The sequence below is a fragment of the uncultured Aquimarina sp. genome, assembly GCF_947492115.1.
Taxonomy (GTDB): Bacteria; Bacteroidota; Bacteroidia; order Flavobacteriales; family Flavobacteriaceae; genus Aquimarina.
This window is the reverse complement of sequence record NZ_CANLMM010000001.1, coordinates 692058-807400: the sequence shown is the minus strand read 5'-3', so window position 1 is coordinate 807400 and position 115343 is coordinate 692058. Positions and strand designations below refer to the sequence as shown.

At 31.6% G+C, this 115343-nt stretch carries 104 protein-coding genes (2 of these 104 cut by a window edge); 57 read left to right on the top strand and 47 right to left on the bottom strand.

The genetic code is table 11. The annotated features are described in order from the left end of the window. Both Q1A73_RS03670 and Q1A73_RS03665 read left to right on the top strand, forming a co-directional pair. Positions 1-187 carry the final stretch of a GNAT family N-acetyltransferase gene (locus Q1A73_RS03670; protein WP_299601715.1) on the top strand. Its footprint begins 902 nt before the window's first position, so 187 of the gene's 1089 nt are visible here — the last part of the coding sequence; the start codon falls outside the window, past its left edge; its stop codon occupies positions 185-187. A gap of 26 nt (positions 188-213) precedes the next feature. After that, positions 214-1371: a GNAT family N-acetyltransferase gene (locus Q1A73_RS03665; protein WP_299601712.1), complete on the top strand. Its 1158-nt coding sequence runs from the start codon at positions 214-216 to the stop codon at positions 1369-1371. Between the two features lies 1 nt (position 1372). Here Q1A73_RS03665 and Q1A73_RS03660 read toward each other — a convergent pair whose 3' ends face one another. Next, complete coding sequence (locus tag Q1A73_RS03660) at positions 1373-2341, bottom strand: hypothetical protein (RefSeq protein WP_299601710.1); 969 nt, start codon at positions 2339-2341, stop codon at positions 1373-1375. 26 nt (positions 2342-2367) lie between these two features. Next, the gene (locus tag Q1A73_RS03655; protein WP_299601708.1) at positions 2368-3819 is read right to left on the bottom strand and encodes an MBOAT family O-acyltransferase; all 1452 of its coding nucleotides are present in this window, start codon (positions 3817-3819) and stop codon (positions 2368-2370) included. A 689-nt stretch (positions 3820-4508) separates the two neighbouring features. On the opposite strand from Q1A73_RS03655, the gene Q1A73_RS03650 reads away from it, so the two are divergent. From Q1A73_RS03650 to Q1A73_RS03635, 4 genes are all read left to right on the top strand, one after another. After that, complete coding sequence (locus Q1A73_RS03650; RefSeq protein WP_299601706.1) at positions 4509-5642, top strand: aminotransferase class I/II-fold pyridoxal phosphate-dependent enzyme; 1134 nt, start codon at positions 4509-4511, stop codon at positions 5640-5642. After that, the gene (locus tag Q1A73_RS03645) at positions 5639-7567 is read left to right on the top strand and encodes a nucleoside-diphosphate sugar epimerase/dehydratase (protein ID WP_299601703.1); all 1929 of its coding nucleotides are present in this window, start codon (positions 5639-5641) and stop codon (positions 7565-7567) included. The genes Q1A73_RS03650 and Q1A73_RS03645 overlap by 4 nt, the downstream gene beginning before the upstream one ends. Before the next feature lie 87 nt (positions 7568-7654). Next, complete coding sequence (locus tag Q1A73_RS03640) at positions 7655-8443, top strand: polysaccharide biosynthesis/export family protein (RefSeq protein ID WP_299601700.1); 789 nt, start codon at positions 7655-7657, stop codon at positions 8441-8443. A 5-nt stretch (positions 8444-8448) separates the two neighbouring features. After that, positions 8449-10809, top strand: coding sequence for a tyrosine-protein kinase (locus Q1A73_RS03635; RefSeq protein ID WP_299601697.1), 2361 nt, complete (start codon positions 8449-8451; stop codon positions 10807-10809). Here the strand turns inward: Q1A73_RS03635 and Q1A73_RS03630 are convergent. From Q1A73_RS03630 to Q1A73_RS03610, 5 genes are all read right to left on the bottom strand, one after another. Beyond that, positions 10806-11543: a CpsB/CapC family capsule biosynthesis tyrosine phosphatase gene (locus Q1A73_RS03630; protein WP_299601694.1), complete on the bottom strand. Its 738-nt coding sequence runs from the start codon at positions 11541-11543 to the stop codon at positions 10806-10808. The genes Q1A73_RS03635 and Q1A73_RS03630 overlap by 4 nt on opposite strands. A 173-nt stretch (positions 11544-11716) precedes the next feature. Beyond that, positions 11717-12451 (bottom strand): head GIN domain-containing protein, encoded by a 735-nt coding sequence (locus tag Q1A73_RS03625; protein WP_299601691.1) that lies wholly within the window; start codon positions 12449-12451, stop codon positions 11717-11719. A gap of 22 nt (positions 12452-12473) precedes the next feature. Further along, on the bottom strand, positions 12474-13568 hold the full coding sequence (locus Q1A73_RS03620) for a DUF4097 family beta strand repeat-containing protein (RefSeq protein ID WP_299601688.1): 1095 nt from the start codon (positions 13566-13568) through the stop codon (positions 12474-12476). Next, positions 13549-14112, bottom strand: coding sequence for a hypothetical protein (locus Q1A73_RS03615; protein ID WP_299601686.1), 564 nt, complete (start codon positions 14110-14112; stop codon positions 13549-13551). The genes Q1A73_RS03620 and Q1A73_RS03615 overlap by 20 nt, the downstream gene beginning before the upstream one ends. Next, positions 14109-14660, bottom strand: coding sequence for an RNA polymerase sigma factor (locus Q1A73_RS03610; protein WP_299601684.1), 552 nt, complete (start codon positions 14658-14660; stop codon positions 14109-14111). Before Q1A73_RS03610 ends, Q1A73_RS03615 begins: the two co-directional genes overlap by 4 nt. Before the next feature lie 220 nt (positions 14661-14880). Here Q1A73_RS03610 and lon point away from each other — a divergent pair, with 220 nt between their 5' ends. Further along, on the top strand, positions 14881-17331 hold the full coding sequence (gene lon, locus Q1A73_RS03605) for an endopeptidase La (RefSeq protein WP_299601681.1): 2451 nt from the start codon (positions 14881-14883) through the stop codon (positions 17329-17331). 728 nt (positions 17332-18059) lie between these two features. Further along, positions 18060-19274, top strand: coding sequence for a class I SAM-dependent rRNA methyltransferase (locus Q1A73_RS03600; protein WP_299601678.1), 1215 nt, complete (start codon positions 18060-18062; stop codon positions 19272-19274). 58 nt (positions 19275-19332) lie between these two features. Here Q1A73_RS03600 and Q1A73_RS03595 read toward each other — a convergent pair whose 3' ends face one another. From Q1A73_RS03595 to Q1A73_RS03585, 3 genes are all read right to left on the bottom strand, one after another. Then, positions 19333-19740 (bottom strand): DUF2541 family protein, encoded by a 408-nt coding sequence (locus tag Q1A73_RS03595; RefSeq protein WP_299601675.1) that lies wholly within the window; start codon positions 19738-19740, stop codon positions 19333-19335. A gap of 115 nt (positions 19741-19855) precedes the next feature. Then, positions 19856-20692 (bottom strand): M57 family metalloprotease, encoded by an 837-nt coding sequence (locus Q1A73_RS03590; protein ID WP_299601673.1) that lies wholly within the window; start codon positions 20690-20692, stop codon positions 19856-19858. A 242-nt stretch (positions 20693-20934) separates the two neighbouring features. Next, positions 20935-21381, bottom strand: coding sequence for a hypothetical protein (locus Q1A73_RS03585; protein ID WP_299601670.1), 447 nt, complete (start codon positions 21379-21381; stop codon positions 20935-20937). Positions 21382-21613: 232 nt separating this feature from the next. On the opposite strand from Q1A73_RS03585, the gene Q1A73_RS03580 reads away from it, so the two are divergent. Together Q1A73_RS03580 and Q1A73_RS03575 are read left to right on the top strand one after the other, a co-directional pair. Continuing rightward, positions 21614-21802, top strand: a complete 189-nt coding sequence (locus tag Q1A73_RS03580; RefSeq protein WP_299601668.1) for a hypothetical protein — start codon at positions 21614-21616, stop codon at positions 21800-21802. Between the two features lie 625 nt (positions 21803-22427). Further along, positions 22428-23288 (top strand): M57 family metalloprotease, encoded by an 861-nt coding sequence (locus Q1A73_RS03575; protein ID WP_299601666.1) that lies wholly within the window; start codon positions 22428-22430, stop codon positions 23286-23288. A 366-nt stretch (positions 23289-23654) separates the two neighbouring features. Here the strand turns inward: Q1A73_RS03575 and Q1A73_RS03570 are convergent, their stop codons facing one another. After that, positions 23655-24488 carry an OmpA family protein gene (locus Q1A73_RS03570; protein WP_299601663.1) on the bottom strand — a complete coding sequence of 278 codons (834 nt, stop codon included), beginning with the start codon at positions 24486-24488 and terminating at the stop codon, positions 23655-23657. Between the two features lie 337 nt (positions 24489-24825). On the opposite strand from Q1A73_RS03570, the gene Q1A73_RS03565 reads away from it, so the two are divergent. Next, positions 24826-25803 (top strand): M23 family metallopeptidase, encoded by a 978-nt coding sequence (locus Q1A73_RS03565; protein WP_299601660.1) that lies wholly within the window; start codon positions 24826-24828, stop codon positions 25801-25803. Here the strand turns inward: Q1A73_RS03565 and Q1A73_RS03560 are convergent. After that, complete coding sequence (locus Q1A73_RS03560) at positions 25800-27035, bottom strand: response regulator (RefSeq protein ID WP_299601658.1); 1236 nt, start codon at positions 27033-27035, stop codon at positions 25800-25802. The two genes, Q1A73_RS03565 and Q1A73_RS03560, sit on opposite strands and share 4 nt — an antisense overlap. A gap of 191 nt (positions 27036-27226) precedes the next feature. Between Q1A73_RS03560 and Q1A73_RS03555 the strand changes: the two genes are divergently transcribed. The 3 genes from Q1A73_RS03555 to Q1A73_RS03545 all read left to right on the top strand — a co-directional run bounded on the left by Q1A73_RS03555 (position 27227) and on the right by Q1A73_RS03545 (position 29131). Further along, positions 27227-27877 carry a hypothetical protein gene (locus tag Q1A73_RS03555; RefSeq protein ID WP_299601655.1) on the top strand — a complete coding sequence of 217 codons (651 nt, stop codon included), beginning with the start codon at positions 27227-27229 and terminating at the stop codon, positions 27875-27877. Between the two features lie 153 nt (positions 27878-28030). Further along, positions 28031-28519, top strand: a complete 489-nt coding sequence (locus Q1A73_RS03550) for a sigma-70 family RNA polymerase sigma factor (RefSeq protein WP_299601652.1) — start codon at positions 28031-28033, stop codon at positions 28517-28519. 6 nt (positions 28520-28525) lie between these two features. Beyond that, positions 28526-29131: a hypothetical protein gene (locus Q1A73_RS03545; protein ID WP_299601650.1), complete on the top strand. Its 606-nt coding sequence runs from the start codon at positions 28526-28528 to the stop codon at positions 29129-29131. A 75-nt stretch (positions 29132-29206) separates the two neighbouring features. Here Q1A73_RS03545 and Q1A73_RS03540 read toward each other — a convergent pair whose 3' ends face one another. Further along, positions 29207-29635: a hypothetical protein gene (locus Q1A73_RS03540; RefSeq protein ID WP_299601647.1), complete on the bottom strand. Its 429-nt coding sequence runs from the start codon at positions 29633-29635 to the stop codon at positions 29207-29209. Positions 29636-29798: 163 nt separating this feature from the next. On the opposite strand from Q1A73_RS03540, the gene Q1A73_RS03535 reads away from it, so the two are divergent. Then, a complete protein-coding gene (locus Q1A73_RS03535; RefSeq protein WP_299601644.1) occupies positions 29799-30221 on the top strand; it encodes a Dabb family protein in 423 nt (140 codons plus the stop codon). 11 nt (positions 30222-30232) lie between these two features. Here the strand turns inward: Q1A73_RS03535 and Q1A73_RS03530 are convergent, their stop codons facing one another. From Q1A73_RS03530 to Q1A73_RS03520, 3 genes are all read right to left on the bottom strand, one after another. Further along, the gene (locus Q1A73_RS03530) at positions 30233-30556 is read right to left on the bottom strand and encodes a metalloregulator ArsR/SmtB family transcription factor (protein WP_299601640.1); all 324 of its coding nucleotides are present in this window, start codon (positions 30554-30556) and stop codon (positions 30233-30235) included. After that, positions 30546-30974: an SRPBCC domain-containing protein gene (locus Q1A73_RS03525; RefSeq protein WP_299601636.1), complete on the bottom strand. Its 429-nt coding sequence runs from the start codon at positions 30972-30974 to the stop codon at positions 30546-30548. Before Q1A73_RS03525 ends, Q1A73_RS03530 begins: the two co-directional genes overlap by 11 nt. A 154-nt stretch (positions 30975-31128) precedes the next feature. After that, positions 31129-32511, bottom strand: a complete 1383-nt coding sequence (locus Q1A73_RS03520; RefSeq protein WP_299601631.1) for a hypothetical protein — start codon at positions 32509-32511, stop codon at positions 31129-31131. A 189-nt stretch (positions 32512-32700) separates the two neighbouring features. Between Q1A73_RS03520 and Q1A73_RS03515 the strand changes: the two genes are divergently transcribed. Both Q1A73_RS03515 and Q1A73_RS03510 read left to right on the top strand, forming a co-directional pair. Beyond that, positions 32701-33018, top strand: a complete 318-nt coding sequence (locus Q1A73_RS03515) for a DUF6660 family protein (protein ID WP_299601626.1) — start codon at positions 32701-32703, stop codon at positions 33016-33018. Positions 33019-33084: 66 nt separating this feature from the next. Next, complete coding sequence (locus Q1A73_RS03510; RefSeq protein WP_299601623.1) at positions 33085-35262, top strand: TonB-dependent receptor; 2178 nt, start codon at positions 33085-33087, stop codon at positions 35260-35262. Between the two features lie 98 nt (positions 35263-35360). Here Q1A73_RS03510 and Q1A73_RS03505 read toward each other — a convergent pair whose 3' ends face one another. Beyond that, entirely contained in the window at positions 35361-36245 is an 885-nt protein-coding gene (locus Q1A73_RS03505) for a winged helix-turn-helix domain-containing protein (RefSeq protein ID WP_299601618.1), read from the bottom strand. A 127-nt stretch (positions 36246-36372) separates the two neighbouring features. Here Q1A73_RS03505 and Q1A73_RS03500 point away from each other — a divergent pair, with 127 nt between their 5' ends. Both Q1A73_RS03500 and Q1A73_RS03495 read left to right on the top strand, forming a co-directional pair. Then, positions 36373-37365: a YceI family protein gene (locus tag Q1A73_RS03500; RefSeq protein ID WP_299601613.1), complete on the top strand. Its 993-nt coding sequence runs from the start codon at positions 36373-36375 to the stop codon at positions 37363-37365. A 128-nt stretch (positions 37366-37493) separates the two neighbouring features. Continuing rightward, the gene (locus tag Q1A73_RS03495; protein ID WP_299601608.1) at positions 37494-39044 is read left to right on the top strand and encodes a DEAD/DEAH box helicase; all 1551 of its coding nucleotides are present in this window, start codon (positions 37494-37496) and stop codon (positions 39042-39044) included. 7 nt (positions 39045-39051) lie between these two features. On the opposite strand, the gene rlmF is transcribed toward Q1A73_RS03495, so the two are convergent. Continuing rightward, complete coding sequence (rlmF, locus tag Q1A73_RS03490) at positions 39052-39912, bottom strand: 23S rRNA (adenine(1618)-N(6))-methyltransferase RlmF (RefSeq protein ID WP_299601605.1); 861 nt, start codon at positions 39910-39912, stop codon at positions 39052-39054. 745 nt (positions 39913-40657) lie between these two features. Between rlmF and Q1A73_RS03485 the strand changes: the two genes are divergently transcribed. Then, entirely contained in the window at positions 40658-41266 is a 609-nt protein-coding gene (locus Q1A73_RS03485; protein WP_299601602.1) for a matrixin family metalloprotease, read from the top strand. 297 nt (positions 41267-41563) lie between these two features. Here Q1A73_RS03485 and Q1A73_RS03480 read toward each other — a convergent pair whose 3' ends face one another. Further along, a complete protein-coding gene (locus tag Q1A73_RS03480; RefSeq protein WP_299601600.1) occupies positions 41564-41986 on the bottom strand; it encodes a DUF2147 domain-containing protein in 423 nt (140 codons plus the stop codon). Positions 41987-42150: 164 nt separating this feature from the next. Continuing rightward, on the bottom strand, positions 42151-42345 hold the full coding sequence (locus tag Q1A73_RS03475; protein WP_299601598.1) for a hypothetical protein: 195 nt from the start codon (positions 42343-42345) through the stop codon (positions 42151-42153). Positions 42346-42475: 130 nt separating this feature from the next. On the opposite strand from Q1A73_RS03475, the gene Q1A73_RS03470 reads away from it, so the two are divergent. Continuing rightward, positions 42476-42826, top strand: a complete 351-nt coding sequence (locus tag Q1A73_RS03470; protein WP_299601596.1) for a hypothetical protein — start codon at positions 42476-42478, stop codon at positions 42824-42826. An 84-nt stretch (positions 42827-42910) separates the two neighbouring features. Here the strand turns inward: Q1A73_RS03470 and Q1A73_RS03465 are convergent, their stop codons facing one another. The 4 genes from Q1A73_RS03465 to Q1A73_RS03450 form a co-directional block, all read right to left on the bottom strand. Then, positions 42911-43963, bottom strand: a complete 1053-nt coding sequence (locus tag Q1A73_RS03465) for an Ig-like domain-containing protein (protein WP_299601594.1) — start codon at positions 43961-43963, stop codon at positions 42911-42913. A 42-nt stretch (positions 43964-44005) separates the two neighbouring features. Next, positions 44006-45115 carry a hypothetical protein gene (locus tag Q1A73_RS03460; RefSeq protein WP_299601592.1) on the bottom strand — a complete coding sequence of 370 codons (1110 nt, stop codon included), beginning with the start codon at positions 45113-45115 and terminating at the stop codon, positions 44006-44008. A 151-nt stretch (positions 45116-45266) separates the two neighbouring features. Further along, positions 45267-45938, bottom strand: a complete 672-nt coding sequence (locus Q1A73_RS03455; protein WP_299601590.1) for a LytTR family DNA-binding domain-containing protein — start codon at positions 45936-45938, stop codon at positions 45267-45269. Beyond that, on the bottom strand, positions 45931-47007 hold the full coding sequence (locus tag Q1A73_RS03450; RefSeq protein ID WP_299601588.1) for a histidine kinase: 1077 nt from the start codon (positions 47005-47007) through the stop codon (positions 45931-45933). The genes Q1A73_RS03455 and Q1A73_RS03450 overlap by 8 nt, the downstream gene beginning before the upstream one ends. Before the next feature lie 190 nt (positions 47008-47197). On the opposite strand from Q1A73_RS03450, the gene Q1A73_RS03445 reads away from it, so the two are divergent. Genes Q1A73_RS03445 through Q1A73_RS03430 form a run of 4 tightly spaced genes read left to right on the top strand, consistent with a single transcriptional unit; the run spans position 47198 to position 49622 of the window. Next, a complete protein-coding gene (locus Q1A73_RS03445) occupies positions 47198-47497 on the top strand; it encodes an EF-hand domain-containing protein (protein ID WP_299601586.1) in 300 nt (99 codons plus the stop codon). A gap of 34 nt (positions 47498-47531) precedes the next feature. Next, positions 47532-48377, top strand: a complete 846-nt coding sequence (locus Q1A73_RS03440) for a YHYH protein (RefSeq protein ID WP_299601584.1) — start codon at positions 47532-47534, stop codon at positions 48375-48377. Then, a complete protein-coding gene (locus Q1A73_RS03435) occupies positions 48377-48973 on the top strand; it encodes a toxin-antitoxin system YwqK family antitoxin (protein WP_299601582.1) in 597 nt (198 codons plus the stop codon). Before Q1A73_RS03440 ends, Q1A73_RS03435 begins: the two co-directional genes overlap by 1 nt. Continuing rightward, the gene (locus Q1A73_RS03430; protein WP_299601579.1) at positions 48948-49622 is read left to right on the top strand and encodes an SCO family protein; all 675 of its coding nucleotides are present in this window, start codon (positions 48948-48950) and stop codon (positions 49620-49622) included. Before Q1A73_RS03435 ends, Q1A73_RS03430 begins: the two co-directional genes overlap by 26 nt. 245 nt (positions 49623-49867) lie before the next feature. Here Q1A73_RS03430 and Q1A73_RS03425 read toward each other — a convergent pair whose 3' ends face one another. From Q1A73_RS03425 to Q1A73_RS03395, 7 genes are all read right to left on the bottom strand, one after another. Further along, entirely contained in the window at positions 49868-50269 is a 402-nt protein-coding gene (locus Q1A73_RS03425) for a hypothetical protein (protein ID WP_299601576.1), read from the bottom strand. 26 nt (positions 50270-50295) lie between these two features. Next, positions 50296-51210, bottom strand: a complete 915-nt coding sequence (locus tag Q1A73_RS03420; RefSeq protein WP_299601574.1) for a DUF5777 family beta-barrel protein — start codon at positions 51208-51210, stop codon at positions 50296-50298. A 1-nt stretch (position 51211) separates the two neighbouring features. Continuing rightward, positions 51212-51757, bottom strand: coding sequence for a YceI family protein (locus Q1A73_RS03415; RefSeq protein ID WP_299601572.1), 546 nt, complete (start codon positions 51755-51757; stop codon positions 51212-51214). Positions 51758-51771: 14 nt separating this feature from the next. Then, the gene (locus tag Q1A73_RS03410; RefSeq protein WP_299601569.1) at positions 51772-52188 is read right to left on the bottom strand and encodes a hypothetical protein; all 417 of its coding nucleotides are present in this window, start codon (positions 52186-52188) and stop codon (positions 51772-51774) included. Positions 52189-52198: 10 nt separating this feature from the next. After that, on the bottom strand, positions 52199-52543 hold the full coding sequence (locus Q1A73_RS03405; protein ID WP_299601566.1) for a cytochrome c: 345 nt from the start codon (positions 52541-52543) through the stop codon (positions 52199-52201). Positions 52544-52656: 113 nt separating this feature from the next. After that, the gene (locus Q1A73_RS03400; protein ID WP_299601564.1) at positions 52657-53505 is read right to left on the bottom strand and encodes a hypothetical protein; all 849 of its coding nucleotides are present in this window, start codon (positions 53503-53505) and stop codon (positions 52657-52659) included. A 245-nt stretch (positions 53506-53750) separates the two neighbouring features. Then, positions 53751-54878, bottom strand: a complete 1128-nt coding sequence (locus Q1A73_RS03395) for a LytTR family DNA-binding domain-containing protein (RefSeq protein WP_299601561.1) — start codon at positions 54876-54878, stop codon at positions 53751-53753. A gap of 260 nt (positions 54879-55138) precedes the next feature. Here Q1A73_RS03395 and Q1A73_RS03390 point away from each other — a divergent pair, with 260 nt between their 5' ends. The 3 genes from Q1A73_RS03390 to Q1A73_RS03380 are packed head-to-tail and all read left to right on the top strand — an operon-like array spanning position 55139 to position 56994. Further along, positions 55139-55552, top strand: a complete 414-nt coding sequence (locus Q1A73_RS03390; RefSeq protein WP_299601558.1) for a hypothetical protein — start codon at positions 55139-55141, stop codon at positions 55550-55552. Further along, on the top strand, positions 55545-56093 hold the full coding sequence (locus Q1A73_RS03385; protein WP_299601555.1) for a YceI family protein: 549 nt from the start codon (positions 55545-55547) through the stop codon (positions 56091-56093). Before Q1A73_RS03390 ends, Q1A73_RS03385 begins: the two co-directional genes overlap by 8 nt. Next, positions 56083-56994, top strand: coding sequence for a DUF5777 family beta-barrel protein (locus tag Q1A73_RS03380; RefSeq protein ID WP_299601552.1), 912 nt, complete (start codon positions 56083-56085; stop codon positions 56992-56994). Before Q1A73_RS03385 ends, Q1A73_RS03380 begins: the two co-directional genes overlap by 11 nt. A 57-nt stretch (positions 56995-57051) precedes the next feature. Here Q1A73_RS03380 and Q1A73_RS03375 read toward each other — a convergent pair whose 3' ends face one another. Continuing rightward, positions 57052-58617: a M28 family peptidase gene (locus Q1A73_RS03375; RefSeq protein ID WP_299601549.1), complete on the bottom strand. Its 1566-nt coding sequence runs from the start codon at positions 58615-58617 to the stop codon at positions 57052-57054. Positions 58618-58908: 291 nt separating this feature from the next. Between Q1A73_RS03375 and Q1A73_RS03370 the strand changes: the two genes are divergently transcribed. Genes Q1A73_RS03370 through Q1A73_RS03360 form a run of 3 tightly spaced genes read left to right on the top strand, consistent with a single transcriptional unit; the run spans position 58909 to position 61789 of the window. Then, a complete protein-coding gene (locus tag Q1A73_RS03370; protein ID WP_299601546.1) occupies positions 58909-59958 on the top strand; it encodes a DUF3667 domain-containing protein in 1050 nt (349 codons plus the stop codon). Between the two features lie 12 nt (positions 59959-59970). Then, on the top strand, positions 59971-61533 hold the full coding sequence (locus Q1A73_RS03365; RefSeq protein ID WP_299601543.1) for a protein adenylyltransferase SelO: 1563 nt from the start codon (positions 59971-59973) through the stop codon (positions 61531-61533). A 7-nt stretch (positions 61534-61540) separates the two neighbouring features. After that, positions 61541-61789: a peptide methionine sulfoxide reductase gene (locus Q1A73_RS03360; RefSeq protein WP_299601540.1), complete on the top strand. Its 249-nt coding sequence runs from the start codon at positions 61541-61543 to the stop codon at positions 61787-61789. 50 nt (positions 61790-61839) lie between these two features. Here Q1A73_RS03360 and Q1A73_RS03355 read toward each other — a convergent pair whose 3' ends face one another. From Q1A73_RS03355 to Q1A73_RS03335, 5 genes are all read right to left on the bottom strand, one after another. Further along, entirely contained in the window at positions 61840-64038 is a 2199-nt protein-coding gene (locus tag Q1A73_RS03355; protein WP_299601537.1) for an acylase, read from the bottom strand. Between the two features lie 36 nt (positions 64039-64074). Then, positions 64075-65001: a LamG-like jellyroll fold domain-containing protein gene (locus Q1A73_RS03350; protein WP_299601534.1), complete on the bottom strand. Its 927-nt coding sequence runs from the start codon at positions 64999-65001 to the stop codon at positions 64075-64077. A 187-nt stretch (positions 65002-65188) separates the two neighbouring features. Further along, positions 65189-66742 carry a hypothetical protein gene (locus Q1A73_RS03345; protein WP_299601531.1) on the bottom strand — a complete coding sequence of 518 codons (1554 nt, stop codon included), beginning with the start codon at positions 66740-66742 and terminating at the stop codon, positions 65189-65191. Positions 66743-67076: 334 nt separating this feature from the next. Beyond that, complete coding sequence (locus tag Q1A73_RS03340) at positions 67077-67940, bottom strand: ABC transporter ATP-binding protein (protein ID WP_299601529.1); 864 nt, start codon at positions 67938-67940, stop codon at positions 67077-67079. 11 nt (positions 67941-67951) lie between these two features. Next, positions 67952-69277 carry a serine hydrolase domain-containing protein gene (locus tag Q1A73_RS03335; RefSeq protein ID WP_299601526.1) on the bottom strand — a complete coding sequence of 442 codons (1326 nt, stop codon included), beginning with the start codon at positions 69275-69277 and terminating at the stop codon, positions 67952-67954. 216 nt (positions 69278-69493) lie between these two features. Here Q1A73_RS03335 and Q1A73_RS03330 point away from each other — a divergent pair, with 216 nt between their 5' ends. The 4 genes from Q1A73_RS03330 to Q1A73_RS03315 all read left to right on the top strand — a co-directional run bounded on the left by Q1A73_RS03330 (position 69494) and on the right by Q1A73_RS03315 (position 74601). Next, positions 69494-70477, top strand: coding sequence for a histidine kinase (locus tag Q1A73_RS03330; RefSeq protein ID WP_299601523.1), 984 nt, complete (start codon positions 69494-69496; stop codon positions 70475-70477). A 92-nt stretch (positions 70478-70569) separates the two neighbouring features. Then, positions 70570-71277, top strand: a complete 708-nt coding sequence (locus Q1A73_RS03325; RefSeq protein ID WP_299601520.1) for a LytTR family DNA-binding domain-containing protein — start codon at positions 70570-70572, stop codon at positions 71275-71277. A gap of 110 nt (positions 71278-71387) precedes the next feature. Then, positions 71388-73568 (top strand): S9 family peptidase, encoded by a 2181-nt coding sequence (locus Q1A73_RS03320; RefSeq protein ID WP_299601517.1) that lies wholly within the window; start codon positions 71388-71390, stop codon positions 73566-73568. A gap of 169 nt (positions 73569-73737) precedes the next feature. Continuing rightward, positions 73738-74601, top strand: a complete 864-nt coding sequence (locus Q1A73_RS03315; protein WP_299601514.1) for a phospholipase A — start codon at positions 73738-73740, stop codon at positions 74599-74601. A 99-nt stretch (positions 74602-74700) separates the two neighbouring features. On the opposite strand, the gene Q1A73_RS03310 is transcribed toward Q1A73_RS03315, so the two are convergent. Then, positions 74701-77703, bottom strand: coding sequence for a GEVED domain-containing protein (locus Q1A73_RS03310; RefSeq protein ID WP_299601512.1), 3003 nt, complete (start codon positions 77701-77703; stop codon positions 74701-74703). A 226-nt stretch (positions 77704-77929) separates the two neighbouring features. Here Q1A73_RS03310 and Q1A73_RS03305 point away from each other — a divergent pair, with 226 nt between their 5' ends. From Q1A73_RS03305 to Q1A73_RS03290, 4 genes are read left to right on the top strand one after another with little or no spacing between them, the layout of a single operon-like run. Next, positions 77930-79042: a serine hydrolase domain-containing protein gene (locus Q1A73_RS03305; RefSeq protein ID WP_299601510.1), complete on the top strand. Its 1113-nt coding sequence runs from the start codon at positions 77930-77932 to the stop codon at positions 79040-79042. An 11-nt stretch (positions 79043-79053) separates the two neighbouring features. After that, entirely contained in the window at positions 79054-79383 is a 330-nt protein-coding gene (locus Q1A73_RS03300) for a DUF6249 domain-containing protein (RefSeq protein WP_299601508.1), read from the top strand. Then, positions 79373-79945, top strand: a complete 573-nt coding sequence (locus tag Q1A73_RS03295) for a sigma-70 family RNA polymerase sigma factor (RefSeq protein WP_299601506.1) — start codon at positions 79373-79375, stop codon at positions 79943-79945. Before Q1A73_RS03300 ends, Q1A73_RS03295 begins: the two co-directional genes overlap by 11 nt. After that, positions 79942-80253, top strand: a complete 312-nt coding sequence (locus Q1A73_RS03290; protein ID WP_299601504.1) for a hypothetical protein — start codon at positions 79942-79944, stop codon at positions 80251-80253. Before Q1A73_RS03295 ends, Q1A73_RS03290 begins: the two co-directional genes overlap by 4 nt. 71 nt (positions 80254-80324) lie before the next feature. Here the strand turns inward: Q1A73_RS03290 and Q1A73_RS03285 are convergent, their stop codons facing one another. Next, on the bottom strand, positions 80325-81485 hold the full coding sequence (locus Q1A73_RS03285) for an iron-containing alcohol dehydrogenase (RefSeq protein WP_299601502.1): 1161 nt from the start codon (positions 81483-81485) through the stop codon (positions 80325-80327). Positions 81486-81672: 187 nt separating this feature from the next. Here Q1A73_RS03285 and Q1A73_RS03280 point away from each other — a divergent pair, with 187 nt between their 5' ends. The 5 genes from Q1A73_RS03280 to Q1A73_RS03260 all read left to right on the top strand — a co-directional run bounded on the left by Q1A73_RS03280 (position 81673) and on the right by Q1A73_RS03260 (position 86653). Next, positions 81673-82875, top strand: coding sequence for an ATP-binding protein (locus Q1A73_RS03280; protein ID WP_299601500.1), 1203 nt, complete (start codon positions 81673-81675; stop codon positions 82873-82875). Positions 82876-83070: 195 nt separating this feature from the next. Beyond that, entirely contained in the window at positions 83071-83391 is a 321-nt protein-coding gene (locus Q1A73_RS03275) for a hypothetical protein (RefSeq protein WP_299601498.1), read from the top strand. Positions 83392-83411: 20 nt separating this feature from the next. Continuing rightward, on the top strand, positions 83412-84200 hold the full coding sequence (locus tag Q1A73_RS03270) for a hypothetical protein (RefSeq protein ID WP_299601496.1): 789 nt from the start codon (positions 83412-83414) through the stop codon (positions 84198-84200). 215 nt (positions 84201-84415) lie between these two features. Continuing rightward, on the top strand, positions 84416-85513 hold the full coding sequence (locus Q1A73_RS03265) for a type 1 glutamine amidotransferase domain-containing protein (RefSeq protein WP_299601493.1): 1098 nt from the start codon (positions 84416-84418) through the stop codon (positions 85511-85513). Between the two features lie 222 nt (positions 85514-85735). Then, positions 85736-86653 (top strand): helix-turn-helix domain-containing protein, encoded by a 918-nt coding sequence (locus Q1A73_RS03260; protein ID WP_299601490.1) that lies wholly within the window; start codon positions 85736-85738, stop codon positions 86651-86653. A 6-nt stretch (positions 86654-86659) separates the two neighbouring features. On the opposite strand, the gene Q1A73_RS03255 is transcribed toward Q1A73_RS03260, so the two are convergent. The 3 genes from Q1A73_RS03255 to Q1A73_RS03245 all read right to left on the bottom strand — a co-directional run bounded on the left by Q1A73_RS03255 (position 86660) and on the right by Q1A73_RS03245 (position 90349). Next, positions 86660-87163 carry a hypothetical protein gene (locus tag Q1A73_RS03255; RefSeq protein WP_299601487.1) on the bottom strand — a complete coding sequence of 168 codons (504 nt, stop codon included), beginning with the start codon at positions 87161-87163 and terminating at the stop codon, positions 86660-86662. Between the two features lie 74 nt (positions 87164-87237). Further along, entirely contained in the window at positions 87238-89475 is a 2238-nt protein-coding gene (locus Q1A73_RS03250) for an NAD(P)-binding protein (protein WP_299601484.1), read from the bottom strand. A gap of 7 nt (positions 89476-89482) precedes the next feature. Further along, complete coding sequence (locus tag Q1A73_RS03245; RefSeq protein WP_299601482.1) at positions 89483-90349, bottom strand: hypothetical protein; 867 nt, start codon at positions 90347-90349, stop codon at positions 89483-89485. A 179-nt stretch (positions 90350-90528) separates the two neighbouring features. Between Q1A73_RS03245 and Q1A73_RS03240 the strand changes: the two genes are divergently transcribed. The 5 genes from Q1A73_RS03240 (at position 90529) to Q1A73_RS03220 (ending at position 97473) form a co-directional block, all read left to right on the top strand. Beyond that, a complete protein-coding gene (locus Q1A73_RS03240) occupies positions 90529-92496 on the top strand; it encodes a sensor histidine kinase (RefSeq protein ID WP_299601480.1) in 1968 nt (655 codons plus the stop codon). Between the two features lie 210 nt (positions 92497-92706). Beyond that, on the top strand, positions 92707-94629 hold the full coding sequence (locus Q1A73_RS03235) for a hypothetical protein (RefSeq protein ID WP_299601478.1): 1923 nt from the start codon (positions 92707-92709) through the stop codon (positions 94627-94629). Further along, the gene (locus Q1A73_RS03230; protein ID WP_299601476.1) at positions 94630-95445 is read left to right on the top strand and encodes a DUF2490 domain-containing protein; all 816 of its coding nucleotides are present in this window, start codon (positions 94630-94632) and stop codon (positions 95443-95445) included. Between the two features lie 31 nt (positions 95446-95476). Then, on the top strand, positions 95477-96331 hold the full coding sequence (locus Q1A73_RS03225) for a hypothetical protein (RefSeq protein ID WP_299601473.1): 855 nt from the start codon (positions 95477-95479) through the stop codon (positions 96329-96331). A 47-nt stretch (positions 96332-96378) separates the two neighbouring features. Further along, entirely contained in the window at positions 96379-97473 is a 1095-nt protein-coding gene (locus Q1A73_RS03220; protein ID WP_299601470.1) for a serine hydrolase domain-containing protein, read from the top strand. Between the two features lie 20 nt (positions 97474-97493). Here the strand turns inward: Q1A73_RS03220 and Q1A73_RS03215 are convergent, their stop codons facing one another. Then, positions 97494-98393, bottom strand: coding sequence for an alpha/beta hydrolase (locus Q1A73_RS03215; RefSeq protein WP_299601468.1), 900 nt, complete (start codon positions 98391-98393; stop codon positions 97494-97496). A gap of 100 nt (positions 98394-98493) precedes the next feature. Then, positions 98494-100869, bottom strand: a complete 2376-nt coding sequence (locus Q1A73_RS03210) for a TonB-dependent receptor (RefSeq protein ID WP_299601466.1) — start codon at positions 100867-100869, stop codon at positions 98494-98496. A gap of 202 nt (positions 100870-101071) precedes the next feature. Here Q1A73_RS03210 and Q1A73_RS03205 point away from each other — a divergent pair, with 202 nt between their 5' ends. Both Q1A73_RS03205 and Q1A73_RS03200 read left to right on the top strand, forming a co-directional pair. Beyond that, the gene (locus tag Q1A73_RS03205; RefSeq protein WP_299601464.1) at positions 101072-102082 is read left to right on the top strand and encodes a histidine kinase; all 1011 of its coding nucleotides are present in this window, start codon (positions 101072-101074) and stop codon (positions 102080-102082) included. Positions 102083-102084: 2 nt separating this feature from the next. Continuing rightward, positions 102085-102783, top strand: a complete 699-nt coding sequence (locus Q1A73_RS03200; RefSeq protein WP_299601462.1) for a LytTR family DNA-binding domain-containing protein — start codon at positions 102085-102087, stop codon at positions 102781-102783. A 32-nt stretch (positions 102784-102815) separates the two neighbouring features. Here the strand turns inward: Q1A73_RS03200 and Q1A73_RS03195 are convergent, their stop codons facing one another. Then, positions 102816-103178: a DUF779 domain-containing protein gene (locus tag Q1A73_RS03195; RefSeq protein ID WP_299601460.1), complete on the bottom strand. Its 363-nt coding sequence runs from the start codon at positions 103176-103178 to the stop codon at positions 102816-102818. Position 103179: 1 nt separating this feature from the next. Further along, on the bottom strand, positions 103180-104703 hold the full coding sequence (locus Q1A73_RS03190; protein WP_299601458.1) for an aldehyde dehydrogenase family protein: 1524 nt from the start codon (positions 104701-104703) through the stop codon (positions 103180-103182). A 187-nt stretch (positions 104704-104890) separates the two neighbouring features. On the opposite strand from Q1A73_RS03190, the gene Q1A73_RS03185 reads away from it, so the two are divergent. The 5 genes from Q1A73_RS03185 (at position 104891) to Q1A73_RS03165 (ending at position 114102) form a co-directional block, all read left to right on the top strand. Then, a complete protein-coding gene (locus Q1A73_RS03185; RefSeq protein WP_299601456.1) occupies positions 104891-105793 on the top strand; it encodes an AraC family transcriptional regulator in 903 nt (300 codons plus the stop codon). Between the two features lie 185 nt (positions 105794-105978). Beyond that, the gene (gene ggt / locus Q1A73_RS03180) at positions 105979-107676 is read left to right on the top strand and encodes a gamma-glutamyltransferase (RefSeq protein ID WP_299601454.1); all 1698 of its coding nucleotides are present in this window, start codon (positions 105979-105981) and stop codon (positions 107674-107676) included. 148 nt (positions 107677-107824) lie between these two features. Next, positions 107825-111058, top strand: a complete 3234-nt coding sequence (locus Q1A73_RS03175) for a glycosyl hydrolase (protein WP_299601451.1) — start codon at positions 107825-107827, stop codon at positions 111056-111058. Between the two features lie 335 nt (positions 111059-111393). Beyond that, on the top strand, positions 111394-113022 hold the full coding sequence (locus Q1A73_RS03170; RefSeq protein ID WP_299601449.1) for a lytic polysaccharide monooxygenase: 1629 nt from the start codon (positions 111394-111396) through the stop codon (positions 113020-113022). 210 nt (positions 113023-113232) lie between these two features. After that, the gene (locus tag Q1A73_RS03165) at positions 113233-114102 is read left to right on the top strand and encodes a dienelactone hydrolase family protein (protein WP_299601446.1); all 870 of its coding nucleotides are present in this window, start codon (positions 113233-113235) and stop codon (positions 114100-114102) included. A 120-nt stretch (positions 114103-114222) separates the two neighbouring features. Here the strand turns inward: Q1A73_RS03165 and Q1A73_RS03160 are convergent, their stop codons facing one another. Then, positions 114223-114942, bottom strand: coding sequence for an arylesterase (locus Q1A73_RS03160; RefSeq protein WP_299601444.1), 720 nt, complete (start codon positions 114940-114942; stop codon positions 114223-114225). Positions 114943-114981: 39 nt separating this feature from the next. On the opposite strand from Q1A73_RS03160, the gene Q1A73_RS03155 reads away from it, so the two are divergent. Further along, positions 114982-115343: the 5' portion of an ABC transporter ATP-binding protein gene (locus Q1A73_RS03155; RefSeq protein WP_299601441.1), read on the top strand. The gene runs 325 nt beyond the window's last position; the window shows 362 of its 687 coding nt (coding positions 1-362); its start codon is at positions 114982-114984; the stop codon falls past the right edge of the window.

Below are 115343 nucleotides of genomic sequence, written 5' to 3'. Positions count from 1 at the left end.
ATTGTATAAGAATAAAAAATCGCTTTTCCCAAAAGATGAAGATGCTACCTTTTATACAGGTAGAAAGGTAATTAATGAGAAAGTCTATGATGAGTTGTGTTTATCATCTTGCGATACATACGCACAGCTAGATAAAGAGGATCTTAATAATTACTTCTTTCCATATTATAGACTAAACAACAGATAATATTAATTATCCAGAAATTCAATCGGGTGAAAAAAAACAGCATAGATTATTTCTTCGAGCTTTTCGAAAAATCCTCAATTCCTAAAGTATTTTCCGGTGTGAAATCCGAAAGTTCCACCGAAGTTATTGAAAATAAAAATCATGACAGTACACTCGTAAATGAACCGAATGAAATATATTCTGTTTTTTTTATTCCAGACTATTTAGAACCAAGTCTTGATGATACAAATTTTACTGTCAAAAAGGTGGATCAGTTTTTTAAAGGATATGCTATTTTTTTAGATGGTTTTTCTAATGCAGATGCATATATCAAGCATCGTTTTAGAAGTAATGCCAAAGGTATAAGAAGGAGAATTAAGCGATTAGAGACTTGTTTTGATATTACGTATAAAACATATTATGGTAGCATAGAAAAGGACACCTACGATGCTTATATGGATAGTCTTGAAAAAATGCTAATCAGACGATTTGAGCAACGTAATGATGTTAGTCAGAGTCTCTTAAGATGGGATTATTATAAGAAACTGTATTTCACCTTAATTAAGGAGAAAAAAGCTTCTATGTTTGTCGCTTTTGATGGGGATCAGCCAATTATTGTTTCCTTAAATCATCATTTTCAGGATCGATTATTTAGTGCAATTTCTTCATATGATATTGATTATTCCAAGTTTAGTTTAGGCAGTGTTGAGATTTATAAAAAGGTAGATTGGTTGATAGCTAATGACCATAAATCTTACGAAATGGGTATGGGAGATTTGAGTTATAAAAGGGAGTGGTGCAATCATATTTATAATTTTGAACATCAGGTCATATATCCCAAAAGATCTTTATTAGGTATTATAAATGGAAACATAGAGTACACAAAAGTATTGTTTAAAGAGTTTGTATTCAAAATTGCATATGTACGTTATAAAAATTATAAAGCGAAACGTAAACAATCGCTAGGAATAACTTCGGAGACTTATGAAGTTTCTAAAATTGAAGATCTAAATTACGATGAAAATTTTCCCGAGATAGATTATAATTTAGACCAGTATAAATCCATTCGTAGTAAGGTTTTTGACTTTTTGTATACCAGCATAGATAAGGTTTCTGATGTCCGTGTAGTGGTTTTATCAGAACAAGAAAAATCATTTTTGATTTTAGGTTCTTCTAAAATGCAAAAAATCGTACAAAAACAATAGTTTATTCAATGATAGGTATCTTTTTAAGGTAATCCGAAATTGATTTTGCTATTAACTCTCTACCATGATCGTTCCAATGTCTATCATAAATTAATGTTGTTGGCTTTTTGCTTTTTGCAAAATAATCTGCAAAATCGATGTAATTAAAGCCTTCTCTATCAAGGTATGCGATAAAATAGTCACTAGTGATCTTAGAATCTAACAATAGTGTATAGCGAGTCTTGTCAAAACCATAGGTATTAACTAAGCTTTTGAAGTTAGTTAAATACTGTTCTTCTTTTTTCTGTAATGCTTCTTGTTTTTCTTTGTCAGAAATTTCATTTGTTGGAGTAGGTGGTTTCAGAAGACTTTTTAGTTTATAAAGCAACATTTGAGGAGGGTCTAGGATACCAATGCTTTTACAATAAACTAGTAGTTTACTTTTTTTGAGCAATCGATTCATTGGCGACTCTAGAGCTAATCTTCCTTGTACTACTTTGTAGGTTCCTCTGGTTAAATCATTTGAAAATTTTATCCCCAAAATAACATGATCAATCGCGTTAAATTGCTCTTGGTAAGCATTTACTAAATGTAGTTGATCAGCAAAGTCATATCCTGCATATCCATATTCATAAACTTCAATTCCAGGAATAGATTTTTCGATTTTTTTACCAATCGAATTGTAATAATTTTGATGAAAACCTTCAATAAATGAATCTCCTACCAATGCAACTTCAACTTTATCCATTGTAGGTATAAATTCTCTGTACGAATTGTATCCTGAATTATTAATATGAAATTCTGAAAAATTTTGTCTTCTATTTCCTGTAACTGAAAACCCCTGTTGGTTTGGTAACCATTTTTCAACGTTATTTTCATCTAATATTCTTGTGGGAGTATCTTTTCCCAAATGAAAAATACGAACCAATAGTTCCAAAGAAATGAGTATCAGAAAAAAATATAAAGCACTTTTAAGAATAAGTTTTTTCATACTGTATAGTGGATTAGATAGTCATTTTAAAATTGGAAATAGATAAAAGATCGATCTATATTATCGTCAAAAAATAATAGCATCGCTAGTATTACCAGAGTATATAAAGTAAATCGTACAATTTTGGATTTGAATTTAAATGGAGATCTTTCATCTCTTCTAATTAAATACTCATAAAGCACAAACAATGCTAAAAGAATAAAATAATCTATCATTCTGTATCCCAAAGGATGCGCATAAGTTTCAAATTTGAAATTAGAATATATTTGTTTTAAAAAACCAAAAGCATCCGTAATAGATTCCGATCTAAAGAACACTCTTGAAAAAGTTACTAAAGAAAATGTCAACAAAATTTGAAATATCTCTTTAATAGATGGAAACCATCTGTTTTCCGCTACTACATTATTCATATAAATACGATTGCGACCCATTAGAAATACAGGAATGTAAAGAAGTGCATGAATAGCTCCCCAAATTACAAAGGTCCAATTAGCACCATGCCAAAAGCCACTTACTAGAAATATGATAACAATGTTTCTAACGGATTTTAGTTTGCTTACTCTACTACCTCCAAGTGGAATGTATACATAATGGCGAAACCATGTGGATAATGAAACATGCCATCTTTGCCAATATTCTGCAACATTTCTTGAAAAATTAGGAAACTTAAAATTAGACATTAATTCTATACCGAAAAGCTTCGAAGTCCCAATCGCAATATCAGAATATCCGCTAAAATCACCATATACCTGAAAACTAAATAGCGAAACTCCCAAAACTAGAGTAGAGGCAGAGTAGGTTTCGTAATTAGCAAAGATATCATCTACTATCGGAGCTATAGAATCCGCGATTACTACTTTTTTGAATAAACCCCAAAGAATAAGTTTAATACCTTCTTTACATTGTATATAGTTAAAGGTTTTTTTAGTTGTTATTTGTGAGAGTAAATTGGAAGCTCTCTCGATAGGTCCTGCAACTAGCTGCGGAAAAAAACTTACAAAAGTAGCAAAGGATATAAAATCTTTATTAGGAGTTAGTCTCTTGTAATAAATATCAAGAGAATAGGACATCGTTTGAAATGTATAAAATGATATTCCTATGGGTAATATAATTTGTAAAGTCCATGAATTATCTGCTTTGTATCCTATTGTATTCATCATGTCGATCCAAGAGTCAACAAAGAAATTGTAGTATTTAAAAAAACCAAGGAGACCAATATTAAAAATAACACTTACCCATAACCATCTTTTCCGAATTTTGCTAGAATCGCTATTATGTATCAGTGGTCCAATAATAAAATCTACAATAGTACTAGCAAGGATTAAGAACAAAAAGCGCCAGTCCCACATTGCGTAAAAAAAATAACTAGCAATCAGAATAAAAATATTCTGAAGTTTTATATTCTTTTTAAAAAGGGTCCAATAGACAATAAAAACTAATGGAAGAAAGATGAAGAAATCTAAGGAATTAAATAACATGAATAATCATTAATATAAAATTCGGGGATCGTTAATAGAAAAATGTAAATCAGTTGTTTTTTTGAAGCGAGTAAATTTTAGGCAATTTATTTAATTAATCAAGTATTATTTAATTTTTTTTAGAAACTATTTTCTAATCCTCTATTTGATACATTTTATGAATTGATTCAAGGGGCAAAACCCCTACTAAAAAACAGCTAAATTCCTTAATTCTGATGTTAAAATAACTAATATTATTGCAGTATTCTTTAAGGGAATGATTACGTAAGAATGTAAGGGATGAATTTTAAGTTAAATTTGGTTATAAAACATTAAAATATGGTTTTATGACTTAATATATGAATAGAAACTACTAGCGATGTAGGTAAATACTTGGTTTTTGTGTAAGAATATATAGTAAATTTCTTACGGTAATTCCCTTGTTTTACAAACTATTTCGAAATAGTTATGCTGTTAAACGCTTTTTTTAAGTATTCTATCTAAAAAATTAATTTTTCCAGTGATATTAAATCTAACTGAACTATTTTAGCGTTGGTTAAAGCAAGTAAGAGTAAAATACATATTGGAAGTACTACCCCCTTCTTCCTTACATTTTATTAGATTGTCATGAAAAAGAATCTAGCATTTGTTCCATTTTTGGAGCAATTGTTGAGGATAAATTATTGTTCAATAATTAATGGGGAAAAATTATGAATGCAGTAGAATCCAAAAAGATATGGCTTTCTTCACCACATATGGGGGGAACAGAGCAAAGTTTTGTTAAGCAAGCTTTTGATACAAATTGGGTTGCACCGTTAGGGCCAAACGTTGATGGTTTTGAAAATGATATAGAAAACTATCTAGAAAACGATAGCCATGTTGCGGTACTGGCTTCTGGTACAGCAGCGTTACATTTAGGTTTAATATTGTTAGGAGTAACACAAGGAGATGAAGTGTTGTGTCAAAGTATGACATTTGCAGCTTCTGCTAATCCTATAATGTATCTTGGAGCTAAACCTATATTTGTTGATAGTGAGAAAGAAACTTGGAATATCTGTCCTGAACAATTAGAATTAGCGATTAAAGATAGAATCGCTAAAGGTAAAAAGCCAAAAGCTATTATCGCTGTGCATTTATATGGAATGCCGTATAATGCCGAAGCAATCCATAGAATAGCTACCGAATATCAAATTCCAGTTTTAGAAGATAGTGCAGAGTCTCTTGGAAGTTCTTATCATGGAGTTAAGTGCGGAACTTTTGGGGATATTGCTATATTATCTTTTAATGGAAACAAAATTATTACTACCTCTGGTGGTGGAGCCTTAGTAGCAAAAGATGAAGAGGTTAAAAGAAAAGCAATTTTTCTATCTACACAAGCTAGAGATAATGCACCACATTACCAGCATAGCGAAATCGGGTACAACTACCGAATGAGTAATATCATAGCTGGTATAGGTCGCGGACAGATGGAAGTATTGGATAAACACGTTGGTTATAGACGTAATAATTTTGAATATTATTGTAAACATTTAAGTGATTCTACAGATATAAAGTTTTTGCAAGAACCTGAAGGTTCTTATTCAAATAGATGGTTAACGTGTATAGAAACCACCTCTTTTGAATTAAGAGAAAAATTACGATTAGCATTAGCTAAAGAAAACATAGAATCAAGACCACTATGGAAACCCATGCATCTTCAACCTGTATTTAAGGATTGTGATGCGTACCTCAATGGAATTTCTAATGACCTATTTGATCGTGGACTTTGCTTACCTAGCGGGTCCAATCTTGAAGAAGAAGATTTATTTAGAATTGTATCGGTAATTAAAAACGAGTTGAGATGATAAAGGATTACATAATTAATAATTCGCATAAGCATGCTTCTAAATGGCTTGTGTTGTCTATTGATATTGCTATTACTATTTTTAATTTCTTTTTAGCATATGTAGTTAGATTCGGTATAACTTTTGATTTCGACCTTACTAATTTTGTATATCAGATACCAGTTATGACCGCTTTAGCGGCTATTAGCTTCTTATTAATAGGTTCGTATAAAGGAGTAGTTAGGCATACAGGAATGAGAGATGCTTATAATTTGTTTTTAGCAGTAACTGTTCTGATAGCCTTAAGTGGAGCATTAATGGTATCGAGTAGATTGTCATTAATTCCTGAATTACTAAATATTCCAGTTTCAATAATATGTGTACATTATTTATTGAATATCATTACACTCACTACTAGTCGTTTGATCTTTAAATACTGTTATTTATATATAAAATCTAAACTGGGAGACTCTTCTAGAGTTATGATTTATGGTGCAGGAGATTCTGGTTTAATAACTTTAGCAGCTATTACAAATGATTCTCACAAATCAGTAACCGTTGTTGGATTTATTGATGATAATCCACAAAAAATAGGAAAAACAATAAACGGTATTAAGGTTTATAGATCTCAGTCAATTGATCAAACTTATATTACAAAAAATAACATCACCGAGATTATTGTTTCGATTCCGCATATCGATAAACAACGTCTTTCTCAAATTTCAGATAATTTATTGAAGTTATCTGTAAAGGTTAAGATAATTCCTGCTATTAATGATTGGATAGACGGGAAATTAAATGTTTCTCAAATTAAACAAATTCAGATTGAAGACTTATTAGATAGAGCTCCAATTGCTTTAGAAAATCAGAACATCAAGAAAGAATTACACGAGAAGGTAATTATGATTACTGGTGCTGCTGGATCTATCGGTAGTGAAATCGTGAGACAAGCTTCATTTTATAGTTATAAGCATTTAGTTTTAGTGGATCAAGCAGAATCTCCTTTATATGATCTGCAACAAGAATTACTTAGTAAAGGTGTTGTTAATTTTACACCAATAGTTGCTGATATCAGAGATCATCAGCGGATACAAACTATATTCGAGAGATTTAAGCCTAATATGGTTTTTCATGCTGCGGCGTATAAACATGTTCCTCTAATGGAAAATAACCCATGCGAGGCTATTAAAATTAATGTTTTAGGAACAAGAAAGTTAGCTGATTTATCTTCGGAATTTGGAGTAGATAAATTCGTTTTCGTATCTACTGATAAAGCGGTTAATCCTACCAATGTGATGGGAGCTACAAAAAGAGTAGCCGAGATGTATATCAAGTGTCTTCATAAAACAAGCAAGACTAAGTTCATCACTACTAGATTCGGAAATGTTCTTGGATCTAATGGTTCTGTTATACCTTTATTTAAAAAACAAATAGATAAAGGGGGACCACTTACAGTTACTCATAAAGATGTAACGAGATTCTTTATGACGATACCTGAGGCTTCTCAATTGGTAATTGAAGCCGGAACTATGGGTAATGGAGGTGAGATTTTTATATTTGATATGGGAGAGTCCGTGAAAATATTTGATTTAGCCAAAAAGATGATCAGACTATCTGGTTTAAATTATCCTAATGATATAGATATTGAAATCACAGGATTAAGACCTGGAGAAAAGCTATATGAAGAGCTATTGGCTGATACGGAGAACACATTACCTACGTATCATAAGAAAATTATGATAAGTAAACATGATGATGAAGATTGTCCACTTATTATGGATAAAATAGATGACCTATGCATCATGAATTTATTTAATCAAGACCATAAAATTGTAGGAAAACTTAAGGAAATAGTTCCAGAGTTTATTTCTAAGAATTCTGCCTTTGAAAGTATTGATGTAAAAAATCAAGAGACTAACAATAAAAACCCTAAAGTTTTAGTTTAGTCTTCTTTTAAAATTGTTATTATAAACAAGAATATTATTCTATTTTTGTTTGATATTGAAAAGCCCTAAAGAAAAGAACTTATACATATGCGTTCATATAACCTTATTATTATATTATTATTAGCTATATTTACATTTTCCTGTAAAACACCAACGGATGTTGTGTATTTCCAAGAGTCTAAAGATTTGGAAAAAATTAAATCAGCCAATTCGTTCACTCCAGTTTTTAAAGTGGATGATGTAGTGAGTATTACAGTTTCTGCTACGGATATGGATGCTGCAAGGCCTTTTAATTTAATGCAAGGAGCTAGTTTACCTGCGACTGGTGCAGAGAGTGGCGGTGCTTCTGCCAATGGGGCAAGCGAACCAACTTATTTAATTGATGAAGAAGGAAATATTGATTTTCCTGTATTAGGAAAATTAAAAATATCTGGTCTTACACGTATTCAGATAAAGGATATGTTGAAGGAAAAACTTAAAGTTTATATTAAAGATCCTATAGTTAATGTGAGACTGAAAAACTTTAAGATTACAGTAATTGGTGAAGTTGGGCAACCTGGATCATTCACCATTCCGAATGAAAGAATAACTATTATTGAAGCTATTGGATTAGCTGGGGATTTAACTATAATGGGAAAAAGAGGGAATGTAATGGTTATCCGTGAGAATGATGGAGTTAACACCTATCATCGAGTGGATCTTACTTCTAAGTCCATTTTTGATTCTCCAGTATATTACTTAGCCCAAAATGATGTATTATATGTAGAGCCAAATGAGGCAAGAGTGAAAAACTCTAAAGGTAATGATAAAACCATTGGAGTTGTGTTAAGTGTTATAAGTGTTGGTCTAGCGGTTTTAGCACTTATCTTAAGATAGTTGGTATGATTACAAATAATAGTACGGAAAACAACGATACGTTTGTTAATAACACTGCACCAAAGTCTAGTTTCAATTTTAGAGATGAAATTCTAAAATATGTAAAAAAATGGTATTGGTTTTTACTTAGTGTAATCATTTTTGGAACACTAGCTTATCTTCATGTACGCTATACAATTCCTGAATACAATGTCTCAGGAACTATACTAATATCTCAAGAGGAAAGTGTTAGCGAATCTGAATTAGCAGCTTTTAAAGATTTGGGACTATTAGATGATTCTCAGAATAAAATCGAAAATGAGATTCAAATTATGAAATCAAGAACGCTACTAACTAACGTAGTGAATAATCTGAAACTTAATGTGCAATACTTTACCAAAGGAAGAGTATTAGAAACGGAAAACTATCCTAAATCAGTGGTAGAGATTAATTTTCTTTCTGCTGATTCCATTGTGCATACCAAGTCTAAGGATTTCAGAGTCCTTATTAATTCTGAAACTGACTTTTCTTTTGTTGATAAAGAAGGGCAGAAATTAAGTGATCATTCTTTTGGAAAAACTATCAACACAAGTATTGGCGACATTGTTATAACACCTAGTATCGAGGATATTCAAACTAATAAAGGAAAGATTATCCATATTAAGGTCACTCCAGTAAATATTGTAGCCCAAAAGTATAGAAATAAATTAGCTATAATCACTATAGGTAAAGGGTCATCTATTGTTAAACTGTCTCTTAATGATCCAGTTAAAGAAAAAGCGAAGGATATCATTAATAATTTGGTAGAAGAATATAATAAATCTACCATTGAAAACAAGAAGATTACCTCAGCTAGAACTGCTGGTTTTATTAACGAAAGATTAGAGCTCATTTCTGGTGATTTATCCGCGGTAGATGACGAAGCAGCTGGATACAAGTCTAAATTTGGATTAACAAACGATGTTTCTGCTCAAACACAAAGAGTGGCAGATATAGATTCCAGAAACCTTCAAGAGATAAATAGGTTAGAAACTCAATTAAGAAAAATTGAATCTACAAGAAGATTTGTGTTAAGTCAAGATGGTAAATATGATATCCTACCATCTACATTAGGTTTCGAGGATCCTTCCATTACTTCTACGGTAGCGCGATATAACCAATTAATAAGCCAGAGGAAAAGATTACTAAAATCTTCTAGCGAACAGAATCCTGTGGTTGTTAATATTGTAGAACAAATTAATTCGTTAAGACAAGGATTAATAGCGAGTTTAAACGGTGCTAAAAACTCTATTAATATAAGTTTAAATAGTCTTAGAACGCAGGATAAATATTTTAGTGGACAATTATATAACGCTCCACTTCGACAGAAAGAACTTACTGCAATTGGAAGAGAGCAAGGAATTAAAGAACAGTTGTACCTGTACTTATTACAAAAAAGAGAAGAAGCTGAAATTACGAGTCATATCACATTATCGAATGCTCGTGTTATAGATAAAGCCTCAACTCTTGGTTCTTATCCAGTATCTCCAAATAAGAAAATGATTTATTTTGGAGCCATTTTCCTTGGATTGGCACTTCCATTTTTAACGATCTATTTATTAGATTTATTTAATACGAAAGTAAATTCTCGAGAAGACCTAGAAAGATCTCTTTCTATGCCAATTTTAGGAGCTATCCCTAAAACAAAAAGTAAGAAAAGTAAAATTGTTGTTTCTAGAAACAGTAGATCTTCAGTAGCCGAAGCATTTAGAATTCTAAGAACGAATTTAGGTTTCTTAATGGCAGGTAATCATAAAGAAACTGGAAAAGTTATCTTTGTTACCTCTACTATATCAGGAGAAGGAAAGACTTTAGTTTCATCTAACCTTGCAAAAACATTAGCAATATCTGGAAAGAAAATTGCGTATTTAGGAACGGATTTTAGAGATCCTAAGTTTCATAATTTCTTTGAATTACCTAAGGGGAAAGATACGCCTGGATTTACCAATTTCATTATGAATTTGGATTTAAAACCTGAGGATGTGATTTACGAACAAGGAGAGCAAGACCCATTATTTGTAGTGCCTTCTGGGGTAATTCCACCAAACCCAGCAGAGTTGTTGATGAATGATAGGGTGAAAGAAATGTTTGAATACCTAGGTAACAATTATGACTATATTGTTGTAGATACGGCACCAGTAAGTTTAGTAACCGATACTTTGCTAATTGGTCATTTTGCTGATTTAAGTATTTATATAGTAAGAGAAAATTATTCCGACAAAAGAATACTTCAGGTTCCTGAGAATTTCTACAGAGAAAAACGTTTACCAAATATGGCTGTGTTATTGAATGCCGCAGGTGATAAGGTTGGATATGGCTATGGCTACGGATATGGAGTTAAAGGTTAACTAAAAACTATCATATTATTTTCCATAAGTTTTGAAATTTTATCAATATACTTTGGTAAAAAGCCCTTTTCAAGTGTTTCAAACTGCTGATAATTGTGTACATCGGATCCAACAAAGTCAAAAAGATCTTCGTTTAACATTTTATAAGCCGTTTTTTTGACCAATTCGCCATAATATCCAGAAATCGAAAGTAAATTTAGCTGAAATAAAAAACCGGACTCTTTCAATTCTCTATATTTATTAAGACTATCCTGATAATAAGAATATCTTTCTGGATGAGCAAGAATAGGAGAGTACCCTTTTAATTTAATTTCAAAAAGTAATTCATTTAGATTTATTGGAGGGTTAAAAGTGGACATCTCGACCAGTATATAGTTTTTATGCAAAGGAAGAATATCTTCATTTTGAATTCTCTTTAAAAATAAATCATCTAGCATATATTCGGCACTTGCTTTTAAATTGACGTCGATCTCCAAAGTAACTAGTGCTTTTTGCATTTCATTATGTTTCTCCTGTATAATTTTAGAAGTATTTGGCCATACTTCATTCATAATGTGAGGAGTAGTAATAATTTTTGTGAGTCCTAGGTTTTTGAATTGCTCAATGATGTATGCAGATTGGTAAACTGTTTGTACTCCATCATCTATACCAGGTAATAAATGGGAATGAATATCCACATACCCTTTTGGGAGGATATCATGAAGAGGAATTTCTTTTTTCGATAAAAAATGCAACGTGTTCGTTCTTGTTTTGGGGTTATTAAAGTAGTATACTTTAATTTGATGTTAGTTCCCTTATTAACTTACATCAAGATAATTACAAAAGTAGAAATTATTAGACGTAAAAAAAACTGCCTAAGAAGTAAAACTTCTTTAAGCAGTTTTCGGATTATTGAAATATGCTTCTTTTAGTGTCTGGTAATATCTCCAGAACCAGATACCTTTTTGTCTTCTCTTTCAGGATTTCCTTGGTAATCGATATCACCTGAACCTGTAACTCTTGCTTTTATATAAGATGTAGAAGTTACTTTAATATCTCCAGATCCTGTCACTGATGCTACTACATCTTTAGCTTTTAAGTCATATGCTTTTAGATCTCCAGAACCTGTTACCGTACACTCTAGATTATCGGCTGTACCTTTTAGTATAAGGTCTCCACTTCCAGAAACCGAACTTTGGATATTATTTGCTTCTACTGCTAATCGAACATCTCCAGAACCAGAAACGCTGGTTTTAAAGTCAGATGCCTTAATAACATCATCGCTATATACATCGCCTGATCCAGTAAGACTTACTTTGCTCAAATCTTTAAAAGGTACCGTTATGATAAGTTCTTTGTTTCTGCTTACCTTTAAATAATAGCCTTTTTTTACATAAATTTTTAAAGCATCACCATCAATTTCGGTTACTACGTAAGGAATGAGATTGCTTTCACCCTCAATTTTAATGCTTCCTTCAGTACCAGATACTAAAGATACATCTAGGCTACCTTTTACTTTTACCTGATCATATTCAGATAGATTTCTCGTCTTGGTAATTACATTACCATCTCCTTCAATTTTCTTGCTATTTCCCCACCATTGTGCATTTACTGTTGTGATACTACAAATGGCTAAACTTAAAATGATTGTTACTGTTCTCATAATTGATTGAATATTTGAATGATTAATTTTTTCTTAATTTAACACTGCCATAGCTGGTAGAAATATCAATAGTATTACCACTATTTTTCTCTCCATTATAACCGCTATAATCTTTATCAGTGTTTTCTCTGTTTTTTTTCATGATATTGATATCATCGTCAAGGCTAATTCCGCCATAAGAAGTTCTAATACTAAAATCGAAGTTTAGATTGGAATTATACCCAATACCAACACCTGTATAATCTGTTCGAATAGTCACATTTTTTGTGGTAGCTTCCAGATTATCAATGGCTATCGATCCATAATCAGAATTAATGTTTACGCTTGTGCTAACATTACCAATATTTGTATCTAAGTAGTCTCCGTTTCCTTTGAAAACACCAACGTTTTCAACTTTTAAACTACCATAATCACAGTTATAATTTAATTCTTTAATAGCTTTTATTCTGGATTTGGTATAATCTGCATTAAGAAGGATGTTTTCTCCATTTTCTAAGGTAAAATCGGAGTAATCAGCACTAATTTTTCCAGCTTTCATATATTTTATTGTGCTATTATGAGTATAATCAAAGCTTATATAATTTTCATTACCCAATAATTCGCCAACAATAATTTGTCCATAATCACAGCTTAATTTTGCATTACCAGCAATTTTGTCTAGTGTAATACTACCATAATCGTTGCTTAATTGAACATTGTTAGTTATGGGTACTTTTACATTATAATTAATCTCCATTTTAATGTTACTTCCGTTCCATCCATCAGAAAACTTGGACCACCAGGATTTTCCTTCTTTATTAAAGGTAGTTTTAGCATCTACTAATGAAGCACTAGATTCAAAATCAACATCAATACTTTCCAATTTTTTGATCACTTTTTCTTCATCATTCCCATTAACTTTAATGGTGATTTCCATTACTACTTTGTTTTGGTCCCAAGATGTAATATCTAGATTTCCATAATCATTACTAATTTTGAGTAAAGCATTACTGTTTACAGAAAATTCCTTTTTCAAAGATTTTTCTTTTGTATACTTTCCTTTCATTCCGTTGTTGGCTAACACCAAAGTCGGAATAAGAAACAAAAAGCATAAGATTTTATAGTATGTTGGTTTCATTTTCAGATAATTTTAATTTGTTGATATCGTTAATTTTTTCTAATACATTTTCTAAAAGAGAAGCGCGTTGTTGAAAATTCTTTATCATAGCGCTAATAACTCTTTTGTCATTGCTACTTTCTACTAAATCCTTTTTTAAAATTTCGTAGCTAGTCTCTAATTTTTCTAATTGTTTCATAGCATCATCTACAAGTGCATTAGTCTCTTCAGATGAATTTTTGCTTATTTCTTCTAATTGATTTTGAATAGCAACGGTAAAGAAATTCTGAGTTTCTTCCATCTGAGGAGAAACACTAGCTAATTCAGCTTTTTCATTGGTCTGAAAAATAGGAGCGATCGAAATCATACCTATTAATACTGCTATTGATGCAGCAATCGCTAATGATTTTATCCAATTTCGTTTCTTAGGTTGTAAAGCAATTACTTGATTTTGTGCTTGCAATTTTTCTAAGAAGCGAAGTTTATGATCAGCTGATGGTTCAAATACATCAAGTTGATTTCCCATGCGTTCAAATAATTTGTCTATTTCATCTTCGGTTTTCATGCAACTACTAATTTTTTACGTAGACTTTCTTTTGCTCGAGAAATTAGGGTGCGACAGTTAGAATAAGATATATTCAATATTTCGCAAATTTCCTCGTAATCATACCCTTCAATTAAGTGTAATGACAATGCTGTACTATAGCTTTCCTTTAATTCTTTTAGCGTTTGTAATACTGCATTTGCTTTTACACTAGTTAAATCTTCTCTTACAACCCCTTCTGTTTCATCTGTAAGGGCATACGATACGGCTTCTAAAGGGACCTCACCATAGGTAGTACGCTTACGAGATATTGTAAGACTTGAATTAACTACTATTTTTTTTAACCACGAACCAAATAGTTTACTATCCTCTAACATAGATAATTTTGTAAAAGCTGTTAGAAAGGCTTCTTGCATAACATCTTCGGCTTCTGCAGAATCTTTTATAATTCTAAAAGCAGTGTTGTACATTGCTTTGTAATAGCGATTATAAATTTCCATCTGCGCTCCTTGATCTTGCTTGCGGCATCTTTCTATGAGCTGCTCTGTATTTAGTTCGGTTAGTGTCAAAAAAAATAATTTGTTTTAGTATAAAGATACAGCTAGTTGTATTTTGTTACAGTTTTGAAATATTTTTTTTCAAGTTTATGGCATAACAATTGAATTAGTTAAGTAGAAATATCGTTAATATCCTTATTTTATAGGTGTTTCCGATTCTAAAGTTAGATTAAATTAATTTTTACAATAATGTTATTTTGTTCAAATGACAAAATGACTTTGATATATACTTATGACAAAATCCAAATTAACAACTCTTGACAGTTTGTCATTTCAAGGGATCAATGAAGATGCTGAATTAATTCCTTTAATGACACCAGAGGATGAAGAGGAAATTGATAAAGAAGATTTACCAGAGGTACTCTCTATTTTACCTCTAAGAAATACAGTTTTGTTTCCAGGTGTTGTAATTCCGATTACTGCTGGTAGAGATAAATCTATTAAGCTTTTAAATGAAGCCAATAACGGGAATAAAACTATAGGGGTCGTTTCTCAAAAGGAAGAAGATGTAGAAAACCCAGGTTCTAAAGATATTAATACTATAGGAGTAGTAGCTAGAATCTTAAGAGTGCTTAAAATGCCTGATGGAAATACTACAGTTATTTTACAGGGGAAAAAGAGATTTAAGATAGATCAGATTATTGACGAAGATCCTTATATCAAGGCAAAGGTAATCGAAGTTCCAGAAATAAGACCTGCTAAAGAAAATCAAGAGTTTAATACGATTATTGATTCAATTAAAGATTTAGCATTGGAGATTATTAAGGAAAGCCCTAATATTCCTTCTGAGGCATCTTTTGCTATCAAAAACATAGAGAGTAATTCTTTTCTGATCAATTTTGTTTCTTCGAATCTTAATTTGCCAGTAGAAGAAAAACAAAAGATACTGGAAATTGATAGTATTAAGGATAGAGCCCTTGCTACATTAAAATACATGAATTTAGAGTTCCAAAAGTTAGAACTTAGGAACGATATTCAAAATAAGGTTCAGCATGATATGAGCCAACAACAAAGAGAGTACTTTCTTCATCAGCAGATGAAAACCATTCAGGAAGAACTGGGTGGGGTTTCACATGAGGATGAAATAGAGGAAATGCAAGCACGTAGTAAGGAAAAGAAATGGGATGAGAAAGTGCAGAAGCATTTTGATAAAGAATTATCCAAAATGCGTCGTATGAATCCTCAGGTTGCCGAGTATTCTATCCAACGTAATTACTTGGATTTATTCTTGGATCTTCCTTGGAATGAATTTAGTAAGGATCAGTTCGATTTAAAAAGAGCAAAAAAGATTTTAGATAGAGATCATTATGGATTAGATGATGTAAAGAAACGTATTATCGAATATTTAGCGGTGCTAAAACTTCGTAATGATATGAAATCTCCTATATTATGTCTTTATGGTCCTCCTGGAGTAGGTAAAACTTCTTTAGGGAAATCAGTAGCCGAAGCACTTGGTAGAGAATATGTGCGTATTTCACTTGGTGGATTACGAGATGAAGCAGAGATAAGAGGACATAGAAAAACCTATATTGGGGCAATGCCTGGTAGAATTATCCAAAGTCTTAAAAAAGCGGGGACTAGTAATCCAGTGTTTGTTTTGGATGAAATAGATAAACTTTCAGTTGGAAATCAAGGGGACCCTTCATCAGCTTTGTTAGAAGTATTAGATCCTGAGCAAAATTCGGAGTTTCATGATAACTTTTTAGAAATGGGATTCGATCTTTCTAAAGTAATGTTCATTGCTACCTCTAATAGTTTAAATACAATTCAGCCTGCCTTGCGTGATCGTATGGAAATTATAAATGTTACAGGTTATACAATAGAGGAAAAAGTAGAAATTGCAAAACAACACTTACTTCCAAAGCAATTGGTAGAGCATGGGTTAGATAAATCTCATCTTAAAATAGGAAAGGCTCAATTAGAGAAAATTGTTGAAGGATATACTAGAGAATCAGGAGTTAGAGGATTAGAAAAACAGATAGCAAAAATGGTTCGTTATGCTGCCAAGAATATTGCTATGGATGAATCCTATAATGTAAAGGTGAGTAATCATGATGTGGTAGAAGTTCTTGGAATTCCTCGATTAGAACGCGATAAATATGAAAGCAATGAGGTAGCAGGAGTAGTTACCGGATTGGCTTGGACCAGTGTTGGTGGCGATATTTTATTTATCGAATCCATCTTATCAAAAGGAAAAGGAAGTCTTACCATTACAGGTAATCTTGGTAAAGTGATGAAGGAATCTGCTACCATAGCCATGGAATATATTAAGGCCAATGCAGATGTTCTTGGAATTAATCAGGAAATATTTAGTAACTATAATGTGCATATTCATGTTCCAGAAGGAGCAACACCAAAAGATGGACCTAGTGCTGGAATTACAATGCTTACTTCATTAGTCTCTTTATTTACTCAAAGAAAAGTAAAGAAGAGTATTGCAATGACTGGAGAAATAACATTAAGAGGAAAAGTGTTACCAGTAGGAGGTATTAAAGAAAAGATACTTGCAGCAAAAAGAGCTCATATAAAAGAAATTCTGCTTTGCGAAGATAATAAGAGAGATATTGATGAAATAAAGCAAGAATATCTAAAAGGATTAAAATTTCATTATGTAAAAGAAATGAGTGAAGTTTTGGAATTAGCTTTGACAAAAACTAAAGTAAAGAATGCTAAAAAGCTATAATTCAGAACAGTAAAAAGCATTTAAATTTATAAAAATCATTTTTCTATCTAAGAAAAATGATTTTTTTTTGACCTGAAACCTGTTGATTTTACTGGGATTTGATAGGTTTTGTTGTTTTTATTCAAAAAAAAAATAAAATAAAGTGTAACAATATTACATCATGTGCGTCATATAGATGTAAACAGTAGAGAAATCAACAAGATCTATTACTAGATAAACAAAAGTTGAATTGAATACTAAAAGAGGGTAGATCCTGATACTTCTTGGGATGTATGCTTTTTAAACATAAGAATCGATTCGATTAACAATCAAAAAGCGAGATTTACTTTACTTGATATTTACAAGTTCGAACAATACTTTTTTTGGGCGTTTATCCTGATACTTCTTGGGATGGGCGCTTTCTTTTTTTGTTAAAATTCCAACTATTTTCTTCCACTTTTTTTGAGGTTAAGACGCAATAGAAAATGATATAATTGTTTTACTTTTATAATAAGAAACCAGACTTTTATTAACATTCGTGTTATAATTAACCAACAAATATATTACACGCGAAATACTCTTAAATCTCAATGTAAGATGTCACACCTATCATATGTCTAATCTGACTTTTCCGATATAGGTTACACTTTAAAAAGTTTTGGTTAAAACGGGGTTGTCTTGCACATACAATCCCGTTTTTATTTGTAATAATTCTCATAAACTAAAAAATATTATTATTCTTGCAGAATATGAATCTTATTCCAGATATCACAATTCAACGACTAGCGATAAAACTAAAACCTTCTGCCGAAAAAATGGTTAGAAAGGAGCATCCATGGATTTTTGAAAACAGTATTGCGAAACAGAGTAACAAAGGCAATGCAGGGGACTTAGCAATTATTTATGATAATAAAAAGAATAAGATACTGGCTATAGGATTATACGACCCTTATTCTCCAATTCGGATAAAATTAATTCAATTTAAAAAAGCAGCTCAGATAAACAATGATTGGTTTGCCACGAGGATTCAGGAAGCTTATCAACTAAGAAAACCTTTATTAGAAACGGACACCAATAGTTATCGATTACTTTTTGGAGAGAATGATAGAATGCCAGGTTTTATCACCGATGTATATGACGAAGTATTAGTAATAAAATTATATTCTCATATTTGGTTTCCATATTTAAATTGGATCGTTCCTCATTTAATAGAAGTCTCTAATTGTAATACGGTAGTTTTACGATTAAGTAGATCTTTGCAAACTAGTGGAAATACCTTCGGTGTATCTGATGGTGATGTTATTTATGGAGCATTAAAAGATGAAGTTGTAATTTTCAGAGAGCATGGTGTATTGTTTTCCGCGAATGTTATCAAAGGTCATAAGACTGGGTATTTCTTAGATCATAGACATAATAGAAAAAGAGTAGGGGAATTAGCAAATAATAAAACTGTACTAGATGTTTTTTCGTATGCAGGAGGTTTTTCTATTCACGCATTAGCAGGAAGCGCAAAAGAGGTTACAAGCCTCGATATCAGTAAGCATGCTTTGGAAATGGCAAAAGAGAATGCTCAGCTTAATACGCATTCAGGAACTCATAATATTATGGTTGCAGATGCTTTTGAAGGTTTACAACAATTAATCGATGATAAGCAACGATTCGATATTGTGGTAATCGATCCTCCTTCATTTGCTAAAAGAGAAAGTGAAATAGATGGAGCAAAAAATAGCTACGCTCGGTTAGCAAGACTTGGTGCTCGTTTAGTAGTGAATAAAGGGATTTTAGTGTTAGCATCTTGCTCTTCTAGAGTACAATCAGATGTTTTTTTTAGCATATGTGAAGAACATATTATCAATGCTGGTAGAAGTTTTACGGTATTGGAAAAAACATTTCATGATATTGATCATCCAATTGCTTTTAAAGAAGGAGCATATTTAAAATGCGGGTATTATTTATTAAATTAAGTTGAAGTATTCTATAAACTATAAAATACTTCAACATTTTTATATCAAATATTTACCACTAGTGCTTGCCAAAAACATGTACTTTAGCACGTTTCCTAGATAAATTTTTTGTATCATAAAAGAATGTAATATCTCTTATAATTCTTTTATTTCCTTTTAAATCGATAAGTCTAGTTGTTCCGCCTTTAGCAACATTCTTTTTGATAGCGATTACTTGTTTTTCACCATTTCCGTATTGAACAACCACTCTGTGCATATTTAGAGAACCATTAGTTACCTTTAGTTTTAGTTTTTTAAATCTTCCATCTTTTGCCGTTACTTTAATAACATCTCTATCTAATTTGTAATTCACCGTTCTGGTTCCCAAATGTTCCCATTTTAAAGGTGCAATGGTAAAACTACTTCCTATTAAAAAGATTACGACTAATAATGGTAATGTTATTTTTAGAGTTCTTATAGTTTTCATAGTATTAAATTTTATGTTCGCTAATAAGACTAGTTGAAAAGAAAAAGGTTTAATGAATACAAAAGCCATATAAAAAATTATATGGCTTTAAAAGGTTTTAAGATATGTGATATGGTTAATAAAGTATATTCAATGCTGTTCTATCTGTATCCGTAAATTCTCCATCTTCATCACTGCCAAAGCAAGCCAACATAATCGAATCTGCATCTGGAGAAGTTGGTGTTCCAGGTATCCAAATCGCTGGTGGTTCTACTTGTATGCCTCCAGTGTTTCCACAGCTTTGTCGGTTAATCCAATCCTGATGTCTTAAACCGAGACAATGTCCAATTTCATGGGTGATTACATGTTCATTAACATTAGTACTAAAAGCTTGGGTTCCAGAGTTAATTCTAACCCAAGGATAAGGTTTACCTAATAAATCAGGAAATCCAGCACTTCCGCCTCCATTTGGGTTATTAACTTGGAATACTACGATGTCGGCTGCTCCAATATTTGCGCCAAACGTAAGATTGAAATTAAGACTATTTGGTAATGCATTATAATTGTTAACTGCCCATCGTAAGGCTGTTTGCATCCTTGATGTAAGACCGGCACTTCCTCCTGTAAACCCAAGAATATTGATGTTTCTATTAGCTGGAGATACAATATTGATATCACGATATTGCTTATTTCCATTTTCTAAAGGTTCTAACGCTGCATAAGAATCTAAATCGGATACAGGTACCATAATATCACCTGAGATAAAATATGTATTTGTTTTTTTATCTGGAGTAGTGATTTCTTCAATAGAGACATTATCTATATTGATACCCATATTAAATAATTTATCGAGCTGCTCTTTTGTTGGTTCTTGAATAAATTCTTGTGTTTCTTCGGAAATCTCCTTTTTCTTGCAGGAATAAAAGGTAAAAATAAAAATGGCTAGTAATGTTGAAAATCTAAGTGCTTTCATAGAAATGTATTTAGTTTGATTAGTTAATTTTTATCTAAATAGGGATTCTAATGGGGAAGCTTGTTACCATTTCTCAGACCTGAAAAAAAAGTAAGATTGTAACTGGGATAAATTATAGTGTGTTATTACTTTTAACTTGAAACAAAAGTATAAGGAAACAGTTCATAAAAAAAGGGGATTAGAACCCATATTTACGGGTTAAAATCCCTTTGATAATTTTAAAATCTAACAAAATATGAAGTTTATTCCACTTTTATATAATTTTCTGATCTTGAATACTGTCCGTTTTCATCGATTGCAATTTGCTGATAAGAATTTTTATTCATGACTAGTTCAAATTTAAATACTTGGGTAGTGTCTACAATTTTCATCATTGGACCAGAAGCATATTCTAATCGCTCTTCTAAAATGGTTCCTTTTATGGTATATGTGCCATAACCGAACCATTCATTATTATCTGACGGATCGAAACGTGTCCACATCACTTTTCCCTTGCTATACATTTTTACTTGGCGATAACCATTGATATTATAGATAGTGTCCGAAATTTCATTATGATCATATAAAAACTGATGTTTTAAGTCCCACACACCTTCAAGGTTATATAAGTCCATAGTGCTACTAAAATTATGATTATCGAAGGTGTTAATTGAGAATAAGCTACAGGTAATTAAAAGGAAGAGTTTCATGATGGAATGATTTAATGTTTGACCATCAATAAGTTACGAAAAAAACATGAATTTTTAAACTTAAAACTTCCTTTATAATTGAAATATATATGATTGTGAATAAGAATTTGATAACATCATAAAACAGTAGTGAAAAGTAGGCTTGTTAAAAAGTAAATTTGAACAATTAGAATTATGATATATTACTCGTTAATTATTGGCAGGGTAATTATTATTAAGAAATAAATAGTTTATGACCGAATATGTATTGCTTACCGATGATCAAACTTATTTTGTAGAGTATCTAATTGGAGAATTGGTTTTGTCTAATAGTATAAGTGAGGCGATGAAATTCAATGATGAACATTTAGCATTAAAATTCAAGAAAATGCTTCATAGCTCATGTAAACTTACTACTAGTGTAAATACTTATATAGAATAATGTTATCCGTATTTTATAATAGTGGAAAGGTTTTATTTTGGTAAAAAACTACCTCTATAATGTATTTTATGTTTTTCCCATTTTTTTAATAGTTATCGTCTTTTTGTTGAATTTTATTTACGGTTTTGCCGTATTTTTAAAAAAATATTTAGTATTTAACTTTTTTCTTTAAAAAAAACATATATCTTGCCGTCGCATTAATAGTGAAATTTTCCTCGGAAAAAAATTAGTGTAGAACTAAGTAACTATGGTTCTTAATATATTATACAAACTCAACTACTTAAAATGAAGACGAATAAAATTAAACCACTTGGTTTGGTCAATCTTTTGCCCACCAAATCCTTCAGAAAAAAATATAGGACTTATTTTGATATACTTCATCAATAGGACTTTCTAAGGTTTTTATTTAACCATACGCTTTTAGATATTTTTATACTATTCTATACTATTAAAAATTTCTATGTTTTAGATTTTTTAAAATCCTTATCCTTTTCGAAAATTATTAATTTAAATAAACACAATATCTTTTGCTGTCTGCATAAGGTGTATCTTTTATAAACATTTTGCTACTATGTGAATGCTAACTACATTCTTTTATTAGTAGTAAAACAAACTCAACTTAGAAATGAAAAAAATCAAATTATTAGCGCTTAGCGCTGTAGTGGCAGGATTAGTAATCTCTTGTCAGAAAAATGATGTTAATGAAGCTCAACCTGATTTAGCATCAGACTTATCAATTGAAGAAATAGAAGCTTTAACCAAGGCAGCTGTAAATCCTAATGGTGCTGTAAAAGAAATGATGACAGATTTAGACGGTAATGCTACCATGTATGTTATTTCTGGCGATATTGCTCTAGAGCGTAAAAAACTTTTAAATGGTGACTACGCTATGTTAGAAGGTGAAAACAGCACTAAACAGTATAGAACAACTAATTTGATCAGTGGTGCAAATACTACTATAGATATTTTAGGATTTACAGGGTCTTGTTGTGCTTTAACAACAAATATGCGTACTGGATTACAGTGGGCTGTAAATAACTTTAATAGATTAAACACAAATCTAAATTTTAGATTAACATTTGGATCTAATACAAATGGTGCTGATATGATAGTATTCAATCAAGGAGGAACCGGAGTTGGTGGTCGTGCCGATTTTCCAAGTGGTGGAAGACCTGGTCAATTAATTAGAATTGATGGAGGGTTAGCAAATAGTAATAATAACATCAATGAGCACGTAATCACCCATGAAATAGGTCATGCTGTAGGTTTAAGACATACAGATTATGCGAGAAGAAGATGTGGAAATAATAACGAGGAAAATCCACCAAGCGGTTTTGGAGCAATTCACATTCCTGGTACACCAACAGAAAACAGATGGGGTGCTGCTGGATTGGATTCAGGTTCTATCATGATTTCTTGTTATGATAACAGTACACAAGGAGAGTTCTCTAATTTTGATGTTGTAGCATTAGAGTTCTTGTACTAATAAATAAGCAAAAGTGAAATAATTAAATAAAGATATACCTTATACAGACTAAGAGCCATCTCATTGTTGAGATGGCTCTTTTGCTTATTTATGATGTTATCTTCTGTGTTTTTATATACGTTTAAACACTATTAAATAACTAAACATAGCTATTGATTTGTGCGGTAATTTAAAGTAAATACTTTATAATTAGTTCAAATCCAAGGATAGATAGCTTATGTGGTTTTAATTAAAGACAAAATGGTATTACAATATTTACGTTTTGTATTGATTCATGGTGCTGATATTTGAATCTAACAAACGAATTGTAAACAAAAAAAAGACCACCTAATGGCGGCCTTTTTTGATATTATAAATTCTTTCTTCTTAGTTAGAAGATAACATTGCAAAGAATTTGTCAAGATTTGGTAATAATACAATTCTTGTACGTCTGTTGATTGCCATATTTTCTTCCGTGTCATTTTCAACTAATGGCTGGTAACTGCTTCTTCCAGAAGCGATTAATTTAGCAGGATCTACATTATACTTATTTTGTAATAATCTAGTAATAGAAGTTGCTCTTTTAACACTTAAATCCCAGTTATCTTCTAATGCAGGAGTACTGATAGTTCTAGGATCTGTGTGTCCCTCAATCATTACATCAAGACTTGGCTCTGAGTTAATTACTTGAGCAAGTTTTTCAAGGATATCATTTGCTTTATTACTTACTCTGTAGCTTCCACTATTAAATAGCATCTTGTCCGAAATAGAGATCATTACTACCGTTTGATCAATATCGATAGAAATATCTTCATCCTCTTTTAAGCTGTCATCTAATGAATTCTTCAAATTATGAGAAACTGCAAGATTCATTGAGTCTTGTAATGTTCTAGCACCTTGTAATTTTTCAGGACTAACCTGAGCAAGGGTTTCATTCATTTTCTTTTTGGTGTTGTTAGAGATTACAGCTAGGTCATCCACCATCACCATTTTTTCATTATTAGAGTCTCTTAGAGAGTTAATCTTTGCGTTATAATCAGCAACTCTTGCTTCAATTTTTGCAAATTTAGACTCAAGCTCTTCTTTCTCTACGGTAGTCTTCTGTAATGTACTACGCGTATTGTTTAGATCTTGCTCAAGAGCCAAATACTTCTTCTTTGATACACAAGAGGTAGTCATCAAGGCTCCAGATAATGCGATTAGTGTGAATACTTTTTTCATGGTTATTTAATTAATCTTTTATATGCTACCTAAAACTGATTGTGGAGCATTTTATTATAATTTTACCTACTAAACTTTTCACATTAAATTCTTAAAATATGTTAAAAAGTTTACATAAAAAACATATCCCGTATTGTTTTTACGGTAAATATATCAAGGCTTTTTGCGTAATATTTTGATTTTTAACCATTTGTTTGTTTAACTGCTTTTAAAAAAGAAATATTGTTATTAAATGAATAATTAATATTATTGTAACGCCTTAAACAAAATATCGTCTTACTTAAAAATGAAAGTGCTTTGAATAAAAATTACTTAGGATTTAAAATTTTTGACATTCATGTTTTTGAATAAAGGGAAACTCACGTTCTTATTAACTCTAGTCGGTATAGCTACTTCATCTTTGTTTGCACAATATTCCGATAATACTAAGGCTAAAGTTTTATTGGATTACAAAGAATTGGTCTTAGATGGTAAGAAGACATATTTGCCTATCTACAAGGTTAATCGGCAATATATTATTACTCAGAATAACGAAGAAGAAGGAGTTATAAATAAGGAAATCATCACAAGCGTATATGATGAAAATTGGAATACCAAGGTTTTCAATACTTTTTTGAAAAAGAAATTCGATAAACGTCCTTTTTTGCTTCATTTTAAGGATTCTGTATTCTCTTCACCTGTTGATCATAAAATGGTGGTTACCTCTAGGTATGGTTGGAGAAGAGGAAGAGCACATCAAGGTATAGATATTGATCTTCAGACAGGCGATAATGTAAAAGCTTTACTTGGTGGGAAAGTTAGATATGCAAGACGACATTCTGGTCATGGAAAAACGGTAGTTATAAGACATGAAAATGGTTTAGAAACCGTTTATGCTCATCTTTCTAAATATATGGTAAAAGAAAATGATCTTGTAGAAAAAGGACAAGTTATCGGTAAAGGTGGAGTATCTGGGAATGCTAGAGGAAGTCATTTACATTTGGAAGTGCGCTACCATGGTAAAAGCATACATCCTGAATATCTTTTTGATTTCTCTGAAAATACCAAAGTAAGGTCTGAACAAATTGCGGTTACCAAAAAGTGGATGACGCCTAGATCACATCGTTCTACAAGAAAAAGTAAAATAGTAGTTCAACAAACGATAGAGAAAATAATTGAAGAGCCAACTACTAGAAGTGTTTATGTTGTTCAGAAAGGAGATACATTGCATGGTATCGCTAGGAAACATGACATTGAAGTTTCGGAAATCTGTAAGATTAATGAAATAAGATATAATTCAGTACTAAATATCGGACAAGAAATAGTTATTTACTAAAAACTATTCGGTATATGTTTATGGATCATTTCTAATAAGATATTCTTATCATAAGGTTTTAATATATAGTCGTTTAAACCCGCTTGCATAATCTGTCTATTTAACTGAGTCACATCTACAGCAGTTAGTGCAATAATAGGTGTTTTATGATCAAATTCTCGTATTCTTTTTGTGGTTCCTATACCATTAAGTTTAGGCATGTTTATATCCATTAAAATAATGTCGTAAGAATTATCTTTGGCAAGTTCAATAGCATCAAACCCGTTATCTATTGTTGTGCATTCAAAATTTTCTTTGGATAAAATTTTATTAGCTACTAATAAATTTAGTTTATTGTCATCAACTATTAGTGCTTTTTGTTTTTCATTCCCTGTAGACTCATTATTTGTGCTCGCATTTTCGTTCACAGTTTCTAAGTCTACTACAAACGCATATTCAGATCCTGCATGAGAATTATTTTGTACGATAATTTCTCCTTCAATAGATTTAGCCAATCCTCTTACGATTAATGAATTAAGTCCACTTCCTAAATACGATTTTTTCACCTTATCAATATCAATAAACTCTTGGTATATAGATCTTTCATCTTCTTTTGTAATCTCGTTTCCATCATGCTTAATTTTAAAAGAAATATTATTCATACTTCCTTTTTTGGTAATTAAATTGACAGAAAAAACAATATTTCCATTTTTAGTAAAGCGTAAGGCGTTACTAATCAAGTTCATTAAAATTTGTGAAAGGATAGAAGAATTTCCAATAAGCTTTTCTGGAATTTCATCATCGAACTCTAAATTTAGTGTATTACCACTATTTTCGGTAGCGTAACTAAAAGAATTAACCACATTTTGAGTTAGTTCTCTAAGATCAATCTGCTGCTTATCAACCTCTATTTTTTCAGTTTCCAGCACATTAACCTGTAATACATTATTGATGAGCGTTAATAGATAATCTCCAGAAAACTTTAGGGATTTAAGATTTTTATTATCCGACAATTCTGGGTGTTCATTTACCAAAATATTGGTTAATCCCATAATTCCGTATAACGGAGTTCTTAATTCTTGACTCAAAGAAGAAATAAACTCTTGATTTTTTTGTTCTTTTTTTTCTGTAGAACTAATTAAAGTACTTAATTCATCATTTTTCCGTTTAAGTTTAGATGCTAAACTGATATATCGAAAACCTAAAAAAATGACTACTGCTAAAAGAACAATTATTATAGGGAAAATATACATGGGTTGTTTTTTATAACAAAATAATAAATATCGGATTTATCTTACAAGTATCAACGGGTGTTTTTTTTGTTAATATGTGATTTTTGATGTTTTGTACGGTTTATTCGTAGTTTGGTAGAGTTTTTGAAAGTAATTAACAGAAAAAAGTAAGGGATTAGTTATCTTTAACGACTATATGGCATAAAGGAAGAATGAAGACGAAATCAACTGTTATATCGATATTTTTTTTGTGGTTTGTAGCTACGCTACAGGCACAAATAGAAAAACCTATTTCATCTTTACAAATAGACAAAAACAGTGATTTAAAAACCAGTACTTATAAACTTACTCCGGGTTTAACAAAACCTAAAAACAACTTTTCTTTATATACCAGCTTAGAAGATTCTATTCGATTTAATAGAACGCAGAAACCTTTTGATATGACAGGTAATAATGGACTTTTAAAACCAAATTTTAAGTCAGTTCCTAAATGGTTTCAAAAAGATAAAGAAATAAAGGAAGAATATAAATCAGACCAGTACTTGGGTGATTTTAAAAGTAATTCAGAGTTTGTTTATCTTATTTATAGGGACCATGAATCAGTAGACGGAGATTTAGTACGAATCTTTTTGAACGATGATGTTATCCGTTCTAGTGTTTATTTAGATGCTGTTTTTCAGGGTTTTAAAATTGATCTTATAAAAGGTTTTAATAAAATCGATATTCAAGCTTTAAATCAAGGTACTTCTGGTCCAAATACCGCAGAATTCCAACTTCATGATGACCAGGGTAATATCATTACCGCTAATGAATGGAACCTTACAACAGGTGTAAAAGCTACTTTAATAGTAGTAAAGGAATAATTTTTTCATCCATTTTTATTCGACGATCTACCGTTTTTTTAAGTGGTTTCCACTACTTTTTATAACTTCATATAAAAGTTTTTTCAATTTTTTTTAGAAATAATGTGATTTTTTAATCATAAGGTATACTTATATAGAAAATGGAATCTAAAAATGAGTAAGGAAGAAGAATTTACTCGCATTATTAAACAAAATGAAGGTGTTATTTTCAAAATAACAACCGTGTATACAGATCAATCTGAAGACCAACAGGATTTGTATCAGGAAATAGTGTATCAATTATGGAAAGCCTATGATAGTTTTAGAGGTGATGCCAAAATTAGTACCTGGATGTATAGAGTTGCCTTAAATACTGCAATAACTAGATTAAGAAAGGAAAAAAGAAAAGGAAGCAAAGTTGGGATTGATCAGGTAGTATTGAAACAGACAGAGAATTACGACACGGAATTCGAAGAGAAATTAAAGGTTGTATATGCTCATATAAAAATGCTTAATGATCTCGAAAAAGGTTTGATTTTATTACTATTAGAGGGAAAAAAGTACGAAGAGATAGCTACAATTACTGGATTAAGTGCTACAAATGTTGGAACACGTATTTCTAGAATAAAACAAAAATTGAAGACGCAAATAATTAAAAAATAAATGGGGATGGAATTAGAGGAAATGCAAACAGTATGGTCTGATATAAGTGACCAATTAGAAAAACAAAAAAAATTAACCGATAAAATGATTATTATGATGACACAGGAGCGATACAGAAAAAAATGGAACAAAATTGCCTATCCAGAGATTTTAGGAACTATTATTTGTTATGCAATGGCTATTTTAATAATTGTAAAGTTAAACACCCTTGATACTTGGTATAATGCAGTATTTGGAGTTAGTTGTGCCATTATATTATTAGTATTGCCAGTTTTGTCATTGCGATCCATTAATAAAATGAGTAGTATTAATTTTTATGAAAATACATATAAGGATACATTAATTACCTATACAAAACACAAAAAACAATTCCAATCACTTCAAAAAGCTTCATATTATTTGAGTTTTTTATTGATATTTTTAATTCTTCCGGTTACCTCAAAAATAATAGGAGGGAAGGACTTGTTTGATGATGTAGATAAACTTTGGTCAATAGCATTTTTTATACCTTTTGGGATTATCTTTTTCATATTCTTCGCAAAGTGGGTAAAAAAGATATATGGTAAAAACATGGAAGCAGCAGAGAATATCCTTAAAGATCTAGAGGAATAAGATGTAGATAGCTTTATACAAAACAAAAGCAGTATTAATTTAAATACTGCTTTTGTTTAAAAGGAATTATAGGTTTTATGAAATCCATCCTTTATTGTTTGCATATTTAGAGAACCAAATTAGGAATGCTCCAAATACCACAATACAAATAGGCATATAAATTCGTTGACCAGTTAATGCTACAAAATCCTGAATAAAGAAATTATAAAATTGTTGGGCAAGTACAGTTACTAAGGAAATGATAAACAATATGATAGCCCATTTTTTCTTTATTAGTAATGCAATAGATCCAAGAGTTCCAGAAAACACAGCTATTGCAAAAACGGCAGTTACCCACGCGGGAATATTGTTATAAAAGTTTTGATCTGCTTCTGGCATCGTTTTTAAGATCTCATCAGTCATGTATGCCTGTGCCAAATAGGCCATCACTCCCATAAGATTCCATAATAATGCAATAACGCTTATAATCCAGAACCAGATGGGGATTTTGATATTTGTATTCATAATTGATTGGTTATTAAGTTGTTTTGTAAAAACAATGTAGTTATAAACATTGTAATACCAAAATTATGTATTACGTCTATAGAATTATTACTCGTTTAATCTTTTATTTTATGTAAACAACAGTTAGTTTTTGTAAATTTAAAAACTAACTAATTTTTATAATATGAATCTCTTAAGGCAATGGAACAAAGTATATCGTGTATGCTGTTTATTATTGATTAGTGTAATGATTTTATCAGTATCGTCTTGCAATAATAGAGAAGAGGTATTTGACAAGCATTTTGTTCATTCAGTATATATTTGGCTTAAAAATCCAAATAATCCAGACGATAGAAAGAAATTTGAAGTTGCGTTAGATAAATTTTTAAAAACCTCTAAATACGCAAAAACCAATTTTGTGGGAACTCCCGCAGGAACAGATAGGGAAGTAGTAGATAATACCTATACCTATAATATTGTTGTAACTTTTTCTTCTAAAGAAGAACAGGATTTATACCAAAAAGAAGATGCTCATCTTTTATTTATTGAAGAAGCTTCTTTTCTTTGGAATAAGGTACAAATATATGATGCTATTGGCTTGAATTAGATCTTATGCTATTAAGAACTTTGATCTAAATAAGATCCTAAATTGTCTAGGGAGTCATCCCAGAATTTTTCATAGAATTTTAACCATTTGCTAACTTCTATAAGTGGTTTGGTATCTGCACTACAAAAGCGTTCTCTTCCTCTTGTACTTATAGTAATCAGACCAGCATCTTCAAGCGTTTTTAAATGTTTAGTAACACCCTGTCTACTAATGTCGAATTGACTAGATACCTGAGTGATAGGAAGCGCGGTTGCTGTAACAACAAGAGCGTGAAAAATTTCGCGTCTTGTGGGATCTGCAATAGCCTTCAATATACGAGTGATTTTATCCTGCATGAACTTCTTGAATTAAATAATTTAAAAGACCAGTTAAGCAGTTATCCCATCCACCATTAAAACTGGTATACATTTCAATAGCTGTTGTACCAGCATAATTAGAAATCCCTGAATGTTCTAATACCAATTTAGTGCCTTCAGAAGTTTCAGTAAGTTCCCATTTCACTATGGTATCTACGTCGGTACCTTCAATCTTCCAAGTATAGATTAGGGTGTAAGGTGTTGCTTGTTTAATAATGCCAATAATAGGTTCGCAATTTTCTTTATCAGGTGAGTTAAAGGTATAATGGTAACCTACTTCAGCATTGAAATCAGCAGGTAGAAACCAATTGGATATTTCTTCTTGTTTGGTAATAGCATTCCATATTTTGTCAATTGGATGTTTAAGAATACGTTCTTTGATAATTCGATCTTTCATGATGTTCGTTTTTTAAATGATTAATATTATGCAACTTTACGGTTGCTAATTTAATCAAAATTATTTAATACGCAACATTTTGGTTGCATTTTTTAAATATTGATCAAATACTATCTATATGAGTAGGGTGTAAGTTAGCTTTATATCTCTGTAGTTACTCTTTACCAGTTGTTCCATACCATTTAGCAATAGTATTTTCCGCTGGTTTAAATCTTGGAGAAAAATCTAAATTGGTAGGCGCATTTTCTTTTTTAGATTGTATGTTCCATTGCCAAATATATGATCCTGCAAACCATTCTTTGTCCCAAAATTCTTCAAAAAGCGCTTGGTAGGCGAGTTGTTGTGTTTTGTCAGACTTTTGCTTAGATAAGATACTAAATGCTGATCCCCATTCCCATGGTTTAATGGTAGCAGAAACTTCGCTTTTATAACCTACTTCAGTAAACAAGATTGGTTTATCATGTTTTTTGGATAAACTTGATAGCGTTTTTGTATATCTTTCCCAACCCTTTTTGATTACATCTAGATCGGGCGATGAGACTTCAGTTAAAGGGAAATACGCCTGGATACCAATATAATCTAATTCATCCCAAAATTCAACATTCTCAAACTCACCATCCCAATTCGCTGCATACGTTAGCTTACCTTGATATACATTTTTAATTTCTTTAACTAATTCGATCCATTTTTTTGGTTGATTTTCCAATGAACTTCGCAATTCTGTGCCAATACAAAATAATTCAACATTTGTATCTGCTGCCATTTTAGCGTAATGCAGCATATTTTTACGATAAGACTCAAACCAAATATCCCAGTTCTCTTTCTTAGCATGGTTTATATTGGATCTCCAACCAGTACCTAACCACAGGTGTGGTTTTAGCATGACATGTATGTTGTTCTCTCGAAGTGCTGCTATGGTTCTTAGATGAAGACTATCTCTTTTTGACCATTTACCAATTTCTTTAGGAATCCGCATTTCCATAGATTCTTCGTTTTCTTGATCTAAAAATGGGACTACTGCTACCCATTCTATGTTCGTTTTAATAAGATCATCAATTGCATCAAAATCTTCATTAAACCAACCAAAAACACTCATACCACGATGTTTTCCATCCTTTTGATACAAATCTTTAGAGATTCCTGTATTGTTTTCAACCGTTTGTATCCAATTGTAATCAAAATTCTCAAAACTGTTTTTAAAGATTAAGAGTTTATAAATTCCAAAAATTAAAACTAAAGGCATCAGAAGTCGTACTGAAAATTGTTTAGACATTATTTTGAAACCTCTTTTTTTGTAAACTCTTATAAAATATCTTAAGACTAAATAGATTAGAAATAATATCACAAAGAAAATGTGTATTACAATGGCAAACCTTGTTTTAACCAAAGCATTTCCAAATATTTCGAAAGATTCTGAAAATGTAAGCCCTTGATTCATAGCGCCAATTATAACAAGTGTTATGCTAAGAAACCAAGTGAATATATATACCAATAATGCAGGAAAAATTTCTTTTTTTATAGTATTTATTTTCTTCATTTATTTAAATGCAACCAGCTAATAATTATTTGTTTTTATGATTAATATAGGATATAGTTCTCTGTATTATATTTTATAAGAAGCTTTAGATCATAAATTGTTACAGTTCATAATGTAAAAGTATTTTCCCATAAAAATTCATCAACTTTAATCGTCTCAATTTTCTTTTCATTTATCTTTGCAAAAGATATGAGATTTTTTTGTGTCCTTTTATCCATTTTCATACTTGGTTTAACAATAAAACCATGCGAAGATGCTTTTGAGATAAATGAAGAGGGTAAATTTTCATTTTATGGAGATCATGATCATTCTCATGATGAGGAAGATTCTTGTTCGGAACTTTGCATATGTCTATGTTGTGGGGTAACCATTACCTATGAATTACAAAAACAATATGTTTTAGAAATAAAACCTGAAATTATTTCTAAAGATGATTTCACAATTCAACCACAATATATATATCACTTTCTTTCTGATATATGGCAGCCGCCACGGTTTATGTCCTAATTTTTAATTGAATTCATTCGAATTCTATTTATAGATACATAAACTAATTTTAATTTTTATTTCATAATGAAAAATACAATATGGAGTGTTGTGCTCCTTATTTTCTCATTTGCATATGTAAATGGGCAAACACATAGTATTACGATAAAAGTATTATCAGAAGATACAAATGAACCACTAATTGGTGCAACAGTTTATTTAAAAGATATAGATAAAGGTAGTATCACTGACTTAGATGGTATTGCCGTAATAAATGATATTCCAAAAGGAACATACGTGTATAAAGTGTCTTTTTTGGGTTTTAAATCTATTGAAAACACGATTGAAATACCTTATCCAGAGATCTTAACAGTTTATCTTCATGAGGATGGAGAAGCGCTAGAAGAAGTAATTTTGGAATCTAATCGTAGCACAAGAACTTTTAAAAGAATTCCTACTAGAATTGAATTTATTGGAGGAGAAGAGTTAAGCGAAAAGAATGCAATGAATGCTACCAATATTTCTATGGTATTGAGAGAAAGTACAGGAATACAAATGCAACAAACTTCATTAAGTAGTGGAAATGCTAATATAAGAATTCAAGGTCTTGATGGAAGATATACACAACTTCTAAGAGATGGTTTTCCTTTGTATTCTGGTTTTTCTAGTGGTTTAAGTATTCTACATATTCCTCCTTTGGATTTAAAGCAGTTTGAGATTATTAAAGGAAGTTCTTCTACACTTTATGGTGGTGGTGCGATCGCTGGTTTAGTAAATTTAATTTCTAAAACACCAGAAGAAGAGCCAGATATGGATATTATGTTAACACAGACTCATGCTTTAGGAACTACAGGAAATGTGTTTTATAGTAAAAGGAATGAAAAGTTTGGAGTCACTTTATACGGATCTGGTCATTACCAAAAGGCTTTCGATCCAGATGATGATGAGTTTAGTAATCTTCCTGAAACAAAATCAATTGCTATTAACCCAAAGTTTTTTTATTATCCATCGGATAAAACAACCTTTTGGTTCGGAGTTAATGCCACCTATGATGATAGGTTGGGAGGTAATTTAGATGCTATAGAAAATAATGCAGATAATCTATATGCTGAAGAAAATATTTCAAGACGTTTAAGTACACAAACCTTATACAAAAGTAACATTGATGCTGAAAAATCATTTTATATCAAAAATAGTTTTTCCTATTTCGATAGGGATTTAACAGTACCTACCATTAATTTTAAAGGAAACCAGTTAAACTCATTTACAGAGGCTGTTTATAAGAATATAGGAGAAAGAACAGACTGGGTTTTTGGAGCTAATTTGTATATTACTGATTTTGACGAAGAGTCAATAGGTTTACAACGTGATCAAAGTGATCTTACTGCAGGAATATTTGTAAATAATATCTATGATTTTACTGATAATTGGATATTAGAAACAGGTTTTAGAGCAGATTATACTAAGGATTGGGGGTTTTTTCCATTACCAAAAGTTTCATTACTATACAAGGCTAATCAGTCATTCTCTAGTAGAATAGGTGGAGGACTAGGGTATAAAATCCCTGATATTTTTACCGAAGAAGCAGAATTTATCAATTTTAATAACATACTAGGTATTGATAAGGATAATTTAGAGGCTGAAAGATCTTATGGCGTAAATCTTGATTTTAACTACGAAACCTATTTAACTGATGAGATAAATTTTTCGGTAAATCAACTGTTCTATATTACCGCTATTCAGAAGGGATTGTTACTTACAAATACAGGTACTGGATTTTTTCAATATGAAAATGCTGATGATAATATTGTTAGTAGGGGAGCCGAAACTAATATTAAATTTAGTTATAAGGACTTTAGGTGGTTTCTTAACTATGCATTTATTGATACTAGGTTAAATTATCTAGATGGTAATCCTCAAAAGCCTTTGACTGCAAGACATAATGCGGGTAGTGTTATCATGTATGAAAATGAAAAATGGAGATTAGGTTTTGAATCGTATTATATAGGAAGACAATTATTATCCGATGGAACTGAAACTACCGATTTTATTAAAATGGGGCTTTTAGGAATGCGTAATTTTAATTGGGCCACCGTTTTTGTGAATTTTGAAAATTTCACGGATCGAAGACAGAGTAGATTTTCTCCATTAGTTTCAGGACCAAATGATAATCCAACTTTTGCAGAAATTTATGCGCCAACCGATGGTTTTATCCTAAGTGTTGGCATTATTATTAAACCCTTTGGTCAAAAACATCATCATTAATATATCTAGAACATAGAACATCTTACTTGTAGTTTAGTGAGATGTTCTATGTTTTTAAGTATTCACTTGTTTTTTTAATCCTAATGAGATAAAGTAGTCTAGTTTTTAGTAGTTACTTCTAACTTATACCCAACACCATGAATGTTTACAATCTTAACTTCAGCATTGTTAGTTAATTTTTTACGTAATTTGGAAATGAACATATCTAAACTTCTACCAACGATAACTCCATTATCTTCCCAAACTTCTTTGATAAGTTGTTCTCTTTTTATAATCTGATTCGGTTGACGTGCAAGTAAGTTTAAAATTTCACTTTCTTTAGTTGTTAAACTAATTTCGGTTTCATCTTTAACTAGCTTTTGTTGGTCCGGAAAAAATAGAAATTCTCCAATAATCCTGTGATTAGAGTTCACTTCTGTAGTGTTATTTTGTTCTTTTCTTTTGAAAAATGTCAAGCTAGACATTGCAATCAAAAGTAAAACTAATAGAGAAAAAGTATATACATTACCTACACTACCATATAAAGAGTGATCGGTATCATCTAGCATCATTACTTTGATGGTATAGCAGCTTTCTGGAAGGTTTCTACCAATACAAGAAATACTATTTTCTTCAATAGGTCCTAATACTTCATAGCTGTAAGACACTTCTTTAGTAGTACAATCTATTAGTTCTGTAATGTAATTTTGTGGAAGTTTCGTTTTTTTCAATTCTACATCTATAATCTCTACCAACTCTTCAGGATTAATGGCAATTTCCTTTTGAAAAGATATTTCATATGTTTTATCGGAGATTCTTTTTATAGGTAATACTAAGGAAGTAGTATCATTATTTTTTAACAGCAATTGATTTCCAACTGACCTTAAAGCTACTTTTACTTTTTCTGGATAAAAAGATATAGGTTTTGCAGAGAAACTATAAATAGATATATATCCAATTAATACAACAACAAGAATAGCGACTACTTTTACCTTTTTTTTCATGAATATGGCTTATTATTCTATTATTTACATATTATTTACAATTGTGATACACTTTTTTACAACTCATTTATATAGGTAATCCTATACCAAAACTACTTTAGCTTCAAGTAATCAAAAAATAATATCTATGAAGACTAAAGTAAGAATTCGAGCGAATAAATGGAGTGATTTATTTGTTAAAATCTATCTATCCATAATTACCATTACATCGCTATATGCTTGTTCAGAATCAAATGATTATATAACAACAGACTCAGGATTGAAGTATAAAATTATAAAAGCGGGTAATGGGCCTAAAGTAATTGCTGGTCAGGAAGTACTAATCCACGAGACAACAAGATATATGAATGATTCTCTTGTATATACTTCTAGAAATAGACAAAATCCATTGAAAATTCTAGTAGGAGGAAATCAGGTGATTAAAGGAGTAGAAGAAGGTTTACTTGGAATGCAAAAAGGTGAAATTAAGGAATTAATAGTTCCTCCATCTTTAAGCAAAAGAACAGGTAATATAACATTTCCGCATCCAGACTCTACATTACATTATGATATTGAATTAATAGATATTATAGATCAAAATCCAACATCATTATTAGATTCGATCACTGTAATGAAAATATCAGTTGATAGTAGCTCACTAAGATGGGAAGGATTTAATAAACTACATACAGGTGGTCATTATGGTACAGTAAAATTTTCAAGTGGCGAATTTTATAAAAAGGACGATAAAATTGTAGGAGGAGAATTTATTGTAGATATGAATACTATTGTAAATATAGATGGTGGTTATAATGAGGGATTAGTAGATCATTTAAAAAATGAAGACTTCTTTGATACAGAGAAATATCCAATCGCTAGGCTTTATATTAGAGAAGTACTGTACAAGACTAATTCTGAAGTAACAATACAAGCAGATTTAATGATAAAAGACATCAATAATACGATATCATTTGATGCCAATATCGATGAAAATGATAGTAGAGTAAAGTTTCAAACAAAGTTTGCAATTGATAGAACAAAATGGGGTATAACGCATGCTTCAGGAAGTATTTTCGGTGGTGTAGCTGATAATCTTTTATCTGATGAAGTACAATTTGACGTGGTAATTTTAACAGAATAAAATCTCTAAAAATCAAATAGATTCTGTGTAATTGACAAACCATAAAAAAATCCTGACATATTTTATGATAAATAATCTGCATAAATCCATAAAAGGAGTTAGTTTTGCAGCCCTAGAAATAAGAAAATATGTCGGATTCAACTACGGAATTACAGGAAAAAAAGACTGGTAAGGATTTATATAGTTATCAAAAAGGTGCTATAAATAAAATTTTTAAGTGTTTTGAAGATGCTAGAGAGGATTATCATTTGTTGTACCAATTACCTACAGGTGGAGGAAAAACAGTTATTTTTTCCGAGATTGTTAGGCAATATCTTAAACATCATAATAAGAAGGTATTGGTGATGACACACCGTATAGAACTATGTAAACAAACATCTAGCATGCTTACTGGTTTTGGAGTGGTGAATAAAGTAGTTGATAGTAAAGCGAATTTAGATGATCAAGCTAATTATAGCTGCTTTGTAGCAATGGTGGAAACCTTAAATAATAGGTTGAATGAAGACAAATTAGATATTTCTGATATAGGATTAGTGATTATTGATGAGGCCCATTATAATTCATTTACCAAATTATTTAAGTTTTTTGAAAGATCTTTCATCTTAGGAGTAACAGCAACTCCATTGAGTTCTAATGTAAAACTACCAATGAAAGATAATTATGATGAATTAATTGTTGGTGAAACGATAGAATCTCTAATAGAGAATGAGTTTTTGGCTAGAGCAGAAGTGTTTGCCTATAATATGGGACTTACCTCTTTAGAGGTTGGATCCAATGGAGATTATACGGTGAAATCTTCTGAAGATTTATATACCAATAGTTCTATGCTGGGTCAATTAGTACAGGCATATGAAAAACATTCTAAAGGTAAAAAGACCTTAATCTTTAATAATGGAATTAACACATCCTTGCATGTATATGATACGTTTAGGTCTGCTGGATATGCTATTGCTCATTTAGATAATACAGCAACAAAAAAACAGCGTAAACAAATATTGAAATGGTTTAAAGAAACTCCCGATGCTATTCTTACGTCTGTAAGTATTCTTACTACAGGTTTTGATGAGCCTACAGTAGATACTATTATTTTAAATCGGGCGACCAAATCCTTGACTTTATATTATCAAATGATCGGAAGAGGATCACGTATACTCAAAAATAAATCAACATTTAATGTAATTGATTTAGGAAATAACTATCATAGGTTTGGACCTTGGGGAGCAGATTTAGATTGGCAAAAAATATTCAATTCTCCTGATTATTATATGGATAAACTTCTTAATGATGAGGAAATTGAAAGTAAGTTTAAACATGAAATGCCAGAAGAGTTAAGAGCAGAATTTGCAAACTCTAAGGAAGTATATTTTGATATTAAAGAAACTTATAAAGATTCTGTACGAAACGGAGAGTCATCAAAGGTTGTACTGGAAAGATCTATTGCTCAGCATGCCAAAATATGCATAGAGAATAGCGAAGATGTCTATGATGCTATTGCACTTGCAAAAATGTTAGGTGATGATATAGATCACAGAATTCAGAGTTATGCAAAATGTATAAGTAGAAGCACCCATAATTTTTTATCTTGGTTAAAAGATGATTATAGAAAAAAACTGAATGCTTACTTACGTGAAAACTTTGATGAAAAATTTGAAGAAATACACGGAAGACCACCGGAATAAGGATGGTTTAAATTTCTGGGAATTTCCAGGCGATAAACCGACTTATTTTATTTCCAATAGGCATATCAACAGTTTTGTGTATTGCCTTTAATTTATCGAGTTGTTTATACACTTTTGTTAGGTTTTCTTTTTTCGAAACCAATGAGGTGAACCATCCTACTTGATTTCTATAGGATACGCTTTGTTTAATCATTCGTTTTATAAAGAGTGCTTCGCCACCATTGCACCATAATTCATTGGCTTGTCCGGCGAAATTAAGATTAGGCTCTTTGATCTTTAGATTTTTAAGTTTCCTAAGAGTGCCTTTGGTAGCTTCTTGCTCTGAAGAATGAAATGGGGGATTGCACATCGTAAAATGATAGTACTCCTTTGCTTTTATGATATTTTCAAAAATAAAAGCATTACTCGTTTGATGTCTAATTTCAATCTTTTTATCCAGATTAGGTGTAAGTTTAATATTATTTCTAGCACTTGATATCGCAGTAGGATTAATATCTGAACCTACCATTTTCCAATTATATATTTGAGATCCCAGAATTGGATAAATACAGTTAGCTCCAACTCCTATGTCTAAACCTTTAATAGGAGTGTTGATATTTTTATATTCGATTAAATCAGCAATATGATGAATATACTCAGCTCGACCTGGTATTGGAGGACATAGATACCCTTCTGGGATATCCCAATCTTTCAGATTATAATGATGAATTAATATAGCTCTATTTAATTCTTTTACAGATTTTGGATCTGAAAAATCGATAGTCCGAGAACCTTTAGGGTTAAAAATAACATATTTTGTCAGTCCGTTATTAGCTATACAGAGTTTATCAAAGTTATAAGGTGAATTATGAATGTTATTTGAGTGCATAATTTGACTAAAGCTTTTTCAAAGCTAAAATATTTATATATGTTACAATAATAACGATAAATAAAGTTATTATCGTTTTTAAATCAACAGATGGAATAAAGAAAGACGTTAAACCAAACATCATTATGAAGTATAATTTGGTTTGTTTTAAACTTTTTAGAGGAATTTTAATACAATTGTTAGGTGAAAAACATAAAAAATTCGTTGAAATACAATTTAATATCGTTGAAATACCGTGTTAATTTTGTTAAAATTACTGTTTTATTGTGTTAAAATTGTGTTTTCAACCAATTTCAATACGATTTATTTAAACTGTAGCTTATTTACGGTCTAACCGTAATGGTAAAATTTTAACATTTTAGTGTTAAAGCATCGGATCTATGATATTTAAAAGGCTTAATCAAAAAATACTAAGCAAATATTAACATTTTTCATTAACACATGATATTTGTTAAAAAAGTAATTAACAGTTTGAAAGTCAATGTTATTAAAACTTCGTATAGGGGAAAATACCCTATTTTGTGTTTGTATAATTTTCTACCTTTGGATTGATCGATCGACACAATCATTATTACACAAATCAATATCAGATTTTAAAAGTTCTTTTTAATAACTGAAATAATCTTAACGAAGGCTTATTTAAATAGGGATCATATTCCTTAATTAAAACCAGAAAGAATAAGTAGGTTTTTTCCTTCTGTTCTTATGAATTTAGTATCAATCAACAACAACAACAACGAAGGCCATGAAATTTTTAAGAGTATTATTAGTGTTATCGATTTTTGCATCTTGTGCTACAGAAGATGATTATGTACCATATGAAATAGAACAAGTGTTTTCTGAAAATCTAGATAAAGTAATTAAAGTAGATATTATATATGTACAACCATCAAACAAATCCAGTAAAGTTTCTTATGGTCTAAATGAAAATCATTTTATTACTAATTTAAATGGAAGCTTTTTTCATAGATATGGAATTGGGTTAGAGATGGGAGAAGTAAAAACACTATATAACGATGAGTTATATGACTTAAAAGACAATAGAGGTGAGGAATCTAGAGTGTTTTTAAGAGAAACTCAGGACTTTTATAATACCAATAGAATGAATATATATGTTATGAAAAGATCCAATACAGTTGCAATTGCAGGTATAGGAAAAGATAAGAGAGCTTTAATAACAGATGAGTTTTTATACACATCTACAGCTCCACATGAAATAGGACATGCACTTGGGTTACATCATTATCCAGAGGAAGGAAATATTATGAGTCAAATTAGACCATATTTGAGAAAGGATTTCACAAATGCGCAAGTGAATACTTTGAAAGAAACATTAGATAAAATATCAGAATAAAAGAATTTATATTAAATCTTAAACAACAACAAGCCCCAATCAAGGCCCCAATTCTTTCGAACTAACCCTTTAGTGAATGTGCACCATTCAGAACAATTTTACGACAATTATCAAGTAAGTTTGTTCAGAGCAAATCAAACGAATTGTATGAAAAATTCAGTTCGTTTGATTTTTTAGTAAAAAAAGTTAAATACTATAAAAAGTCTGTGTTTACCGGTAGAAGTACCATATTTATTCAATTATTAAAAATACCCTACATGGGTATTTTTTATTTTTGGCATTTCCATTTCAAAAGTTCTAATCTCGAACTCGTTTCGCTTCAAACGTCTTGAATAATATACCCTTATAAGCTCTTATAAAACAGATGTCTTTATTATCGGGGTCTATCCAAACTTTTACATCATACGTTTTTCCACTATCAGCATTATAAATGGTCCCTCCAGTTAATTCGCCTTCATTATATGTGAGATTATTTAGAATATCCATTCCAATAAGTTGGCGCTTCCTTAAAGAAGGGTTAGGATTTTTGTTATCTAATCCATTAAAATTAGATATAGGGTTTTTTGCTCTTGTTTTTATTTTCCCAAAAAAAGTGTTCCCATCCTTATAAATCTCGATAATTGAGCCCCCTTCTATTTGCCACATATCGATATAAGCGTCAGGTGTAATGATAGGCTGGGTGGGTAAACAAGCAATAAGTAAACAGAACAAAAACCTCATTAAAGAAAAATATAACTAGTCAATTTATTTTTCTAATATAAGTATAATTCCTGAATCCTATTTTTAAAGAGGTGAAATAGGTATATAACAAAATCTAGGAAATACTTTATTTTCCTATTAAAAATATAGAATGGACGTCAAACTTTTAATGAAAGTGTCTTTGATTATTTCTTATCTAAATCTAAAATATCCTTTATTTCTACCTCCATATAGTCAGCTATCTTTTGTAGTCTTTCAAAATCTTTAGCAAGGTTTTTACGCTTTACTACATAATCTCCTGCCTGCGGGCTAACTCCTAATGTCTTAGAAATACCGTATACCGTTTTGGCTCCTTTACTTTTCTTAAGGAGTCTTTTCAAATTCTTATTTACCATAATTCAAATATACAAGGGAATTTTTAATATACAAATAAAATTTTATTAAAAATATATTTGATTAATAAATATATATATGTATATTAGCTCCAAGCTAAACCAAAAATCATCACCTATGAAACGCTCATTTATTGCTGCACTTTTAATTGTTTCCTTGGGATATTCTGCAACGAATCCCATAAATGAAAATGATAAAAACAAAAAGGGGAAAGAGTCTAAAAAAGAAGAAAAGTCTGTAAGTTCTAAGAACTTTCACTCTGTTAAAAAATGGAAGATTACCATCGAATATGTGAATGGAGCTGTAATTTCTAAGACCATTACTTTGAATAATGATATATCAAGAAGTCCTTTGGAAAATGCTTTTCAGGAAGCTGAGAAATATATGAAGACACTGAAAAATGTTAAGAGTTATAACGTATCACCAGTATCTAAAAATAACTTCGTGTTATTAGCAGGAGGAAAATAAATTACAATATTAGTAGCCTCAAAACTACTACGGAGATTACATTACCTACTTATGAAGAGACAGCTTTTTTAGCTGTCTTTTTTATTAATATATTGAGAATTCTAAGATGTATTCTTGATTTGTAGCGTTGACATCTTCAGTATTATCAATCTCATTATCAAAGAGACGAGAAAGATTATTACCTGCCAGATCTTCTATAGTTTGATTGAAGTTTATTTGGTAGTTTCCTAATTTCCATTTCTTTTTAGGTAGGAACTGAATTATCCTTTCATTATTTGATAACTCCCATGTACCTCTGATTATCTGGTTTTTATAACTAATGTTAATATTGTCTATAAGACTTCCATAATCTAAGGGCTCATAGCATTTAATAATTAGGGGAGATAGTGATTCTTTTTTTGGATGTTCTATATGCCATTGCGATATGTTTGGTTTAGAACGATCGGCATCTATGATAGAAAAACTTTTTATATAATCCTTTTGCATCGATATACCATTACTATCTTTTATATTTTTTGAAATTATTATCCTATAATTTTCTCTAGGTGTAAAGACTGAGCCTAATAATTGGTTAGGTATCAGTTTTCGTTTTTGTCTTCCCGGTTCGATCCATAACGTTACCAGAGTTTTATCCCTATTAATTAATATATTTTCTAGTGGTAATATAGCTCTAGATAGGGTGTCTCCTTTAGCGTTTATAAAATGAAAATAATCATATACGTTATTTCTATTTATTGGGTTTGAAAACTTAATGTACCATTTTAAAATATTCGACGGTAGTTTGGAAGATGTTGGATATATCTCTACTACAGATAATTTGTTGTAGTTTTTTGGTATAGGTATTTTGAAATAAGTAATAGAATGGTTGTAAACCAAGGTGTAAATCCGATCCCATCCTAGCGGTACTACAGGAGTAAAATGTAATGAATCTTCTTCAAAAAAAGTCTTGCCAAGGATTGGAGTAGTACTAGTGATCAAATCTTCTTCTATTTCTCCATTATATAAGAATATCTTCTTTTCTAAAGAATCATCATGATTAAGTATTGTGATTTTATCTTTGGTAAAAATGAAATCATATTTTTTCTGACTTAAAAGATCAGATGATAAGATGAGTAAAAAAATAAAAGTGTACTTCAAAGCCTAAACTAATAAGTGTACTAATAGCAATAAGAAACTAAGTTATTTTACCCACCAACTATTCCCTGTTTTTAAAGCAAGGTTTCCATTGGATTCACGTTGAACAATAATGAAACCATTATCACCCATTTTATCCAGTTGTTGAACATTTACATACGGTAAGTTTACATAGTCAACACCTTCGGCGGCTCCTTTTTTTACTACAGGTTTAGTTAATTCTCCCTGAAACGATTCTAAATCTTTAAAATCCATTTTCATAAGAGGTCTATTGGTATTAGCTATTAGCAAATAACGATTTCCTTCGCTAGCAATTTCTATCATATCTACTGGAGAATTTCCACTTCCTAATTCTGCCACAGTTTTCCCTTTATGATGCTTACCTTGTTTTATTTTGTCTATCGGAAATACAACTAAAGGAGTACAAGTATAACTAGCTACAATCTGTGAAGTTCCGTTAACAGTTGTTGGAATAAATGTTTTAATAGGCGCATGAGTTTCATATTTACCATGAGCAGCATGATAAATTTCTAAAGAGCTAGATTCTTGTTTTTCATTAAAAGGAAAATCAATAGCACTAAAAGTGGAGGCAAATTCTTGGTTACTTAGACCAGATAACAGTAGTTTCCCGTCCGTATATTTAATATCTGCAATCGCCCATTTTCTTAAACTACGACCACGTCTATCTTTAGCTTCTTTATCTATTGGGTTTGTCAGTGACACCTTACTAAACGATACATTATCTAACGGTACTTGCTTCAATACATTTTCTTCAACTCTTAATAATATTGGAATACCTGAACTATGATTAATAGATAAGTATATATTATTGTTGTTCGGATTAACAACCATATCCGTGATTTGTACCTGATCTATCGTTGTCCCCATCATGTCGGCTATAAGCTTGTCTATATTATCTAATTTAACTTTAGAATTATCTAATTTAGGATGTTCACTAAGATCTACAGCTATAATTTGTGCTGCATCACTATCACCAATAAATAATATACCTTCTGGACCAAAAGTCATTTTGTGAATTGAAGAAATTTCCGGATTTCCTGTCTTAAAATTTGCTTTCAAATATGTGTTCGCTTGTGCTTTTTGAAGAAAAAAAGAAAATAGTAATGAGATCATAAAAGTGATGAGTGTTTTCATGAGAAGTGATTTGTGTGTTTACCGTACATTGCTTTAAAAGTACTAAAAATCAAGTGTGTGAAGCGTTAAAGATATCCCAATACTATTATGGGATGATATATTCGAATCAAAAAGCTTTAACTATTTCGTGTCATTAAACATAAACAAATTACTAACTGAATAAGGTTTCTTTTACAGATTCATAGTATGTAGAACTTACAGGTATTTTAGTATTATGTATTAAAAGATCTTTTCCTTTTAGAGCACTCACATAATTTTTGTTAATAATAAAAGAACGATGAACTCTCATAAAAAAGTGAGGTAATTTTTCTTCTAATGATTTTAATGTTTGATGGCTCATTATCTTTTTATTATCTATATGATATATTACATATTCACTATCACTTTCTATAAATAAAATGTCCTTATATTTTATTTTATGCAAATCATATCCTGATTTTATAGTAATGGTGGCGTCTGTTTCTTGTGAATGGCTTTCTTTTTTAACTTTATTGATTGCTGTAAGAAATCTATTGAAAGTAATAGGTTTTAGTAAATAATCTAGCGCATTTAATTCAAAACCTTCTAAAGCATATTCTGAATACGCAGTGGTAAATATAATCTGGGTGTTAGAAGAAATCATTTTAGCTAAATCAGTACCTTTCAAATCAGGCATTTGTATATCTAAAAACAAGATATCAATGGTTTGACTTTTTAAAATTGGTATGGCATCCAATGGATTTTCCAAAGAAGCTACAATCTCTACATAATCCAAACGATCTATATATGTTTTTAAAAGCGTTCTTGCTAATTCTTCGTCATCGATTATAATACATTTAAGCATGATTTGGTAAATTTATACGTAATTCTACTTTAAATATTTGATCTTTAGTATCAATATGTAATGTATGTTTTTCTGCATACAGTATATTTAATCTTTTCTTCACATTTTCTAATCCAATTCCTCCAATTTTATCCTTTATCATGGTGTCTTTAGGAATACTATTTTCAACTTTAAAAACTACTACTTCTGCAGAGGAATATAAATAAATATCCATAAAAGAACTTTCAGGTTTCTCAATATTACTATGTTTAAATGCATTTTCTATAAACGGAATAAACAGCATAGGAGCAATCAATATTGAAGGATCAGAGACCTCGAATTCTGTATTAATATTATAAGGTTTACTGCTTTTTAAAGAAAACAATTGAATATAATTTTCAATATATGCTAGTTCTTTTTTGATAGTTACAAAAGGACGGTCACATTCATATAATACATAACGAAGCATTTCTGATAAATAACTGATGCTCTGTTGTGTTTTATCGGAATCAATTACGGATAACGCATATATGTTATTAAGAGAATTAAATAAAAAATGTGGGTTGATCTGTGATTTTAACAATTTAAGTTCGGTTTGCAAATTCTCATTTTTGCTTATGATCATTTCCTCTTCTTTTCGTTGTGCAAATAAAAAAGTTTCTAAAAAGGTGGCTATTAAATATGCAATCATTAAACTCGAAAAATGAACCATAAATATCGATGGAGGATTTACTCTTTTTGGTGGATTCACAGGTCTATTTCTTCTAATTGGGGGTTTGCGATTATCATTTGGAGTTTCGAATCTTCGTAATGGCGTATGACTTTTTGGTCCAGAGAATATGGATGATGATATAATTGCAGAAACTGATATTAGGATTATGGATATGATCGTGAAGAGGATGTACTTTCTTTTAAACAAGAACTGTTTTGCTATATAAAAAATTAATAATCCTATTAGTGCAACTTGGAAACCAAAGACTACTGTATTCTCAAGAAGAAATCTATCATTCCTTTTCTGTAAAATCGATAAAAAAATCCAAACTGTAGCCCAGAGTCCTGCTTGGCATAAGAATCGTATAGATCTTGTCATATTACAAATTAAGTGAAAATAAAATATTTATTTTCTAAAGTAATATATTCTAAAGCTTCTGTAGTATACTGTTTATAGAATTAAATAGGGTATTCGCTGAGTATATGATTAGATTCACAGAAAACACTGCTTTCGCATTATACTTTTGGCGAAATTTAAAGTCTATACAAGAAACTAAAACAGAAAAAATATGAAAAGTAACTTGTTTAATTTAGGACTTATAATGACCGGTATTTTTGTTTTTACTTCTTGTCATTCAAATGCACAATCCAATGATAATAAAAGACAAAAAGAACGTCCTTCCGTAGAAGAAATTTTCAAAAAAATGGATGCTAATGAAGATGGTAAATTAGCTAAAGATGAGATAAAAGGACCATTAAAAAGAGATTTTGCAAAAATAGATCTTGACGAAGATGGGTTTATTACCAAAGAGGAATTAGAGAAAGCCCCAAAACCTGAAAGAAAAGGACCTCCTAGAGATAATCGATAATTCACTCAATAATTTATTAACTAAAACCAGAAAAATGAAGAGTATATTTAAAAATGGATTCGCGAGAGTCTCTTTATTGGTGATTATTCTTATTTCTATTGGAATTATTGCTTGTAGCGGAGATGATAATAATACATCCACAACAGATGATGATGGTATGGTAGCAGAATTTCATGATGCTTTCGCAGCGTTTGATACCGATAATGTAACGGTTATGTTGAGTGGTTCTAATGTAATTATAGAAACCAATGGAAGACCAAATCATACGTCTCCTTATTGGTCTAACACGACAGCAAGAAGTCTTATGGGACCCAATGGAGAAGTAATAGAAACTCCTGCCGCCGCCGAGGATCATCCTTTATTTATAGCTCCTACGGTTACTTCGTTTGAACAAATGGCACCAGGAAATATTGATGATTTTAATGGTTCTTACTCATTAACTGTTCCATCATCACCAGAGCTAGCCACAAGTTCCACAGCTACAGGATTAGGAGCTATTGGTATCGCAGTAAGTGGTGCAGTAATTTATAATGACGAAGAAGGACCTAACATTCCTCTGGATAATGCCGTTGGATCTTTAGATTATACTGCTGCTCATACGGGACCACAAAGCTATCATTATCATTTAGAGCCAAAGGCATGGTCTAACGACGATGATAAGTTGATAGGTATTATGGCAGATGGTTTCTTTTTGTATGGTAGAAAAGAGCCTTCTGGAGAATATCCTTTGGATTTAGATGAATCTGGTGGACATACAGGTGCAACGCTATATTCGGATACAGAAGAATATCATTATCACATCCAGAACGAAGTATATCTTAACGAGTTTTATATTCTTTTTCCAGGAGATTATCAAGGAACACCTAATAACATTCAGTAATGAAGTTGCTTTCGTTCTTTCTGGTTATAGTTGTTATGGGTTCTTGTTATGATACCAAGGAAGACGTTAAAATAGTATCTGAAGACATTCCTGTGTTTAACGTGGTATCCAAGGACCACCTAAACTTGAAAAAGAATCTTGGGTTAGTATATTATAAAAATGAACCTTTTACTGGTATTTCAGAATCCTATTATACAGCTAATAATAAAGCAGAAATGGCAACATATAAAAATGGGAAAAAGCATGGGATATATCGAAAATGGTTTGAAAATGGAACATTAAGTTTTGAAGCAAATTATGTCGAAGGTAAAAAAGATGGTATAGTTAAATCATGGTGGAGTAACGGGAATTTACGTTCCGAATCCAGATTTAATAAAGGTATTGTGGATGGACTTCAAAAACAATGGTATAAAAGTGGAAACAAATTTAAAGAACTGAATATTATAAATGGTAAAGAAAAAGGGCTGCAAAAAGCTTGGCGCGAAAATGGAAAAGTCTACAATAATTATGAAGCTAAAAATGGAAGAATCTTTGGCTTAAAACGAGCGAATTTATGTTATGAATTGGAGGATGAAATTATTCAATATAAAAAATAGGTTTTACGTATTCATTATCTGTTGCTTTTGTGTAAGCTGTAAACAAGAAGAATGGAAGTCTAGTAGAGTAGAGGTGTTGCCCTATTATCAAGATGCTAGTTTTACGCCAAATTGGTTAACACCAAATGCTAAAGAATTAGAAGGTTTTCATAAGATACCTAACTTTTCTTTAGTGAATCAACTAGGTGAAAAAGTAACTGATGAAACATTTAAGGATAAGATTTATGTAACTGATTTTTTCTTTACCAGTTGTCCAGGAATTTGTCCTAAAATGACTACCAACATGTTAGTATTACAAAAAGAATTCGAAAATGATGAAGAAGTTTTGTTGTTATCACATTCGGTAACACCTGAAAAAGATTCTATAAATGTTCTTAAAGATTATGCAGATGCCAAAGGTGTGATAAATGATAAATGGCATCTAGTAACAGGAAAAAGAGATGATATTTATAATCTAGGTAGGAACTATTATTTTGTAGAAGAAGATTTAGGAGAAACCAAAGCAAATGATGATTTTCTGCATACAGAGAATTTTGTATTAGTAGATAAAAACAAACATATAAGAGGTATTTATAATGGATTGAATAAGACTTCAATTAAGCAGCTTATCGCAGATATTCATACCTTAAAATCTGAAAAATATTTTTAAAATAGAAACTACCCCAGAACTTTAGAAACGTACCACATGGTTGTTTTTTGTATCTATAGATAGATTGTGTTCAAATTCCCGGTAACTGGAGAGTTACTGGGGATTTGTTTTTATTCTAGAACCAAAAAAAAGGCTGAATTTCATAAAAATCCAGCCTTCATAAACAACCAATTATCTAACATAAACCATTTATCATAGCAATTTTATCCCCTGTTTCTATAGTAATTAGTTCTGTTGAAAATTGATTAATAACTGACATTGATAATTTTATTTTTGTTCATCATTGCATTATCAAAATCAAGAAAATGTGTATTTGCCATAACACATAATTCATTATTCGAATTAAAAAATCGACTTTTAATTTCTATTTTTTTCAAGTTTTTATCGGAACAAATAAGCTCTAGGTTGATACAAAATTCTTGTAAAAACATTAGTGGCTTAATTAAAACTAATGAGTTTAATGATGTCACTGGTGTATAATCTATTTTTTTTGAGGTTTTGTTTTTAAGACCATTTTCAAAAACGAAAGTTTTAAATATTGATGCAACATATTTTTGATAAGCAGAGGTTTCCATTACCATAAAATCGTCAACATCTTCTCCTTTTACTTTGTACTCTTTTTTAAAAATTTTAGTTTGTAATAACATAAATATCAGAGTTTTATTAGAAGCTGTTAAATACCAGAGTTTTTTATCTGCTTAAGTTTTTTCTTTTTCTTATTGCCCACTTGGAATGCTCTGGATATATTGAATCCTAAATGTATATCACCTTCGAAAAAATTATCCGTGGATTCCGTAATAAAGCTTTTTTCTATCATCGTTATAGAATTAGAAAGAATAATCTGGAAAACATGTCCACCTGTTTCGATATCCACACCAAATGCTAAAGAATTAGATGCATCAATAGACTGTAGAGGATTCGCAGTATAATAGTATTCTCCGTTTATAGAAATTCTTTTTGTTATCTTAACTCTACTGCCTATCCCTACTGCAAAAATTCCGTGTGGATCATCATTAATCGCTACTGAGTTTCTATGTACATAAGTAGGTGTTATTTGTAATGAAAAAGAAGGGCTAAACTTTCTTGCTATTAATATTTGAGAAACATAAGATAATTTTTGGCTAAAAGTAGGTTCATCTTCAGGGTCAAAATCTTTTAATGTTCTGTAAGCAATACTAGAAAATATAGTAGCTGTGAAAGGAAAAGACTTTTTACCAGTACTTTGTTTTAAAAACTTATATTTTATAAATCCATCATACGTTTTATCAAAACTACTTCTTCCAACACCTAGCATTACATTATCAGTTAATCCATATTCGAATGCGAATCGAATATTAGATTGATCTAGTCCATATAATTCATCGGCTCCAAGATTTACTCTTCCAAATCGATGAGATATCAAAAACTCTAGAGTTCCTTTTTTTCTATTCTCTACCGAATGACCATTTAAAATTCTGGTTCCTTTAAATGTAGCGGTAGTATAGTTTTTTGCTTCTGTAGTCTCTTCTTCTAAAATATCCATTAGATCTTGAGCGAATGCTTGGATATTAATGGCTAGCAAAAAGACAATAACTGTCAATTTTTTCATGTTACTTTTGATAAGGTTTGTGATCAAATTCATACGTTACCTTTATAGTTTTAGCAATATTATTGGCTACTACAGAAGGTATTTTAATTCCAAAGTCTGCTACTTCGATTTCAAAACCTCCCTTTAGTGAGATATCTTTTTCTGTAGAATCGATATTACCTTGTATTTCCATCTTTTTAGTTACACCATGGATTGTTAGATCACCTACAATAGTAACTTTGGTTTCTTTGTTTGTTAAGGTTTCGAAGTCTAAGATTTTTCCTTTGAAAGTAGCTTTTGGATAACGATCAGATTCTACATAATTTTCATTAAAATGTTCTTGCATCAAGGCTTTTTCAAATGAAAAAGATTTCATTAAAATGGCTATAGCTATAGTACCTGAAGAGGTGTCAATAATACTAAGTACTTGATTATTATCTGCTTTTATATCTTCTATTGGAGTGGAAGAATAAAAGGATGTATAGCCTTGTTTGGTTAAGAATTTACCTTGTCCTATTGCAGTAATTGATGATAATAGGAAGGTGAATATTATAAGTATGGTTTTCATGTTGTTAGTGTTGTTTATGGTACGATTACACATTTTACGAGTATGACATCCATTAAAAATCCTGTACAGATGCCTTTAATGCTTATTTCTTGACCTATTTTTAAGTTTTTTTCGTTTTTTGAAAGATGACAAATGATACTACCTATAGTATTTTCATTGCCTAGTGTTATAATATCATTACCATCTTTTCCTTTCTCTATTGCTGTAATAGTTCCATTAACTTGTATTAGTTCTTCTAAATACTTTGTGTTAGCAGTACTTTCATCATTGATAAAGTCCGACAGTAGTGCTTCTGAAGCTAATGACAAACTAGGTTTGGATTCAACAATATTTATAAATGGTTTGTTGTATATTTTTACAGTAATGATAGAAACTACCAGTATCGCTGCGAAAAAATAGAGTATTAGGAGTTTTTTTGTCTTTTTAGTCATATTGAACGATTTAGTTGTTTAAAGCTCCATTGTCTATCCAGCAACGTATAAGCTCAATTTCGTTGTTACTTAAACTACCTCCTAAAGGCATGGTTCTGTTTACAACTTCTCTTCGTACTCTGTTTGCATTATTACTAATATTTTCAAAAGTTGTTAAGTCTGGCGCCTGGTTACCGCTACCTCCATGACATCGTATACAATTGTTATCAATGATTGGTTTTATATCAGATGAAAAAGAGATTTCATCATCGCAGACTTCAATTGCTACGGTTTCTTCTTCAACATTTGTTTCGCAGGAGTAAAATATACTCACAGATAGAAGACATATTAATTTGATTTTGGAAAATGATTTCATTGTTTTTTGTGAATTTAGAATAAGAGGAAGCTTAACTTCATAAGTAAAGTACCGTCTTCCTCTTATGACCAACTAACTACTTAATGATTATAAAAATGAATCAAACTAAAATGTTATAATGCTGTTGTATCGGTATTAACTATTGGCCAGATTCCAGGCGTAGGAACACTGATTCCGTAATTATCTCCTCTTTCTACATCTTGACCAAAATAATACAGAGGTCTTCCTTTGTAGGTTACTTGAGTTCTTCCGAATACATCTATAGTTCCAAAGTCGTTACGATCTAGGATACTTGGTATGTTATTAATATCTAGGCTGATGATTGGCCAGATTGGATCATTAGAGAAATCATCTGCTGTGTAATTGTTTGTGTCTTTAGTATCATTTACAAAAGCATAGATTGTTCTTCCAGTACTGTTAGTGATGTAAAATGTAAGTCCATCTCCTTCAGTATAATCACTAGTGAAGTTTTGATCGTTTCCATCAGCGTCTCTTCCTACCAATTGTGCTTCTGCATACATTAAAGAATAATCTGGTTTTGCGATATACCAGTTGTTTCCAACTTTATCTCCATTTGTATCTCCTGCAGCATTGTCATTTACAAAATAATATAACGGCCAACCTTTGTAAGTGTTTTGTCTTTCTCCATCTGCTCTGGTAATTACTCCAAAGTCTGCAGCATCTAATCCTTCATCGAGTGTTAAGTCAGCTTGATAAAATATTGGCCATGCAGTTTTACAATCTCCGTTACATTCAGATTGTCCTTTTGTATCTCTTGAAAAGAAATATAGAGACATTCCTTCAGAATCTGTAAGGATGTTTCCAAAGGTAGCATCGTTTGTAAGTTGTACTGCATTAGCTGTCGTTGGTGGATTAGGATCAATAATATTTTCTACGTCGTCGCTACTACAGCTAGTTAATATTGCTATTGATGTTAGTAATAGATAAAATGATTTTTTCATTGTAATAAGTTATTTATGATTTATGCCACAAATAACCGTCAACACTGGGCTCAGAAACAAAATAAAATGTATGAGAGGGAAAAAAAAGGGTTAAAAAGGAAAAAAAAGAGGGTGAAATAATTACGATTTTTGAATAAATTCAAGAATCACATCTGAGTTAAAATAAAATTAGAATTCATCTTATCTAGAATATCGAAAAGTTAGTATGTAGATATTTTGGAATCTAAAAAACGAATAAAACTTTATTAAATATTTAGCCATTGTCTAAATTCTGATGCTTTGTTTTTACTAATAATAATTTCGACATCAGCGTTGTTAATTAAAATTTTAAGCTGGCTATTTCCGTATTTAATAATTTTTGCAATGGCACTTATGCTAATTATAAATTGTCTATTTGCTCTAAAAAATACCGAAGGATCTAAACTAGTGAGCATATCATCAAGACTCACGTTACTAGTTGATTTTTTTCCATCAAAACAAACTACATATGTTATACTATTCTCTGTATATATATATGCTATTTGATCGATTGAAACAGGAACTAATTCGTTTCGGATATAGGTAAGTATTCTTTTTTTACTCGGGTCATTAGCTAAATCGGAAGAAGAGTCATTTGGCTCGACTACTTCATCCTCAGTTTTATCTACAATCCTTTGTTGGTATGCAATGAGATCCGTATTTAATTTGGAAAGGTTGAGTAATTCACTTTCTAAGTCAGTGTTTTTCTGTTCCAATTGCTTTTCGTAGTAACTACCAATAATACGAACTACAATAAAGGATGATAGAATAATTAACCCACCCATTAATATAAAAATGGTATAAAAACTAGTCTTTAATTTTCGGACTTGTCCTTTTACTTTATTAAGATTAATTTGTGCTGCAACAATAAGATCAGAATCTTTAACAGGTGCAATGTAAACAATCTCCGTCTCCAGCTCATTATTAGGAATACTATCATTTTGTTTCCTTTCGCCTAAAAGTAAATCATATAATTTATCAGAACTGTTTTCTTCGTTAAGTGAGGTTAGGAGAGATTGATCAGAATTTATTTTTTGTCCAACCTTTGTAATATCAGGATTACAAACTTCTTTACCAGACCAATCAAAAACACAGATAAAAGAGGTTCCATTGTGTGTGTTTTCAATTACTTTCTGAAGATTGCTTATTACTTTTTGTCTCTCAATACCATCATTGATTTGGTAATGAGTAAATTTAGAAATTTCATCAGCTTCGCGCTTACTGGATTCTAATTGTATTTCTATTAATTGATTAGCGCTTACTTTTACAAAATACTTTACTCCAAAAGAAGCAATAATTAGGAATATTACAGCAATAGAAACAAAAGTTAAAAAATATAATCTGTCTTTTCTCATTATTGCTTAGGGGTATCGTATCGTTTAGCCGGGTATTTTTCCAAATTTAAAACGAAAATACAATATTTTATAACTAGTTAGTTTTAGATGAAAGAATTATTGAGACGTGGTTTAAGACTTTTTTTTCCTTTTTAACTCCTTTTTTTCTTTTTGAGAAACTTTTTCTTTTGATACTCTATGATTTCCTATTACTTTGTTTTTCAAATCTACAGTGTCCATAAACTTTGATATTCTAAGTGACTAAGAAAATTAAAATAGCAATGTTCCTTTTCATTTCCGTATGCTTCCTGAGTATATCTGTGTATTATGTGATTTTTGGTGGAGAATATATAAATGTTATAGCAACTGAGCCAGAATTACATTTGAGCTCTACATCGCTAGTTGCATCGTTTAGTACAGATGAGCAAAGCGCCAATGATAGTTACAAGAATAAAATATTAGAAGTAACTGGTAGCATCAAAGAAATTAGCTATTTAAATAATAGAAGCACATTGATATTAGAGGGAAATACAAAAACCTCAAGTATCATATGTGATATACAACCAAACCACAAAATGAAATTAAAAAAACTTAGAGAAGGTGATACAATAACCATTAAAGGTGTCTGTAAAGGGTACCTTAAAGATGTTATTTTATTAAATTGCGTGCTTACTAATCAAAATACTAATGAATAAAATCCTTATTCAACTGTTTTTCTTGCTCAATTTTGTGCCATCAGATAGTATATCTGAGCAAGTGATTACACGTCAGGGACAAGTCTCGTTCTTTTCGTATACCTCTGTAGAGAATATAGAGGCTAAAAATAATCAAGTATTAAGTATTATCGATTTATCCAAACAAGAGATTGCCATTAGTATGCTAATGAATGCGTTTGTTTTTAAGAAATCTTTGATGCATGAACATTTTAATGAAAGTTATATCGAATCTGACTTGTATCCGAAAGCTACTTTTAAAGGTAACTTTATAGATTTTGATCCGAATATTGAAGGATCTCAAACCAAGTTTGTAAAAGGTACTCTCACGATAAGAAACATCTCCAAGGAAATGGAGATTAAAACTAATATAGAAAAGATAGACGGTAAATTTATAATTACCGGAGATTTTGAACTAACCGTTAAAGATTTCGAAATTAAAATTCCACCTATTCTTAGACCTAACATAGCCAAAGTTATATCTGTTACATTTAGATTTGAATATCAGCCTTATGAAGAATAATATATTTTTTCTCTTATTAATTATATGTGTTGGTTTTAATAACATGGCACAAGCTCAGGATTTACTGGAAACCTTGGAAAAAGAATATCCAGATACTCCGCAATATGAAATAGCAACCTTTAAATCTACAAGAATTGCGATAGGCCATTCGATAGAAAATAGAAAAAAGGGAGTTTTACAGATAATAGCGATGAATAGATGGTGGAATGTTCCTAATCATCAAGGACAAAGTTTTGTAGCTGATAAATGGAGTGCAAGACTTGCTCTAGAATATGGTATTTCTGATAGACTGTCTACTGGTTTTGGTTGGACAACTTTAGAAGATGTTTACGACGGATTTTTAAAATATAACCTAATTAGACAACGAAAAAAGTCTAAAAAGTCTTTTTTGAGTATCACATTATTTCAAAATGCTTCTTATCGAAGTGAATCTAACGGAAGATCAGCAATCTATGGAGGTTTTGAAGACACTTCTTTCCGGGATCGTTTGGCTTTTACAAGTCAGGTGTTAATTGCCCGTAAGTTTACACCACAGTTTTCGGCACAAATTTCTCCAACGTTTATTCATAGAGGATCATCATTATCTGATGAAGATCCAAATAATCATTTTGCTGTTGGTATTGGAGGAAGATATAAGGTAGGAGGGCATGTGTCTATAGTGTCGGAATATTATTATGTAGCAAATCCTATTCAATCTGTGGATACTTTTGGTGCTTTTGCTCTAGGAGTTAATTGGGAGTTAAGTGATTTAATGTTACAATTTCATATGACCAATGCATGGAGCACTGTAGAAGATGTGTTTATTACCCAAACTCCGAATAACTTTAATTTACAAGACGGTAATTTTACTTTTGGATTTACGGCTACTTTTGCATTGCATCTTAGCCAAAAAAAACCTTAAAATAAAAAAGAGGCTAGAATAACATCAAGCCTCTTTTTTTAAATTAAAACGTAAATTTTAATTGGTCTTTTCTACTGCTTTGTCAACAATGATACGATTTTCTCTATTAGCTAGTTCCCAAGCGGTATAGAATATTAATCGTGTTCTATTTTCTAATAAATCATATTCAATTTTATCTGGAGTATCACTTGGCTGGTGATAATCATCGTGAGTTCCATTAAAATAGAATATAACAGGGATATTGTTCTTTGCAAAATTATAATGATCTGATCTGTAATAAAAACGATTTGGATCGTTTTCATCGTTGTAAGTATAATCCAATTCTACATTCGTGTATTTTTGATTTACTTCTTCTGATATAGTATGAAGTTCGGTACTTAATTTATCACTTCCGATTAAGTATATATAATTTCTTTTTCCTTCTTTTCTTTTAGGATCTGTTCTTCCTATCATGTCTATATTAAGATCGGCAACTGTATTTTCTAAAGGAAAAATAGGATCTATATCCGTATAATAGCGAGAACCCAAAAGACCTTTTTCCTCACCAGTAACATTTAAGAACACGATAGAGCGTTTAGGTCCATTACCATCTTTTACTGCTTTGGAGAAAGCTTCTGCAATTTCAACGATAGCTACAGTACCAGATCCATCATCATCCGCACCATTATATACCTTACCATCTTTTACACCTTCATGATCTAAATGAGCTGAGATTACGATAAACTCATCTGGTTTTTCAGAACCTTTAATGTAAGCTGCTACATTTTCGGATGTTATTTTTTTAGAAACATTTTTATAATCTACTGTTATATTGGTTTTCAAAGTAGTAGATTTTTCATTAGATTCAATATCACCAACAAAAGCTTTGGCTAGATCAGTATTGATAAGAAAGAAATAAGGTTCTTCTTCATTTCCTACTAGTGACATTCTACCAGATGAACCACTAAATTGAGCAACTGCCATTTGATATACTTCTGGGAAATAGAATAAAATAGCTTTTGCTCCCTTTTCTTGTGCAGCAGCACTTTTAGCAGCAAATTGTTGTCTCATATTAGACCATTTAGATCCTTCTGACGTCCCAGTAACGATATAAGTACCATCTGCATTTTTAGGTTCTCCAGACTTTATCAATACAAATTTGTCTTTTACGTCAATATCTTTATAATTAGAGTATTTCTCATCATCTATACCATATCCTGCATATACCATCTGATCTAAAGAAAATTTATCTGTTTTACCTGATGTAAGTGATATGAAATCATCTTTATACGAAAATGGTTTCTCATTTACTGTTATTGTCACCTCTGGAGTACTTGATACTTCTAAAGGAACTTCTTGAAAATAATTTCCATCGCCTTTAGCAGCTTGCACTCCATGTTTGATATATTGGTCCTTTAGATAATTTACAGCTAATTTTTGTCCAGGTTCGCCAGTTTCTCTTCCTTGAAATTCATCGGAAGCATAGGTATATAGCGCGGTTTTTAGATCTTCGGAAGTAATGGTTTTTGCATAAATAGATGGATCATTAGCAACTTTAGTTGTACTCTTGGTAGTTGCTGTTTTTTTTGTTCCACATGCCACAACGAACAGCGCTATGGCTAAAACGGAAAATAACTTTTTCATAAAAGATGTGCGAATTTTAAATTTTTGATGTGCCAAAAATACAAGAAATTCTAAATGATATTGTTAATGCAGTACCAAAATAACTGTACTATAGAAGGGTGTTTACGATTTTGATAATTTTGTTATGCTTGAAACTTTACTGGATTTAGAATTGAATTATATTCGTAAATTCGTCATATTGAGCTAAACATCCTTAATTCACACAATATAGGTTGTTTACTTAAAATTATAATATTTAGGGAAAAGTTCAGAAATCTTTAATTCTGGATAACTGATCAAAAAAAGGGGAGCATGTCTAAAACTACTCAGTGTAAAAATTGTGAAAAACACTTTGATGAATCATTCGATTACTGTCCGTATTGTGGTCAGGAATCTGCGGATAAATTAACTTTTGGTGTATTATTTAGCAACACTATTGGTAACTATTTTGCGGTAGATGCACGTTTTTTTAAGAGTTTTATTCCATTAATGGTTAAACCGGGTATTCTAGCTAGACGATTTGTAGATGGGAAACGTCTTTCTTATCTGCATCCTGCACAATTTTATTTATTCATATCGGTAGTTTTCTTTTTTATCTTTTCTTTTACCGTTAGAAAAGCTGATAATGATTTAACTCAAAAGTTTCAAAAAGAGTTTAGAGGAGAAATAGCGATAGACTCATTAGATTTTAAAAAAGACTCAATCGGTATAGAGATTGCTAAAAAAGCGCTTAAAGAAAATGCTGTTCTTACCAATATTGCTAAAGAAGATCTTAATGTTATAGATTCTGTACTTACTGCAGAGCAAAAGAATCCAAAATCAACTTTTAGTTTTTCACAAAAAAAATTGGACTCTTTAATTAGGTCTGGTGCTCCCTTAGAAGAGAAGCTTGCGCATATGGGATTGAATGAAGGAGATAGTTTAATTAAAAGGAAGTTTTTTACACAAATCCTAAAGCTTTATGAGCAAAAAGGTGGTGGAATCTTAAAAACTTTATATGATACGATTCCTATTACTATGTTTTTAATGCTTCCTTTATTCGCGTTTTTATTAAAGATATTTTATTGGAAAAAAGGAACTTTTGCTCATCATATGGTCTTTAGTTTCTACTTCTTTACTTTTATTTTCACCTCTTTATGTTTCCTGATTTTAGGAAATATGATATTCGAAATTCCTGTTTGGTTAAAACTACTCTTTTTCTTTTCGTTTATTATATATCTGATGATTGCGCTAAGAAATTTTTACAAGAGTAGTCGGATATCTACATTTTTCAAAGGGATCTTAGTTACCTATGTTTATGTTATGATTATTGTACCAATTGCTTTTACTGGAATTATTCTTGTTTCTATATTTTTATATTAATTATTTGGTTATATGGAGTTTACTATAAAAAATACTTTTTCAGAAGAACTACCAGCAGATCCTGTTCAGGAAAATTACCGCAGACAGGTCAGAAATGCCTGTTTCTCGTATGTAACTCCTAAAAAGACAAGCAATCCAAAGATGCTCCACGTTTCTGATGAAATGATGAAAGAATTAGGATTTTCTAAGGAAGATATAAAATCTAAGAAGTTTTTAAAGCTTATGACAGGTAATGAAATTTTGGAAAACTCAAGACCCTATTCCATGCATTATGGAGGGCATCAATTTGGTAACTGGGCTGGTCAGCTGGGTGATGGACGCGCCATTAATCTAGCAGAAATTGAATATAATTTTAAGCGATGGGCAATACAATTAAAAGGAGCAGGAGAGACCCCTTATTCTAGAAATGCAGACGGATTAGCAGTTTTACGTTCTTCTATCAGAGAGTATTTATGTAGTGAAGCAATGTTTCACCTAGGTGTTCCCACTACGAGAGCATTATCATTAGCAACTACCGGTGATCAGGTATTAAGAGATATCATGTATAATGGGAATGCTGCTTATGAAAAAGGAGCGATTGTATCTAGAGTTGCGCCTTCTTTCATTCGTTTTGGAAATTTTGAAATTTTGGCAGCTCATAAAGATGAATCTACTTTAAAAGCGTTGACAGATTACACAATAAAACACTTTTTTCCTGAAATAGAAGCTGGAACTAAAGATGGATATGTATTATTTTTAAAAGAGGTAAGTAATAGAAGTTTAAAAATGGTAATAGATTGGCAACGAGTAGGCTTTGTTCACGGAGTGATGAATACCGATAATATGTCAATACTTGGTTTAACAATCGATTATGGTCCATATGGTTGGTTGGAAGGATATGATCATGGCTGGACTCCTAATACTACAGATAGACAGTTTAAACGATACCGATATGGAACACAGCCAGAAATTGTTCTTTGGAATTTGTATCAATTAGCAAATGCTATATATCCTTTAATAGAAGAAATAGAACCCATAGAAGAAATCTTACATGAGTATCAAAACAGTTATAAAAAAGTATACCATGATATGATGTCTTCGAAAATAGGATTGTACAATCCACAAGCGGGAGATGAATTGTTGATAAAGGATTTGGAAGAAACTTTACAACTAGCAGAAACGGATATGACTATTTTCTTCCGAAATCTTGGTGATTATACTAAAGGCGGTGCAACTAATTATATGAAAGTTATAAAAGAGGCTTTTTATAATATAGTAGAAGTAGAAGGACCTATTCTGGAACGTTGGGATGATTGGTTTTCTAGATATGATCAAAGACTAATTATAGAATCTTTGGATGATTCGGAAAGAAAAAATAAAATGAATGCCATAAATCCTAAATACGTTTTACGGAATTATATGGCTCAACTAGCTATTGATGATGCAGATAAAGGAAATTATGATTTAATAGAAGAGTTGTATCAAATGCTAAAAAAGCCTTATAGCGAACAACCTGAATATGACAAATGGTTTGCTAAACGTCCTGATTGGGCAAGAAATAAAGTAGGATGTTCTATGTTATCCTGTAGTTCATAGTTCGCGTATGTTGTTAGATGCTATTAACAGAATTCCAGAAGGATATTCTGAAGTTTTATATCAAAAGAAGAAATATAGTGTTACGAAAGATATCTATAATAATGGAAAATCTTTTAAGATCTATGCAAAAGAATTACAAGGAAATGATTTTATAAGTCTAAATTACTACATCACATCAACAGCGGAATTATTAAAACCTTGTGAAATGTCTGATCAAAAAGTAATTAGCTTTTTAATGCAATTGAAACTAGTATAAACATCTGTTTTATAATTTATTGCGTCTGTTAAGGTAAACTTATACTTTATTTATTTTTCTCCTGGATGATAGGTTTTTTTAGCGCGTTTTAATACATCTTCTTTATAATAAGCAGCTTCTTTAAACTGTACATCTACATACGGTTGTATTTGATCATCGAAATGTACTGAAGTAGGATCACCGCTTTGTCCACCAGCTAAACTTGTTTTTGCTTTCACCTTATCACCAAATTCTACTACCGCCACAAAACTGTTACCTCTGGTACCGTATATTTTTTTTGTATTATTCGTATAGCGAACTCCATAAGCAGCTAGAGCACCCCAACGTCCAGAAGCAAAACCAACAGCAGTACTTGGTTTATTGTCATCAAACGGTTGTCTAATATCTCCATTAATACGTTGAAAACGATTTACTTCGCCCCAAGGCAATATATTTCCAAAATCATTTTTAAGCTGCGTTACCGTTTCTTTAAATATGGCAATTCTTTCTTCCAAAGGAGATTTTGTACCAAAATAAGTAAGGAGTTGCATATCGCTAATACGTTCTTCTGGTCTTTTTCCATTTCTTGCATAATTAGTCCCATAAAAATGCGCTAACGTCATTGCTTTAGATTCTTTGGAAGTTCTATAATCCCAATTTCTCAACATTTCAATATAGCTTCCTAACTCTTTTGTTTTGTCAACTTTGTCGTAAGCTTCTACCAGACCAGGAATCAACTTGGAAAAAGCAGGAAGGTAAGGATCATATGCTAGTTGTATTAGACTATCGATAGTGTAGTCTTTTTTATTTTTTAATAATTCAATAGCGTGTACACCTCTAAAATTTTCACGATCGATTGACATATATCTTGGATAATCCTGTTTTTTAGGACTAAACTCTAAAGCAGCTGTATAAGGAGTAGAATTACAGTTTTGTAACCAACCATTTTTAGGATTAAGTAGTGTAATGGTTTCATCTACTGTATGTAAACCGTTCCAATCTGTTTTTGGATTACTACCATCCACAGGTTTCGTATAATCAAACGAAGTATCTCTAACTGGGATAAAATTACCATGGAAATATGCAATATTACCTTCAGCATCTGCATAGACAGTATTATTGGATGAATTGGTTCGTATATCCATCATATCTCTAAAACCTTTATATCCATCTTGTTTGGTTCTAATATATGACTGTTGTAATGCTTTTACAGGTTCCCACATTAATGCAGAAGCTACCCATTTACCATCTTTCATATGTGTAATTGGTCCATGATGTGTACGATATGCAGGAAATACTTTTTCTATTAAAGAATCTCCTTCTTTATATTTTAGTGTAATATCATATTGTTCTACAGGTTTCCATTCTTCACCATATTTATAAACTGGTTTGCCATCTTTTTTATTTGTTGTTTCTACAAATTCATCGATCACATCTGTATACGTAGAGGTATGCATCCAACCAGTTTTTTCATTAAATCCTTGATACACAAAAAACTGCCCCCAAGTTACTGCGCCATAAGCGTTTAACCCTTCTTCGCTTATTACATGTACTTCTCCTCTAAAATAAAATGAGGTATGTGGATTAATTAAAAGCATTGCGTTGCCGGATTGTGTAAGTGCTCCAGAAATTGCAATCCCATTAGATCCTTGTGGTTCTAACATTTCTTTTTCCTTCGCTATTTCAGTTTCTTCTGAAATTGGTATTTCTATACCTTTTTCATACATCGCCTTGATTTTGCGAGTAGAAACACGTTCGATATCACCACCAATAGATCCTTCACTAAAATACATCGGCATCCAAGGTTCAAATTTCGTTAATAATCTAGGTTTAACCTCTGGATGGGTTTTAAGGTAGTAGTTGATACCATCTGCAAAGGCAATACACAACTCTTTTAACCATTCAGGGCTTCTTTCAAAATTAGCAATTGCTTCTTCCTCAGTCATGAACAATTTAGCTCTAATATCACTATAAATTGCTTTTTCACCTTCTACCTCAGCGAGTCTTCCTGTTGCCCAGATATAATTTTGTTCTACACGATTAAAATCATCCTCGCACTGTGCATATAATAATCCAAAAACTGCATCGGCATCTGTTTTTCCATAAATATGTGGTACTCCAAAATCATCTCTCATGATTGTAGTATTTGTAGCATGGTTTTGCCAACGATGCTCTTCTTCAGTGAGTTCTAAATTTGTATTTTTTGTTTCTGTTTTGCAGGAAACTAATAAAAGTGTAAGACTAAAGATGACGAACTTAAATTGTCTCATTTTTGATGGTTTTATAAATATGTAGTAGGAAGTTTTTTATTGTAAAAGCGTATGTACACCATTTTCTAGACTAAAAAGAGCATCAATTTCTTTTTGGGTTAGATTTCTGTTAAAAATAGAAAGCTCATCCATAAGACCAATATAGCCTAATCCCAAATAAATGTTTGACTTTTCTAATTCCCAAGTAAATGGATCTGTAATTCCGTTTCTTTTACCTTGTAGTTTTCCATTCAGATATAAAGACGTCTGTCCATTATCAGAATTTAGATTTGTAAAATTGATGAAGACATGAGTCCAAGATCCAGTTGCAAAAGGAGGATTGGTCACAGGAACTAATTGACTCAAAAAGTCCTTGTCATCATTATCTGATAATGTAGTATCCTTTTTCCAGGAGGTTTTATCTCCAATTACTCCTAGTCTAAAGTCTCGCGGATTTTCTTTGGTAAAATCAACCCAGATAGAAGCATCATTATAACTTACATCTGTAATCTGAATTGGGTCGCAATATCCAGGTTTTAAGTCTGTTGCTGGATCTAATTGCAACCAAAATGAAATTGCTCCGCTCCAGTTTTTATTAGTAAAATTTATATTGTTTTTACTAGGGTAATAGACGTATCCTTTAGTTCTATCTTTATAAAGAAGAGCATTTCCTTTCAAACCTTTATTTTCTGCTATTGAAATTCCTTCTTTATGTATACCAACCTGCACAGAATCTATGGCTTTTCGAGAAGGTACTGTGTATAATTTAGGATCTCCTAAAGCAAAATCGGCATCTACACCATTATCAAAAGAAGCATAAAAAGTAAGCGCTTGCTTCAATACTATGTTAGTGCTATCTATTTTAATCTCTTCTTTTACGGATTCTTCCTTTTTGGAAGTGTTTTTCCCACACGAAAGGAACATAAAAGATAAAACAAAAGCGATAATAGTACTGTAGCGAAGATTAGTCTTTAGAGTATTCATGAGATGATTTATGTATATGGTTCTAAATATATAAAATAATACCCATCAAATAAATTGATGGGTAGGGTAAGAGTACGTTTTATGGAAATTTTATGAAATTCAACTATAGTTAGAATTACAATAGTCGAAATGAATATTGGGATGTCTATGTTAATCCAACTGTTTTAAAAGATACATTCTAATTCTATTAATTTCTTAATTGTTGTATTCTCATGATTAGTCCAATACTTCCAATTATTATTGAACTTATAATGAGCGTAAATATGTACAAAGAGTTATGCTGTAATCCTCCAAAGTAATCCATAAACGGGATTTGATTTATATTTCCATAAGTGATAATAAAAAATACAATTTCGAATAGTTTTTTCCCTTTCGTCAAAATACCAGATGTAATTGCTATTAAAACAATAAAAATTGCACCAATAATAATATGTAGTACAGATTGTACATCCACTACTATCATATGCTTTATGAGTAAAGGAAGTGCTAACAGTATCATCATTAATGCACCGGCCAATACTTGTGAAACCAGTAGTCTTTTTATGGGTTTATATGAAGTAAAGGCGAAATATTGTACATTATGATACATTTCTTTAGATGATATTTCTGATAATCTATGTACTTGTAAAAACCAAAGAATAGGTAACACTATGGTATGTGCAATGGTGATTGGTAATGCAGCTAGCAATATTATACCGATTACATTAAGTATCCATAACCATTTTTTGCCTTTGCGATATAGTAGTAGTAGTTCTGTTTTTACCAAAGAATAAATACCATAATTGCTTGTGGATTTTACTAATAATGCTTGCTGTATCTCATGGGGGTTACTCTGTTTTTTATACGTAGCTAACATAGTTTTCTTGTTGGTCTTATTAGTAGTACGAAATCGATCAAAAAATGGTGATATCATTAAAAGGACTAGAAATGCTAATGCACACCATCCGATTCTACTTATTATAAAGGTATTAGGAAACTTAATTCCGTTAAACTCGAATTTTTTATTTTCAGTTATGTTTCCTAAAACATAGCCTATATTTAGTTCGGTATCATGATCAACAGGTAATAACTCTCTAACGCTCATTTCCATTTGATCCATAACTATTTTGGTTCCAAAGGGATCTAACAGATATGTATAAGAAGAGCTATCCGAAAACGAAGGGAAAGCCAAATAAGAAAACAAAAAGAAGAATCCTATATTTTGGATTATAGAGTATTTCTTAAAAATAACTTCGAAAACTACCGCAATAGCTGATATGCAAAATATTGCTGGGATCGGAATCAATATATATGGAATTATAAATTGTAAGATTTCAAATGAATACCCTTCATTATATAGAATAAATAGTACTATACTCATTAAAAATATAATCACAATAATCGTACTTAGAATTAGAAAATTACTTACGAACTTAGAAACTAAATATTTGAAATTAGTAATCGGTGTAGCAGCTGTAATATGCCCAATTTTGGTAATAGTGTCTGTTTTAATTGCACTATTGACCAAGTAAAATCCAATTAAGGATAAAAAAATACTGGTCATTATTGCAGTAACATATCCAAACCAAGCCGAATTATAAAATCCAACGTAATCTGCTATTCTAATTGTAGAATAAGAGGCATTTGGCTCAGGAACAAAAGTGTATGCTATTGCTAAACTAATACAAAGAGTAATTAGAAAGCTATAACTTCTAGTACGCTGTAAATAATCGTATTTTATAATATTAATAAATGTTTTCATGAGATACAATCTTAGTAAGCGTAATGAACTCCTATGTGTACGTTACTGAAAACGATAGACATAATTATGAGTATCATAATAGCTACAAGGGTTAATAGTATTGTTGTTTTTTTCTGTGATGATTTTTTCATTTTACTAAGTTCTTATTAAGTATAATTGTAGTTTTATAGATTAAGTATTCTAGGTATTTAATATTAGTAAGCATAATATACTCCTACATGTACGTTCTTTAATATTATAGCGATGATGACTAGAATCATTATGGTTGTTATTATTATTGATTCGGTCTTTTTTTTGTTTGATGAATTTTTCATTTGTTTATGTGTATTAATTTTTAGTTGATTTTTGTTAAGTATAAATAGGCGTCTTCTAGATTTGGTGTTTGGGCTATAGAATCCTTGATAGGAATTTCAGAAATGTATCTAACAGCTATTTTTTGTTCTTTTCTAGCGGTGCTAACCACGATATTATTTTTCTTAAAATTATCCAGTTGTTCTTTTGGAATAAGCACTTCAAAAACCTTTTGATCTACTAGTTGAATAAGCTTTTCTTGTGTATCAAAAGACAACAATGATCCGTTTTTCATGATAGCAACCTGATCTGCTATAGTATCTATATCAGATACGATGTGTGATGACAGGATAACAATACATTCTTGTGATAAATCAGATATCAAATTTCTAAAACGTACTCTTTCTTCAGGATCTAGTCCAACTGTTGGTTCATCAAAAATGATAACTTTTGGATTATTCAATAAGGTTTGAGCGATTCCTATTCGTTGTTTCATACCTCCAGAGTAAGTTCCAATGGGTTTTTTGGCAGCATCTAATAAGTTAAGACCATACAATAGTTGTTCTATTTTTAACGTAATATTTTGGTCCGCAATCCCTTTTAATGCAGCTATGTATTGCAAAAATTCAAAAGCATTTAGATTAGGGTATACTCCAAAATCTTGAGGTAAAAATCCTAGTTGCTTTCTCATATAATTAGCATCTTTGATAATATTGTTTTTATTAAGTATGATCACACCTTCGGTAGGTTTACTGGCAGTTGCAATCATTTTTAATAAGGTAGATTTTCCCGCTCCATTAGGTCCTAATAGCCCTAGTATTCCTTTTTCGATATTTATGGAAAAATCTTTTAACCCATATTTGTTTCTACCATATTTTTTGGAAACATTCTTTATTTCTAGTCTCATGATCTTACCGTTTATTTGTTTAAACTTACTTTACTGATTGTAGTTGTAAAGCCATTTTGACTAAAAGACAAACTATCATGGTTATTCTCTATTTGGGTTAAAACAACTCCTACAGTAGTATCATAGAGTGATGTTTCATCCTTTTGTGATAGTTCGCTTTTAACTCCTTGTTCTTCGGATACCAAATACATTTTATTATCCTCCAGTGTTATTTTTAAGGTTAAATTCGCTTCTTTAAGTAAATACGTACCTGTATATTTTTTGAAATTATCAAGATTGATACTTTTAAAATTTTCTATGGGAGTATCGTTTATATAAGCTAGTAAATCATTTGTTATCGCTTTTTTAAAAGGAATCGTTTTACAATTAGTAAATGCTAAGTAGAGATCTTTGGTATTCGAATTATATTGATTCCTGAAAGCGTATCCTATATTATTTCCTCCATGTCCGTAATAGGTAACGCCATCAACATTGAATTTAAATAATCCTAAACCATATTGTTCATTTCCAGATTCCATCATCATTTTCAGAGTTTCTTTTTTTAGTAATTTTTCTGTTTCAAAAAGAGATTCATAGAATATTTGCATATCGTTTAATGTTGAAGCAATACTACCAGCAGCATAGGCAATATTTGCAAAATATCGATAGTCTAAGTAGCCTGTTACATCCTCTTCTTGAAAATATGGCGTTGCCAAATTAGGAAGATGTTTGTGTACATATGGATAGGAATTGTTCATCTGTAAAGGAGTAAAAATTCGTTCTCTTAATAAATCAAAATAATTCTGGTCTGTTACTTTTTCTATAATTTTTCCTAATAGAAAATAATTCGTATTACAGTAATCAAACGAACCAATCATTTTTGGATCATTCTTTTCTACCTGATCTAGTAAATTTGCATTGTATAATTCATCATTTTTTCCATAGAAAATATCTACAACGTTTTTGCCTATTACTTCATCTAAACCACTTTCATGAGTTAGTAAGGACTTTATTGTTAATGAACCATCTACATTTTTAATGGGAGTTAGATATGTTCCAATACTATCAGTAATTTTTAGATTTCCCTTCTCATATTCCTGAAGTATCAATATCGCAGTAAAGGTTTTGGTAGCACTACCAATATTAAAAACACTATTTACAGTAAGGTTATAGTCACCAAGACTTAAGGTTTCAGTTTTATTTTTCTTTTTGGTAAGAATAGCAATTCCTTTATGCTGTTCTTTTAGCATGGCATCATATTTTGTGGAAATTGAGGTAATATCATTTGTTTGACTATATCCGATGTGTTTGATAAAGAAGAGAGCTAATAGAATTATTAAGTACTGTAAAGTTTTCATGTTTCTTAAATTTTATATTTGTTTACATCAAAACTCATTTAATTTGTGCTGATACTGAAAAAAGAATGATGAAAGGTCTTCGAAACGTGATCTTAGGAGAAAAGTCATCTCATCCTTAAAATGAGACAACTTAGACTGAAAATGATATATTACATCATGAAAATATGTTGTTTCAACCTTTAAAACATATTTTTGAGTACTAATTTTTAAAGGAATATGGTAACAAAATTTGATGCTTGGATAGACAATAAAATAATACAGAACATTATTATATGGTTGTTTTTATTGATCATCTTTATCATGGTCATTCAAGCAGATAATAGATTCTTAGTATCTATTGTACTTATTGGCTTTATAATGCCACCGATATATTTAAACAATCTAAAAATCTTACCCTTATTTTTTACTAAGAAACGTTCTTTAGGAATTACATTTTTTATATTAAACATTTTAGCTTTTACACTTTTGGGTGTATTTCTTTTAAGTGATTTCTTCGAAACGTTTCAATGGAAAATGTTGTTGAATGTTTTTGGTGCGGTTTTATTAATAATTCTGTTTGGCACCGCATTAAAACTGGCAAGAGATAGTTTTTATAGAAGACAAGAAGAAAAAGAAGCAGAATTAAAGTTATTAAAAGCACAACTAAACCCACATTTTTTGTTCAATACGCTTAACAATCTATATGGACTATCGGTAATAAAATCAGAAAAGCTTCCAGATTTAATGTTGCAACTTTCAGATTTATTACGATATAGTCTTTATGAAACTAAAGAGACCTTTGTTCCGTTAGACAAGGAGATTCAATATCTTAGAAATTACATATCACTAGAACAGATTAGATTAGAAGATAAGGCAGATATTCAATTAGATATAAAAGGATATGACTCGGCTAACAGAATAATTGCTCCGATGTTATTAATAGTTTTTGTAGAAAACGCATTTAAGCATTTAGGGGTATTAGAAAACACGAAAAGTATTGTGTCTGTTTCTATCGAAATAGGAGAGAACTCCATTGTTTTCAAATGCTCAAATACAATAGATAATATAATCGTTCCAGAAACCGATATAGAAAAAGGCAAAAGTGGTATTGGTTTACAGAATGCAAAAAAACGTTTAGATTTGATATATCCAGAAAAGCATGCATTACAAATTAAGCAGGATAACGGATTTTATATTGTTGAATTAACCCTAGATGTATAGTGAAATCATTTGAATAAAACTGTTAATTATAATTCGTAAGTGTTTATTTAAAATGATTAAACAATAAATTGTAAAGAGAATATTATAAATACATGAAAACATTACAATGTTTAATAGCCGATGATGAGCCCATCGCACGTCAGATAGTAGAAAGCTATATCAAAGAAATACCCTATTTAGAGCTTGTTGCTACTTGCAAGAATGCTTTCGAGGTAATGAGCTATTTACAAAGTAATTCTGTAGACATATTATTCTTAGATATCAATATGCCAAAACTTTCTGGTATTAGTCTGTTAAAGACAATGCAACAAAAACCTAATGTTATTATCACAACTGCTTATCCAGAATATGCTGTAGAAGGATTCACTCTTTCGGTTACGGATTATTTATTAAAACCATTTTCATTAGAACGATTTTTACAAGCTGTTGGCAAAGTAGTACAAGCTACACCTATTCAACAAGATACTATCGTAATAGAGAAGGAGAAAAAAGCAAGTGTTGTTTATGTAAAAAGTGATAAAAAGATTATTAAATTGGATGTAGATAGCATCTATTATATTGAAGCTTACGGTAATTATATAAAGATCTATACGGATCAAATGATTTTAACACCGGTGACATTATCTGATTTTTTAGAAAAGTTGTCAGATGATTTCGTAAGAACACATAAATCATTCGTAGTAAATTTTAATAAGTTAAAAATGATTGATGGGAATCAAATAATACTACAGAATGATAGTAAATTACCGATCAGTAAGTCATATAGGAAATCGGTTTTAAGCAAAATTGATGAAGTATAATCCCAATATTATTTATTTTAAAGTATCCTAATTAGTAACCTTTTAGGGGAATTATATCAATTTAAAATATTACTAGTACATTTACTTTTTTAACTATAAAATCTCATTTAATGAAAACAAAAATCATCAATCTATTTCTTTTAAGTTCTGTGCTTTTGATAAGCTGTAAAACTGAACAGAAAGAAGAAACGAAATTAAAACCTCATGAATCTTTAACAGCTCCAACTGCTAAAAAAATCGCAGAAGAATTAACAGCACACGGCGATACTCGAATAGACAATTATTTTTGGATGCGTCTAAGTGATGAGCAGAAAAATGCAGAAACTCCTGATGCACAAACAAAGGATGTTCTAGATTACCTAAATGCAGAGAATGATTACAAAGATGCTGCAATGAAACATACCGATACTCTTCAGAAAACATTGTTTGATGAGATTGTTGGGAGAATTAAAAAAGATGAATCGACAGTTCCATATAGCTATAATGGATACTCATATTATTGGAGATTCGAAAAAGGAATGGATTATGCCTTGTATTGTCGTAAAAAATTAGAAGATAAAGCAAAGGAAGAAATTATGCTTAATGGTCCAGAAATGGCAGAAGGATTGAATTATTTTGGAATGGGAGCAAGATCTGTTAGTCCTGATAATAAAATGATATCTTATGGTATCGATACAGTATCTAGACGTCGATATACAATATATTTTAAGGATTTAATCAATGATAAAGTACTTTCAGATAAATTAGTTAATACTACAGGAAGTGTAGCTTGGGCTAATGATAATAAAACAGTCTTTTATACTTCTAAAGATTCAATTACGCTACGAGCAAATAAAATTTACAAACATGTTTTGGGTACGGATCAGTCTCAGGATGTATTGGTGTTTGATGAAAAAGATGATACCTTCAGGACATTTGTTTATAAATCAAGATCGGATAAGTATATTATTATTGGTAGTGATCAAACACTCTCTACAGAATACAGATATTTAGATGCTGATACTCCTAATGGAGAGTGGAAAGTAATCCAACCAAGAGAAAAAGAATTAGAGTATAGTGTAGCACATTTTGGAGATCATTTTTATATAAGAACGAATTTAGATGCAAAAAACTTCAAGTTGGTAAAAACCCCTGTTAATGCAACTACAAAAGATAATTGGGTAGATGTTATACCTCATAGAGATGATGTGCTGTTACAAGGTTTTACTCCTTTTAAAAACCATTTGGTACTAAGTGAACGTAAAAATGGTCTTAGTACTATTCGAATTAGAAAATGGGATGGAAATGACGATCACTATATCTCTTTTAATGATCCAGCCTACGTAGCATATCCATCTACAAATTTAGATTTTGATACCAATATTGTACGATATAGTTATACTTCTTTAACAACTCCAAGTAGTGTTATTGATTATAATATGGATACCAAAGAGCAAACTGTTTTAAAAGAGCAGGAAGTATTAGATCCTAATTTTTCAAAAGATAATTACGTATCCGAAAGACTATTTGCTACAGCAAGAGATGGTGTAAAAGTGCCAATATCTTTGGTGTATAAAAAAGGAACACAAAAAAATGCTAGCACACCACTTTTACTGTATTCTTATGGTTCTTATGGAAGTAGTACAGAACCTTATTTTAGTTCTACTAGATTAAGTTTATTAGATAGAGGTTTTGTTTTTGCCATGGCTCATATTAGAGGAGGTCAGGAAATGGGTAGATATTGGTATGAAGATGGAAAACTTCTTAAAAAGAAAAATACTTTTACCGATTTTATCGATGTTGGAGATTTCTTAGTAAAAGAAGGATACACTAGTGCTGATCATATGTATGCTTATGGAGGTAGTGCTGGTGGTCTATTAATGGGAGCAGTACTTAATATGAAACCAGAACTTTGGAATGGAGTAGTAGCTGCCGTACCATTTGTAGATGTGGTTTCTACCATGATGGATGAAACAATACCTTTAACCACATTTGAATTTGATGAGTGGGGAAACCCTAAAAATAAAGAATATTACGAATATATGAAGTCATATTCTCCATATGATAATGTAGAAGCCAAAGAATATCCAAATATTTTGATCACAACTGGGTATTGGGATAGTCAGGTGCAATACTGGGAACCAGCTAAATGGATCGCTAAATTAAGAGAGTTAAAAACGGATAACAATCTATTAATTATGGATTGTGATATGGAAACTGGTCATGGAGGAGCTTCAGGACGTTTTGAACGCTATAAACGTACTGCTCTAAATTACGCCTTTATGCTAGACTTAGAAGGAATTAATAAGTAGTATATTTGTTCATCTTTTTATAAAGAAACCAGCAGGGATATATTCTTGCTGGTTTTTTTATCAATTAATGATTTTGTCCAATAATAAACTATTTTTTTTGAATCTAATCCGATTAACTATAAAGTACAGGAAGCTTTTTGCAAAAGTTTTAATCTTAACAAGTCTATATGTGTTATCATTCGCTTCTTGTTATAGTCAAACCAATGCCAAAGATAACCAAGGAAGCTTATCTAAGCGATGGTTCATACAAAGCGATAGTATTAAACGTTTTAAAATTGAACCGTACAAGCCTGTGTATTTTTTGGGTGCAAATTATACAACGGATATCAATAACTTTCCTACTAGTGATAATCCACTTAATACTGTGGAAGAATCATCCGATTTTTCGGATACTGAATTGAAATTTCAATTAAGTTTTAAGACAAGAGCTGCAAGGAATTTGTTAGGAAAGAAAATAGGAGGTGATGTATGGGTAGGATATACTCAATCATCAAGATGGCAATTGTATAGTGCTAATATTTCGAGGCCATTCCGAGAAACTAATTATGAGCCAGAAATAATGTTAGTGTTTTCAACAAGCTATAGAGTTTTTGGATTAAATGGTGTATTTGCAGGAGTTGGCATAAATCATCAGAGTAATGGAAGATCAAATCCGTTATCTAGAAGTTGGAACAGAATAATACTACAGTTTGGTTGGGAAACTTCTTCTTGGAGTTTTGTTTTAAGACCTTGGTGGCGCTTGCCCGAAGATGCTGCGGAAGATGATAATCCAGGTATAGAAAATTATGTAGGAAGAACGGAATTTTTAACTGTCTTCTCAAAAGGTAGACATGATCTAAGTATTTTGGCCAAACATTCGCTGAGAGGAGGTAGTAATAGTAGAGGTAGTATAAGACTTGATTATGCAATTAAAGTTTTGGGCCAATTACAGGTACACGCACAGATATTTCATGGGTATGGGGAAAGTTTAATAGATTTCAACCATAAGCAAACTACTTTTGGAATAGGTTTGTCTCTTTTACAGTGGCGATGATATCATCAAGTTTTTAGATTTTCCAAATATGAAAAAAAGGCTGTTCACACTACATGAACAGCCTTTCAAACATACTTAATAGCTAACTAAATATATTTTTTACTTATTGATTACAAATCTCTTTGTGATCGCAAATCCGTCTGTGCTAGTAAATCGGGCAAAGTACATTCCGGATGCTAGTTGAGAAACATCGATAGATAAAGAATCTACATTTGGATTAATTTTCTTGGCTACTGCACCAGTAGAAGAGAAAATTTCTATTTGCGTAAAACTACCTCCCACAATTTCAATGTTTAATTGAGAACTTGCTGGATTTGGATATAAACTAATGTTGCTATCCGCCTCCTCAGTGAAGGTTAATAGCTGTTCACGACTGGATCCTAAAATCACTACATAATCTTCAACTTCTCCATATGTAAATGATTCGCAAGGATCAGGAATGTCATTATATTTCATGGATACACGCATACGAGTAGCACCAGAAGATGCGCTTGCAGGAACTGTAAAAGATCCAGTATTACTAGTATCTGTTGATGGTGCCTTACTAAATACTAACTCACCAGCATCATTAAAATCTCCATCTCTATTATAATCAATCCAAACAGCATAGGCTTCATTATAAATTGTTCCTGTCCATGTTGGAGTAATTGTAATTGTATTTGTTCCGCTTAAACTTGTAGTTAAAGAAGTATAATCTCCATATCCTCCAGATTCTGCACCTGTAGCATTATCAATACTTCCTATTTGTACTCTGGAAATAAACTCATCAGATGTAATTCTACCATTGGAATCACAATATCCTGTTGGAGGATCTGTATCTCCTGATCCTTCCGCTAGATTAATAGTGTAATCTTCAACTTCTCCATATGTGAATGTTTCGCAAGAAGTAGGAATATCATTATACTTCATAGAAACTCTCATTCTAACAGCAGTTAAAGAAGTACCAGTAGGAACAGTAAAAGATCCAGTATTCGTAGCATCCGTGGATGGTGCTTTGCTAAATACTAATTCACCTGCATCATCAAAATCACCATTATTATTATAATCTATCCAAACAGCATATGCTTCTGCGTATATAGTACCTGTCCAAGTAGGAATAATAGTAATATCATAAGATTGGCCTTCATTTAATGTAGTAGCAATACCGCTAAAATCTGAATAAAACTGTGCTCCAGATGTGTTATTAATAGTGTTTAATTCTACTCGGCTGATAAATTCATCATTTACATTAGTACTTGCAGAGTCACAATAGGTAACACCACTTGAATCATTGGTAGTAAAGGTTGTTGTTGCGGCTCCAGATACATTTCCAGCAGCATCTTCTGCAGTAACGGAAGCATTGTAGGATGTTAGTGGAGATAAACCAGTTACATCAAAACTTGTTGTAGTAGATGTTCCTACGGACGTACCATCAATCGAAATGTTATAACGTGCTACCGCTACATTATCTGTGGATGCCGTCCAACTTAATGTTGCTCCTGATGATGTAATATTAGAAGCTGTCAGATTCGTTGGATTTGATGGTGCTTGCGTGTCTGGAACTCCCGGTTCGATTTCAAATCGACCAACAACACCTCTTCGGCTATTATTAATATACTCATTAATAAACCAGAATGAAGAATCATCAGAAGGGTCAACATCAATTTTACTATAATCTCCATATCGGATACTTGTAGTAAAGTTTCCATTTCCATTAGCAATTAAACCTTCTGCACTAGTCATTGTTCCAAGTGGATCAGAGCTTAATCTTCCTGTAAAATAAGAGCTTACTCTCACTGTGGTTGGAGTAGTAGGTCCAGACATAGAAGTATATCCCATTCCAATATTTCCTTGACCATCCATTGCTAAACTAGCATTCCAAGCATGTCTGCCATCTGGTGCTGTATAGGTACCTTCTTGGTACAGTGACCAAGGTTGATTGTCACCACTTTGTCTAAATTCGTACCAACGAATACCAGCTAATTCTCCAGCACTAGCATCAGTATCTACTACAAAATTAAATACTGCCGAATTGTGTGTTGGGAACTTTCTAAATTGTGCCTGATTCATAATAGTAGCTTGTAACGCATCAATGGATATCCCACCGCCAGGCTGTGCTAAATTAGAAAAACTTCCTCCATCGAAAACACTAATAAAAGGAGTTGTTGTAATTTCTTGAGGACTGGATACAGTAGAGCTTCCAGGATTATTCCAGTTTACATCGGCTGTCCAAACTTTTATATGATCTACAGAAACCCCGCTCCATGCGTTGTCTTGTAAATATACTATGGTTGCTCCACCAGGAGCTGGTAAGTCTCCGTTAGTTACATTTAATGCCTGAGGGCTAAAAAAACCACTAGTTACGATTCCAGGAAGATTAAAACCAATAATTTGTGCACCTGGATCACCTGCTAACATAGCATCTCTTTCTAAAGCCCATAATTTGTTAGTTCCTCCAGTATTTTCTGTGATATAATATCCATCACTCCAAACAGAAAGTTTTTGATAATCCTGAATTCCAGAAATATTGTAAACGAACCATCCAGCAGTAAGTGGATTTGGACCATCAGAAACAGCTACCTGAGCGCCAGATCCCAAGAAAGAAAGTACCCATCTATCCGCAGCATTGTCATAAGACACTGTTAGATCACAGCATCCTCCAGATGGAAATATAGCAGGATTCGGAGCTGTTTGTCCTAGTAGTTGATTACCTGATTTATCGAAAATCATAAATCCCGTATTATAAACTACAAATACGTGATTAGGACCAACTGCTAATGATGGATCTGTTGGATTAGATCCAGAAGTATAAGAGTCGAAAACTAAATTAGCAGGAGCTCTTTGTACACTCTGTTCTTGTTGGTGTTTGTTTAAAACAAAATAATCATTTTTGGATTGAGGATCTTTTCCTGCCACAATCTGATTGCCCAAAGATCTTTTGTCCTTTGCTTCTTTTACAGAATCGTCAGATGGACGTAAATCTTGAGGTCTGGACTGCATGGGAGTTACGTATTCTACCGAGGAGACTTTTCCATGATAGAATGCTTTAGTTTTTCCTTGTTGCGCCTGGACAGTTATTGTGGCGACAACAAACATAATTACGAATGCAAGTTTTAATTTCATTTGTGTAAAATTTAAGTAGTTAATTACCCTAAAGTTAGCACAAAAGATGTTGTTATTTTAACATTATTTTGTCTTTTTTAAGTGCCTAATGGTTAGACCATAAGGAGGTTGAGTATTAACCCTTTTTTTGCCTTGCAAATTAATTTTGTAACCTTTTTTTAATTCGTTTTGTCCAATAATCGTGAATTCACAATCAAATAATTATTCATATTCAAAATCAAAAAAAATGAATCAATCAAAACGAACAATCAAAATGTTATTAGTACTCTTTTTTGGATTCTATATGCATCTAAATTGGGCACAAAATGCAAAAGCATCTTTTAGGATTCCTGATGGTCGAAGTATAAAAACTTCAATTTTAGATGCTCATATTCAGAGAGCTATAGATTCTATTAAACTTCCCGGGCTTTCTATTGCAATTGTAAATGACGGAAACATTGTATATCATAATGTTTTTGGAGTAAAAAGTTACAAAACGAATGAGCCAGTTACCAAACAAACTATTTTTGAAGGAGCTTCTCTTTCTAAACCATTATTCGCATATTTTATCATGAAAATGGTCGAAAAAGGAGAATTAGATTTGGATAAACCTATATATCCATATTTAAAACCTATTTTTCCAGAAGGAGTTATTGCAAAAGACTCTTTTGAAGCGTATAAAACATTGACCCCAAGGATTATATTGTCACATGGTACAGGGATTCCTAATTGGGTAAAAGGAAAACCTATCTCCATTGCATTTAAACCAGGCACTGATTTCTCTTATTCAGGAGAAGCCTATCAACATTTAGGAGCTGCTTTTGGAACAAAATTAGGAATTGGATGGGGAACTGAATTAGATTCTTTAATTATAAAAGAAGCTTTAGCCCCAATAGGAATAAATAGAAGTCTTTATACTTGGAATACAATCTATGATAATGATGTGGCTTACGGGCATATGAAAGGAAAAACCAATCCTGAAATTAATAGATATAAAAAGGTTGGACCAGGTTTTAGTCTACACTCTGATGCAAAGGATTATGCCATGTTTCTAATAGAAATAATGAACCCTAAAAATATAAGTACGAAAACCAGAGATGAGATGCTCAAAGAGCACAATCATTTTAAGTCAAATAATAAAATTTTAAAGGAGACTGGACAAACCGGATGGGGACTAGGTTTTTCACAAAAGCCTACTCCCAATGGGCTTATGCATTTACATACTGGAAATAATCAAGACTTTCAGGCATATGCTATGTTTATACCAAAACAAAATTATGGTTTCGTAATGTTTGGAAACTCGGATAATTTGTTTCCTTTATTAGAAACGATCGAAAAGATATTAGGAGAACATTTTTAAATATAAAAATTATGAAAGATTTAAATGAAGTATTTGTGTTTATTACAATGATAGTTGCCATTGTAGTAATTGTATTTATAATCGCTAGATATACATATTTGGTCAAGAAAATACTTATTGAAAAAGGTGTCTACCAAGAACATAGAAATAATAAATTGAAGTATTTGGATCTAGGATGTATTGTTTTTGGACTGGGAATTGGACTCCTCATTTCATCAGTTTTTACAACTTTTGGATTGTCCGAAGATGCAACAGATTTATTGGTATGGGGTACTATTCTTGTTTTTGGCGCTACAGGCTTAGTTGTTGCACATTTTATAAGAAAACGACTTGAAGAATAGTCAAATACAAAGAGATTATAATCTTATCCGCAAGGTTATCGATGGTGATACATCCGCTTTTAGGCAACTTATTTTTGCCTACAAAGATGTATCACTATCACTTGCTATATCAATTCTAAAAGATGCTGTAGTGGCAGAAGATGTTTTACAGGAGGTTTTTATAAAGTTATATGATAAGTTACATACCTTTAAATTTAAAGCATCTTTTGCAACCTGGTTATATAGGATAGTAGTGAATACAAGCTACAACGAATTGAAGAAAAGAAAAAATATAATTAGTATTGATAATACGTCAGAAGTAGATTCAATGGTTCATCGTCAAAAAGAATATTTAAAAGATGCTGATCAAAAAAAGTATATTAATATGACTTTGGAAAAATTAAAACCTGATGAAGCATTGGTACTAAGACTTTTTTATTTATGCGAATATAAAGTAAAGGAGATAGAGGAGATTACGGGATTTAGAAGTTCTAAAATAAAAGTAAACCTGCATAGGGGAAGAGATAATTTTGAATTCCATTTAAAGCAAATACTAGGAGACGATTTAAACAATTTGTTATGAAAGAAGAAAAATTTAAAGAATTAATCAGTAAAAGTACTATTGAAACTTCTAATGATTTTATAAATAAAGTAATGCAGGGTATTCAATTACAAAAAGAAGTGAAAAAACAATCACTTTTTTGGTCTTTTCCAGTGATCATAATAGTTTGTAGTGCATTAATTTTAACGATTTTAGGGATGCTGTTTTATACATTCAATACAGAGTATGCAATATTTAGTTCGATTCCTAAAACACCAATATTTTTAGTTATTATTGGGATTGGACTTTATTATATAAATCAATTAATACGATTTCAACATTACAAATAGAATGTTTGATCATAAAATAAAAAGCCTTGCTAGTAATACTATGCAAGGCTTTTGTTAATAAATTCGATATGTTAGTATGCCATTTCTACAATTTCGGCAGCAACTTCTGGCGTGATGTCCTGATGCTCTCCTAGAGCAGTCATTCCATGATCCTTTAAATTCTTAGCTACTTTTTGTGAGAAACCATCGTAATCATCGGTATAGGCACTTAATTTGGTTTCGATTCCTAATGATTGAAAGAATTCCTCTGTTTTTTGAATAGCCTTTTTCGCTTTCTCTTCAGTAGTCCCTTCGGATATATTAAAGATTCGTTCAGCATATTGTGCAAGTTTTTCCTTTTTTTGATCAAACTTCTTAGTGTATGCACTTGGTAAAATTACAGCTAATGTGCGTGCATGATCTATTCCATAAAATGCAGTAAGCTCATGAGCAATCATATGAACACTCCAATCCGTTGGTACTCCTTTTTGTATATATCCGTTTAGAGCCATAGTGCAACACCACATAAAATTAGAAGCTGCTTTGTAGTTACTAGGATCTTTAATGATTTCAGGAGCAATTTCTATTAATGTTTGTAGAATTCCTTCAGAAAAACGATCCTGTAGTGGAGCATCAGCAGGGTACGTCATATATTGCTCCAAAACATGTGTGTATGCATCTGCAACTCCATTTGCTAATTGTCTTTTGGGAATACTATGCACAACCGTTGGATCACAGATAGAGAATTGTGGAAATAATCCTGGTCCACCCATTACCATTTTTTGATTTGTCTCTGATCTGCTTACCACAGCACCGCTATTCATCTCGCTTCCTGTAGCTGGTAACGTAAGTACTGTCCCAAACGGCAACCCTTCGAATGGACGAATTCTTTTAGCCAAGATATCCCAAGGATTATCACCTTTATATAATGCTGCAGAGGATAAAAACTTTGTTCCATCAATCACAGATCCACCACCAACTGCCAGCATATAACCGATATCTTCGTTTTTAATTATTTCTAAGGCCTTTAATAAGGTGGTATACTCAGGATTTGCTTCTATACCAGAAAACTCAATAACTTCATGATCTTTGAGCGCCTCTGTTACTTGTTCATAAATTCCATTTTTTTTAATGCTTCCTCCACCATATAATAGTAATATCTTTTTGTCTTTAGGTACTTCGGTAGTTAATTTCTTAATTTCTCCTTTACCAAAAATTATTTTGGTAGGAACGTATAATTCAAAATTTCTCATGTTTTTATTTTATTATGCTGATTAATTATCGATTTCTATGTACTCTTACAAAGTTCGAAATAAATCTTCTTTAAATTATTGATCTATGGTAAGAAAAACTAAAAGAATGCGACAAATACTGTTATAATTATGTAAATATTAAATAGTTTGTTAGTTGAACTAATTTAATAATTTTAGTTTTACCCCAATGATAGCACCAGAAATACCAAAGAACGAAAAGTATAGACAAATTGCCGTTGAGAAATACGGATTACTAGATACATTATCAGAAGAAAATTTTGATAATATAACATCTATTATGGCATATGTTTGTGATGTTCCTATATCCCTAATCACTCTTTTGGATAAAAAGCGTAATTTTCTAAAATCACATTATGGAGTTCCGTTTAACGAGTCACCAAGAGAAATTTCTTTCTGTGGGCACGCAATTAACTCAGATGATCCTATAACGATCATAAAAGATTCTAGAGAAGATGAGCGTTTTATTGGCAATCCATTGGTCACGGAACATAAAGCTATTTTTTATGCTGGAGCGCCATTAATTGATGCTGATGGTTTTAAACTTGGTACTTTATGTGTGTACGACACAAAACCTAGAGAGTTAACTTCTGAGCAAAAAGAAGCTTTATTAGCTATGTCTAAACAGGTGGTTAATCTTTTTGAGCAACGTTATCAGAATTTGAAACTCAGGCAGCTTAGAGATAAACTAGAAAAAAGAAATGAAGATTTAAAGAAGTTTGCTAGTGTAGTTTCTCATGATCTAAAATCTCCATTAGCAAATATTATTTCGCTTACCGAATTATTAGAAGATGATAATAAAGATATACTTAATGAAGAATCACTTCAGTACCTAGAATATCTGAGGACATCTTCATATTCTTTGAAAGATTATATCGATGGAATTTTAAACTTTTATAAAAGTGATGATTTGGTTCAAAACAAAAAAGAAAACATCCATATAGATAATCTTTTAGAAGAATTAAAACAAATTACTGATTCTGAGCATAAAGCTACTTTTCATATAAGAGGAAATACGAACGAGTTGCTGGTAAATAAATCTGCGTTAATGCAAGTATTGGTTAATTTGATCACTAATGGGATTAAATATAATTCAAAATCTGAAATAGTAATTGATATAAGCATCGAAGAAACCAGTGACCAATATGAGTTTTCTGTCACAGATAATGGGAATGGAATACCACAAGATTATTTAGAGAAAATTTTCGACCTGTTTACTGTAGTAGGAGTGGAGGATCGAGATGGAAATGTAGGTACTGGAATTGGATTAGCGACCGTAAAAAAAATCGTTCAGAATCTTGGCGGAAACATTGCTGTAAGTTCTACCGAAAAACAAGGAAGTACTTTTACTTTTACTATTCCTAAAAATTAAAAAACACTTTATTTTTCAATAGACTAGATGATCTTCTTTTAGAACAGCTCACAGTTATATACCGATAAGATACTTACTGAATAGAATAGCGGTTCCACAGAAGGAGGGTGTTATTTCATTGAGAATATTGAATTCGTTTTAAACTTATTTGATTCTCATCCGTCATTTAATGTGTAGTTTCTAAAGTTATCCACTATGAAAAAGTACATATTAAAATCAATACACCCATTAACTATAAAAGCTTCTTTCACTTTTGTGTTGTTTTTCTTAGCGATAAGCAACAATAAAACCATTGGTTATTTAGAATTTTCAGTAGTGCAGTTTGATAAAATTATGTCTACCAAATTGTTAGGCAATAACATTTCTTTAGGAAGCTGGACTAATAGAATTAAAGAGCTGTTTATTATTAATGATATGAGATCCATAGATAATGTCTATATGTTATTAGGGATGAGCTTACTATTAATACTAATACTGGTGTGGATATCTATATTTCCAACAGTCGAAAAATTTTAATCGTTAAAGCTTATTACGCCATGATAAAAAGAATCCTTATTCTTATCTTCTTTGTTATACATATGAATAGTATGTATGCTAATATTTTGAATAATATACATTATGCAGACACCACTGTTGTTAATAAAGAGACTGAAACATATACTGTGTACAGAGGTGAAAAGAATTTATACATCTCCATTAAAACTTTTGATCATAAAATAGCTAGGTCAATTCTACGCAGAGGAATTCATATATATTTTGATGATAAGGGAAAAAAGAAAAAAAATGTATCTATCACTTACCCTGTAATAAAAGAAAATAAACCGCCATTAAGAAAGAGTGAAGACTTTAACCATGAACGAGAAGAGATTCCTGATCCTGATGTTTTATTTGATCAAATATCTCATATGATAGATAAAGATCTTCCGCAGAATGCGATATATAGTTTTTACGACTACAAAAAAGAATTCAATATTCTCTTGAATAATGAAAAAATAACTATTGATATTTCTGTAAATAAAGAAGAAAATAGTTTTAATTATGAAGTAGAAATTCCTAAGAAGCTAATTCATGAAGAATCAGACAAGAATTTAGATAAGTTGATGATTGGAATAGAAACAGTAAAAAATAAAAGGAATAGAAATGATCAAGAAAGATCTTCCAGACAGTCTCAGAGAAATGTTCAAAGAAGAGGAGGGAATGGTGGTGGAGCGCTTGGAGGAAGACAAGGAAATGGCAGATCAAATAATAGAAATCAATCTCCAAGAACAGACGGTAATAATATTTCATCAGAAAATGGAATTGAAATATGGTTTAAGGCACTATAGTTTAAAAAAAATATAAAGTTTTAGTATTTGTTTTAAGAATGCAAATGTGAGTTTTTATTAGTTAGTTTTGTTACAAGCTTCGTAAGTGATTACGAAGCTTTTTTGGTTAATAATTATCTTCCTATTTGATCATTTACTCTGACGGAATGATCATTTACTCATTGTTTGAGCTATGTTTTCAATTATTTAGCGGCATGAACTTAAAAATATAGAACATGTCTAAGAAATTTAAAATTTTAAAATGGTCACTGGGAATTTTAGGAAGTTTGTTTATCGCGTTATTTCTTTTTGGTTGGTGGTTTATGAGTCTTATACCGTCTTCTGAAGATAAAATCGATATTACATCTTCTACCATGTCTGATTTACCATATTTATCCAAGAATATTGTACCAAACCGAGGCAAAATTCTGGCTATTGTAACGAGTACTAATGTTATGGGTAGTACAGATAAAGATACAGGATACGAACTTACTGAATTAGCAAGAGCATATTACGTTTTTTTAGCCAATGGTTTTGAAGTGGATATTGCGAGTCCTCTTGGTGGAGAACCTCCCGTAGTTATTGATGATGAAGATATGGGAGCGTATGATTATGCTTTTTTAAATGATACTAATGCACAGAATAAAGTAAAAAACTCTCTTCCTGTGGATAAAATTGACCCTACGATGTATGAAGCTGTATTTTTTGCAGGAGGAAAGGGGGCAATGTATGATTTTCCAGAAAATAAAAGTATTCAGAATATTATAAGAACTTTATATCAGTCTAATAAGGTTATTGGAGCAGTGTGTCATGGACCTGCAGCATTGGTAAATGTTACTTTAGATTCTGGAAAATCATTGATAAATAATAAGAAAGTGTCTGGTTTTACAAATGATGAAGAATTGTTGTTGATATCAGATGCTAAAGAAATTTTTCCATTTCTTTTACAAGACAAATTACAAGAACAAGGAGCTACCTTTTCGGAAGGAGAGATGTATTTAGAAAATGTAAGCCATCATGAGAATTTAATTACAGGACAAAACCCTTGGTCTACTTGGAAATTAGCTGAAACAATGATTGTACAAATGGGATACGTACCTAAATACAGAGAAATTACTGCCGAAGAAAACGCAGTAAAGATTTTGAAAACGTATCACACTCAAGGATCTGAAGAAGCCAAAGAATTGATTGATCAATTATATGATAATGATAAAAAGAATATTGAGAGAGTGTTAATCGCAAAACATGGTGTTATTGCGGCAATGCAGGGAAAATTAGGAGGTTTTTTTAGTCTTACAGGATTAACTTCTTATATCAAATCTAAAGAAAACTAATATGATAGTGATAAAAAGATCACTTTCGTGATATAGTATTTTCTAGGAAGTTTAATATAACCTAAATTTGAAAAAAGCGATTTATTGGATTTTTCGGATATCTTATTAGTCATTATCAGTAGTGCAGGATTATTGCATGGGATCTTGTTTGCTTTTTATTTAATATTCATAAAGAAAAAGAGAGCGTTAACAAACATTTTATTAGGGCTTATACTAATATTTATGGCTTTTAGAATTGGGAAATCAGTAATGCTTAATTTTGGTAATGATCTAGAGCCGATATTCATTTTTATTGGATTAGCTTTTTTATTATTAATAGGTCCGATTTTAAGATGGTATGTGTTAGCAATGACAAATCCTGATTTTTCCTTAGACAGAATTTATTTTCTAGAATTAATACCGTTTGTTATGATTTTTGTCGCCAGTCTTTTCATTTCTACTGAGTGGTATGAAAATAGTAGAATGGCAATCGTAGTATTTGGGAGTGGACTTATTTTTATATATCTGCATCTTGCTTTTTATATAGGAAAATGTCTTCATATGGTGAAAACCAAAAAGAATGACTATAAGATAACTGTACAAACAAAATCTCAAAAAATTATATTTAATTGGTTATATCACCTACTAATTGGATGCATACTTATTTGGATCACCTATGTTTTAAATATTTTAGATAATACAGTTCCTTATATTATAGCGCCAATTGTATATTCAATCGTAATCTATTATCTAAGTTACAAAGCTTTTCAAATGAAAGTAATTGAAATAGATGGAGATGCTTTCGCAGTTAATGAAAGCCTTTCTTTATTTAATAGAATTTCTCAACTTATGGTAGAAGAGAAGTTATACTTAGATCAAGAGTTGTCTTTAGTTAAATTAAGTGAGATAGTAGACAAAACAAAACAACACACTTCTTCAGTGATAAATCAATATGCTGAAAAAAATTTTAATGATTATATTAATTATTATAGAATTCAGGATGCAAAAAGAATGTTTTTAGATGTCGTAAATAATAAGTTTACAATTTCTGCTATCGCTTTTGATGTTGGTTTCAGTAGTCTGTCCTCTTTTAACGCGGCGTTTAAAAAATTTGAAGGTATAACACCTTCCAAATTTAGGGAAAGCAAGAATAGGAAATAAAAGGAATTATTTTTTCCTTCTTTTACTTTTCTTGGGTTGTTTATTAGATCCCTTTCCTTTAGAGGTTGCTGAAAACGTTTTTTCTTTTTTTAATTCTCTAAAATGTTCGATGATTTTGGATTTAACTTTGAAATGTAAAACACTTGTTCTTTTAATATAACTGTAATAAGAACCAATGATGAGTCCTAAGCCCAAAACTATTGGAATAGATCCATTTTCTATAAAAGGGAATTGTGTATATAGATTTATAGCAACTCTAGGTTCGAATGAAATCAATACATACAGTCCATATGCCAATGCTAAAATTCCTAGGATTAAAAAAGTATAGATTTTGGAGTTGATAGCTTTTAAAATATCCTTTTCCATTTTCTGAATGTTAGTATCACTTAAAAATGGATTATTACGTTCTTTTTCCTCTTTGATAAGCAATAAAAGGGCTTCATTATAAAAATCAAAAGAAACTCCATAACTTCTTTTATCTAAATCCTCTTCGGTTATATCATATTTCATATGAGCGTAATATATCTATAAAATAATAGTCGATTATAATACATAATCGACTATTATTATCTATTGTTAAGGCTTTATTTCAACGTTACACCACTAAAAATAGGTGTTTCGCTTGGTAAACCAAGTTTATTTCTAACAACCTGACCAGCTTGAAGTCCAGATACAATGGCACCTTCATAATATCCAACATTCACTCCAAAATTAATCCAATCACCAGTAATTATTAAATTATCAAAACCTGATTCATCAGCTTTTAAACGGTACTTATTGGATCCAGGGAGTGATAAAGTATATCTATCCGTAGGATTTACATTAGCTCTGAAAAACTGAGTTTTTAATCTTGCATAATCTGTTTTAGCGGTTTTAGAAAAATCATGAATCACATCAAATTTCATTCCTTCTGGATATTCTAAGGTTGTTACATTCTTAAAAAACCAACCCATTTTGTCTCGCAACCACTGTTCGGATATACGCATTATGCGTTCTAATTGTTCATGCGGATAATTATGATCCGAAAAAGGAGGAATGACTTCAGGATCTAGGAAAGAACCGGTGTAATATATTAAAACTCCTGGTTTTTGATCACCCCAATCTTCGTAAGGTAATACCTGTGACATATCAATAAACGAATATTGAGGATCTGCATAAGTTACAAGATTTGGAAGCGCTCCTTCAGGAAAGCCCCAATCCGGTAAGTGCATTCCTAATTCTTTTAAATTAGGTGTGATCCATAATTGCATAGACATGGTTGGAATACTCTTAACATGTGTATACATATTATTCCAAGCGGTATTATTAGCTATAATTTCTTTACAAATTCCTTCATTTCCACCAAGTACATCGATTGGTATACCTAAAACCGTATAATCAAAATCTTTACCTTTTTCTAGGGAGAATTCTTTTACATTTTTCCATCCACACCAAGATTCTTCAAGATCAAATTTACCTTCTTTTAAAGCTTTAGCTTGCTCATCATCTATCTGATCATACAATGGTTCTCCAGGCCAAACATCTAGTCCTTTCAACTTGTATGTTGGGGTATATGTTCCATCTTTTAGGGTAACTTGCTCTGCCATAGATATTTTCTCTATGGATCCAGTATCGGAATAATGAACTTGTTCAACTTTATGAAAAAACTTAAATTTCACACCTCTATTTTTCAATACCAAATAAATAGGAGTAATCATGGTATCTGCTGTACCAGCTTTAAATTTCCACACAAAAGATCCTTTATATCCTGCAGAGTTTGTTAAAAAATGAAGTCCAACACCAGCAGCTAAACTACCTTGCTGATCAGCACCAGTAAGGTTATGGAAAGTTCCTGTGTATAAAAATCGAACCATCGCAGAACTCAATAGTCGATCACTAGCACCATGACTTTTTAGCCACTCACGATAATCCAAATCATTAATTTTTTCATAATCTAATTCATGAGTTTCTGGATTATACACATCAGCAAAAGTACCTTTCATATTTACCATGCCAAATTCTACGAAAACTGCCAGCCAATAAAAGTATTCGTTATGATCTGCAATAGAATCAATTAATTTAGTAACCCATTTAGCAAGTACATGGAATATTTCATTTATTATAGAATGATGATCTTTTCTTGTCGCATGATCATGACCTTCTTTTACTAAATTATCTACTAATTCTGAAACATAGTGTAATAATTTTTCTCCTTCATGTTTAAATACTTTTTCTTTTACAAAAGCTTCAAATTTGGATTTGAAATCAGACCATAATGAATGATGTTCTGGAGCATTAATGTTATGTAAAGAGGCATCTGCTTTTTTAATAATACTCTCTTTATTAGGATCAGTACCAAAAAGAATTTCAGCGACGAGTCCGATAGCCTTTTTTACGATTGCAGAAAATGGTAATGGACCACCTTGTCCTGGAATGTATTCGTTTGACGGGAAAATGATATTTTTTTTAATCCATTGATTAGTTTTAGGATCGAAATGAGTAAGTAGGGTAGTATCCTCACGATCAAAAGCCTCATCCCACGATTTAAAAGGACTATCAGGCATTAAATTATGTTTCTCACATTCTTTGTAAGAATCCTGAATTAAGCGAAAAGCATTTTCGTACCATCCTTGAGCTATATGGATTCCATGTTCTTGGATTCTTTCATTTTGACCTCTACCAGTGGCTGTTTTACCTCCTAAGCGCCAACCCATTTGATAAATAGTTATTTCATAGCGATCTTGCCAATTTTCATAACTACTTAATTCATAGGCAGCTGTTAGGGATGACATACCACTACCTAAGATGGCGATTTTCTTTTTAGATGATTCTGTGTTTTGCATTAGTTTATTAGTTTTTAGGAATATGGATTTTTTTGGTTGTTAACTTATCATTGAAATGTGTTTCATTTAATTCATTTTCACTTATTGGGTAAATAGGTTTACCGTTTTCTATAAACTTGGTAACAATGGGAGAGTTATTCCATTGAGCTGCTTCCTCGTATAATTCATCAAGATGTGGCAGTATAAATATTTTATCAAATATTGTTTCTACGATTCCAAAGAAGTTATGAGCTTTATGAGTAACGTATTTAATATCCTCTCTAGATAATGGATAATGACTAGGATAAAAAGCTTCTATATCCGTAATTAAGGAAACGGCACAACCTCTTGGATTGCCAAAGATTTTTCCTAATATTCCAAAACTTACTCCTTCTACCATCGATTGTGCATATAATAATCTGTAGAGCACTATATTCACAAAATATTGTTCGTATATATTCTCTTGAAAAGCGATCTCATCAGCTTCTTTATAACCAGAAATGATGCTAGAATTATGCGCTCTGTACCATGTACACTCATTTGGTGTTTGAATATAATCTAACCAAAAGGTAACTGGAACAGGTAGATCTTCAAATGTATCTCCAGATTCTTTGATCAATTGAGCTAGTGTCGCCAAATATAAAAAATGACTATTCACGGCTCTCCACCATGGACTTCCGGATGGCTTACCATCAATGGGATTAAGAGTGCCCCGATTTATTTCCCATTTTATAAAAGCTAATTCAGAGTTTCCTAAACCTTCTTTTCCTTTTATAATGGGGTGACCATATTTCTGATAAAATTCATATCGTAATTGGTAGCGACCTTGTGGATTATCAGATACATTATCTACAATCCTTTTGGCATTATCCTTTAGTATTTCTAACTTGTTCATATATTCGCAAAAAAAGCTTTATAAACTTACAAGTTAAATTGTTAAAAACAAGAAATAATTTAGTAAATTAAACAAGTAATTTTTATACAAATTCCCCATACCCACAATTAGGAATGATGATAAAATTAAAATATTGTTCAGGGATAATACTATTGCTATTATTCTTACCGTTGATTTCATTGAGTCAATCTACTGTGTCCCTTAAGGATACAAAAGAACTAATAGATATTGGTAATAAAACGGATTACTTGGAGGACCCTAATTCTGATTTCACCATATCAGAAATAGTTTCAGATGAATTTGTAGATAAATTTAAACCAAATTCTCAGGAAACTATTAATTTTTCTAGTACAGCTTCTTCCTATTGGTTACGATTTAAAGTTACTAATGAGACATTAGAGACATTTTATCTTAATATTGGTTCGGCATATATTGATTCTATTTCTCTATTTGAATTTGATGAAAAGGGAACATTACTTTCTTCTAGATACACTGGTGATGATTTACCTTTTTCAACTAGGGAGGTTGAAGTCGGAAATTACCTATTCAAACTAGATATCAATAAAGATACTACCCATACATTTTATTTAAAGGTAAAATGTGATCAGCCTTTATTCTTTTTATTACGAGTGGGTACACTACCAAGTTTTGCTGCATATGAGCATGATCTAGACTTTTTGCAAGGAATCTATTTTGGTTTTATGTTACTGATATTCTTGTATAATTTGTTTTTATATATATCTATTAGAGAAAGAATTTATCTTTATTATATCGCTTATGTATTGAGTATTACTTGGTTTGGTGCATCTGTTTTTGGTTATTTCTTCGAATATTTTTGGGCGGATTATCCATTTTTAAACAAGTGGGTAGTAATAAGTGCAGGATTAACCATGATTACAGCTACTTTATTTACCCAACAATTTTTAAATACTAAAGAATCTGGTTCTCGTTTACATAAAATATCTATGATCTTTTTGATTATTGGTTTTTTGGTCTGTGCTCTTGTTGTTTTAGGATTTAAAATAGAAGGATTGAAACTGTCGCAAGTAGGACTTTTGGCCATGGCTGCATATTTCCTTGTTTTAGGTATTCGTTTTAAGTTAAAGGGATTTCGACCAGCGATTTACTATTTACTAGCTTGGGGAGCACTAATTATGGGCATTTGTTTTGCGATTTTGGAGTCTTTAAATATTACTCCAGTAATGACTTATTTAAATGCAATGCAAATCGGATCGGCATTTGAAGTATTACTACTTTCATTTGCTTTAGGAGATAGAATCAATATGTATAAAAAGCAAAAAGAAAAAGCCCAACTAAAAGCTCTAATCTCTGCAAAAGAAAATGAAAAACTTATTCAGGAACAAAATTTCATATTAGAACAAAAAGTAGAGGAAAGAACAGCTGTTATTGCATTAAGAAATAAAGAACTTGTAGATCTTAATAAAGAAAAGGATATGCTGGTGAGTATGGTAGCTCACGATCTTAGTACACCCTTACATCAAATGAAAGGTTCTATCTGGCTTTTAGATATTCCTAATATGACATTATCTGGAGATCAAGAAATGTATCTCAATGAAATTAATAATTCGGTTGATCGTTTGACAACAATGATCGGACGTATTCTAGATACACAAGCTTTAGAAACGAAGACCATTAAATTGGTAAAAGAGACTTTAGATATTGTGGAATTGGTTGAATATGTAGGAAAATGTTTTGATCTTATCGCTAAGGATAAGCAAATTACCATAGAGGTAGAGGCGATGATGGGTACTCATCTCGTAGAAATCGATAAAAATTATATGATACAAGTATTAGAAAACCTGCTTTCTAATGCTATTAAGTTTTCAAATAAAGAAAAAGTTGTTGTTTTAAAGGTTCATTCGTTTGATGGAAAAACTTATGTTACCGTAGAAGATAACGGGCCAGGAATAAGTGAAGAAGATCAAAAGAAACTTTTTGGTAAATTTCAAAAACTTACTGCCCAACCCACAGCTGGAGAATCATCAACGGGGTTAGGATTGTCTATTGTTAAGAAGTATGTAGAAGCTATGGGAGCAGCTATTCATTGCGAAAGTACTCTGGGCAAAGGTTCTCAGTTTATCATCACACTCGAATCTAAAAATGGTTTATTAAAAGTCGGAGGATAGTTTCTGAAACCTTATGTTTCTTTGATAACTTTATTTTTAGACTAGATAAATTGTTTATCTATTAATAAATCAGACATAATATAGTTTTACTGTAATAAATGAGTATAAAATTAGTTAATTGCTTGTTAGCTTAATTTTTATTCTATTTTTGTATCCATTATATACATCTTTCTTGTTAAATCTGAGATAGTAAAAGAAAGAACTATAATTATGAGCCACGGAAACCTACTATATACTTGGATTATAGGATGTTTGTTAATTCTTCCTTTTAATTTATTTTCTCAGGAATTATATACTTATTCCGGAAAATTTGAGCTAGGATCTTATAAAGGAGATGCTAACTTTTCTTATAACATCATCGAAAATGACACAGTTCTTAATGGGGTCTTTCAATTTAGTAGTGCCAGCTTAAAGGATTTGTTAGAAAATAAAGATTCTTCATTTTCAATTACCGGAAATTTCGAAAATGATTATGCTACAGGTCCATGGAAATTTTCGTTTAATCTATTTGAAACAGAGAGTAAAAGTAGTGTCGAAGATCTACAATATGTTGTAAATGTTAGTGGAGAGCAGCGATTAGCACAAGGTAATCTTATCCAAGGAAAACCTGATGGTACATGGATCTATACTGCTCAAGAAATTCAAGATTCTAAAGTCGATAAGGTAACTTTTAAAAGCACAATCGATTTTGATAATGGAATCCCTCAGCGTAGTTTTCGTATTGAAGATGAGGAAAAAGAACTTGTAGGTAGATTTTTAAGAAACGGTATTGCGCACGATCAATGGACCTTATATTCCGATCAAGAAATAGACGATGCAGAATCTTGGTTTTTTAGTGAAGGGATTCTCGAACGTATTCAGATTACGTCCAGAGGACAAACTACCAATATAGAGATTTATCCCAATACAAATATTACAGGAAAAACAATCACATTAGATAATACCTATCTCGAAATTTTAAAGTTGAAATTGGGTGCTGATAATGCTTCCAAAATTACCGATAGTGGTATTCTTTCATTGCTTCAGAAAAATGATTTGTATTATCAGGAGATTGATACCATTGTATCCGGAATCAGTAAAGCTCCATTCACTCCTCAATTTAAGGTTAGAATACCATATTTTCCGTTGAATAATAAGGAAACAAAGAGTTTAGACTTAATTGCAGATTACTACAAAAAGGCCAATGCTATTTGCGTTTCTCTAATAGAGGACACTCAAATCTCTATTCTAAAATTGTCTGATGAACAGGTTTTTAAACTAGATGAAGAGGTACATCTAATTTCAAACAAAATTGTAAAACCTTTAGGGCAGGTCTTAGAATATAATAACAAATCATTACTACCATTTTTCTCTAGGAGTGAAATTATCAATAAGGTTTGGGAAAGAGGACTTCCATCTCTTAATTCACAAAATACTCCAATAGTAAGCCAGATAGAGAGTTCAAAAGCTAGAACTATATTGGAAGTAGAACAGTTAGCTAAAGAATCGTTTACATACTTAAGTACTGTAGAAGAGATATTAGCAAAGAAAGTTAATAGACAAAGAAGAGAACAAAAGGCAATTGACTTAGAGAAAAAAATGATTAGTCAATTACAGTATTTAGAGGTATTGGAAAAATCTTTTGAGACAGATACGATTCCTGAAGCTTATATAAATACACTAAGCACTATAAAAAGTAATGCGAGAAGTAAGCTGAATAGGTATGCTTCTATGGAAGATCTCGAGGAAAAATTAAAATATGCCGAAGAGCTAGTAGTTTGTTTTGATGCTTTGGATAATATAGGAGAAACTATTTTAAAATTGCCAAATCAACAAAATGAGATAAAGAAAAAATATCAAGATGATGTTTGGAATCCGTTTACTTCTACTGTAATGACAGAAATGGTAAAAAAACGTATTACCCAAGCGTATGAGAATGTCTTGATACCGTATTTTCTGGAAAAGGTAGAACAAGATATTAGTTGTGATGATTCTATAAAATGGATACAGACTGTTCATAAAACGCATCAACGTATGCATGAAATGCGTGAGGAAAACACAAGAAAATTAGAAAGAAAACTAAGGAAAGAAAAAGATCCTTTAATAATTCTGGAACGTTTTCAGGTATATCCTATTAATAAAGAGAAAGAATAGATGAAAGGAAACTTACGTATATATCTTGTTTTTATTCTTCTCTGTAGTTATTCAGTTCAGATAAATGCGCAAGAAGATCCACCGACAGAATCAGAATTTAAGGAACCTGTTACAAAGTTATGGATCAATACCTATGGTAATATTAGGATCGCTAAACGTTTCTTTTGGGTAGCACAGACTCATTTTAGATTTGAAGAAACGGAACAGACTCCTTTTGTTGGACAAGTTGCTCAAATTTATAATCGTCATGCTATTGGTTATATCTATTCTAAAAAGTTTAATTTTAGTTTAGGAGGTGTTTTAAGATTAAATTTTAATACAGATCCTTCCTCTCCAGATCGAAATTTGGTACCAGAATGGCGTATTTGGCATCAATATATGTTTGCGATGCCACTTTCTAATATGATGTTTTATCATCGTATAAGGATAGAGCATCGTTGGACTCAGGATTTTGCCGAGGGAAGTAATTACGATTTTAGAAATAGATGGAGATATATGTTTAAAGCGAAAATTCCTTTAAATTCTCCAACATTAGCTCCCAAAACATTTTATCTTTCTCCAGAGGCTGAGCTAATTATGCAAAGTGGAAAACCAGTAGTTGGGAGTCCGTTCGAAGATCTTAGACTACATGCTTCATTTGGTTATATATTAACTCCAAGAATGACCGTAGCAGCAGGAATTATGTATTCTCAAGGACAAACTTTGAGCGATGGGACAGTGTATAAACAAAACTGGACAGCGAGATTACATTTATATTTCTCTCCAGATTTTAGAAAAGTAAAAAATAAACTTCCTTCGATACATTTGGATGATTAATATTTATATTTATAGATAAAGCTTCTGCAATATGAAATTAAAAAAGAGGACATTAGTTTTATATGGTTTACTACTAACAGCAGTTATTGTAGCAGTGAGTGGAAAGTTTAAGGAACAAAAACTACGTAAAGAGCTGAAGGAAACTCAAGAAAAAGAAGTGAAAATTTCTGAACAGATTGATTCTCGAAATGATTTATTACAAATAGACTCTTTATTAGTTAAAGGAGATTATGCTGCTGCATTAAAAGCTTATAAGAATAAAACTATTAACAATAATAGTGAACATCTTCAATTACGGATACAACTAGCTGAAAGATTTATTGCTTTATCTCAGGCAAGTACCGTTCAAGATTCATCTGTTGTAGAATCTATAGAGGAATCAGAAGCAGTAATACAAACAGATTCACCTTATGAAATTAGAAAATATGATTCTTTAAGTTTTGTATTAGCTAAAGTAAAGGCACAACTAAATCGAGTAAAAAAGAAACAACAAAAGAAGTCGTATGGTGAGTATTTAACTTTTACCAATAGAAAAAAGCACAAGGTTCATTATGTGGGTCAGGTAAAAAACGATAAGGCAAGTGGATATGGGATTGCATTTTTTGATACTGGAAGTAGATATGAAGGAGAGTGGAAAGAAAATCTAAGACATGGCGAAGGAGCTTTTTATTGGACTGATGGTCAGTCTTATGAAGGACAATATTTAAATGATCGTCGTAATGGAAAGGGAACGTATTCATGGCCCAATGGTGAAAAATATATTGGGTTATGGAAAGATGATCAAAGAAATGGAGCAGGGATATTTTATGGAAAGAATAATAAAGTAATTACCGAAGGTGTTTGGAAAAATGATAAACTGGTAGAAGAAAATAAAAGTAAAAAGTAATGCTTATGTAAAAAGAAAAAATCATTCATCAAATCAATAATCAAAAAATGAGAACAAAAATGTTATTACAACTGGCAATAATCTTATTGTCAGGTTGGTCTGTTTGTCAATCCCAGAAAAGTATTAAGAATGTAAACAACATTGATCTTACTACTGAAATGTTGAATTCTTTTCTAGCTTCTCAAATGGATTCATTAAAAATTCCCGGACTTTCTATAGCAATTATTAATAATGCAGAAGTAGTACATCATAAAACTTTTGGGTATGCAAACTTAGAAAAGAAAATTCCTGTAACGAAAACAACTATTTTTGAAGGGGCTTCCATGTCTAAATCTGTATTTGCCACCTTCGTAATGACGTATGTAGAAGAAGGTAAATTGGATCTAGACAAACCATTATATCAATATTTGCCTTATGATGATATTGCATATGATGAAAGGTATAAGCAAATAACAGCCCGCATTGTATTAAGTCATCAATCTGGATTTCCTAATTGGAGAGAAAATGAGGATGATAAAAAGCTAAAAATAAAATTTGATCCTGGTACAAATTATGGATATTCTGGAGAGGCTTACCATTATTTAGCAATGGTTTTGAAGCATATTGAAAATACAGATTGGGTTGGATTAGAAAAAGCATTCCAGAAAAGAATAGCCATACCCTTAGAACTTGAGCATACTACATTTATAGAAGATGCATATGCGTTAAAACATAAAGCTGAACCTTATAATAGCGATGGTAATTGGATCAATTGGAAAGAAGACTATTGGTATAAAAAAGATAAAGGTGTTTTTGTGGCACCAGCTTCTATTAGATCAGAACCTCTGGATTTCTCTAAATGGATGATAGGGGTTATGAATAAAAAGATTCTTAAAAAAGAAAGTTACCAGGAGTTGTTAAAACCTCATTCTACCATCACTACTTTACCTAGTGGAATTAAGTTATATTATAGTTTAGGTTTTATGACTGCAGGTGGTGCTTATCAAAATAGCTTTTTTCATGGCGGTTCTAATGATGGATTCACTTCTTGGTATATGATGGATGTTGAAAAGAAATTTGGCTACGTTTTATTTACAAACTCCATGTTTGGAGAAACATTAGGTAATATACTCTTGGATTATTTCGAGAAAGCATCTTATTAAAGAAATAAATCGTTCAGATATTAATTGGGGTTATTCTCGTTTAATATTTGAATTATTTGATGTAAAGACTGCTTTGCTTCTTTCATCACAGGAAGTAATGGCCAAATATGTGGCATTCCTTTTCCTTCGATTGACAGTATATCAATAGAAGCTTGTTTCATTTTCTCTAATGCTAATTTTTCATCAGGATACATAATATCATATTCTCCAAGAAACAACACAGTTTTAGGAAAACCTACAAAGCTGCCGTATAATGGAGAAATCATGGTGTCTTTAAGATCTACATTTCTTGCACACATCTTTTTTGAACTTAAAATACCAACTTTAGAAAGCATAGGATCCATCGGATCAATTATATCAATTTCGGGATTAGACATCGTGGCATCCATAACCGGAGATATTAAAAGAATCTGGTAGGGTAGTGGCAACTGTTTAGAAATTAATCTTTGTATTAATGATGTTATTAAGGTCCCACCCACCGAATCACCAATAAAGGAGATTTGACTAGCTTCGTGATCTTGTAGTGCAGTATCGTAAACAGCGTCTATATTGTGGGATATTTCTATAATATCAGACTCTGGAGCTTTCGGATAATTACACATCCATATTTTGTAATCTGTCTTTTGTACAATAGTTTTTATTGAATCCCAATGATGCTTCGCTGGACCAGAAACAAATGCGCCACCATGGATAAATATAAGTAGCTTATTAGGATTACTATTACAGGTGATCTCAGTAATAGTAGAATTAGAAACTTTAAATTGTTTCGTAATATTTTTTTTAAAAAAACTTCCTTTCGGATTATAAACATCCTCTTTTCTAATTGTTTGATACGCAACTGGATCTTGACTAAAGCTTTTCTTGATGCCTTTTAGTTTTAAAACTGCAATTGTTAGATAATATGTCAGGCTTTTTTTCACAAATCTTAATTTTTCAAAAGATAGGAAAAATCATGTAAATTTTATAAGATCATTTTATTTGGAATCATAAATTGAGAACAGCGAGTGACTTTGTTTTGCTTTATCTTCTTCTACCAGAATAAGTAATAGCTTCTCCTTTTCCAAATGCATAGCTTAGTCCGAAAGTAAAGAAACGTCCACGTTGCCCAAAGTTATAAGTTTCAAAAGTAGGTTGGTTTACGAAACGCTCCTGAATTCTGGAAGCAAAGACATCTCTTATACCAAGATTAGCCACTATTTTTCCCTTTAGTATTTTCTTACGTATTCCTATATCCATAAAAGCAAATCCACTTTGTTTTCCTTGTACAGTTTCAAAACCAGATCTGTAATTTCCATTAAGCTCTAAATCAATATCAGCAGGAAATCCAATTTTTGAACCTAATCGAGTGGACCACTGATTTCCTGTAAAATCAAATACTTGCCCTTCAAAAGATCCTTGACGATCAAAATAATTAAAATTGAAATCTCCTGTAAAGGTTAACCATTTGGTAGGACTATATTTTCCATTAGTTTCAAAACCTATAGATGAATTAGTACCAATATTTTCAGGTGTAGTAAAGTTTACATTATCGATAAAAGTAGATACGCGTTCTACAACATCTGTTGTATAACGATGATACAAACTAGAACTCATACTGGCTTTACCAATTTTATAAATACTCGTTAATTCATACGAATTGGTAAACTCTGGTTGTAGGTTTGGGTTACCGGTTCTAATATTAAAATTGTTTCTAATATTAAAAAATGGATTTAAGTCCCATAGACGAGGTCTAAAGATCCGTTTGGAGTAACCCGCTTGTAATGAAAATTTTTCGCTAAACGTATAGGAAGTATGAAAACTAGGAAAATAGTTTGTAAAGTTTTGCGAATTACTCTCATTGGTATTGGCTAATAAGGTTCCTATGTCTGTATTTTCTACTCGTAAACCAGCTTTTACACCCCAATTTTCATTTTCATAAGCTCCAGTAGCATAAACCCCCAATACCTTTTGATTCCATTCAAAATCATTGGTTAAGCTTTCATTTATGACATAAGTTCCATCTATTAGATCTTCTACTTCAAAATCGTTCCCAACATCATTTATTACATATTGTGCACCAGCTTCGATAGTATATTCTTTGCTTAATGGGTTGGTATAGTCTGCTTTGAAAGTGAAATCAGCCTGTTGGAAATTAGTTGACGTTCGTTGATTACTGTCTACATCCGAACCTTCGAGCGTAGTATCTACAAATAGTGAAGATTGATCTTTTCCAAAGAAACTTCCTAGCGCACTTAATTGAAAAGTGTGGTCTTTGTTATTTTTAAACTGTTTTTTCCAATTAAATTCATATTGCCACTTGGGGTTTGTGGCTTCTGTATCTTCATTTCGTATCCAGCGAGATACTAAATCATTATTGGTATCAAAAAAGCTAAAATTGGTTTCCGATGGTTGATCTTCTATCTCATAAGCAAAATTTCCTGATAATGTGAGTACATTGTACTTATTTAAATGATAATCAGTTCCTAGTGTAACATTAAAAAAGGTTTCATTTCTAAAATTTTCTCCATCACTAAATATTACTTCATTATTTTCTAAATTTCTATTGATCGCTTCATTTTCTCTCGGTAATGAACGATAACCAGCACCTATTTGAGTAAATAAATTAAATTTTTCGGTTCTACGATTTAAACTAACACCTACATTATGATTATCAGGAACACCAGTATTAAGAGATATGGATCCATTCCATCCTTTTTTCTCTTCTTTCTTTAAAATAATATTTAAAATTCCCGAAGTACCAGATGCTTCGTATTTAGCCGAAGGGTTGGTAATCACCTCAATACTTTGAATCATATCTGCAGTTATAGTTCCCAATGCATTACTAGATTCATCTGCTAACACCGAAGGTTTACCATTAATAAGTATTTGAACTCCACCACTACCACGCAAACTAATTTCTCCTTCTATGTTCACATTTACAGAAGGTACATTATTAAGTACTTCCAAGGCGCTTGCACCAGCTGTACTTAAATCTTTTCCTACGTTAAAGACACGTTTATCTAGTTTAAATTCGGTTTTAGAAACCTCACCTCTTACCACAACTTCATCTAGCATTTGACTATCTTGATAGAGCTTTATAGTACCAAAATCTACTTTATTTTCTGATACTGTATAATTTCTTACTTGAAGGGTTTTAAAACCAATAAAGCTGATCTCGAGATAAAAATCATTTTCTACCGTTTTTAGGTTAAAATAACCATCATCATTCGTTATTGCACCCGTAATGGTGGATTTAGTGCTCTTAGAATTTAAAACAACAGTAGCGTATGGAATAGGTTGTCCAGTTTCTGCTTCTACTAGTAAACCGGTAATTTGGATTTCACTATTTTGAGACCAAATAACACCAGTATATAACATTAAAATAAGAACAAACTTTATTTTTCTTTCTAATAGCATTGTAATTTTTTTATCAAAGAAAGGGAGAAGTGAAAACTTATAAAAATCAATTTGGATAAACAACTGTTATAAGCCTGCAAACGACATGATATTCATTTATCTGTTAGGAATTGTTGTTTGTAGTATATTTTAAGTGGGTTATAGTAGTTGGTCTTATGTTAGAGATACAAAAGGTTATATTTGTTGGATTATCAATGACAATATGAAAAGTATATTTTTGAATAAAGAAGTTTGGTTTCAGCTCATACTGCACGTTGTCGTATTTACTTTTTATTCTTTCGATCGTCGTAATCCAGAAATTCAATTTTATCAGTATGTCTTTTTTCTAAATTTTGTGGTTGCTGGTTTGATCATAAACTATATATTACTTCCGAAGTTTTTATACCCAAGAGCTTATTTAAAATTTGCTTTCTATGTTTCTTTAGTAGTAGCTAGCGTTATTTTTGTAGAAGAGGAGATTTTAGAAAAAATATATTTCCCAGATACGCGAGGAACTAGATTTTTGGGGATCGTTTTCAATCTTATGGGCACACTACCAACCTTATCTATTTTAGCAGGATTTAAATTTGGATGGGATGCACTCATTAAACAGAAAGAGGTAAAAGAGCTAAGAGATTCTGTTAAAGAAAGTGAGTTGCAATTTTTGAAATCTCAGATCAATCCTCATTTTCTGTTCAATAATTTGAATAATTTATATTCTTATGCTATTGAGAAGTCACCAAGAACACCAGAAATTATCTTGGAATTATCGGGTGTATTACGATATATGTTATATGAATGTAAGTCTGAATATGTTTCGCTCTCAAAAGAAATAGAGCAATTAGAAAACTTTATTAATCTTGGACGATTACAAATTGAAGGACGAGGAAGTGTTAGCTTTACAAAAGAAATAGCGCATTCAAATTTCAGAATTGCTCCATTGATATTGGTAGTTTTTGTTGAAAATGCATTTAAACATGGTAGTTCCAGTCAAACGGAGGGTATTGAAATAGATATCACCCTAAATATAACAGAAAAAGGAGTACTTCATTTTACCTGTGCGAACACTTTTAAATCCGACAGCAATACAAATAATTTGGATAGCGGTATTGGTTTAGAGAATGTTAAAAAAAGGCTTGTGATTATGTATCCAAAACTTCATACATTGGTGATAAATTCAAATCAAGAAAAGTATAAAGTTGAATTAACTATTGATCTAAAAAACGCCAAGTAACAATGAATTGTATTATCATAGAAGATCAATTACCAGCGCAACGTATCCTTAAAAAATACATTGAAGATATTGGCACTTTAAAATTAGTTGGTGCATTTACGGATGCAATAGAAGCTATGATTCTTATGAAGTCTCAAAAAATTGATCTTATATTTTTAGATATACATTTACCAAAAATCTCTGGAATAGATTTTCTTAAAACCCAAGTCAATCCTCCACAAGTTATATTAACTACAGCTTTTCCTGATTATGCCTTGGAAAGTTATGAGTTCGATGTAGTTGATTATTTATTAAAACCATTTTCATTCCAGCGGTTTGTTAAAGCAGTAGCTAAAGTAAAATCTAACTATGATGATACAGTTTTGAATAATCAAAATTCTGAAACTGTGGATGCTCAAGAATTATACGTCAAAATAGGATTCGATTACGTACGGATATTGATTGATGAAATTACGCATATTATATCAGATGCAGATTATACAGAATTACATACAATCAATAAAAAACACGTTTCTTCAGAAACATTAAAGCACTGGGAAGAACTGTTACCAAATACTAAATTTATAAGAGTTCATAAATCTTACATTATCAATACTTCTAAAATTGAAAAGGTATCTGGAAATCAAATCTTTTTATCAAATCATAGCATAATACCGTTAGGTAGAGCTTATAAAGAGAATTTTATAAAAAATATTTTATAAGAACTACCTTTGGATATATATATTCTAAACTTTTAGCTTACAGGAGTTAGTATAGCTATTTCCTCTTCGGTAAATATTCTTGATTTTATAACAAATCGGATTCCCAAGGGAATTTCTAAAGAAAAACTAGATCCTCTTCCTTTTACAATATCTACAGTTAATTGTGTATGTTTCCAATACTCAAATTGATCTTTAGACATATAAAACTCACAATTATGTATCGTTCCAAGATATACATCCGTATCATTCAGCATTAATTCTCCTTTTGGAAAACACATGGGAGAGGAGCCATCACAGCAACCGCCACTTTGGTGAAACATGAGCGGACCATGTTCGTCTCTCAAAGAGTTAATGATCCGCTTCGCTTCTTCTGTTATTAAAACACGCTCTACCATATTAGAAAAAACCTAAAGCATTTTTGTCATGAGAAATAAGCATATTCTTTGTTTGTCTATAATGATCAAGCATCATTTTATGTGTTTCTCTACCGATTCCAGACTTTTTATAACCTCCAAATGGGGCATGTGCTGGATACAAATGATAACAATTTACCCAAACTCGTCCCGCTTGTACTTGTCTAGAAATCTGATATGCTTGATGTGTGTCTCTGGTCCATACACCAGCACCAAGGCCATACAAGGTATCATTAGCAATTTCTAATGCCTCTGCTTCATCTTTAAAAGTTGTTACACATGCAACTGGTCCAAAGATTTCTTCTTGGAATACGCGCATTTTATTATTTCCTTTTAATAAAGTAGGTTGAATGTAGTAACCACCTTCTAAACCTTCATTATAAGCTGCCTCACCACCAGTAAGTATTTCACAACCTTCGTCTTTACCAATATTTATATAGTTTAAGATTTTTTCATATTGATCATTAGACGCTTGTGCACCCATCATAGTGGTAGGATCAAGAGGATGTCCTAGTTTTATAGCTTCTACGCGTTCAATGACACGTTCTATAAACTGATCATAAATACTTTCCTGAATTAATATTCTCGATGGGCAAGTACATACTTCTCCTTGATTCAGAGCAAACATAACCGCACCTTCTAAACATTTATCAAAAAATGCGTCATCTGCATCCATGATACTTTCAAAAAAGATATTTGGACTTTTACCACCCAATTCTAGTGTTACTGGAATAATATTCTTACTCGCATATTGCATGATCAACTGTCCAGTTGTGGTTTCTCCTGTAAAAGCGATTTTATTAATTCTCGAACTTGAAGCTAAAGGCTTACCAGCTTCTATTCCAAAACCATTAACCACATTTAGAACACCAGGAGGTAGAATACCTTCTATAAGTTCTAGTAAAATCATAATACCTACCGGAGTTTGCTCTGCTGGTTTCAAAACAACACAATTACCTGCAGCCAAAGCGGGCGCAACTTTCCAGGTAGCCATAAGTAGTGGGAAATTCCATGGAATTATTTGACCAACTACTCCAAGAGGTTCTTTCACATTCATAGATATTGTAGAAGCATCTAACTCACTTACGGATCCTTCTTCTGCTCTAATAACGCCAGCGAAATATCTAAAATGATCAACCGCTAGCGGTAAATCTGCAGCCATTGTTTCTCTTAGTGCTTTTCCATTATCCCATGTTTCTGCTCTTGCTAATAACTCTAGATTTTGCTCCATTACATCAGCAATTTTAAGGAGCATATTGCTTCGCTCGGTAGCCGAACTATTATTCCATGAAGGAGCGGCCTCCCATGCAGCATCGATGGCAAGATCGATATCTTCTTTTGTAGATCTAGCTACTTTTGTAAAACTGTTGCCATCCACAGGAGAGATGTTTTCAAAATATTCACCTTTAACAGGAGATGTCCATTTACCTCCAATATAATTGTCATATTGGTTTTTGAACTGAGGCTTCTTAAAAGCCATTTTTTCGTTAGTACTTACAGTGCCCATAGTAATAAATTAAGATTATTTGTTATGTGTTTTCAAGATACTTTGTTCATTGTCAAAATAGTTGAACAATTCTATGAACTATATGAACAATTCTATGAATAAGTAAATTATCATCAGAAAATCATTATCTTTAATATAGTATCATTAGAATTACTACAAAAATTTTGTTAAATCTATAATTTTAGCAATGCAATTGTCTGATTCCTTTTATAAATCTAGAAAGCTAGTAGATCTGGTAGAAAATCAAACCTCTTATATTTTAGAAGACTCTGCTATGCATATCTTCGAAACACATTCCCGAGCAGAAATGGTACAACTTCAGTTTACTACTCCTGTTTTGGCAAGTATGTTTAGAGGAAAGAAGGTGATGCATTTACGAGATAAACCTTCTTTTGAGTTCTTGCCTGGTGAATCTTTAATACTACCTGCAAATGAATTGATGAGTATTGACTTTCCAGAAGCTCAGGAAGATAATCCAACCCGGTGCTTAGCTATGGAAATAGGAGAGGAACGATTAAAGAGTGTTATTCGTTTAATGAATGAATGCATGACCAGACCAGATGGGAATGAATGGAATATATTAGATTATAATTTTCACTTCACTAATGATCAAAGTATTTATCAGATATTACAACGTTTAGTGTATTTGTATACTGAAAACCATCCTGCAAAAGATTCTTTTGTTTCCAATATGATTCAAGAACTGATTATTAGAATATTGCAGGTAGACACGCGCAAGACCTTTCAAACAAAAACGAAAGAATTGGCAAGCGATTATAGATTGGCTTATGTTATTCAGTATATTAGAGATAACATCTGTAATCCTTTAACTATAAAAGAGCTAAGTAAAGAAGCTTGTATGAGTGAAAGTCACTTCTATAAAGTGTTTAAACAAGAAATGGGTATCTCACCAACAGATTTTATTAACGAAGAACGCATTCAAAAAGCCACACAGTTACTTGCAAATCCTATGTATAATCTAAAAGAAGTGTTTTTAGCATGTGGATTTACCAACCGTTCTTATTTTAATCGGATGTTTAAAAGAATAAAAGGAATCAATCCCAGTAAATATAGAAATAGATTTGCATAAGTTTTTGGTCACTATTTTGTTTTAATGTCTACAAGGCATTATGTTCGACTGGCATGTCTTTATTAGATATAATGTGTTTTAAAAAAATCATAAAATTCTCTTACTGAGCTTTTAATCATCGCTTATTTAGTATTTTTCACATCATCATCTATTTACTCTTTATAATAACACTAAAATTTATGTTTGTGAAAAACGCTCTTTACACGCTTCTCTTACTTTTTTTTATAACTCAAATTTCCACTGCTCAAGACCGAATTACTGGCGAACCTTTTGCTACACGCTCCGAAGTATTAGGCCAAAATGGAATGGTTGCTACCAGTCATCCATTAGCCACTCAAATTGGTTTAGATATCCTTAAAAAAGGAGGTAATGCTATTGATGCAGCTATTGCTGCGAATGCTGCTTTAGGATTAATGGAACCTACTGGATGTGGTATTGGTGGTGATTTATTTGCAATTGTTTGGGACGGAAAAACTAAAAAACTATATGGATTAAATGCTAGTGGAAGATCACCAAAAGGACTCACATTAGAATATTTTGAGAAACAAAAGATGAGTAAAATTCCATCTCACGGAGCTTTGCCAGTAAGTGTTCCTGGTGCGGTAGATGGATGGTTCGAATTACATAATAAATTTGGATCTAAACCAATGTCAGAAATTTTAGCACCTGCAATTAGTTATGCAGAAAGTGGATTTCCCTTAACGGAATTGATAGCTTGGTATCTACAGAGAAGTATTCCATTCTTTGAATCCAAAGGTTTTCCAAATATAAAAGACACGTATATCAATCAAAACGGAGGAAGCCTACCTAACGAAGGCCAAATTTATAAAAATCCATATTTAGCAAATACCTATAGAAAAATTGCTGAAGGTGGTAGAGATGCTTTTTATAAAGGAGACATTGCAAAAACTATTGGTAAGTTTATTAAAGAACAAGGTGGATTTTTATCCGCAAAAGATCTAGCAGATCATAAATCGCAATGGGTAGATCCAGTATCTGTAAATTATAGAGGTTATGATGTTTGGGAACTACCACCAAATGGACAAGGTATTGCTGCTCTTCAAATGTTACAGATTTTAAATGGATTTGATTTTTCAAACATAGAATTCGGAAGTACTGAACATCTACATTTATTTACAGAAGCAAAGAAGCTTGCTTTTGAAGATCGGGCGAAGCATTATGCTGATATGGATTTTTATGATGTACCTGTTTCTCAACTTTTATCAGAAGAGTATGCCAACAAAAGAAGAGCGGAGATTGGCAAACGTGCAGGAAAATATAACGCTGGTGAAATTTCGGCAGGAGAAACAATTTACATGACGGTTGCAGATAAAGATGGGACTATGATTTCTTTAATCCAAAGTAACTACAGAGGGATGGGATCTGGAATGGCTCCTCCGAAATTAGGTTTCATGTTACAAGATAGAGGTGAGTTATTTAGTTTGAAACGTGGTCAGGCAAATACGTATGAGCCTGGAAAACGACCTTTTCATACCATTATTCCTGCTTTTGTAACAAAAGATGGAAAACCATTTGTGAGTTTTGGTGTAATGGGAGGAGATTTTCAACCTATGGGTCATACACAAATCGTAATGAATCTTATAGATTTTGGAATGAACTTGCAGGAAGCGGGTGATGCTCCTAGATGGGATCATACTGGTGGAGCAAGCCCAATGGGGCAAACTACAGAAAATACAGGGACTATCCGAACAGAATCAGGGATACCATACACTACTATTAGAGGCCTAATGGATAAAGGACATAGAATAGGAACAGCAAGAGGTATTTATGGAGGATATCAGGCAATTTTATGGGACGACAAAAATAAAGTGTATCATGGTGCTTCAGAAAGTCGGAAAGATGGTCAAGCAGCAGGATATTAACTATTTTTATTGATAAATATCTATCACAAACATTCCTTGTTTACACATAAGTCAGATCACACTAATCAAAAAGTATAAACAAGATATGTTTTAATAATAATATCATCATTTATGTATACAAATCAACTTAATATACTAACTCTAAAAAATGAATTCAATCTTTAAAATGGGCTTTATGCTCGGAGCAATGTTATTGTTATCTACATTACAGGCTCAGCAATTAAATGACAAAACTTTTAACGGATTACAGTTTAGAAATATTGGACCAGCATTTACTTCTGGAAGAATCGCTGATATTGCAATTCATCCAAAAAATGAAAATGTATGGTATATTGCTGTTGGATCTGGTGGTGTCTGGAAAACTACTAATTCTGGTACTACTTGGAAACCAATTTTTGACAAACAAAAATCTTTTTCTATTGGAGCTATTACAATAGATCCTAATAACCCACACACCATTTGGGTAGGTACTGGAGAAAATGTAGGAGGACGCCATGTAGCTTTTGGTGATGGTATTTATGTAAGTCATGATGATGGAGCTACTTGGAAAAATATGGGTTTAAAAAAATCAGAACATCTTTCTAAGATTGTAATTCATCCAGAAAACTCGAATATTATATGGGCTGTTTCTCAAGGACCATTATGGACTGCTGGAGGTGAGCGTGGAGTATATAAGTCTACTGATGGTGGAGTTTCCTGGAAAAGAACATTAGGAGATAGCGAGTGGGTTGGAGCAACAGATTTAGTAATTGATCCAAGAAATCCAGATGTTTTATATGCTGCTACCTGGCAACGTCATCGAACAGTTGCTGGTTATTTAGGAGGTGGTCCTGGTTCTGGACTTCATAAAAGTACAGATGGAGGCGAAACTTGGACAAAACTAACCAGTGGAATTCCTAGTTCTAATCTTGGTAAAATAGGTTTGGCAATTTCTCCATTTAACCCTGATGTAATTTATGCGGCAATAGAGTTGGATCGAAGAACAGGTGGTTTATTCATGTCTACAAATAGAGGTGCTTCTTGGACAAAGCAGTCTGATGCTATTTCAGGTGGTACAGGACCTCATTATTATCAAGAATTATATGCGTCACCACATCATGAAGGGAAGTTATTTCTTATGAGTAATTATGTTCAGATTTCTGATGATCATGGAAAAACATTTTATACCATGAACGAGAAAAACAAACATGTAGATAGTCATGCAATGGCATTTAAATCATCAGATCCAAATTACGTGTTATTTGGTACAGATGGAGGTTTATACGAAAGTTTTGACCTTACTAAAAGTTGGAAATTTATTAGAAATCTTCCGATAACGCAATATTTTAAATTAGCGGTTGATGATTCAAAACCATTTTATAAAATTTATGGTGGTACTCAAGACAATGGTTCACATGGAGGACCTTCTCAAACCATGAGTTCTGATGGAATTGCTAATTCTGATTGGTGGAAAACACTAGGAGCGGACGGACACCAATCTGCTATAGAACCAGGTAATCCTAATATTACTTATGGAGAATTTCAACAAGGAGCACTTTGGCGAATCGATCAAACCACCAAAGAAACTGTATTTATTCAACCGCAACCTGCTGAAGGAGATCCTTATGAACGTTTTAATTGGGATGCTCCAATTTTAGTAAGTCCTCATAATCCCAAGCGTTTGTATTTTGCATCTCAGCGTGTATGGCGCTCAGAGAATAGAGGAGATGATTGGACACCTATTTCTAAAGATTTAACTCTAAACCAAGAACGAATTACAATACCTTATTACGGAAAACAACAGAGTTGGGATAACGCATGGGATGTTTTTGCAATGTCTAATTACAATACGATTACTTCCTTGGCAGAATCACCGAAGCAAGAAGGTTTAATTTATGCAGGAACTGATGACGGAATTATCCAAACAACTGAAAATGGTGGTCAAACCTGGAGAAAGTTTAATTTAAATACAGTAAAAGGATTAGGTAATATTCCTTTTGTAAATGATGTACGTGCTGATTTATTTGATGCTAATGTAGTGTATGCTGCCGTGGACAATCATAAATATGGAGATTATAAACCATACATACTTAAAAGTACTGATAAGGGTAATACTTGGAATTTAATCAACGGAGATTTACCAAATCGTTTGATAATCTGGAGATTAGTTCAAGATCATGTGGATAAAAACCTGTTATTCGCTGCTACTGAGTATGGTATTTACTTCACCTATAATGGCGGAACAAATTGGATACAATTAAAAGGTGGAGTTCCAACAATATCATTTAGAGATCTTACTATTCAAAGGAGAGAAAATGATCTTGTAGGAGCCTCTTTTGGTAGAGGATTCTTTATACTTGACGATATAACACCGTTGCGTAATTTCAATCCTTCTGTTGTCTCTACTGAAGCTACTTTATTCCCTATAAAAGAAGCATTGTGGTATAAGCCTTCAAGTAGAGTAGGAAGCCAAGGAGATTCTGAATATATAGCTCCTAATCCTGCGTTTGGAGCACGTTTTACATATTATCTAAAAGATAAATTCAAGTCTTTAAAAGATGTTCGGAAAGAAAGAGAGAAGAAGAATACGGATTTTCCTGGTTGGGATACTTTAGAAAAAGAAAAGAATCAGGACGGACCTGCTGTTATGTTACTTATTAAGGATGCTGAAGGAAATTTAATCAATACCGTAAAAGGAACTAATAAAAAAGGATTTAATCGTGTTAACTGGAAGTTAGATTACCCTAATAAGCGTGGAGAAAGACTTCAGGAAAGAGGTAATAATAGAGGTTTTGGTAACAGAATTGGTGTTTTTGCCACGCCGGGAACATATACGGCAACCTTGATAAAACGTGTAGATGGAGTAACCACAGTATTACAAGGTCCTAAAGAATTTGAGGTGATAACAATGCATAAAGGAGCATTGCCACGTAAGTCATTTGAAGAAATGAATCAATTTAGAGAGCAAGTTTTTGCTTTTCAACAAGATCTAACAGCAACCAATCTAGAGATGACAACACAACTTCAGAAAATAAAGGCTATGAAACGAGCAGCTAATAAAACAAATACTTCCAACGATGCTTTGTTACAACAAATCAATAAGGTTAGATTAAGCTTATTAGCTATTCAAAAAGAGTTAAATGGTAATCCTGTAAAGAATGAAATAGGGGAACGCTCCAATCCAACACCAAACGATGCAAATCGTATTGCTTTTTCTGCTTTATCTAGTACTTATGGCCCTACAGGTAATCAAAAAGCTGCTTTTAATCGTGCGAATAAACAATTACAACAGATCAAATTAAAATTAAAATCAGTATTAAATAGTAGTATTCCAGATATAGAAAAAAGTTTAAAACAAGCTGGTGCTCCTTGGATTGAAGGTCAAGGATTAATTGATAATTAGTATGACGAAAAAGTATTGAAAGTATAGGAAAAACCTATTCTTGTAGCTATTAAAGAATATTCTAAATAGAAAGCAACTCTCGTTTAATTGTAGAGTTGCTTTTTGTTTAAAGTAGATTTTAATAAAGGAGATATTTTGAGGTAATTATAGACTTTATAGTATTTGATTTTGTAATACCATTAACAATTTGTTAACAGGAAATGCTATTGTTTTTTTAATTCAACTTTAAAACTTTATTAACTATAAAAATATTGTTAAAATTGAGGTTTAATCTTGGTTACCCAATTTTAAATTATCACCAAATCAATTACTTAAGAACTAACATATACTACAAAATGAACAATTTTAACAACTCCAATCGTTATTTACGAAAGTTCGAAAATAACCTACAAAAATTCTTAAAACCAATACCTTGGCAAAGTATGTTACTTATTGCAACTTTTTTTGTCCCTTTCCAATCTGTACTCACTCATGGTACCGTAACGTATCCTCCAAGTAGAGTTTATACTTGTTTTCAAGAAAACCCCGAAAGTCCTGATTCCCCAGCTTGTCAAGATGCTGTTATTGGATGGGGAACGCAAGCATTATATGACTGGAATGAAGTAGCAAGGATGGATGCAGGCGGTATGCACATGGATATTATTATGGATGGAAATTTAGCCAGTGCAGGACGTCCAGATAAATATGGAGGCTTAGATCAAGTACGTGATGATTGGGTAGCAACTCCTGTTACTCCAGGGCCATTAACCGTTACCTGGACCAATACTGCTCCGCATGAAACATTATATTATAGAGTTTATATTACTAAAAGTGATTGGAATCCTAATATGCCATTAACTTGGGATAGTTTAGAGCTTTTAGTAGAAACTGGACCAAGACCAGCATCAGAAACAGATAACATCGATGTTGTTTTACCTGCACGAACAGGGAAACACGTTTTATATAGTATCTGGCAGCGATCTCTTACACCAGAAGCATTCTATTCTACTAGTGACATTGATTTTGGTGCTACTAATGAACCAACTCCTCCAGTGGCTATTTTTACAAGTGATAATGGTCGTTGTGGTGGATCTGAGGTTAATTTTAGCGCAGCTGATTCTTATGATCCTAATGGTGATGCATTAACCTACACATGGGATTTTGGAGATGGGACAACTGCACAAGGTGTTGAAGTATCACATACTTACAGTGGATTAACGAGTGCAGATGTTACACTTACCGTAAGTGATGGATCTTTCAGTAGTGGTAGTACTCAGACTATTGATTTAATAGAAGATCCAGATTGCGTAGGTGTTATTTGTCCTTTTGATACTCCAAATGCTGAAGCTTTACCGACTTTGATCGGTTCTTATAGAGATATTTTCGTTTTAGGTGAAAATGGACCAGATTTAAGTAATCATAAGTTTGATATTAACTGGAATCTTACAAATGATGGACTATATCAGTTTTCTATTCAATCCCTTGGTGCAGTTAGTGTTTGGACGGATTTGCGAGATAATTTAACACAAACATTTAAACAAGATGCTCCAGAAGCAACGTTAAGTGGTACAGGAATTCAAGGCTTTGATGGAGATTATTATGTAACTACAGATGGTGATAATTTTGTGATGGTTTCGAAATCTGGTGACTTTACTATATATTTTAGTACTACCGATACTGCACCTTCTTGTGCTTCGGTATTATCAGTGGATGAGTTTGATACTGGTGCAGTACTATTAAATAATTATCCTAATCCATTTGCGGGTACTACTAATATCCAATACATATTACAAGAACAATCATCTGTAAGTTTAAAGGTGTATACACTAAGTGGACAGTTAGTAAAATCAATTAATGAAACTACTAAAACTCCAGGAAAATATGAATTCCAAATTAATTTAGAAGGAATGAGCAACGGTGTATATCTTTACAAATTACAAACAGATAAGGGAGTTCAGACAAAACGAATGATTTTACAACAATAATTTTTATTAGAAGAAATCATTGTAAAAAGCTGCATTTATTTATGCAGCTTTTTTTTATTAATCCGAGGTAATTGAACTATTGCTTTCAACTTGTTGTATCCAAGCCTTTATTTAAGAATATGTTTATCAATAGCTTTGGAATTGTGTTAGTTTTAACTAAGTCTAACATACTATAATTAGTATATTTAATAAACTAAATAAAACTCATCTATGAAACGTTTTACTATTCTAACATTAACTGTATGCTTATCTTTTGTTTGTCTAATTTCCTGTAAACAAAAAGATACCTCTAAAACAGAAACTTCAGAAGAGTCTGTTACAGAAGAAACTAAAGAATCAAATTATAAAACAATACAAGTAAAAGGAGAAGAGGTAACGTATGCTTCTGACTCTACAAGTTTAAAAGGATATATCGCTTTTGATGAAAACAATAAAGAAAAACGACCAGGTATATTAGTAATTCATGAATGGTGGGGGCATAACGAGTATGTTAGAGAACGTGCTGATATGTTAGCCAGTCTAGGGTATACTGCTCTTGCTGTAGATATGTATGGTGATGGAAAACTAGCAGAACATCCTGACGATGCTATGAAATTTGCTGGTAGCGTGATGAAGAATTTACCAGAAGCAGAGGCTCGTTTCAATGCAGCTATAGAATTATTAAAAAAACATGAATCTGTAGATGGCGAAAAAATTGCTGCTATTGGATATTGTTTTGGAGGTAGTGTTGCATTAGCGATGGCTAATAGTGGAGCTGACTTAGATGCCGTAGCAGCATTTCATAGTGGTGTAAGTCTTCCTATAATGCCTAACGATAAATTAAAAGCAAGAGTACTAGTGTGTAATGGAGCTGATGACCCTTTTATAAAAGAAGAAACAGTAACTGTTTTTAAAACTGCGATGGATTCTATTGGAGCTACGTATGAATATATCTCATATCCTGGTGTAAAACATAGTTTTACGTCTAAAGCAGCCGATGCAAATGCAGAAAAATTTAAATTACCACTAGAATATGATGCAGAAGCAGATGAAAAATCTTGGAATAGTTTACAAGAATTATTGGCTGAAACGTTTGAATAATTAGGAATAAAACATTCTAAAAATATGCTGATGAAAGTACTTTAATAATATATTTTTATCAGCTTGTTTTATTTAAAATGGGATTAGGTCAATTCCTTAAATTTGAAAATAACTAGAGAATTATTTAATTACTTTTTCTAAAACTTCCCACACATTATCCGCAAGGATCTTTTGTCCTTCAGTGGTTGGGTGAATACCATCCGCTTGATTTAACGCTGCTATACCACCAACATCCTTTAGAAGGAAAGGAATAAGTGATAGATTATTCTTCTCTGCTAATTCGGGAAATATCGTTTTAAACTCTGTGGTGTATTCTGGTCCCATATTTGGAGGAAGTTGCATTCCTGCTAATATGATCTTAGTTTCTGGATTTTTCTTTCTTACTGCGTCAATAATTGCTTGGAGGTTTGTTTTGGTTTCTGATAAAGGTACACCACGTAATCCATCATTAGCACCTAATTCTAAAAGAAATATATCTACAGGCTGTTTTAGGACCCAATTAATACGGCTTTTACCTCCAGCACTAGTTTCGCCACTTAATCCCGAATTAATTACGGTATAATTTAATCCCAAAGAATCAATTTTGTCTTGTAGCAACGCTGGATAAGCCTCGTTGATATCATCCAAACCATATCCAGCAGTCAAACTATCTCCAAAACATAGAATAGTTTTGGAAGATGTTATTGGATTTTCTGTACTTGTATTTTCACTACTTTTGGATGTTTCTGTAGGTTTGGTTTTAGAAGTATCTTTCCCGCAAGAAAGGAAAATACTTATTACTAAAAAATAACAAAACTTTAAGGAAATCGACTTATAGTCGGCGAATAAATCTAAAATCATTTGCTTATTTTTCGTGTTTATCATTTCTAAAAAAATAGTATGTCAAAGATATTAAAGATCCATGAGCTAGAGAAGACTTATAATAGTGGTTCTAAAAAACTAACGGTTTTACATAACATATCCTTTGATGTGGAACAAGGAGCAACTTTTTCTATTGTGGGCCCTTCTGGAAGTGGTAAAACTACCTTATTAGGTATTTGTGCAGGTTTGGATCAACCAGATTCTGGTATCATAGAGTTATGTGGACAAAATTTAGCCGAATTAGACGAGGATCAACGAGCACAATTAAGAAATAAAGAAGTAGGTTTCATATTTCAGAATTTTCAATTATTACCTACGTTAACAGCATTAGAAAATGTAATTGTACCCTTAGAATTACAAGGTGCTAAAAATGCTTCCAA

Bases quoted from the DNA above. Each gene is read 5' to 3' on its own strand.
- Q1A73_RS03535 (WP_299601644.1), top strand. From the start codon at position 29,799: ATGAATCTCTTAAGGCAATGGAACAAAGTATATCGTGTATGCTGTTTA.
- Q1A73_RS03555 (WP_299601655.1), top strand. From the start codon at position 27,227: ATGAAGACGAAATCAACTGTTATATCGATATTTTTTTTGTGGTTTGTA.
- Q1A73_RS03470 (WP_299601596.1), top strand. From the start codon at position 42,476: ATGAAACGCTCATTTATTGCTGCACTTTTAATTGTTTCCTTGGGATAT.
- Q1A73_RS03510 (WP_299601623.1), top strand. From the start codon at position 33,085: ATGAAAAATACAATATGGAGTGTTGTGCTCCTTATTTTCTCATTTGCA.
- Q1A73_RS03300 (WP_299601508.1), top strand. From the start codon at position 79,054: ATGAAAGATTTAAATGAAGTATTTGTGTTTATTACAATGATAGTTGCC.
- Q1A73_RS03455 (WP_299601590.1), bottom strand. From the start codon at position 45,938: ATGCTTAAATGTATTATAATCGATGACGAAGAATTAGCAAGAACGCTT.
- Q1A73_RS03615 (WP_299601686.1), bottom strand. From the start codon at position 14,112: ATGAAAACCGAAGATGAAATAGACAAATTATTTGAACGCATGGGAAAT.
- Q1A73_RS03545 (WP_299601650.1), top strand. From the start codon at position 28,526: ATGGAATTAGAGGAAATGCAAACAGTATGGTCTGATATAAGTGACCAA.
- Q1A73_RS03355 (WP_299601537.1), bottom strand. From the start codon at position 64,038: ATGAGACAATTTAAGTTCGTCATCTTTAGTCTTACACTTTTATTAGTT.
- Q1A73_RS03320 (WP_299601517.1), top strand. From the start codon at position 71,388: ATGAAAACAAAAATCATCAATCTATTTCTTTTAAGTTCTGTGCTTTTG.
- lon (WP_299601681.1), top strand. From the start codon at position 14,881: ATGACAAAATCCAAATTAACAACTCTTGACAGTTTGTCATTTCAAGGG.
- Q1A73_RS03400 (WP_299601564.1), bottom strand. From the start codon at position 53,505: ATGAAAAAATCATTTTATCTATTACTAACATCAATAGCAATATTAACT.
- Q1A73_RS03655 (WP_299601708.1), bottom strand. From the start codon at position 3,819: ATGTTATTTAATTCCTTAGATTTCTTCATCTTTCTTCCATTAGTTTTT.
- Q1A73_RS03310 (WP_299601512.1), bottom strand. From the start codon at position 77,703: ATGAAATTAAAACTTGCATTCGTAATTATGTTTGTTGTCGCCACAATA.
- Q1A73_RS03340 (WP_299601529.1), bottom strand. From the start codon at position 67,940: ATGAGACTAGAAATAAAGAATGTTTCCAAAAAATATGGTAGAAACAAA.
- Q1A73_RS03175 (WP_299601451.1), top strand. From the start codon at position 107,825: ATGAATTCAATCTTTAAAATGGGCTTTATGCTCGGAGCAATGTTATTG.
- Q1A73_RS03205 (WP_299601464.1), top strand. From the start codon at position 101,072: ATGAAAAGTATATTTTTGAATAAAGAAGTTTGGTTTCAGCTCATACTG.
- Q1A73_RS03370 (WP_299601546.1), top strand. From the start codon at position 58,909: ATGTCTAAAACTACTCAGTGTAAAAATTGTGAAAAACACTTTGATGAA.
- Q1A73_RS03250 (WP_299601484.1), bottom strand. From the start codon at position 89,475: ATGCAAAACACAGAATCATCTAAAAAGAAAATCGCCATCTTAGGTAGT.
- Q1A73_RS03425 (WP_299601576.1), bottom strand. From the start codon at position 50,269: ATGTTATTACAAACTAAAATTTTTAAAAAAGAGTACAAAGTAAAAGGA.
- Q1A73_RS03160 (WP_299601444.1), bottom strand. From the start codon at position 114,942: ATGATTTTAGATTTATTCGCCGACTATAAGTCGATTTCCTTAAAGTTT.
- Q1A73_RS03225 (WP_299601473.1), top strand. From the start codon at position 95,477: ATGAAATTAAAAAAGAGGACATTAGTTTTATATGGTTTACTACTAACA.
- Q1A73_RS03380 (WP_299601552.1), top strand. From the start codon at position 56,083: ATGAAGAATAATATATTTTTTCTCTTATTAATTATATGTGTTGGTTTT.
- Q1A73_RS03480 (WP_299601600.1), bottom strand. From the start codon at position 41,986: ATGAGGTTTTTGTTCTGTTTACTTATTGCTTGTTTACCCACCCAGCCT.
- rlmF (WP_299601605.1), bottom strand. From the start codon at position 39,912: ATGCACTCAAATAACATTCATAATTCACCTTATAACTTTGATAAACTC.
- Q1A73_RS03395 (WP_299601561.1), bottom strand. From the start codon at position 54,878: ATGAGAAAAGACAGATTATATTTTTTAACTTTTGTTTCTATTGCTGTA.
- Q1A73_RS03560 (WP_299601658.1), bottom strand. From the start codon at position 27,035: ATGTATATTTTCCCTATAATAATTGTTCTTTTAGCAGTAGTCATTTTT.
- Q1A73_RS03645 (WP_299601703.1), top strand. From the start codon at position 5,639: ATGATAAAGGATTACATAATTAATAATTCGCATAAGCATGCTTCTAAA.
- Q1A73_RS03285 (WP_299601502.1), bottom strand. From the start codon at position 81,485: ATGAGAAATTTTGAATTATACGTTCCTACCAAAATAATTTTTGGTAAA.
- Q1A73_RS03585 (WP_299601670.1), bottom strand. From the start codon at position 21,381: ATGAAACTCTTCCTTTTAATTACCTGTAGCTTATTCTCAATTAACACC.
- Q1A73_RS03525 (WP_299601636.1), bottom strand. From the start codon at position 30,974: ATGAAAGATCGAATTATCAAAGAACGTATTCTTAAACATCCAATTGAC.
- Q1A73_RS03650 (WP_299601706.1), top strand. From the start codon at position 4,509: ATGAATGCAGTAGAATCCAAAAAGATATGGCTTTCTTCACCACATATG.
- Q1A73_RS03375 (WP_299601549.1), bottom strand. From the start codon at position 58,617: ATGAAAAAGTTATTTTCCGTTTTAGCCATAGCGCTGTTCGTTGTGGCA.
- Q1A73_RS03405 (WP_299601566.1), bottom strand. From the start codon at position 52,543: ATGAAATCATTTTCCAAAATCAAATTAATATGTCTTCTATCTGTGAGT.
- Q1A73_RS03245 (WP_299601482.1), bottom strand. From the start codon at position 90,349: ATGAACAAGTTAGAAATACTAAAGGATAATGCCAAAAGGATTGTAGAT.
- Q1A73_RS03520 (WP_299601631.1), bottom strand. From the start codon at position 32,511: ATGAAGAAAATAAATACTATAAAAAAAGAAATTTTTCCTGCATTATTG.
- Q1A73_RS03260 (WP_299601490.1), top strand. From the start codon at position 85,736: ATGGCTTTTAGAATTGGGAAATCAGTAATGCTTAATTTTGGTAATGAT.
- Q1A73_RS03415 (WP_299601572.1), bottom strand. From the start codon at position 51,757: ATGAAAACCATACTTATAATATTCACCTTCCTATTATCATCAATTACT.
- Q1A73_RS03565 (WP_299601660.1), top strand. From the start codon at position 24,826: ATGTTTTTGAATAAAGGGAAACTCACGTTCTTATTAACTCTAGTCGGT.
- Q1A73_RS03435 (WP_299601582.1), top strand. From the start codon at position 48,377: ATGAAGTTGCTTTCGTTCTTTCTGGTTATAGTTGTTATGGGTTCTTGT.
- Q1A73_RS03420 (WP_299601574.1), bottom strand. From the start codon at position 51,210: ATGAAAAAATTGACAGTTATTGTCTTTTTGCTAGCCATTAATATCCAA.
- Q1A73_RS03385 (WP_299601555.1), top strand. From the start codon at position 55,545: ATGAATAAAATCCTTATTCAACTGTTTTTCTTGCTCAATTTTGTGCCA.
- Q1A73_RS03230 (WP_299601476.1), top strand. From the start codon at position 94,630: ATGAAAGGAAACTTACGTATATATCTTGTTTTTATTCTTCTCTGTAGT.
- Q1A73_RS03540 (WP_299601647.1), bottom strand. From the start codon at position 29,635: ATGAATACAAATATCAAAATCCCCATCTGGTTCTGGATTATAAGCGTT.
- Q1A73_RS03255 (WP_299601487.1), bottom strand. From the start codon at position 87,163: ATGAAATATGATATAACCGAAGAGGATTTAGATAAAAGAAGTTATGGA.
- Q1A73_RS03635 (WP_299601697.1), top strand. From the start codon at position 8,449: ATGATTACAAATAATAGTACGGAAAACAACGATACGTTTGTTAATAAC.
- Q1A73_RS03640 (WP_299601700.1), top strand. From the start codon at position 7,655: ATGCGTTCATATAACCTTATTATTATATTATTATTAGCTATATTTACA.
- Q1A73_RS03280 (WP_299601500.1), top strand. From the start codon at position 81,673: ATGATAGCACCAGAAATACCAAAGAACGAAAAGTATAGACAAATTGCC.
- Q1A73_RS03360 (WP_299601540.1), top strand. From the start codon at position 61,541: ATGTTGTTAGATGCTATTAACAGAATTCCAGAAGGATATTCTGAAGTT.
- Q1A73_RS03365 (WP_299601543.1), top strand. From the start codon at position 59,971: ATGGAGTTTACTATAAAAAATACTTTTTCAGAAGAACTACCAGCAGAT.
- Q1A73_RS03290 (WP_299601504.1), top strand. From the start codon at position 79,942: ATGAAAGAAGAAAAATTTAAAGAATTAATCAGTAAAAGTACTATTGAA.
- Q1A73_RS03505 (WP_299601618.1), bottom strand. From the start codon at position 36,245: ATGAAAAAAAAGGTAAAAGTAGTCGCTATTCTTGTTGTTGTATTAATT.
- Q1A73_RS03460 (WP_299601592.1), bottom strand. From the start codon at position 45,115: ATGAAAACACTCATCACTTTTATGATCTCATTACTATTTTCTTTTTTT.
- Q1A73_RS03330 (WP_299601523.1), top strand. From the start codon at position 69,494: ATGGTAACAAAATTTGATGCTTGGATAGACAATAAAATAATACAGAAC.
- Q1A73_RS03210 (WP_299601466.1), bottom strand. From the start codon at position 100,869: ATGCTATTAGAAAGAAAAATAAAGTTTGTTCTTATTTTAATGTTATAT.
- Q1A73_RS03575 (WP_299601666.1), top strand. From the start codon at position 22,428: ATGAAAAAAATCAAATTATTAGCGCTTAGCGCTGTAGTGGCAGGATTA.
- Q1A73_RS03345 (WP_299601531.1), bottom strand. From the start codon at position 66,742: ATGAAAACATTTATTAATATTATAAAATACGATTATTTACAGCGTACT.
- Q1A73_RS03165 (WP_299601446.1), top strand. From the start codon at position 113,233: ATGAAACGTTTTACTATTCTAACATTAACTGTATGCTTATCTTTTGTT.
- Q1A73_RS03595 (WP_299601675.1), bottom strand. From the start codon at position 19,740: ATGAAAACTATAAGAACTCTAAAAATAACATTACCATTATTAGTCGTA.
- Q1A73_RS03195 (WP_299601460.1), bottom strand. From the start codon at position 103,178: ATGGTAGAGCGTGTTTTAATAACAGAAGAAGCGAAGCGGATCATTAAC.
- Q1A73_RS03590 (WP_299601673.1), bottom strand. From the start codon at position 20,692: ATGAAAGCACTTAGATTTTCAACATTACTAGCCATTTTTATTTTTACC.
- Q1A73_RS03390 (WP_299601558.1), top strand. From the start codon at position 55,139: ATGTTCCTTTTCATTTCCGTATGCTTCCTGAGTATATCTGTGTATTAT.
- Q1A73_RS03235 (WP_299601478.1), top strand. From the start codon at position 92,707: ATGAGCCACGGAAACCTACTATATACTTGGATTATAGGATGTTTGTTA.
- Q1A73_RS03335 (WP_299601526.1), bottom strand. From the start codon at position 69,277: ATGAAAACTTTACAGTACTTAATAATTCTATTAGCTCTCTTCTTTATC.
- Q1A73_RS03220 (WP_299601470.1), top strand. From the start codon at position 96,379: ATGAGAACAAAAATGTTATTACAACTGGCAATAATCTTATTGTCAGGT.
- Q1A73_RS03550 (WP_299601652.1), top strand. From the start codon at position 28,031: ATGAGTAAGGAAGAAGAATTTACTCGCATTATTAAACAAAATGAAGGT.
- Q1A73_RS03270 (WP_299601496.1), top strand. From the start codon at position 83,412: ATGATAAAAAGAATCCTTATTCTTATCTTCTTTGTTATACATATGAAT.
- Q1A73_RS03530 (WP_299601640.1), bottom strand. From the start codon at position 30,556: ATGCAGGATAAAATCACTCGTATATTGAAGGCTATTGCAGATCCCACA.
- Q1A73_RS03625 (WP_299601691.1), bottom strand. From the start codon at position 12,451: ATGAGAACAGTAACAATCATTTTAAGTTTAGCCATTTGTAGTATCACA.
- Q1A73_RS03410 (WP_299601569.1), bottom strand. From the start codon at position 52,188: ATGACTAAAAAGACAAAAAAACTCCTAATACTCTATTTTTTCGCAGCG.
- Q1A73_RS03660 (WP_299601710.1), bottom strand. From the start codon at position 2,341: ATGAAAAAACTTATTCTTAAAAGTGCTTTATATTTTTTTCTGATACTC.
- Q1A73_RS03495 (WP_299601608.1), top strand. From the start codon at position 37,494: ATGTCGGATTCAACTACGGAATTACAGGAAAAAAAGACTGGTAAGGAT.
- Q1A73_RS03185 (WP_299601456.1), top strand. From the start codon at position 104,891: ATGCAATTGTCTGATTCCTTTTATAAATCTAGAAAGCTAGTAGATCTG.
- Q1A73_RS03500 (WP_299601613.1), top strand. From the start codon at position 36,373: ATGAAGACTAAAGTAAGAATTCGAGCGAATAAATGGAGTGATTTATTT.
- Q1A73_RS03620 (WP_299601688.1), bottom strand. From the start codon at position 13,568: ATGAAACCAACATACTATAAAATCTTATGCTTTTTGTTTCTTATTCCG.
- Q1A73_RS03445 (WP_299601586.1), top strand. From the start codon at position 47,198: ATGAAAAGTAACTTGTTTAATTTAGGACTTATAATGACCGGTATTTTT.
- Q1A73_RS03200 (WP_299601462.1), top strand. From the start codon at position 102,085: ATGAATTGTATTATCATAGAAGATCAATTACCAGCGCAACGTATCCTT.
- Q1A73_RS03350 (WP_299601534.1), bottom strand. From the start codon at position 65,001: ATGAATACTCTAAAGACTAATCTTCGCTACAGTACTATTATCGCTTTT.
- Q1A73_RS03170 (WP_299601449.1), top strand. From the start codon at position 111,394: ATGAACAATTTTAACAACTCCAATCGTTATTTACGAAAGTTCGAAAAT.
- Q1A73_RS03600 (WP_299601678.1), top strand. From the start codon at position 18,060: ATGAATCTTATTCCAGATATCACAATTCAACGACTAGCGATAAAACTA.
- Q1A73_RS03430 (WP_299601579.1), top strand. From the start codon at position 48,948: ATGAAATTATTCAATATAAAAAATAGGTTTTACGTATTCATTATCTGT.
- Q1A73_RS03485 (WP_299601602.1), top strand. From the start codon at position 40,658: ATGAAATTTTTAAGAGTATTATTAGTGTTATCGATTTTTGCATCTTGT.
- Q1A73_RS03580 (WP_299601668.1), top strand. From the start codon at position 21,614: ATGACCGAATATGTATTGCTTACCGATGATCAAACTTATTTTGTAGAG.
- Q1A73_RS03325 (WP_299601520.1), top strand. From the start codon at position 70,570: ATGAAAACATTACAATGTTTAATAGCCGATGATGAGCCCATCGCACGT.
- Q1A73_RS03265 (WP_299601493.1), top strand. From the start codon at position 84,416: ATGTCTAAGAAATTTAAAATTTTAAAATGGTCACTGGGAATTTTAGGA.
- Q1A73_RS03440 (WP_299601584.1), top strand. From the start codon at position 47,532: ATGAAGAGTATATTTAAAAATGGATTCGCGAGAGTCTCTTTATTGGTG.
- Q1A73_RS03570 (WP_299601663.1), bottom strand. From the start codon at position 24,488: ATGAAAAAAGTATTCACACTAATCGCATTATCTGGAGCCTTGATGACT.
- Q1A73_RS03275 (WP_299601498.1), top strand. From the start codon at position 83,071: ATGAAAAAGTACATATTAAAATCAATACACCCATTAACTATAAAAGCT.
- Q1A73_RS03515 (WP_299601626.1), top strand. From the start codon at position 32,701: ATGAGATTTTTTTGTGTCCTTTTATCCATTTTCATACTTGGTTTAACA.
- Q1A73_RS03190 (WP_299601458.1), bottom strand. From the start codon at position 104,703: ATGGGCACTGTAAGTACTAACGAAAAAATGGCTTTTAAGAAGCCTCAG.
- Q1A73_RS03450 (WP_299601588.1), bottom strand. From the start codon at position 47,007: ATGACAAGATCTATACGATTCTTATGCCAAGCAGGACTCTGGGCTACA.
- Q1A73_RS03305 (WP_299601510.1), top strand. From the start codon at position 77,930: ATGAATCAATCAAAACGAACAATCAAAATGTTATTAGTACTCTTTTTT.